General features: G+C 43.1%; 90 protein-coding genes, 2 pseudogenes, 1 CRISPR repeat array and 1 riboswitch (2 of these 94 cut by a window edge). Of the genes and pseudogenes, 24 read left to right on the top strand and 68 right to left on the bottom strand.

Translation table 11 applies throughout. The features are described from left to right. The 7 genes from PW252_RS01355 to PW252_RS01325 all read right to left on the bottom strand — a co-directional run. Nucleotides 1-514, bottom strand: partial view of a helix-turn-helix transcriptional regulator gene (locus PW252_RS01355; protein ID WP_248051278.1) — the 5' portion only. Its footprint begins 437 nt before the window's first position; only the first 514 of its 951 coding nucleotides appear in the window; its start codon is at nt 512-514; its stop codon lies beyond the left edge, outside the window. 33 nt (nt 515-547) lie between these two features. Continuing rightward, on the bottom strand, nt 548-1,078 hold the full coding sequence (locus tag PW252_RS01350; RefSeq protein WP_202106649.1) for a hypothetical protein: 531 nt from the start codon (nt 1,076-1,078) through the stop codon (nt 548-550). Between the two features lie 16 nt (nt 1,079-1,094). After that, complete coding sequence (locus PW252_RS01345) at nt 1,095-2,957, bottom strand: AAA family ATPase (RefSeq protein ID WP_248051279.1); 1,863 nt, start codon at nt 2,955-2,957, stop codon at nt 1,095-1,097. A 256-nt stretch (nt 2,958-3,213) separates the two neighbouring features. Further along, complete coding sequence (locus PW252_RS01340; protein WP_316716859.1) at nt 3,214-3,723, bottom strand: hypothetical protein; 510 nt, start codon at nt 3,721-3,723, stop codon at nt 3,214-3,216. Between the two features lie 5 nt (nt 3,724-3,728). Further along, the gene (locus PW252_RS01335) at nt 3,729-4,457 is read right to left on the bottom strand and encodes a pseudouridine synthase (RefSeq protein ID WP_248051282.1); all 729 of its coding nucleotides are present in this window, start codon (nt 4,455-4,457) and stop codon (nt 3,729-3,731) included. Further along, nucleotides 4,448-5,074, bottom strand: coding sequence for a GNAT family N-acetyltransferase (locus PW252_RS01330; RefSeq protein ID WP_248051283.1), 627 nt, complete (start codon nt 5,072-5,074; stop codon nt 4,448-4,450). Before PW252_RS01330 ends, PW252_RS01335 begins: the two co-directional genes overlap by 10 nt. A 36-nt stretch (nt 5,075-5,110) precedes the next feature. After that, nucleotides 5,111-6,274, bottom strand: a complete 1,164-nt coding sequence (locus PW252_RS01325; protein ID WP_248051285.1) for an MFS transporter — start codon at nt 6,272-6,274, stop codon at nt 5,111-5,113. A 129-nt stretch (nt 6,275-6,403) separates the two neighbouring features. On the opposite strand from PW252_RS01325, the gene def reads away from it, so the two are divergent. Continuing rightward, complete coding sequence (gene def, locus PW252_RS01320) at nt 6,404-7,018, top strand: peptide deformylase (RefSeq protein WP_029177339.1); 615 nt, start codon at nt 6,404-6,406, stop codon at nt 7,016-7,018. Nucleotides 7,019-7,087: 69 nt separating this feature from the next. Continuing rightward, nucleotides 7,088-7,435, top strand: a complete 348-nt coding sequence (locus PW252_RS01315) for a VOC family protein (protein ID WP_248033074.1) — start codon at nt 7,088-7,090, stop codon at nt 7,433-7,435. Nucleotides 7,436-7,517: 82 nt separating this feature from the next. Here the strand turns inward: PW252_RS01315 and PW252_RS01310 are convergent, their stop codons facing one another. The 8 genes from PW252_RS01310 to PW252_RS01275 all read right to left on the bottom strand — a co-directional run bounded on the left by PW252_RS01310 (nt 7,518) and on the right by PW252_RS01275 (nt 17,392). Further along, nucleotides 7,518-9,860, bottom strand: coding sequence for a hypothetical protein (locus PW252_RS01310; RefSeq protein WP_248051287.1), 2,343 nt, complete (start codon nt 9,858-9,860; stop codon nt 7,518-7,520). Beyond that, nucleotides 9,857-10,741 (bottom strand): ABC transporter ATP-binding protein, encoded by an 885-nt coding sequence (locus PW252_RS01305; RefSeq protein ID WP_024401934.1) that lies wholly within the window; start codon nt 10,739-10,741, stop codon nt 9,857-9,859. The genes PW252_RS01310 and PW252_RS01305 overlap by 4 nt, the downstream gene beginning before the upstream one ends. A gap of 453 nt (nt 10,742-11,194) precedes the next feature. Beyond that, complete coding sequence (locus PW252_RS01300; RefSeq protein ID WP_014638675.1) at nt 11,195-11,980, bottom strand: L-threonylcarbamoyladenylate synthase; 786 nt, start codon at nt 11,978-11,980, stop codon at nt 11,195-11,197. A 166-nt stretch (nt 11,981-12,146) separates the two neighbouring features. Continuing rightward, nucleotides 12,147-12,740 (bottom strand): 3-isopropylmalate dehydratase small subunit, encoded by a 594-nt coding sequence (gene leuD, locus PW252_RS01295; protein ID WP_248051289.1) that lies wholly within the window; start codon nt 12,738-12,740, stop codon nt 12,147-12,149. Next, nucleotides 12,740-14,131 (bottom strand): 3-isopropylmalate dehydratase large subunit, encoded by a 1,392-nt coding sequence (leuC, locus tag PW252_RS01290; RefSeq protein WP_248051291.1) that lies wholly within the window; start codon nt 14,129-14,131, stop codon nt 12,740-12,742. The genes leuD and leuC overlap by 1 nt, the downstream gene beginning before the upstream one ends. Continuing rightward, the gene (gene leuB / locus PW252_RS01285) at nt 14,128-15,180 is read right to left on the bottom strand and encodes a 3-isopropylmalate dehydrogenase (protein ID WP_248051294.1); all 1,053 of its coding nucleotides are present in this window, start codon (nt 15,178-15,180) and stop codon (nt 14,128-14,130) included. Before leuB ends, leuC begins: the two co-directional genes overlap by 4 nt. Before the next feature lie 8 nt (nt 15,181-15,188). Continuing rightward, a complete protein-coding gene (locus PW252_RS01280; protein ID WP_248051297.1) occupies nt 15,189-16,751 on the bottom strand; it encodes a 2-isopropylmalate synthase in 1,563 nt (520 codons plus the stop codon). 407 nt (nt 16,752-17,158) lie between these two features. Then, nucleotides 17,159-17,392, bottom strand: a complete 234-nt coding sequence (locus tag PW252_RS01275) for a GlsB/YeaQ/YmgE family stress response membrane protein (protein WP_248051299.1) — start codon at nt 17,390-17,392, stop codon at nt 17,159-17,161. 165 nt (nt 17,393-17,557) lie between these two features. Between PW252_RS01275 and PW252_RS01270 the strand changes: the two genes are divergently transcribed. The 3 genes and pseudogenes from PW252_RS01270 to PW252_RS01260 form a co-directional block, all read left to right on the top strand. Continuing rightward, complete coding sequence (locus tag PW252_RS01270; RefSeq protein ID WP_248051302.1) at nt 17,558-17,740, top strand: putative holin-like toxin; 183 nt, start codon at nt 17,558-17,560, stop codon at nt 17,738-17,740. Nucleotides 17,741-17,894: 154 nt separating this feature from the next. Continuing rightward, nucleotides 17,895-19,097 (top strand): IS110 family RNA-guided transposase, encoded by a 1,203-nt coding sequence (locus tag PW252_RS01265; RefSeq protein WP_316716834.1) that lies wholly within the window; start codon nt 17,895-17,897, stop codon nt 19,095-19,097. 176 nt (nt 19,098-19,273) lie between these two features. Beyond that, nucleotides 19,274-19,402 (top strand): annotated as a pseudogene (locus PW252_RS01260) (IS110 family transposase); the annotation flags it as partial. A gap of 397 nt (nt 19,403-19,799) precedes the next feature. Here the strand turns inward: PW252_RS01260 and PW252_RS01255 are convergent. The 7 genes from PW252_RS01255 to dhaS form a co-directional block, all read right to left on the bottom strand. Next, nucleotides 19,800-20,033: a GlsB/YeaQ/YmgE family stress response membrane protein gene (locus PW252_RS01255; RefSeq protein ID WP_024378839.1), complete on the bottom strand. Its 234-nt coding sequence runs from the start codon at nt 20,031-20,033 to the stop codon at nt 19,800-19,802. 324 nt (nt 20,034-20,357) lie between these two features. After that, the gene (locus PW252_RS01250) at nt 20,358-21,599 is read right to left on the bottom strand and encodes an aminopeptidase (RefSeq protein ID WP_248050587.1); all 1,242 of its coding nucleotides are present in this window, start codon (nt 21,597-21,599) and stop codon (nt 20,358-20,360) included. Between the two features lie 293 nt (nt 21,600-21,892). Further along, complete coding sequence (locus PW252_RS01245; RefSeq protein WP_248050589.1) at nt 21,893-22,495, bottom strand: nitroreductase family protein; 603 nt, start codon at nt 22,493-22,495, stop codon at nt 21,893-21,895. Between the two features lie 117 nt (nt 22,496-22,612). Continuing rightward, complete coding sequence (locus tag PW252_RS01240) at nt 22,613-23,197, bottom strand: hypothetical protein (protein WP_172028290.1); 585 nt, start codon at nt 23,195-23,197, stop codon at nt 22,613-22,615. Nucleotides 23,198-23,317: 120 nt separating this feature from the next. Further along, nucleotides 23,318-27,709 (bottom strand): PolC-type DNA polymerase III, encoded by a 4,392-nt coding sequence (locus tag PW252_RS01235; protein ID WP_248050591.1) that lies wholly within the window; start codon nt 27,707-27,709, stop codon nt 23,318-23,320. Nucleotides 27,710-27,825: 116 nt separating this feature from the next. Beyond that, nucleotides 27,826-28,815 (bottom strand): DhaKLM operon coactivator DhaQ, encoded by a 990-nt coding sequence (gene dhaQ / locus PW252_RS01230; RefSeq protein WP_248050593.1) that lies wholly within the window; start codon nt 28,813-28,815, stop codon nt 27,826-27,828. Further along, complete coding sequence (gene dhaS, locus PW252_RS01225) at nt 28,796-29,377, bottom strand: dihydroxyacetone kinase transcriptional activator DhaS (protein WP_248050595.1); 582 nt, start codon at nt 29,375-29,377, stop codon at nt 28,796-28,798. The genes dhaQ and dhaS overlap by 20 nt, the downstream gene beginning before the upstream one ends. Before the next feature lie 182 nt (nt 29,378-29,559). Here dhaS and PW252_RS01220 point away from each other — a divergent pair, with 182 nt between their 5' ends. The 4 genes from PW252_RS01220 to dhaM are packed head-to-tail and all read left to right on the top strand — an operon-like array spanning nt 29,560 to nt 33,240. Beyond that, nucleotides 29,560-31,254 (top strand): IS1182 family transposase, encoded by a 1,695-nt coding sequence (locus PW252_RS01220; protein ID WP_398582952.1) that lies wholly within the window; start codon nt 29,560-29,562, stop codon nt 31,252-31,254. 39 nt (nt 31,255-31,293) lie between these two features. Then, nucleotides 31,294-32,283, top strand: coding sequence for a dihydroxyacetone kinase subunit DhaK (gene dhaK, locus PW252_RS01215; protein WP_248049686.1), 990 nt, complete (start codon nt 31,294-31,296; stop codon nt 32,281-32,283). A 10-nt stretch (nt 32,284-32,293) separates the two neighbouring features. Then, complete coding sequence (gene dhaL, locus PW252_RS01210; RefSeq protein ID WP_248049685.1) at nt 32,294-32,869, top strand: dihydroxyacetone kinase subunit DhaL; 576 nt, start codon at nt 32,294-32,296, stop codon at nt 32,867-32,869. Continuing rightward, nucleotides 32,866-33,240, top strand: a complete 375-nt coding sequence (gene dhaM, locus PW252_RS01205; protein ID WP_248049684.1) for a dihydroxyacetone kinase phosphoryl donor subunit DhaM — start codon at nt 32,866-32,868, stop codon at nt 33,238-33,240. The genes dhaL and dhaM overlap by 4 nt, the downstream gene beginning before the upstream one ends. A gap of 90 nt (nt 33,241-33,330) precedes the next feature. On the opposite strand, the gene PW252_RS01200 is transcribed toward dhaM, so the two are convergent. From PW252_RS01200 to PW252_RS01175, 6 genes are all read right to left on the bottom strand, one after another. Next, on the bottom strand, nt 33,331-33,912 hold the full coding sequence (locus PW252_RS01200) for a DUF4352 domain-containing protein (protein WP_248049683.1): 582 nt from the start codon (nt 33,910-33,912) through the stop codon (nt 33,331-33,333). A 10-nt stretch (nt 33,913-33,922) separates the two neighbouring features. After that, nucleotides 33,923-34,765, bottom strand: a complete 843-nt coding sequence (locus PW252_RS01195) for a mechanosensitive ion channel family protein (protein ID WP_248049682.1) — start codon at nt 34,763-34,765, stop codon at nt 33,923-33,925. 116 nt (nt 34,766-34,881) lie between these two features. After that, nucleotides 34,882-38,178 carry a DUF1002 domain-containing protein gene (locus PW252_RS01190; RefSeq protein WP_248049681.1) on the bottom strand — a complete coding sequence of 1,099 codons (3,297 nt, stop codon included), beginning with the start codon at nt 38,176-38,178 and terminating at the stop codon, nt 34,882-34,884. Between the two features lie 51 nt (nt 38,179-38,229). Further along, nucleotides 38,230-38,730, bottom strand: coding sequence for a hypothetical protein (locus tag PW252_RS01185; RefSeq protein WP_316716833.1), 501 nt, complete (start codon nt 38,728-38,730; stop codon nt 38,230-38,232). Further along, entirely contained in the window at nt 38,731-40,326 is a 1,596-nt protein-coding gene (locus PW252_RS01180) for a DUF805 domain-containing protein (protein WP_248049679.1), read from the bottom strand. Between the two features lie 152 nt (nt 40,327-40,478). Then, entirely contained in the window at nt 40,479-48,971 is an 8,493-nt protein-coding gene (locus tag PW252_RS01175) for a leucine-rich repeat protein (RefSeq protein ID WP_316716832.1), read from the bottom strand. A 298-nt stretch (nt 48,972-49,269) separates the two neighbouring features. Between PW252_RS01175 and PW252_RS01170 the strand changes: the two genes are divergently transcribed. Next, on the top strand, nt 49,270-50,469 hold the full coding sequence (locus PW252_RS01170; protein WP_248049676.1) for a hypothetical protein: 1,200 nt from the start codon (nt 49,270-49,272) through the stop codon (nt 50,467-50,469). 116 nt (nt 50,470-50,585) lie between these two features. Here the strand turns inward: PW252_RS01170 and PW252_RS01165 are convergent, their stop codons facing one another. The 9 genes and pseudogenes from PW252_RS01165 to treR form a co-directional block, all read right to left on the bottom strand. Further along, nucleotides 50,586-52,148, bottom strand: coding sequence for an LPXTG cell wall anchor domain-containing protein (locus PW252_RS01165; RefSeq protein WP_248049675.1), 1,563 nt, complete (start codon nt 52,146-52,148; stop codon nt 50,586-50,588). A 174-nt stretch (nt 52,149-52,322) separates the two neighbouring features. Further along, nucleotides 52,323-53,657 (bottom strand): alanine/glycine:cation symporter family protein, encoded by a 1,335-nt coding sequence (locus PW252_RS01160; protein ID WP_248049674.1) that lies wholly within the window; start codon nt 53,655-53,657, stop codon nt 52,323-52,325. Nucleotides 53,658-53,770: 113 nt separating this feature from the next. Beyond that, a riboswitch (glycine riboswitch) is annotated at nt 53,771-53,874 on the bottom strand. A 106-nt stretch (nt 53,875-53,980) separates the two neighbouring features. After that, complete coding sequence (gene msrB, locus PW252_RS01155) at nt 53,981-54,919, bottom strand: peptide-methionine (R)-S-oxide reductase MsrB (protein ID WP_248049673.1); 939 nt, start codon at nt 54,917-54,919, stop codon at nt 53,981-53,983. Nucleotides 54,920-54,970: 51 nt separating this feature from the next. Beyond that, nucleotides 54,971-55,285 carry a thioredoxin gene (gene trxA, locus PW252_RS01150; RefSeq protein ID WP_172028300.1) on the bottom strand — a complete coding sequence of 105 codons (315 nt, stop codon included), beginning with the start codon at nt 55,283-55,285 and terminating at the stop codon, nt 54,971-54,973. A 371-nt stretch (nt 55,286-55,656) separates the two neighbouring features. Beyond that, nucleotides 55,657-56,360: pseudogene (locus PW252_RS01145) on the bottom strand (GNAT family N-acetyltransferase). Between the two features lie 23 nt (nt 56,361-56,383). Further along, nucleotides 56,384-58,717 carry an endonuclease MutS2 gene (locus PW252_RS01140; protein WP_248049672.1) on the bottom strand — a complete coding sequence of 778 codons (2,334 nt, stop codon included), beginning with the start codon at nt 58,715-58,717 and terminating at the stop codon, nt 56,384-56,386. A gap of 35 nt (nt 58,718-58,752) precedes the next feature. Next, the gene (locus PW252_RS01135) at nt 58,753-59,301 is read right to left on the bottom strand and encodes a CvpA family protein (RefSeq protein ID WP_105124490.1); all 549 of its coding nucleotides are present in this window, start codon (nt 59,299-59,301) and stop codon (nt 58,753-58,755) included. Continuing rightward, nucleotides 59,298-59,609: a hypothetical protein gene (locus PW252_RS01130; protein WP_248049671.1), complete on the bottom strand. Its 312-nt coding sequence runs from the start codon at nt 59,607-59,609 to the stop codon at nt 59,298-59,300. Before PW252_RS01130 ends, PW252_RS01135 begins: the two co-directional genes overlap by 4 nt. 55 nt (nt 59,610-59,664) lie before the next feature. Then, the gene (gene treR, locus PW252_RS01125) at nt 59,665-60,378 is read right to left on the bottom strand and encodes a trehalose operon repressor (protein WP_248049670.1); all 714 of its coding nucleotides are present in this window, start codon (nt 60,376-60,378) and stop codon (nt 59,665-59,667) included. 408 nt (nt 60,379-60,786) lie between these two features. On the opposite strand from treR, the gene treP reads away from it, so the two are divergent. Further along, entirely contained in the window at nt 60,787-62,778 is a 1,992-nt protein-coding gene (gene treP / locus PW252_RS01120) for a PTS system trehalose-specific EIIBC component (protein WP_248049669.1), read from the top strand. A gap of 75 nt (nt 62,779-62,853) precedes the next feature. Further along, complete coding sequence (gene treC, locus PW252_RS01115) at nt 62,854-64,479, top strand: alpha,alpha-phosphotrehalase (protein WP_248049667.1); 1,626 nt, start codon at nt 62,854-62,856, stop codon at nt 64,477-64,479. Nucleotides 64,480-64,701: 222 nt separating this feature from the next. On the opposite strand, the gene PW252_RS01110 is transcribed toward treC, so the two are convergent. Together PW252_RS01110 and PW252_RS01105 are read right to left on the bottom strand one after the other, a co-directional pair. Further along, nucleotides 64,702-66,189 (bottom strand): LysM peptidoglycan-binding domain-containing protein, encoded by a 1,488-nt coding sequence (locus PW252_RS01110; RefSeq protein WP_248049665.1) that lies wholly within the window; start codon nt 66,187-66,189, stop codon nt 64,702-64,704. 218 nt (nt 66,190-66,407) lie between these two features. Next, nucleotides 66,408-67,391, bottom strand: a complete 984-nt coding sequence (locus PW252_RS01105) for a Gfo/Idh/MocA family protein (RefSeq protein ID WP_248049663.1) — start codon at nt 67,389-67,391, stop codon at nt 66,408-66,410. An 84-nt stretch (nt 67,392-67,475) separates the two neighbouring features. Between PW252_RS01105 and rnhC the strand changes: the two genes are divergently transcribed. The 4 genes from rnhC (at nt 67,476) to PW252_RS01085 (ending at nt 72,528) form a co-directional block, all read left to right on the top strand. After that, entirely contained in the window at nt 67,476-68,366 is an 891-nt protein-coding gene (rnhC, locus tag PW252_RS01100; protein WP_248049662.1) for a ribonuclease HIII, read from the top strand. 9 nt (nt 68,367-68,375) lie between these two features. Next, nucleotides 68,376-68,990: a signal peptidase I gene (gene lepB / locus PW252_RS01095; protein ID WP_248049661.1), complete on the top strand. Its 615-nt coding sequence runs from the start codon at nt 68,376-68,378 to the stop codon at nt 68,988-68,990. Between the two features lie 217 nt (nt 68,991-69,207). Beyond that, nucleotides 69,208-71,700, top strand: a complete 2,493-nt coding sequence (gene recD2 / locus PW252_RS01090; RefSeq protein WP_248049660.1) for an SF1B family DNA helicase RecD2 — start codon at nt 69,208-69,210, stop codon at nt 71,698-71,700. Nucleotides 71,701-71,805: 105 nt separating this feature from the next. Beyond that, nucleotides 71,806-72,528, top strand: a complete 723-nt coding sequence (locus PW252_RS01085) for a hypothetical protein (RefSeq protein WP_248049659.1) — start codon at nt 71,806-71,808, stop codon at nt 72,526-72,528. Between the two features lie 715 nt (nt 72,529-73,243). On the opposite strand, the gene PW252_RS01080 is transcribed toward PW252_RS01085, so the two are convergent. The 17 genes from PW252_RS01080 to dinB all read right to left on the bottom strand — a co-directional run bounded on the left by PW252_RS01080 (nt 73,244) and on the right by dinB (nt 93,135). Next, complete coding sequence (locus tag PW252_RS01080; protein ID WP_248049658.1) at nt 73,244-74,167, bottom strand: LPXTG cell wall anchor domain-containing protein; 924 nt, start codon at nt 74,165-74,167, stop codon at nt 73,244-73,246. 331 nt (nt 74,168-74,498) lie between these two features. Continuing rightward, nucleotides 74,499-75,785 (bottom strand): type III-A CRISPR-associated CARF protein Csm6, encoded by a 1,287-nt coding sequence (csm6, locus tag PW252_RS01075; protein WP_248049656.1) that lies wholly within the window; start codon nt 75,783-75,785, stop codon nt 74,499-74,501. Next, nucleotides 75,782-76,870, bottom strand: coding sequence for a type III-A CRISPR-associated RAMP protein Csm5 (gene csm5, locus PW252_RS01070; RefSeq protein WP_248049688.1), 1,089 nt, complete (start codon nt 76,868-76,870; stop codon nt 75,782-75,784). Before csm5 ends, csm6 begins: the two co-directional genes overlap by 4 nt. Beyond that, the gene (gene csm4, locus PW252_RS01065; RefSeq protein WP_248049654.1) at nt 76,870-77,772 is read right to left on the bottom strand and encodes a type III-A CRISPR-associated RAMP protein Csm4; all 903 of its coding nucleotides are present in this window, start codon (nt 77,770-77,772) and stop codon (nt 76,870-76,872) included. The genes csm5 and csm4 overlap by 1 nt, the downstream gene beginning before the upstream one ends. A 1-nt stretch (nt 77,773) precedes the next feature. Next, nucleotides 77,774-78,439: a type III-A CRISPR-associated RAMP protein Csm3 gene (csm3, locus tag PW252_RS01060; protein WP_248049652.1), complete on the bottom strand. Its 666-nt coding sequence runs from the start codon at nt 78,437-78,439 to the stop codon at nt 77,774-77,776. After that, the gene (csm2, locus tag PW252_RS01055) at nt 78,436-78,831 is read right to left on the bottom strand and encodes a type III-A CRISPR-associated protein Csm2 (protein WP_248049650.1); all 396 of its coding nucleotides are present in this window, start codon (nt 78,829-78,831) and stop codon (nt 78,436-78,438) included. Before csm2 ends, csm3 begins: the two co-directional genes overlap by 4 nt. Next, entirely contained in the window at nt 78,831-81,110 is a 2,280-nt protein-coding gene (gene cas10, locus PW252_RS01050; RefSeq protein ID WP_248049649.1) for a type III-A CRISPR-associated protein Cas10/Csm1, read from the bottom strand. The genes csm2 and cas10 overlap by 1 nt, the downstream gene beginning before the upstream one ends. Beyond that, a complete protein-coding gene (gene cas6 / locus PW252_RS01045) occupies nt 81,091-81,822 on the bottom strand; it encodes a CRISPR-associated endoribonuclease Cas6 (protein ID WP_316716831.1) in 732 nt (243 codons plus the stop codon). The genes cas10 and cas6 overlap by 20 nt, the downstream gene beginning before the upstream one ends. A gap of 1,619 nt (nt 81,823-83,441) precedes the next feature. Beyond that, nucleotides 83,442-84,410: direct repeats of the CRISPR family, unit length 36 nt; unit sequence GTTTCCGACCCTTCTCAGGGAATAGGGGTCTCTAAT. Nucleotides 84,411-84,504: 94 nt separating this feature from the next. After that, nucleotides 84,505-84,834, bottom strand: a complete 330-nt coding sequence (cas2, locus tag PW252_RS01040; protein WP_248049647.1) for a CRISPR-associated endonuclease Cas2 — start codon at nt 84,832-84,834, stop codon at nt 84,505-84,507. After that, nucleotides 84,818-85,840 carry a CRISPR-associated endonuclease Cas1 gene (gene cas1 / locus PW252_RS01035; RefSeq protein WP_248049646.1) on the bottom strand — a complete coding sequence of 341 codons (1,023 nt, stop codon included), beginning with the start codon at nt 85,838-85,840 and terminating at the stop codon, nt 84,818-84,820. Before cas1 ends, cas2 begins: the two co-directional genes overlap by 17 nt. Nucleotides 85,841-85,900: 60 nt before the next feature. Continuing rightward, nucleotides 85,901-86,908, bottom strand: a complete 1,008-nt coding sequence (locus PW252_RS01030) for an ABC transporter permease subunit (RefSeq protein WP_171999975.1) — start codon at nt 86,906-86,908, stop codon at nt 85,901-85,903. Further along, nucleotides 86,901-88,433, bottom strand: coding sequence for a sugar ABC transporter ATP-binding protein (locus PW252_RS01025; RefSeq protein WP_248049645.1), 1,533 nt, complete (start codon nt 88,431-88,433; stop codon nt 86,901-86,903). The genes PW252_RS01030 and PW252_RS01025 overlap by 8 nt, the downstream gene beginning before the upstream one ends. Nucleotides 88,434-88,588: 155 nt before the next feature. After that, entirely contained in the window at nt 88,589-89,677 is a 1,089-nt protein-coding gene (locus PW252_RS01020) for a galactose ABC transporter substrate-binding protein (RefSeq protein ID WP_248049644.1), read from the bottom strand. 185 nt (nt 89,678-89,862) lie between these two features. After that, the gene (locus PW252_RS01015) at nt 89,863-90,783 is read right to left on the bottom strand and encodes a 1-phosphofructokinase family hexose kinase (protein ID WP_248049643.1); all 921 of its coding nucleotides are present in this window, start codon (nt 90,781-90,783) and stop codon (nt 89,863-89,865) included. A gap of 96 nt (nt 90,784-90,879) precedes the next feature. Beyond that, nucleotides 90,880-91,509: an NAD(P)-dependent oxidoreductase gene (locus PW252_RS01010; protein WP_248049642.1), complete on the bottom strand. Its 630-nt coding sequence runs from the start codon at nt 91,507-91,509 to the stop codon at nt 90,880-90,882. Between the two features lie 128 nt (nt 91,510-91,637). Then, nucleotides 91,638-92,057, bottom strand: a complete 420-nt coding sequence (locus PW252_RS01005; protein WP_248049641.1) for an Rrf2 family transcriptional regulator — start codon at nt 92,055-92,057, stop codon at nt 91,638-91,640. Further along, nucleotides 92,041-93,135, bottom strand: a complete 1,095-nt coding sequence (gene dinB, locus PW252_RS01000; protein ID WP_248049640.1) for a DNA polymerase IV — start codon at nt 93,133-93,135, stop codon at nt 92,041-92,043. The genes PW252_RS01005 and dinB overlap by 17 nt, the downstream gene beginning before the upstream one ends. A gap of 248 nt (nt 93,136-93,383) precedes the next feature. On the opposite strand from dinB, the gene pflB reads away from it, so the two are divergent. Beyond that, nucleotides 93,384-95,729: a formate C-acetyltransferase gene (gene pflB / locus PW252_RS00995; protein ID WP_248049639.1), complete on the top strand. Its 2,346-nt coding sequence runs from the start codon at nt 93,384-93,386 to the stop codon at nt 95,727-95,729. A gap of 190 nt (nt 95,730-95,919) precedes the next feature. On the opposite strand, the gene PW252_RS00990 is transcribed toward pflB, so the two are convergent. The 3 genes from PW252_RS00990 to PW252_RS00980 form a co-directional block, all read right to left on the bottom strand. Further along, nucleotides 95,920-96,720: a COG3942 and LysM peptidoglycan-binding domain-containing protein gene (locus tag PW252_RS00990; RefSeq protein WP_248049638.1), complete on the bottom strand. Its 801-nt coding sequence runs from the start codon at nt 96,718-96,720 to the stop codon at nt 95,920-95,922. Nucleotides 96,721-96,854: 134 nt separating this feature from the next. Further along, nucleotides 96,855-97,793 (bottom strand): serine hydrolase domain-containing protein, encoded by a 939-nt coding sequence (locus PW252_RS00985; RefSeq protein ID WP_248049636.1) that lies wholly within the window; start codon nt 97,791-97,793, stop codon nt 96,855-96,857. After that, nucleotides 97,790-98,524, bottom strand: coding sequence for a CppA family protein (locus PW252_RS00980; RefSeq protein WP_248049635.1), 735 nt, complete (start codon nt 98,522-98,524; stop codon nt 97,790-97,792). Before PW252_RS00980 ends, PW252_RS00985 begins: the two co-directional genes overlap by 4 nt. Before the next feature lie 177 nt (nt 98,525-98,701). Between PW252_RS00980 and PW252_RS00975 the strand changes: the two genes are divergently transcribed. Further along, entirely contained in the window at nt 98,702-100,972 is a 2,271-nt protein-coding gene (locus PW252_RS00975; protein ID WP_248049633.1) for a Xaa-Pro dipeptidyl-peptidase, read from the top strand. A gap of 41 nt (nt 100,973-101,013) precedes the next feature. Here PW252_RS00975 and PW252_RS00970 read toward each other — a convergent pair whose 3' ends face one another. Further along, nucleotides 101,014-102,183 (bottom strand): SIS domain-containing protein, encoded by a 1,170-nt coding sequence (locus tag PW252_RS00970; protein WP_248049631.1) that lies wholly within the window; start codon nt 102,181-102,183, stop codon nt 101,014-101,016. 220 nt (nt 102,184-102,403) lie between these two features. Here PW252_RS00970 and PW252_RS00965 point away from each other — a divergent pair, with 220 nt between their 5' ends. Continuing rightward, on the top strand, nt 102,404-102,703 hold the full coding sequence (locus tag PW252_RS00965; RefSeq protein WP_248033115.1) for a YbaB/EbfC family nucleoid-associated protein: 300 nt from the start codon (nt 102,404-102,406) through the stop codon (nt 102,701-102,703). A 43-nt stretch (nt 102,704-102,746) separates the two neighbouring features. Here PW252_RS00965 and PW252_RS00960 read toward each other — a convergent pair whose 3' ends face one another. After that, nucleotides 102,747-104,507, bottom strand: a complete 1,761-nt coding sequence (locus tag PW252_RS00960; RefSeq protein WP_248049629.1) for a glycerophosphoryl diester phosphodiesterase membrane domain-containing protein — start codon at nt 104,505-104,507, stop codon at nt 102,747-102,749. Nucleotides 104,508-104,586: 79 nt separating this feature from the next. Between PW252_RS00960 and PW252_RS00955 the strand changes: the two genes are divergently transcribed. After that, nucleotides 104,587-105,135, top strand: a complete 549-nt coding sequence (locus PW252_RS00955; RefSeq protein ID WP_248049628.1) for a GNAT family N-acetyltransferase — start codon at nt 104,587-104,589, stop codon at nt 105,133-105,135. 20 nt (nt 105,136-105,155) lie between these two features. Here the strand turns inward: PW252_RS00955 and PW252_RS00950 are convergent, their stop codons facing one another. Together PW252_RS00950 and PW252_RS00945 are read right to left on the bottom strand one after the other, a co-directional pair. Beyond that, nucleotides 105,156-105,650: a DUF536 domain-containing protein gene (locus tag PW252_RS00950; protein ID WP_172090740.1), complete on the bottom strand. Its 495-nt coding sequence runs from the start codon at nt 105,648-105,650 to the stop codon at nt 105,156-105,158. Nucleotides 105,651-105,762: 112 nt separating this feature from the next. Further along, entirely contained in the window at nt 105,763-107,163 is a 1,401-nt protein-coding gene (locus PW252_RS00945) for a glycoside hydrolase family 1 protein (protein ID WP_248049627.1), read from the bottom strand. 177 nt (nt 107,164-107,340) lie between these two features. Between PW252_RS00945 and PW252_RS00940 the strand changes: the two genes are divergently transcribed. The 4 genes from PW252_RS00940 (at nt 107,341) to ald (ending at nt 112,139) form a co-directional block, all read left to right on the top strand. After that, the gene (locus PW252_RS00940; protein ID WP_248049626.1) at nt 107,341-108,513 is read left to right on the top strand and encodes a BaiN/RdsA family NAD(P)/FAD-dependent oxidoreductase; all 1,173 of its coding nucleotides are present in this window, start codon (nt 107,341-107,343) and stop codon (nt 108,511-108,513) included. A gap of 93 nt (nt 108,514-108,606) precedes the next feature. Further along, entirely contained in the window at nt 108,607-109,305 is a 699-nt protein-coding gene (locus PW252_RS00935) for an ABC transporter ATP-binding protein (protein WP_248049625.1), read from the top strand. Between the two features lie 9 nt (nt 109,306-109,314). After that, nucleotides 109,315-110,940 (top strand): hypothetical protein, encoded by a 1,626-nt coding sequence (locus tag PW252_RS00930; protein WP_248049624.1) that lies wholly within the window; start codon nt 109,315-109,317, stop codon nt 110,938-110,940. 101 nt (nt 110,941-111,041) lie between these two features. After that, nucleotides 111,042-112,139: an alanine dehydrogenase gene (ald, locus tag PW252_RS00925; protein ID WP_248049623.1), complete on the top strand. Its 1,098-nt coding sequence runs from the start codon at nt 111,042-111,044 to the stop codon at nt 112,137-112,139. Nucleotides 112,140-112,259: 120 nt separating this feature from the next. Here ald and PW252_RS00920 read toward each other — a convergent pair whose 3' ends face one another. From PW252_RS00920 to PW252_RS00900, 5 genes are all read right to left on the bottom strand, one after another. Further along, entirely contained in the window at nt 112,260-112,508 is a 249-nt protein-coding gene (locus PW252_RS00920; RefSeq protein WP_248049621.1) for a putative sulfate exporter family transporter, read from the bottom strand. 141 nt (nt 112,509-112,649) lie between these two features. Further along, on the bottom strand, nt 112,650-113,156 hold the full coding sequence (locus tag PW252_RS00915) for a hypothetical protein (protein WP_248049620.1): 507 nt from the start codon (nt 113,154-113,156) through the stop codon (nt 112,650-112,652). 7 nt (nt 113,157-113,163) lie between these two features. Next, nucleotides 113,164-113,673, bottom strand: a complete 510-nt coding sequence (locus tag PW252_RS00910; protein ID WP_248049619.1) for a hypothetical protein — start codon at nt 113,671-113,673, stop codon at nt 113,164-113,166. 7 nt (nt 113,674-113,680) lie between these two features. Next, nucleotides 113,681-114,199 (bottom strand): hypothetical protein, encoded by a 519-nt coding sequence (locus PW252_RS00905; protein ID WP_248049618.1) that lies wholly within the window; start codon nt 114,197-114,199, stop codon nt 113,681-113,683. Then, nucleotides 114,196-115,343 carry the final stretch of a GbpC/Spa domain-containing protein gene (locus PW252_RS00900; protein WP_316716830.1) on the bottom strand. The gene runs 2,500 nt beyond the window's last position, so the window shows 1,148 of its 3,648 coding nt (coding positions 2,501-3,648); its start codon lies beyond the right edge, outside the window — the gene reads right to left on this strand; the stop codon is at nt 114,196-114,198. The genes PW252_RS00905 and PW252_RS00900 overlap by 4 nt, the downstream gene beginning before the upstream one ends.

Below are 115,343 nucleotides of genomic sequence, written 5' to 3'. Positions count from 1 at the left end.
CAGGAAAAACTGTGTGTTTCTTTTCTACATTGTAGGGAGATTGGTAGCGAATATCTAATACCAATTCCTTACGAATGGCCTCTGACCATTCCCAAATCTTATCAATCCTGTTTTGAGTATCTGAAAGCGGGGCATAGTTTAAGAGTTCACTGGCGATAATGGCAGAAATTTCTTTCTGTTCGTCTTTCGATACTAGTGCAAATAAACTATCTAAAACAGCCCTATTCTCTTCCTTATTCAAAGCACGATTTTCTAGTAAAATTTTAGAAATAGTCAGAATTTCCTTTTTGTTAAAAAGAGACTTCCCTTTTAAAAAGCGAGTATGGTTCTTAGAATCATAGGCTAACTCTGCTGCAATCATCGGCTGACTTTCGATAAATCCTCCTAGCAGAGCAAAATCTCTCTGAATTGTCTTCTCACTGACTCCAAATTCATCTGCCAACTGTGACTTTTTCAGATGTGCTCCTGATTGTAAACGTAAAAATATGATTAGTAGTCTTTCCTGATCGTTCATAGAAACCTCAATTCTAAAAAGATTATAACACTCTTAGCAAGTCAAATTCAATAAATTTCCTTGGTAGAGAATCTTGCTTAATGAGTCGTTTGAATTATCAAACTCGCAACCAGTTACCAGTAATTTTCCGCCTGTTTCTAGATAACTTTCCAAAATTCTTGCCAACTTCTTTTGAATCGCATCGGTACTATTATAAAATTCTTCAATATTTTCAATCATCACAACATCAAATTCTTCTAGAAAATGAACATTTTGTACTATTTCTATAGCCAGACTGACTCCGACTACTCTTTTCACTTTCCTATTCATCTCTCGATAGTAAAATTCTATGTGGTCAACAAAGCTCTTTCTGATGTGATCAACATCTGAAATAATATATAAAAGTTGTCCGATATAGCTCTTTTGTGGGATTCCAAAAAAATCACTCACTTCCCGATTGATACTGTCAAAAGAGCTTCTCACCTTGGTATCCGAGTCCAAATTTCTGTATAGCAAATCGATAAATATTTCTAAAATTTCCATATCATTAAACACAGTATTTTCGTTCAAACCATTGTTATTCATGTGTAATTCCTTTCTTCTATCCCTGTAATCCAAAACCTATTAACCGTTGAGTTGATTCCAACTCTGATAATTCTTGGATGCCATTTTTAATATCAGCTTCTATTACGACATTCATCTCTGTTTCATCCAAATCCCTCTTACCTAGCCTTTCCATTACCCGAGTCGCCTGTTGATACAAGATAGCTTCTATTAATTTACGAACATAGCGTCCATTACCAAAATGCTCATTTCTAACACGACTCGAAAAGTGCGAGCGCAATGCACTCTCACAGCTCGATTCAATGGAATAGCCCTTATTGCTCAACATCATTCTAAAAATTTCACACAGTTCGTCCACAGAGTAATCTTCAAAATGAATGATTTTTGAAATTCTAGATTGTAATCCCGGATTCGCATCTATAAAATTGTGCATCAAATCTTTATAACCGGCAAAAATAACAACTATCTCATTGCGACGATTTTCCATTTCTTGAATAATGGTGGGTATAGCTTCATTGGCAAAATCTCTTTCACTCTGTGGAATCAGACTGTAAGCTTCATCGATAAACAGTACGCCACCACTTGCACTATCAAATACCTTTTTTATTTTTGGTGCTGTTTGGCCAACATATTCCCCAATAAGGTCTGCTCTTCCAACCTCTACTATCCTATTTTCTGCGATCAATCCATGTTCATACAGGATTTCTGTATAAAGACGAGCTACCTCTGTCTTACCCGTCCCTGGATTTCCTGTGAATAACAAGTGCCCATTACTTTCTTCAACATGATAGCCTCTTTCTTTCCTCAGTTTCGATAGTTGTTCAAAAGCAACTTGTTGTCTGATTAATTTTTTGACAGATTGAAGACCAATCATTTGATGTAGCCTCTTCCCAGCTTGGCCACATTTGCTTTTAGATTGTTCCTTTTGCAAACTAAAGTGACTCAGATCCAGCAATCCATTTTCTTGACAATAATTGGTTGCCACCGCATATTCATGGATTCTCTGAACCATTCGTCGAATATCTTTTGCATTGTTGAGATTTGAAGCCTTTTCTACATACTCCCTAACAATTTTCTTGTCTATACTAATTCGTCTTTTTGCTAATAGTTGAATAGCAATTTCAACCAGTTCGTCATTTGTATAAGGAGGAAACTCGATTCTATTTACATTATAGTATTCCTCCTCTAATTCCATTTCTATTTTTTTAGCTTCTTCAGTCGATTGGGCAATTAGAATACAAATATTATTCTCCTTCTTTGTATTGATATTAGCGAAAAGTTCTAATTTAGGACGAGCTCTTGCTTTAAAATAGTCATAAACAACTGGAAATTGCTTTTCATCAGTCTTGGGAAGAAAATATTCGCTACAATGAGTATCAATTGCTTTCAAATCGAACAATCGTTCTAAATATTGAAGGGCATATTTTCGCCCACTCCCCTTTTGACCGTTGAAAATTAAGAAAAATGGCTCTTTCGTATGCGATTCTAAATCGTTTGATTGGTAGTCTAAATAGTTTATAAGATGCTGAATGCTATTTTTAAAGTCGCTGAGTCCAATCATATTTTCTGATAAAACATCCTCATTCGGAGTAAGACCTTGCTTATCTTCCTTTGATTGCTTCAATAAGAAATAACCAAATTCTCCCAACTGTTCACGTCCAACTTTGTCAATAAAATCATCCTCAGTTATTGAAGAATAGCCATCTAAATAGACATCCACTTCCCAAAGTGACTGAACCTTTTTTGCTATTTCTCGTTTTGTATTTGTAGCTCCCGTTACAATAAATAAATCTTCTTTTTCCTTCAAAAAATACATCCAATTATTTTCTTGTGCGAAAGATTCACTCGGTCGCTCTAGTTGCTGTACATCTCCCATTAGTTTTATGTGATAATAGTTCATCTTTACCCCTCTATTCTGATATTCTCAATAAGAAGTATATAAAAATAGATGGACAAAATATGTCCATCTTCGCTTATTATTAAACCTAAGTGTTATTCCACCCTACTTTATTTTCAGTGTAGCTTGGCTCAAGAGCAATACCACTGCTTAGAATTCCTTCAGTAAGACACAGACAGCACACTGTTCCGTTCATTCTCTCAATAGAAGAAGACCTGCATTAGATTTTCAAAAAATAAATATATCCAAACAAATCTCCCTACTCCACACTCTTAATCCGTTTCTTAATCTTCTGACCAAACTCCATCATTCTCCGCTTTTCTTCTGGCCAGATTTTAGTCACGCGATCCACGGCGATGATAAAGATGACAATGACTGCATAATCTTTGGCACTATCAATCACACCTAGGTTTTCCAAAATCGTCAAGAGCAGGTAAAAGCTAAACAAGATGGTCCGTTTGGGCAGAGCCATCAAAAATTCAATGCCAGCCTTATAGCCAAGATAAATCTGCCGATTAAGCCCCTTGGCGCGTTCCAACCGCCGATTGAGAAAGGCACGAATGCGGCTATAAAACCAGTCAGAAGTAAAAAATAGAGACTGGATGGCTATGGCAATTAGGGATAAATTATTGGCATGTTCAACGCTCATACCAGACACCCTAGCAATGATGTAGGTCCAATCCCCATTATCAATCCATATCCAAATCGAAAGATAAACAACTGCTCCTGCTACCACAATCAAGGGCAGGGCACGAAAAATTTTTTCAATATTTCTCATAATTCCACCCCAAAAACTTCTAATTGCTTTAATTCGGCAGCAGTCAACCTGCGGTATTCTCCAAGCGCTAGTTTTGGATCTAAGCGAAGAGGCCCCATGGTCAATCGTTGCAAGTCGGTCACCGTCTTTCCGCAGGCCTGCACCATGCGTTTGACCTGGTGAAATTTCCCTTCTCGGATGGTGATGTCAACCAGCGAGGTCTGCTTAGCTTCATCTGTCGATAGGATGGTCAACTGGGCTGGCTGACTGGTAAAGTCTTTCAGCTCAATTCCTGCCGCAAATCCTTCGACATCCTCTTGGGTCATGATCCCGTCAACCTGTGCACGGTAGAGTTTATCAACATGTTTTTTCGGAGAAAGCATGGCATGAGCCAGCTGACCGTTGTTGGTCAAGAGGAGCAAGCCATGGGTATCAATGTCCAAGCGTCCAACTGGAAAGACTTCCTTATGGCGAGCTGTATTATCTAGAAGGTCCAAGACAGTCTGATGACGGTCATCCTCGGTTGCTGAAATAACTCCTTTGGGTTTGTTCAATACATAATAAACAAAGGTCTCATGGCTCAAGACCTGGCCTGCTACTGCAATCTGGTCCGTCTTTTCGTCAATCTGTTGCTTGGGGGACGTTTCTACTTGGCCATTGACCGTGACTTGCTTGTTTTTCAGGACTTTCTTGACTTCTGTTCGACTGCCGACACCGCAATCCACTAAAAATTTATCTAATCGCATACGAGTTTCTTTTCCATTTTGATATATTCTGCTTGCTGTTCTCTTTCTGTAAATCCAAGAGCATGAAAGAGGGTTTGAGCTGCTTGATGAAAGCTGGCAACTGTCAGTTTGATACTAACTGGCTGAACATGTTCCACTATGTAGTCTTCAATAGTCTGATAGAAAGCTCTGCCATTTCCCTGACCTGTCAAAGACGGTTTCATGCCCAAACGAATGTCAACGGTCTCGCCATCTTGGTCAATACAGAAATAGCCCATGAGGGCAGCATTGCGGATGACTGCAAAAAAGCGACCCCCACGTGCTTCTGGTGAAATCATCTCAGCATAAATCTTGGGGTTTGCACTAATCGTATAGGCATCCAAAGGTGGTTGATAGCGCCATTGGTTAGCAATTTCCAATGCCAGATCCTGGGGCAGGGGCATGATGTAAAAATAATCCATTCTTCGGAAATTTTTTGCCAAATTTTTAATCCGACGGTTTTGGGTGGCGTAATGATCTGTCTGATAGACATAATCCACATAGCCCAACTGATAAGAGGGAATCATGTCTTTAAAAATCAACTGAGCATCCTCGGGAAAGCGAAGTATTAATTCATTTAAGCGGTTGTTTTCTAACATAGGTCTATTATACCAAAAAGGAGCGGAAATCCGCTCCTACTTCTTCAGTTGTTTATAAATCAAGCCTGCACTAATCAAGGCACAGCCGATGGCGTAAATCCCAAAGGCACCTGTTGGGGTTGGGTTGAGTTTTTCTAGATAAGTCGGCAAGATGGCAGATGTGGCACCGCCAATATTGCAACCCATGAGAACGATGGTCATGACCGTATTGAGCAAGGCCTTGGGTGCCCGATCCGTTACCTGACTAAAGACAATGGTTAGAATGATGCTGTAGAAAAATCCTGACACCATACCACCGAGTCCCAGCACCCAGAGATTATCCGCAAAGGCAATGCCGACAACCGCAAGTCCAAAGACCACATAGGAAACTGCCAAAAGCCAGCCCTTCAACCGACCAACCAAGCTACTAAAGACCGTCCCTGCCACAATCCCCATGACCTGCATAAGACTGAGAATCAGACTGGCTTGCTGAGCAGTACCGATACCCTTTGCTAAAACAATCTGAGGAATACGAATGGTTAGGAAGGTATTGACATTGATAACAAAGAAGGCTAAGAATGCCAGATAAATGCCCATCTTCCACATGGTCTTGTCCAGTTTGACCTTGGGCGCGTTCTCCTCAACTTTTACCTCCATGCGAGCAAGTAATTCTTCCTTGGGCACAAAGAGAAGGAAAAGAGCCAAGATGACCAAGGCAAAAAGGTAGACCAAGAAGGCAGGTTGCCAACCAAATTGAGTCAACCAACCGACAAGAAGCGTTAAGCCTGCGCTTCCCAAAACCTCTGCTGAACCACGCAAGCCCATCATCTGCACCCGCTCCTGACCAGTGAAAAAATTACCGATGATATTAATAGCACGCGCATTGATTAGGCCAATCCCCAAACCAAGCAAGATGCGAGCCAATAAAATCAGAGGATAAGCAGTTAGAAACACCGGTAAAGCACCGCCGATGGCCATAAGCAAAAGCCCTACAATGATAATGTTTCGTTCCGATAAGAAACGGACAACCAAACCATTCATCAAGAGTGCTGCCATAATAGCAAAAGATGTCACCGTAATTAAATTTTCTACCTGACCAGCCGCTATTCCTTCCTGGGCAAAATGCTCAATCATCTGCGGAATGGCTGGTGAAACTGCAAATGTCGAAACCAGCATAGTGGACAAGCCCAGCAAACTGACTTTTTCTAAAATTCTTTTCATTTTTCTCCCTTTCAACGTTCGTCTTTTACTAGTATAACAGATTTGAAAACGAATAGATAGAAAAGTCCGACTTTTATTCTCTCCCATTTCATGCTATACTTATCTTAACTATATTCAAAGGAGAGAATCATGTCTGTTATTGAACGATTAACAAAAGCTGCCCATTTGATTGACATGGATGACATCATCCGTGAAGGGCACCCAACCCTACGTCAAGTTGCTGAAGAAGTTGTATTTCCCCTATCTGACCAAGAAATCATCCTAGGTGAAAAAATGATGCAATTCCTCAAACATTCGCAGGATCCTGTCATGGCGGAGAAAATGAAACTCCGTGGCGGAGTTGGTCTAGCAGCACCTCAGATTGACGTTTCCAAGCGCATCATCGCTGTCTTGGTCCCAAATCCAGAAGATGAGGAAGGCAATCCACCTGCCCAGGCCTACTCCCTCCAAGAGGTCATGTACAACCCTAAAATCGTGGCACATTCTGTCCAAGAAGCGGCTATGGAAGGGGGCGAGGGCTGCTTATCCGTTGACCGCGAAGTCCAAGGCTACGTAGTCCGCCACGCGCGCGTGACTGTTGACTACATGGACAAAAATGGAGAAACACACCGTATCAAACTCAAAGGCTTTAATGCCATCGTGGTCCAACACGAAATCGACCACCTCAACGGTGTCATGTTCTACGACCGCATTGACCCAGAACACCCATTTGCCGTTAAAGAAGGCATGCTGGTGATTGAATAACTAAAGAAAAATCACATCGCCTACTGAAAAACTCCCAACAGAAAACAAGCAACAATCCTGGAGGTTTTTATGAATAAAATAGACATCAAAAGCTTAGTTAGCGTGTTCCACGTTTCCGATTTCAATCGATCCATTGAATGGTATAAAAAATGGCTAGGAGAACCCACCAATATTCCAATGGAAGGCATTGCAGAGTATGAAATAACACCCCGTTCCTGGTTACAATTGTCCTGTGATGAAGCAAATCAAGATGGAGCTGCTAATATTGTTCTCTGTGTTAACGATATTTATCAAACCAAAGAAAGTTTGGAATTAAATGGAATCGCAACTAGCGAAATCCTTGATTATGATATTGTCTTAGTTTTTGATATTTCAGATGAAGACGGAAACAAAATAACCTTTTCCCAAGAGCTATAGTTCCTATCTGACATAAAGAATCCTTTCAAATTTGACCAATAGCAAAAAACTTTTTGATATTCCTCAAAAAGTTTTTTCTTTTTCATGAAAATAGCAGAGCTAACTGCCTAAAGATTTCCTGCCCATCCAAAATCAGATCTTGAAAGAGGAGATAGTCCAGCAGAGCCAGCAAACCAGCTAGTAGGATGAAAACCACTAAGCGGTTTGAAAACCGAACTTGCAAAAGATGATTGAGACTGACTAGTACAATTTCCAAAACAAGCAAGCCAAGCACCATCCACAAGAGATAAGGAGCATTGGGCAGGAACCAAGCCCAGAGTTCTTGTCCCCTCAGGAGTTCAAGAAAAATACCCCTCTCCGAATGGGAAAGCAAGATAAGGCCATCTTCCAGATAACCGATTCCTCCGATCAGACTATTGACTAGGAAAAGACTAGCTAGAAAGAGCATTGTAAAACCAAGTGCCTGGCCCAGTCCCAGCAACCATTTGGTAAATAGAACATGACGCAAATCCACAGGCTGGGTCTGATAGAGACGCCAGTTTTTTCCTGCAACCTCCACCGCCTTGCCCCGACTGCCAATCCAAACCGCCAGCAATAGCAGCACCAAATAAGCCGGACCATCAAAAAAAGAGCGCAGGCTGCCGATACCTGACAGATCTCTGGAGCGGTCCCAAGAGGGATCATCTACTGGAACCAAGGCATCATTGGTATCAAAACGATTTTCCAAGCTGGGCAAAATGACATCCTTGCCCCGCTTAGTTGCTGGCACCCCAGCCTCCATCAGCTGCTTCCAGTAATACTGACTGACCTGATTGCGGGTCTGGTAACGGCGAAGATTATCTACCGTCTGGGTGGCCCCAATATCACCATTGGCAAATGCCTTCTCCTCCCTAGCCCATAGATAGACCTGCTCTGTCTCCAGCATAGCAAGGTGACTGGCTGGCAAAGCATTAGGATTGTCCTGATAAACCTGCCACTGCTTGACATATAGGTCTTTATAGACACGATATTCTTGCAAGAGACCAAGCCTCAGCTCCAACTCCTCCTGATAGCTCACGTCCTCTTTGACCAACTGCCTCAGACGGTTGATTTCCGACTGCAAAACCTCCACATATGCCCCATTCTGCTCATAGGACTGGGCAACCAACTCCATCGAAACCCTCTCCTCCTGGGCAACCTCTTGCTTTTGTAGGCCTGTTACTAGGGAAAATAGCAGAGCTAGGAGCAAGTTGCCTAAGACGAGCCCTTTCCAAGAATTGATCCGACTAAGGATGAGAACATCAAAAGACCAAACCTTGTCCAAACGCCCTGTGTCTAACTCCTTCTGATGCCCCACGGTCAGGACCAGCCTTTTCTTTTCTGTCAACACATAATAAGCAAGGAAAAATCCAATGGTCAGCAGGAGCAAGACATCCACCTCTACCAAGACCTGTGAAAATGTACCTGTGTCTAAAAAACCAGGAAAGGCAAGCAAGGGCAGAATTTGACCTGACCAACCAGCTACTGCACCGGCCTGATAGGAAATGCCCAGAGCTAACAGTAAGCCCGTCACCACAAAAGTCAGCCGACTGGCTAACAAGTGGTCCAAAAATCCAAAAAGTAGGCGAACAGCTAGAAGCAAGACCAGCCAAAAACCAAGCAAGATAAGCCCGTAAAGCCCAGAACCTATCAACTGACTCTGACCCAAAATCTCAACAGGAGCTTGAAAACTAGATACAGCCAACTGACCTGTCAGCCCATCATAGACCAGGATAAAGAGCAAACCTATCCCCACAGCCAGTAAAAGCGAAAGCAAGGAAGCAGCCAACCGCCTGACCCCCTGCAAACTCAAACTATCCCATTGTCGCAACTGCCAAACTTGATGCGCCAGTATCTTTTCCACCAGCTGATTGGCAAGTAGAAAACCAAGCACCAAAAATACAGGAAGAAAACCAAACAAACTTTCTAAGTAGGCTTGAACAATACGCCCTGTTGACCAAGCTTGATTTTCAGGACCATCTGCTAATTGGTGTTCAAGTAGCCAGTCATTCCATCTGGCCAAACGTTCGACTTCCGTTTGCGTCAAGGAATTCCGAGTTTGAAAGTTTTTCCGATAGTGACCGATAAAATAATCCAGGTCTTGATACATGAGTTTGCGGTAGTTGGGGATAGCTTCAAACTTCCCCTCATCCAAGGCCTGACTGATACTTTCAATATCGGATTTCAAGCCCAGCATCCGTGGTGCTTCTTCTGACCCCTCTTCAATTTTTATATCTGCCAAGACACTAGCCAAGGCATTCAGTTCTTCTTTATAGGTTTCCACATAGGCCGCTTGGTGGACTTGGCGCTGAGAAACAGGAAGGTAGGCCAGACCTAGAAAACCCAGCACGAGCAAGCAATAGAGTGGTGACCAGAGAATTTTCTTGATTTCAAAGTGCAGCCTCATGTCCCCTCACCACCTTCCTCCACATAGAGATCACGGTAGAGGGACTCCATATAGTCGCTGGCTTTTGTAAGCCCAGCCACCTGCTGGATGGGAATACGATCCAAACAATCCAGTAAATCTCGCTCGGGCAAGAAAATTTCCACCAGACCCTGCTCTGCCTTTTTCCACAAGAGTTGCGGATAATCCCGTAAAAACTCCTGAACCTGTTTGGAGTTTTCCACAGCAAGATGGTAATCATAATCCGCAGTCAACTCCACTTCTGTGGCAATCAACTTGCTGGCCTTGAGAAAATAAACCTGATTGGTCAGCTTCTCAATCTCCGACAAATGGTGGGAAGAAAGCAAAATAGCAACACCTTCTGCCTGTAAATTCAGAAGAAATTCCCGCTGCTGGATGATATTGGTCGGGTCCAAGCCGATATGGGGTTCATCCAGCAACAAGAGCTTGGGCTTGGGAAGGACAGCCATGGCAAAGAGCAGCTTCTGCTTCATACCCATGGAATAACCAGCCACCCGCTTTTTGACATAGTAGCCCATCCCCAATTCTTCCACCAACGCATCCACTTCCTTTTTCCCCAACTTGTGGGTCGCAGCCACATAGGTCAGATGGTCATAACCCGTCAACTGTGGATAAAGTGCTTGGGCATCCAACATGACAGACATATCCTGAAAAATCGCTCGGTCACTATTAGGACGACCATTGATAGTTACCGACCCACGGTCAGCGGTTTCTGTATTGCTGATGATATTCAGGAGGGTGGATTTTCCCACACCATTGGGACCCACAAGAGCCACCAAGTCCCCCGCTTGCAACTCAAAGGACACATAGGACAAGACCTGGTGGGCACCGTATCGCTTGCAGACATCAACTACTTTTAGCATAGAAACTCCTTTCTTGGAGAAATGGCAGGTGTTATTTGATATAATAATATCAAATAAGGGGCTAAGAAGCAATAAAAATAATGTAAAGATGCGAAAAAACGACCCTTTCGAGTCGTTCTCAATTATAGTCTTTTAGTTTACTTTTAGTACTAGCTCTAACTGTCTGGGAGATAGTTAGAGGTTGGAGATAAAACGAACATTGTTCGTGTCAACGAGCCACAGGCATAACTCAATGCTTTCTTGTTTCTAGGCATTGACTTGAAACAGTCCCCCAGATTGCTTGCACAGTCAATGGACTGTGCAAGGTTGGAGATAGTACTTGCAAAGCAAGTCACTTTTACAAAATCAGGCAAGGTGAGTTCAAATAATGATGAAATTATTTGAAGTTGGAAATAGGGAAACGGAGTTTCCTCGTTCGTCGACGTAATAAAAGATAAACTAAATGACGATATCTTAGTAGTATTCCCCTTGTCTATAGTCCCAAGAGTTGAAATGGTCTGACAGGTGCATCATGATTTTATCGATGTCCAGACCCTTACGGATGACAACTGGGCATGGGCTGATAGAACGGCTATCTGCACCTTGTTCTGGAATCAGTTTACCATCTTTATCTACCATAGACACCATAACCCCTTGCTCATAGCGGGTCTCAATGGTCTTGTCTGGCTGGATAGATGCCACGTAGTCATCCGCCTCGATAATCAAGTCTACCTTAGAAGCAATCCGCTCACCGATACCTTCTACCTTACCACGATTTCCCTTACCTGATGGGTTAGCAGATGAAGCGTAGACCATACGGCCTTCTTTTTCCCACATTTCCTTAGCAATCTGCTCGCCAGCCACACCAAACTTGATAACAAAGCATGAAGTACCACGAACGTCGGTCATCAACTCTTCACGACCATCGCCATAAGCCTGCAACTTGGCGTAAGCCTCTGGTTTCCAAGGCAGGATACAACCCAACAAAATGTCCTCGTCCCAATGTTTTTGGTAGAAGGCATCAATCTCAGGAGTCAACTGAGCCAACTCACGCAACTCCTCCATGCTACCACAAAGGACCACGCCCGGTTTATTCCGCTTGCGCTCTTTGGCATCAAACTTACGCTCCAAGCCAGCCTTGTCAGCAGTCATGATGATATAACCAACCTTAGTCGGGCAGACAATCACGCCTCCCTCACCCTTGATAATGTCAAAACCTTCTTGTGAAAGTGCGCCATCCCAGTGAATTTGTTTCGTCATAATCATTTCCTCTTTTCTTTTGTTCCATAGCAGAGCAACCTGCTTGTTTTTTTCATATTTCGTAGGAGTCTTTCAGTTTGCTTTTAGTACTAGGCAACGAGCTGCAGACAGTACTAAAGTACGGCAAAGCGAGTTAACGCAGTAATAAAAGATAAAATGAAAGACTCTATTCTTGCCAGTAGCTTGGGCGATTCCCCTCATACTCAGCAATCAAATCCTGATACTGCAAGGTAATACCGATATCATCCAAGCCATTGAGCAACTTGTGTTTCCAATCCTGTTCGATGTCAAATGGGAATTCCCAAAAAGGCGTCCGTATCAACTGGTTTGCCAAGTCAACCGTGATTTCTTGGTCAGGAGCCAGCTGAGCCAGTTGGTCCCTGACTTCTTTGGGCTGGATAATGGGCAGAATCCCATTGTTCAAGTCATTGTTGTAGTGAATATCCCCAAAGGAGCCTGCAATGATGACCTTGAAGCCATAATCTGCCAGAGCCCAAGCAGCATGTTCCCTAGAGGAACCTGCTCCGAAGTTGTCCCCAGATATGAGGATACTAGCTCCTTGATACTCAGGCTGATTGAGAATGAAGTCAGGATTATCCGTGTAGTTATCATCCAAATACCGCCAAGCATAGAGCAGATACTTGCCAAATCCTTTTTTGTCAATCAGCTTGAGAAACTGCTTGGGCAGGAGCTGGTCAGTATCAATATTATCATTCATGAGCGGAACGGTTGTTCCTGTCCATGTGGTAAATTGGTGCATTAAACTCCCTCCTTGAGAATGTCTAGCTGTCTAGTGTCGACAAAACGTCCATAAAGCGCAGCTGCGGCAGCCATAGCAGGACTACACAAGTGGGTCTTGGCCCCAAAGCCCTGTCGGTCTTCAAAGTTTCGATTACTTGTAGAGGCGCAGTGGACACCAGCAGGTACCTTGTCTGGATTCATACCCAGACACATGGAGCAACCTGGATCTCGCCATTCAAAGCCTGCCTCCATGAAAATCTTGTCTAGACCAAGCTTTTCTGCAGCCCGCTTGACAGGGCGACTACCTGGAACGACAATGGCCGTAACCTGCTCTGCTATTTTCCGCCCCTTAACAATCCTAGCTGCCAGCTGCAAATCGCTGAGGCGAGCATTGGTACAAGAGCCTAGGAAGACATAGCCAACGGGAATGTCCGCAGCCTTTTGCCCAGGAGCTAAGTCCATGTAAGCGTAGGCCCGCTCGTCGTTGTGGTCACGGATGGCTGGGAAGGTTTCGTCAAAGCTAACCCCCATAGCAGGCGTGGTCCCCCAAGTGACCATCGGTGCTAAGTCCGACACATCAAGGACTAGATGCTTGTCATAGACGGTGTCGGCATCTGAGTAGAGCTCCTTCCAGTCTGCCACCGCCGCCTCAAAGTCCGCTGGTGCACACTCACGACCTCGCAGGTAGTCAAAAGTAGTCTGGTCTGGAGCCATAATGCCCATCTTAGAGCCGAACTCAATGGACATATTGCAAATAGTCATCCGCTCTTCCATGCTGAGTCGGTCGATGACGGGACCTGCAAACTCCACCACGTGACCCAGTCCACAATCCACGCCGTAGCGGGCAATCAGAGCCAGGATAAAGTCCTTGGCATAGACACCTGCTTGTGCCTGACCGACAAACTCCACTAGGAGCCGCTTGGGCTTGACCTGCCAAATGGTCTGGGTAGCGAGAACGTGCTCCACTTCAGAAGTACCAATCCCAAAGGCAATGGCACCAAAGGCTCCGTGGGTAGCCGTATGACTATCTCCACAGACAATGAACTTACCTGGCTGGGTCCGACCTGTTTCTGGTCCAACCATGTGGACAATCCCCTGATGTTCCGAACCGTGGGCTGCATGGGGAATGTCGAAATCTTCTATATTCTTCGCCAAGGCATCCATCTGAGCCTTGGAAATGACATCACGGATATTGTGAATATCGACGGTTGGTACGTTGTGGTCAAAAGTCGCAAAGGTCAAGTCTGGGCGCCGAACAGGTCGCCCTGTATCCCTCAGTCCTTGAAAGGCCTGGGGACTGGTCACCTCATGAACATAATGTTGGTCGACATAGAGGAGCTGGGGCTGATCTTCCTGCCCTGTAATCACATGGCGATCCCATAGCTTGTCGAAAATGGATTTACCACTCATGGTGACCTCCTTTCAAGCTGTTCAATAATAGCCGCTGTTATTTCTTTGGTAGAGGCGCTACCACCTAGGTCTTTAGTGAAAATCCCCTTGGCAAAGACTTCTTCAACGGCTTGGCGAATGCCCTGACCTGCTTGGATCAAATCAAAACTTTCTTCCAGCATCATGGCAACAGATAGAATCATACTGACAGGATTGGCAATGCCCTGACCTGCAATATCGGGTGCCGAACCATGGATAGGTTCGTAGAGACTGGGACCTGCCACCGCATGACTAGCAGAAGGCAGAACCCCTAGCGTTCCTGTTAATACGCTGGCCTCATCCGACAAAATATCTCCGAAAAGATTTTCCGTCACCAAGACGTCAAATCGACTAGGATTGGTAATCAAAAGCATGGCTGCACTATCCACCAACTGGTGCTCCAAGGTCACATCTGGGTAGTCCTTAGCCACCTCATCCGCTACCTTCCGCCACAATTTTGACGTCGCCAGTACATTTTGCTTATCAATGCTGGTGACTTTTTTTCGTCTTTTTTGGGCTAGGTCAAAGGCAGAGCGGACAACTCGTTCGATTTCTTCTGTCTGATAGGTATTGCTATCGCTGGCTTGGTCTGTTTCCAGAATATGCTCTCCAAAATAAATCCCACCTGTCAACTCTCGTACCATGACCAAATCCACACCATCCAGCCGGTCGGCTTTCAGAGGAGAACAGTCTTTCAGGCTATCAAAAATTTTCACCGGACGGATATTGGCAAAGAGACCCAATTCCTTCCGAAGTTGAAGCAGGCCTTGTTCTGGTCGAACAGCTGCATCATCATATTGAGGGCTACCGATAGCTGCTAACAAAATCGCATCCGCCTGACGGCAGGCTTGTAAGGTAGCATCTGGTAGAGGATGGCCAGCCGCATCAATCCCAGCGCCACCAAAAGCTCTCTCCTCAATCTCATAATCAAATCCTACTTGCCCAGCAACAGCCTCGAGGACTGCTAGGCCAGCCTCCATGATTTCAGGACCGATTCCATCACCAGCCAAGGCTACAATTTTTTTCGTCATATTTCCTCCTAGCTAGTTGGCAACTCTTTCTCAGATAGTTTCTTATCAATCTGTCCGCTATTTTCTTTCTGTACCATGACATTGGCATGAATGTAAGCAATAGCTGAAGCCTTCAATACGTCAAAGTCAATACCAGAGGCGTTAAAGACGGTTTCCGTTGCCTTGTTTTCTACGGCGACAAGCACACGCGCCTGGGCATCAATCCCATCCGTAATAGCGTCAATATGATAACGTTCCAAGCTGATCTCTTGGTGGAAGAATTGGTCAATGGCATTAAAGACAGCCTCAACCGAACCTTTGCCTGACTCCACAACAACCACTTCTTCCCCATCCTGATTGATGAAGATGACCTTAGCTTGAATACTACCGTCAGACTGACTATCCAAACGCAAATCTTTAAATTGGAAACCATCACGATTGCTAATTTCTGTCCCTGCTACCAAGGCACGAATATCTGCATCTGTAATTTTTTCCTTCTTGTCTGCAAGGTTTTTAAAGCGAGCAAAGAGGCCCGCAACATCACTCTCTTCAAAATACAAGTCTAATTCTTTTAGTTTTTCCACAAAGGCATGGCGACCAGATAGTTTACCCAGTGGCAGAGAATTTTTCTTGACCCCTACCAACTCAGGTGTAATGATTTCATAGGTCAATGGATTTTTCAATACTCCATCCTGATGGATACCAGATTCGTGTGAGAAGGCATTTCCACCGACCACCGCCTTATTGCGTGGAATGGCAATTCCAGAGAAGCGAGAGACCAATTCCGAAGTATTTAGGGTTTCCTTCAGAACAATCGGACTAGTCACATCATAGAAATCTTTCCGAATTTCAAGAGAAACAGCTACTTCTTCAAGGGCCGCATTTCCAGCCCGCTCACCGATACCATTGATAGTCCCTTCGACCCGACCGGCACCATTTTTAATAGCTGAAAGGGTATTGGCAACAGCCATACCTAGGTCATTATGGCAATGGGGACTGAAAATAATCTCACGATCCGATTTGACATTGGTCGTTATATAACGGAAAATTTCTCCGTAGTGCTGCGGGGTCGTAAAGCCGACTGTATCTGGAATGTTGATGTAGGTCGCACCGGCATCTACCGCTGTCTGCACCACTTGAAGCAAATAATCCAACTCCGTCCGCGTCGCATCTTCTGGCGAAAACTCAACCACTTCAAAACGCTCACGTGCATAGCTGACATGTTCAGTGATTTGCGCCAAAATTTCTTCTTTGGTCTTTTGGAGTTTAAATTCACGGTGAATGGGGCTGGTCGCAATGAAAACATGAATCTGCGGATACTTAGCCTCTTTCAGAGCCTCATAACAAGCATCAATGTCTGATTTGACTGACCGAGCCAAACCTGTCACCGCTGTCTTGGTCATCGCCGCCGCAATCTGACGGACCGCTTCAAAAGAATCAGGACTGGCCGCTGGGAAACCCGCTTCGATAGCGGAAATCCCCCATTTCTCCAACTGCTTGGCGATGGTCACTTTTTCCTTGATTGAAAAATTCACACCAGGCGTCTGTTCACCATCCCGTAAAGTCGTATCTAAAAATTCAATCACACGCATAAGAACACCTTTCTAAATGACCCTAACCTTTCTATTAGGTTCTTTTTCTTAGTTTTGTAAGTAAACCAAGTAAAAAAGAAAACACCTCGAGGACTATTACCCGCGAGATGTTGTCAACAGCGCCCGCTTGGTAAGCCAAACAGGACTAATGCATTCTTTCAGCACTAGCCCGACCGTCGCAACAACAAAGCAAAGAATTTTGAAGTGACAGGTTTCATTTGACTTTTTCCTTTCAGTGTTCTGGAACCTGTGTGAATACAGGTTCTTAATTATTTACAATGATACCTAACTTTTTTTCACTTGTCAACAGAAAAATGGAAATTTTCTGAAAAATCCGAATAATGTCGCAATTCGTACAAATTCAGACAACAAAAAACCGGGCTCCAATTGAAGCACGGTTCAGGTGTTTAATTTCGTCTAGAACTGCTAAAAATCGCCACCAGCAATACTACTCCAAAGACTGACGGTACCAAGGCCATACCAGCAAACTGCGGACCCCAGTCACCAAAGAGCAACTGTCCAATCCACGAACCAGCAAGTCCAAGGATAATATTTCCTAGACAGCCACGACGGTCATCTGATGAGGTCAAAGCCCCCGCAATCAAGCCAATAATGGCACCTGCGATTATACTCGTTAACATCTTCTATCCAGAATGTTTTTAGCATACCAGAAATATAATACATATTTGCATTTTATAATATAATTATTTAGTAGAAAAGTGAAGACGGTGGCTCTTGAGTTTCTGAAAGTGAGGTGATGCCTATGGGCAATTCATCAAAATCTAACAGAAGGAGGGAGCATTCTTTTGACAGCTTTTGAAGTTGTAGCTTTTGGTAGCTTTACCATTGCGCTAGTTAGCTTGTGCTATAAAATCTTCAAAGAAAATGACAAAAACATACTAAGATTAGTAGTGAGGAAATCTCCGACGGGAGAGAGTACTCACTACTTTTTTCATTCTCAAGATGATAAAGTAGAGGTGTCTTGTTAAGTCGAGGGTTCTTTTGACGCTAGACGTCGCGACAAAAACTGGCAAGACACCTGTTTTAGGAAGAATGTTATCAAAGTATGTGGGACGCTAGACGTCGAGTATTGAAAATGACGTCACTAAAACAAGGAATCATTCAAGACAAAGAGGTAATATCATGCGTGCAGTTTTCGGGATTGACGTGAGTAAGGTAAGTTCAGAAGTGGCTATTCTAGTCAACGGTGAGAAGGTTCATGGCTATACCATTTCCAATGATGCCATTGGATTTTCTCGGCTACTTGGCGATTTGAAAACCGTCCACAAGCCAGAAATCATCTTTGAAGCAACAGGCGTCTATTCTCGTCGTCTTCAAGCTTTTCTGGATGAACATAGCTACGCTTATACGCGGCTCAATCCCTTAGAAGCTAAGAAGCAACTGGATAGCTTGCGTGTACGGAAAACAGATCAAATTGACGCTGAAAAACTGGCTCAGTCTCAGTTTGTACTGAATCGTAAACCCACTTATGTCCAAGAAGAAGTCTATCAAGATCTGCGAGATCTCAGTCGATTCTATCAGAACTTAACCGAGGACATCGTTCGAGCTAAAAATCGTCTGCACAAGGTCTTACAAGTCACTTTTCCAGAGTTGGAAACTATCTTATCAACACCAACTGGGGAACAATACTGGAACTTAGTTACTGCGTTTCCTTGCAAGGACTTGGTGCTTGAGTTAAGCAAGGATGAACTCTCAAAGAGCATCCGTCTGTCCACTTCAAAACGGATTTCTGACAAGCGTGTAGCTTACTTAGCTGAGAAGCTGATAGCACTAGCTAACCAATCTTATTGTGCCATCAAGAAAACCTCTCCAATGCTGGAAGAGGTGCGTTACTATGGAAAAGAATTGCTTCGGCTTTCTGAACAGAGACAAGCGGCCTTAGACAAAATGGTGGAACTAGCTCAGCCATTACCAGAGTATGATATTCTACTTTCTATTCCTGGTATCGCTGAGACTACTGCAACAAGTATTATTGGCGAACTGGGAGATATTCGCCGTTTTCAGTCTGCCAATCAAATCAATGCCTTTATCGGTATTGACCTCAGACACTATGAATCTGGAAACTTCATCGCTAAGGAACACATTACCAAGCGTGGCAATCCCTACGCTAGAAAGATTCTGTTCAAGTGCATTCACAATATCGCTTCAGCTAGTCACACCAATCCTTGCCATATCGCAGACTTTTATGAGAAACGAAAAAGACAATCGCAAACGACTTCAACCAAGCCACACACGATTGCCTCCATACATCGTCTCATTCGGACAATGTATTACCTCATAACGCATAACAAACTTTACGATTACACTTTAACCCAAAATCAGTAAGATTGTTTATGCAATATTATTGTAACACCTTATCAAAAATTTTCAACATAAGGTGTTAATTTCGTGTACTCTTTTTTACACGAAACTTTAGTCCAAAAGAAAACAATTTCCATATTTGGATTTCGAGACTCAAAATATTTTTCGTCAAATACCTTGATGGACTTGACAAATGGTAGAAAAGACAATCGCAAACGACTTCAACCAAGCCACACACGATTGCCTCCATACATCGTCTCATTCGGACAATGTATTACCTCATAACGCATAACAAACTTTACGATTACACTTTAACCCAAAATCAGTAAGATTGTTTATGCAATATTATTGTAACACCTTATCAAAAATTTTCAACATAAGGTGTTAATTTCGTGTACTCTTTTTTACACGAAACTTTAGTCCAAAAGAAAACAATTTCCATATTTGGATTTCGAGACTCAAAATATTTTTCGTCAAATACCTTGATGGACTTGACAAATGGTAGAAAAATAACCCGTCCCCACTTTTGCGCGAGTAGGACGGATTAAATCTAAACTACGAGCCACCGTCTTTTTAACGGTTCTACGTTAGGTGGTTGTTAGCGCAACTACCTTTTTCTATTTCTATTATAACACGAAAGCTATAAAAAGCAACTTTTGATAATATCGGCATACCAGTAAATTTATCCCATTTTTCTGAAAAAATCGGATAATAGAATTATTTTAGTTAGTTCCGTCTAGAACTGCTAAAAATCGCCACCAGCAATACTGCTCCAAAGACTGACGGTACCAAGGCCATACCAGCAAACTGCGGACCCCAATCACCAAAGAGCAACTGTCCAATCCATGAACCTGCAAGTCCAAGGATAATATTTCCTAGACAGCCACGACGGTCATCTGATGAAGTCAAAGCCCCAGCAATCAAGCCAATAATGGCTCCAGCGATTATACTTGATAACATTCCGTATTCCTCCTTATTTACAAAATGGGAGTGGGAAAGAACTCGACTAGGTCAAAAAGAGTTCGTCAACAAGTCCTTATTTCCAGTTGTTGAGCTGAAACAGTCTATCCCCAGACTGTTTCACTCCCACCCCAGCATAGCTCCAAAGGTTTGGGGGAACCTTTGGAGGTCGGAGATAGAGCGAACAGAGTTCGCATCAGTCGTAGTGGTCAGATTTGGAGTGCAAAACACGAACAAATCTGCCAATCAACCACTGCGCTGAGATGTTGACACGAACTCTGAGAAGTGATCCTGGGCTTTTTGCCCAGTTTCATTCAAATATCATTAGATTGCCCACTCACCGTCACGGAAGATTGGCACACGAGTACCGTCTTCACGGATACCGTCAATGTTCATCTTGTTAGAGCCAATCATGAAGTCCACATGGACATCAGAACGGTTAAGGCCTGCTTCTTTGAGCTCTTCTTGGCTCATTTCTGTACCACCTTCGATAGAAAAGGCATAGGCTTGCCCAATCGCCAAGTGGTTTGATGCATTTTCATCAAAGAGTGTATTGAAGAAGGTCACACCTGATTGAGAAATCGGGCTCTTGTCTGGAACAAGGGCAACTTCACCAAGACCACGCGCTCCAGCATTGTCAAAGACCAATTTCTTCATAACTTCATCGCCTTTTTCAGCAGTTACATCCACAATTTCACCATCTTTAAAGGTTACCTTGATACCTTCGATGATGTTACCGTTGTAGCTGAGTGGTTTTGTGGATGTTACATAGCCGTCTGCCACACGGTAGTCTGGTGCTGTGAAGACCTCTTCTGTTGGCATATTGGCAATAAAGTGTTCACCTTGGGCATTGACCGAACCAGCCGCTTCCCACAAGTGGTTTTTCGGCATACCGAGAACAAGGTCAGTTCCTGGTGCTGTATAGTGCAATTTGACAAACTGCTCGTCGTTAAGGACCTTAGCCTTAGCCACCAAGCGTGCCTCGTGCTCTTCCCACGCCTTGATTGGATCTTCTTCGTAGATACGGCAAGTCTTGAAGATTTGGTCCCAAAGGAGGTCCACTGCTTCTTCGTCAGATGCTGCATTTGGGAAGACTTTTTTAGCCCATTCCAAACCAGAGGCTGCACCAAGTGTCCAACTAACCTTGTTCGCTTGCGTTGCTTGACGCATTGGGTTCAAGGCCTGGCTGATTGCGCGTGCACTGCGAGACAATTTCTCAGGATCAACGCCATCGTATGCACCAGGATCATCAGACAAGACCACCAAACGGCTTGCCTTGCGCTCCAAAAGGTAGTTCATTTCGGTAATGCGTTGTGGATGAACTTGTTCCAAGAGTTCCACATCTACATTGACCAGACGCTCACGCGCAATCACATCGTCCAACCAATTGACCAAGACTTCCTTAGCACCGTGAGCGTATGCTTCTTTGACAATCAAACGAGCCAACTCAGCCTGTTCCACACCAATTGTCAATTGAACAGTGTGACCAGGTTGCACATTGATACCTGTTGAAACCAAGAGTTTGGCATATTTAGCGAGATTTTCTTTAAAATTTGGTAATACCATTTTTTTCTCCTTTGAAATGTAATACTAGATTATTGTATCATATTTTGAAGCTGGGCTGACAAAAAAACTTCCCGCAAAACAGGAAGTTTAGTAAATCAATCATTAATTTCAATTTCTATCCGTCAACCGACTGAGAGTTGACGCAAATCAAAGCAACTTAACGACGTAATAAAGCAAACTGAAATTATATATACTCAATGAAAATTGGAATCAGACTAGGCGACGCAGATGTAAATAGAACTAAGGTTCATCACATCAAGTCAACAACGTCTGATACCAATTTTCGCAGAGTATTAGTTACCAAAAACCTTTACACGGTCCCCATCCGCCATATAGTCTTTGTCTGCTGCTGGAGCTGCGATGCTTCCGAATGGTGCTTGTGCACGGAGTTTCCAGTTAGCTGGGATACCGTATTTTTCAGCAACTTGTGCATCAACCAATGGGTTGTAGTGTTGTACGTTCATGCCGATATTTTTCTCAGCGAAAGCCAACCATACTGCGTACAAGTTGATACCGTGAGCTTGTTCAGACCAGATTGGGAAGTTTTCAGCGTAAAGTGGGAAGCTTTCTTGCAAGCCTTTGACAACATCTTGGTCTTCGAAGAACAAGATAGTACCAGCACCAGCTGCAAAGCTAGCCAAGCGACCTTTTGTGCCTTCAAAAGCTTCTGCTGGCGTTACTTTTTCCAATTCGCTGTAAGCAATTTCGTTCCAGAAAGCATCTGATTCAGCACCGAAAAGCACAACTGCACGGCTTGATTGTGAATTGAAAGCTGATGGAGATTCTTTCATGGCTTTTTCTACAAGCGCTACTACTTCTTCGTTTGATACTGGCAATTCTTTACCAAGTGCATAGATAGAACGACGAGTTTCTTGAAGTGTTGCAAAGTTTGACATAGGATTTCCTCTTTTCTTATTGTTACTACATAGTAGTATTTATCACTATGTAGAGATTATATACCTGTCCAGGAGAATAGTCAAGAGTTTTGATTTCTTTTTTATATTTTCAATAAATTAAGGATTAAGGTCCTCGGCAGTTTCTAAGATTAGATGCATCACATCGTCTATCCCCTCATCGCCCAAACGATCTGTAATTGCATAAAAACCGGCTGTTAGTGTATATTTCCCATTTATGTTAAATGAATACGTATAAATATATTTAGGAACAGCTCCCTCTTCAGATACTTCAACCGATTCTACCTTTTTCTCTACATATCCTTCTGTATCACTTAAAGTGATCGGAACAAACTTTTCGTCCGTCCTGAAACGTTCTTCCTGAGCCTGTCTATCCTCCTCCACAGCAAATATATCTACTTGCATTAAATCATCCTCAGATATAAAGCGAAGAATACTATACTCAGAACTCCCTCCTTCAACCTCCCAATGAGCTGGAACTCCAAGTCTAAAACCATTGTCAAGTTCTACAGATTTTAATTTTGTAGCCTCTGAATTAGACTGATGATCATTCGCTGATTGTTCTGTTTCCACAGTAGCTACTTCTTCTTTCTTAATAGCTTCAGTATGTTGACTTGAGCTAGTACAAGCTGATAGCAATACCAAGATCAAGAAAATACTAACTAAATGTATCCGTTTTTCCATTATCTTCTCCTTTTATCTCCCAATCTTGTTGTTATTATATCGAATATATTAGTTAAAATCAAACTTTTATACAAAACAACAAAGCAAAAAAACCTTGCCTCAAGTGGGCAAGGTCAAATCTTAAAACAAATCATCAAAGAGACTGAGCTGGTTATCCTCTGGCATTTTGCCTAGAATGCCCATTTCATCCATTTTTTCAACAAGAGTGCTAGATAGACCTCCCCGTTTACGGAGTTCTGTCTTGGAGAGGAATTCTCCCTCGGCACGCGCCGCCACAACCTGCTTGGCAACGTTCTCTCCCAGACCATCCATAGCAACAAATGGCGGGATGAGGGTATCTTCTTCAATCAAGAAGTCGGTCGCATGGGACTTGTAAAGGTCCAGCTTACCGAACTTGAAGCCACGTTCCAGCATCTCATTGACCAACTCAAGTGTGGTATAAAGGTCCTGCTCAACATTCGAGGCTTCATTGTTCTTCTTCTTGAGAGCAATTTCTTCCATCTTGGCCTTGACTTTATCTAGACCGCCTGACATGGTCGCCAAATCAAAGGCCTTGGCACGAATAGAGAAATAAGCACAATAGTAGTAAATTGGATAGTGAACCTTGAAATAGGCAACCCGCAAGGCCATCATAACGTAGGCAGCCGCGTGGGCTTTAGGGAACATGTACTTGATTTTTCCACAGGATTCGATGTACCAGTCTGGCACCTTGTTATCCTTCATAGCTTGGATATAGCCATTTCGCTCTTCCTCGGAAATCTTGAGCCACATCCCTTTCCGCACCCGTTCCATGATGTTAAAGGCCATCTTAGGCGGTAAACCTGCGTGCATGAGATACACCATGATGTCATCCCGACAACCGATAACGGTGGATAGGTCAGCAATTCCTGCCTTAATCAAGTCCTGGGCATTGCCCAACCATACGTCTGTACCGTGGGATAGACCAGACAACTGCAAGAGTTCCGCAAAGGTGGTCGGTTTGGTTTCCTCCACCATCCCCCGTACAAAGTTGGTCCCAAATTCAGGAATGCCTAGCATACCTGTCGGTGTCCCAATCTGCTCTGGAGTAACTCCCAGAATTTCCGTACCAGAAAAGAGGGCCATCACTCCCTTGTCATCAGCAGGGATGGTTTGTGGATCAATGCCAGACAAGTCCTGCAACTTGCGAACCATGGTCGGATCATCGTGTCCCAGAACATCAAGTTTTAAGACGTTTTCATCAATATCGTGGAAGTTAAAGTGGGTGGTCTGCCAGTTGGCCGTCACATCATCGGCAGGATACTGAACAGGCGTAAAATCATAAACATCCATGTAGTCAGGAAATACAATAATTCCCCCTGGGTGCTGACCAGTCGTCCGTTTGACACCGGCCGCTCCAGCCGCCAAGCGTTCCACTTCCACATCTCGATAGAATTTGCCATAATCCCGCTCATAGCCTCGGACAAAACCATAGGCAGTCTTAGCCGCTACCGTACCTACCGTTCCTGCACGGAAGGCATTTTCTTCGCCGAAAATATCCCGAACATCCAAATGGGCAGAGGGTTGGTCATCCCCTGAGAAGTTCAAGTCAATATCGGGAACCTTGTCACCATCGAAACCAAGGAAGGTCTCGAAAGGAATGTCCTGGCCATCTTTTTTATACTTGGTCCCACACTTTTCACAGTCCTTGTCTGGCAGGTCAAAACCTGAACCATAGGAACCGTCTGTAATAAATTCACTGTGTTGACAATTTGGACAGACATAATGAGGAGGCATGGGGTTTACTTCGGTAATCCCAATCATGGTCGCAACGAAACTGGAGCCAACAGACCCCCGTGAACCAACCAGGTAGCCCCGTTCATTTGACCGTTGTACCAACATCTGCGATGCTAGGTAAATCACGGCGAATCCATTACCCAGAATGGACGTCAATTCCTTCTCAATCCGCAGATCGATGATATCTGGCAAGGGGTTACCATAAATTTCAAAGGCTTTTTGATAGGTCAATTCCGCAACCGTTTCCTCGGCCTTTTCGATATAAGGCGTATAGAGGTCCGACTTGACCACCTGAACATCTTCAAACCGGTCCAGCATGGCATTGGGATTGGTAATGACAATCTCACGGGCTAGACTTTCACCCAAGAAGGCAAACTCATCCAACATCTCACTGGTCGTTCTAAAGTGAGCCTTTGGTAGCGGAGCTGGTTGAGCATTCTCACCATTTCCAATGGTCCAGTTAATCGGTGCCCCTTGACCTAAAGCACGGACAATGATTTCTCGGTAAATCTCTTCTTCTGGGTCAATATAATGGACATTTCCAGTCGCCAGAACAGGCAAACCTGCCCTACGTCCCACTTCAATCAACTGCTTGATGGTTTCTTCAATCTCTGCCATGTCCTTGAATTGCTCCTTGGCAATCATAGGAGCGTAGAGAGCTGGTGGCATGACCTCGATAAAATCATAATAGCCCGCTGTCTTAACCGCATCATCCACGCCCTTAGAAAGCAGGTCATCAAAAACCTCGCCCTCCTGGCAGGCCGTCCCTAGTATCAAGCCTTCTCGGTGGGCATCCAGAACCGTTCTGGGAATACGAGGAACTCCCTCAAAATACTTGGTGTTGGACAGGGAAACCAGTTTGAAGATATTTTTTAAACCAACCTGATTGACCACATAGAGCGTAGCGTGTTTGACGCGGGCCTTCTTATAAGAATCCTCCGCCACCAATTCTGTATTGAGCTGGTTGAGATTGATCAGATTGTGTTTCTCCAAGGCTTCTTTTAAGAAGATAAAGAGTAGGCGACCAGTGGCCTCCGCATCATAATTGGCCATGTGGTGATGCTCAAGAGCAACACCAAATCGCTTGGTCAAGGCTGCCAAACCGTGCCGCTTGTAGTCTGGATAAAGGTTTCGGGCAAATTCTAGCGTATCGATGACCGGTTGGCTGATGATTGGCAAACCAGCTCGTTCATAGTTGACATTCATGAAACCAACGTCAAAGGTCGCATTATGGGCAACCATGATGGAATCCTGACAGAAGTCCTGAAACTCCCGCAGAACTTGCTCCAAAGGCTTGGAACCACGCACATGCTCATCTGTAATCCCTGTCAGTTCAGTCGTAAATTTACTGAGCGGGTGACCTGGGTCAATAAATTCATCAAATTCTGCAATGATATTGCCCTTGTGCATCTTGGATGCTGCAATCTGAATCAGGGCATTGTTAACCGCGGAAAGACCTGTCGTTTCCACGTCAAAGACCACATAGGTCGCATCGGATAAGACCATATCCGCTTCATTGTAGACAATGGGAACTGAGTCCTCAACAATATTGGCTTCCATCCCAAAGAGGGGCTTAATACCAGCCTTACGAGCAGCATGATAGCCATGGGGGAAGGACTGAACATTTCCATGGTCAGTAATGGCCACCGCCTTGTGTCCCCAAGCCGCAGCACGCGCCACCAAGTCTTCAACGGCTGGCAGGGCATCCATAGTGGACATGTTGGTATGGGCATGAAACTCGACCCGTTTCTCCCCTTCAGGCATAAGGTCCTTACGAATTTCCTTCTTAACCTCCTGGACCTCCTGGACATTCATAGTCAAATCACGGGTGAAATTATTGGTTTCCACATTTCCACGCACCCGCAGCCAGTTGCCCTTTTTGACCATATCAAACTTCTGGGCCTCTTCCTCATTCTTAGCCCACTTCTGCAAGGTAAAGGACGAAGTGTAGTCGGTCATCTTAAAGTTGATAATGACACGCCCCGTCTTGGTCGTCTTCTGCTCGACCTCAAAGACCAGACCCTCAAAGACAATCCGATTCTCCTCGCTATCCACCTCAATCATAGGCGTAATCTCAGCCTTTTCGATATTGACCTTGGCCGGACGATTTTTCTTATATTCTGGGACAAATGGCTGAGCTGCCTCTGGTGGTGGCGCCATTTGCGCCAGTTGTTCCAGGGCCGCCAGATTTTCCTCATTGGCCTGCTGGTAAATTTCCTCATTCTGCGCATGGAAAGCCGCAGCCTGCTGCTGCGTCATCTCCTGGCAAACTTCAATGTCCACCGCAAGATTCCCAAAACCAAATCGCTTGTATTGCTCCACAAGATTTGGCAGATGATTCTTCCGAAAATGAACGGTATCAATAGTTTCAGGCCCCTTTATCCACAGAGTATTCTCCCGATAAACAACCTCCAAAGATTGAAAAAGCGCCTTAAAACCTGCACTCTGGCACAAATCTTCCGTAAAAGCTTCTGGATAATAGGCCTCTACTAAGCCCGCTTCAAAACTTTCCGCATCACTGACGATAGAAAATTGAATCCTGTTCCCCACCTTTTCAAACTCTGTCGCCAAACGAGCCTTGAAGAGTTGATAGTCCATCAGCGGCAAGGGCTTTTCAAAGCGGAAGGTAAATTCCCAGAGTTTGCTGACCTTGTGCAAGACCACTTTCTCAATCGTTGCAGTCGAAAAAGCCCCTGATTGCTGAGCATCAAGAGGCATCCCGATTTGTTGAAGCAAGAGCTGAAACTTATCTGACATGACCTTTTCCTTTGTAGTTCGTTAGAAACATTTTACCATAAATGGAAGAAATTTTCTTGGGAGAGAGAAAAAACCTCTTCGGCATTCCAAAAGAGGTTCATCATTTGATACTTAACTTACCAAGCCGCAGCTTCTGTCGGAGCCTGCAAGAAGTCTAGCCAGACTGGATCCTTGACACGACAAAGGGTGACAGATATACCTTCCATATCCAAACTGGTCATAAACTTACCTGTTTTAATATAGGGTAGTTTCAAGCCTTCTAATTCCAAGAACTGGTACAAATCATTGAGAAAGATACCTTGCTCAAGCTCAGACAGGTTCCCTAGATTGTTGACCAAGAGGACATACTCCTCCCCCTCCTTCCAACGGAATTTCAGTTTTAGCTTATTGACAATTTCATTAGCTAATTGCTCCGAAGATTCGTAGGTTACGGTGCGATAACCTTCCTCTCCATGAATGCCAATTCCATAGGAAATTTCTCCATCCGCCAAATCAAATAAAGGCTGGCTGACATCTGGCAAGCTGGCTGACTTGGTCGCAAAACCAATAGTCGCTATCTCTGTTGCTAGAGAAAGCCCCAGTTGTTCCAATTGATCTAAATTGTAGCCAGAGAGAGCTGCAGCTCCAAGAACCTTATGCAGAAGAATAGTCCCCGCCAGCCCACGGTGGCGCATGCGGAAATTATCCTTGGTATCGACTGAGATATCGTCATGGGATACAATATATTTCACAGCTATACCTTCCTTTCTCGCTTCCGCAATAGCCTGACCAAAGGTTTCTAAGTCCGCTTCAAAATTTTTGACAATCAGAAAAACTCCCTTACCCTTATGAACAGCACGAATGGCTGCCAAGACTTCTTCGGCAGTTGGTGGAGTAAAAATCTCTCCATAGACTGCTGCAGTCAGCATTCCTTTGCCCACGAAACCGACATGGGCCGGTTCATGCCCAGAACCACCACCTGAGATGATGGGAACCAGCTGAATGTCCTGTTCTTTTTGAACTAGAATAGGTTGATGTTCAAGTTTCTTTACATACTTATTTGTCCGACAGAATCCTTCAATGTAATCCGCAATCACATTATCCTGTCTATTTTTTATAAATACCATCCCTCTTCTCCCTCGAATTGTGATTAGAAAATGACTGCTCTAGTAAGGTGATAATTTGGCCATACATGCTATGAATAGCACAAGGGGATTGAGCTAGCCCCTTCTTAATCAGACCAATCCAAGCGCTCGAATGGTAGGTCACTAAAAACTCCTGTTCCTGCCTTGTAAAATATCGACCTTCTTTGGACTGATATTCCGCCAATAATTTTACCATCAGAACCCTAAAATAGCCTTCCAGATAGGTCACAAAGTCATTTTGTCCCTCAATTTCAAACAAGTGTTTATAAAATACCTGGTTACAATCAATGTAATAGAGCAGTTCATCTAAGAGCTTCACCCCACTGATATAGGTCAGATTGTCTGTCACCTGCTCCTGCAATTCTGTTTCAAAAATCCAATCCAGTAGCTCATACTTGTCCAAAAAATGATTATAAAAGGTTTGACGACGGATACCTGCTTCCTGCATGATATCTACAACAGAAAGCTTATCAAATGATTTTAGCGATAATTGCCTTTTAAAGGCCTTGGCGATTCTTTTCTTGGTAATCAACGAGGTTGGCATATGTCACTTCCTTTCGCTTCCTCTCCATTATACCCTATCATGCTTTTGATAGAAACAAAAGAGGCTGGGCAAAAACTAGCTTCTCACAGTAAAAAAACGAGCAATTCCAATTAGGAGTTGCTCGTTTTCCATTTCATGCTTTATAATTATAATAACCACAAAACAACTAGAAAGGCATGAAAATGTATAAACAGTATAACACAAATCAGTTAAGTTTGGAATTAAATATTGCTTGGGATTTACCTGCAACGCATGAGGCTCGTCTGATTAGTCAGTTTGTGGATACCATTCCTCAATCCGTTCTATTAGGAGAAACTTCCCACACAGGTCGTCCAGCCTTTCATCCAGCCATGTTGCTCAAAATGACCCTGTTCGCCTATGCTCGTCAGGTATTCTCTGGTCGGAAAATCGTTCAAATGAATGAAGAAGTCATTCCTATGAAATGGCTGAGTCAGGATACCTATGTCTGTTATCGGACCATCAATAGTTTTCGGGCTAGCACACACGCCAATCAGCTCATCAAAACTGCCTTCATCTACTTCACCCTCCTTCTCAGAGAGAATGGCTTGATTGAAGATGAGGCTCTCTTCATTGATGGGACTAAGGTAGAAGCTGATGCCAACAAGTATTCTTTCACATGGAGAAAGGCCGTTGAACGCTATGAAGATGCCTTGAATGGAAACATTTCAGCCCTCTATGACAAACTAGTCCAAGAAGGGGTAAATACCGCCTTGTCCAAGGAAGAATGCCTCACTAGCGAGGGACTAAACCAACTCCTACAAGAAACAGAACAAGTATTGGACGAGGTGGAAGAAGCTATCTCACAAGAGCCTAAAGTCAGTAAAGGTGGCTCAGCCAACAGACAGAAACGAAGAAGAATTAAGAAACTAAAGAGAAAGTTGAAAGAGGATTTTCTTGTTCGGAAACAGAAGTACGAACGAGATAAACAGATTTTACAAGAACGAAACTCCTACTCTAAAACGGATCATGATGCAACATTTATGCGGATGAAAGAAAATCCTATGAAGAATGGTCAGCTCAAACCGGGCTACAACCTTCAACTTGGTACAAACAACCAGTTTGCCTTAGCTTACGGACTGTTTCCGAATCCAACTGACACTCGTACACTCAAGCCCTTTCTTCAATCCATCCAAACCTTAGAACTCTTTCAACACATTGTCGCAGATGCAGGTTATGGTAGTGAAGAAAATTATAGCTTTATCCTTGATGACCTGGAGAAAACACCTCTGATTCCCTACGGAACATATCAGAAAGAGCAGAAGAAAAGCTATAAGAAGAGTGATGCCAATCCTGAAAACTGGACTTACTTGGAAGATTCTGACCAATGGATAAAGCCAGATGGGGTTGTCTACTCGTTTAAGAATTATTCACGAAGAATGGACAAGTATGGATTTGAGAAAGATATTAAGATTTACGAAGCTGATCCTGTACAAGCTAGTAAAGAGTTAGACCAGTTAGCACGGACGGAAAAAGGAAACCTCAAACAAATTCAGTATAATCCTACGTGGAACTATTTCAAGAACTTAGTCAAAGAGGAATTGACAAGTAAAGAGGGAGCCCGCATTTATGCCAAACGCAAGGTGGATGTCGAACCTGTATTTGGTAGGATGAAGGGTGTTTTTGGCGTGCGCAGAGTCCATGTCAGAGGTCAAAAGGTGGTTGAAACAGAGATAGGATTCCTCCTAATGAGCATGAATCTAACGAAATTGGCTAAGAAATTAGTCCAAGAGAGTAGAAACAGAAAGAAAAACACAGACAGTTCGGCTGGATTTCATCTGAAGCAGCTCAATCTGTCTGTGTATTTTTTTAGTTATTGGCTAGTTTTTGCCCAGCCTCTTCCTTTTTCAATTATTTAAAAATATAATAACAGTATAAAAAACAAAGGAGTCTATCTCATGAAAAAAATCATTAACCAACCTGAATATGTCGTTGACGAAATGTTGAAAGGCCTTGTCTTTATGCACAATGACCTTGTCGATCGTTTAGAGGGGTTTGAGGTCATTGTCCGTAAGGCGGAAAAGACTGGCAAAGTTGGCATCATCTCAGGAGGTGGTTCTGGTCACGAACCTTCTCATGCAGGCTTTGTCGGCAAGGGCATGTTGTCCGCCGCTGTATGTGGCGCAGTATTTACCTCACCAACCCCAGACCAAATCTTGGAAGCCATCAAGGCAGCTGATGAAGGCGCTGGAGTCTTCATGGTCATCAAAAACTACTCTGGCGACATCATGAACTTTGAAATGGCACAAGAGTTGGCTGAAATGGAAGGAATCGAAGTGGCTAGTGTCGTTGTGGACGATGATATCGCTGTGGAAAACAGCCTCTATACCCAAGGCCGTCGTGGCGTAGCAGGTACCATCCTTGTCCACAAGATTCTCGGTCATGCTGCTGAAACTGGTAAATCGCTTGCTGAGATTAAAGAATTAGCTGACCGCCTCGTTCCACAAATCAAGACTATCGGTCTTGCGCTTTCAGGCGCTACTGTTCCTGAAGTGGGCAAACCAGGCTTCGTCCTTGAAGAAGATGAATTTGAGTATGGCGTTGGTATCCATGGCGAACCTGGCTATAAGAAAGAAAAGCTACAACCATCTGCAAAATTGGCTGAAGAATTGGTTGAGAAATTGGCTGAAGGCTTTGACATTCAAGATGGTGAACACTACGGTGTCCTTATCAATGGTCTTGGAGCAACTCCTCTCATGGAGCAATATGTTTTTGCCAACGACGTTGCGCAATTACTAGCTAAAAAAGGGGTTATTGTCGATTACAAGAAAATCGGTAACTATATGACATCCATTGATATGGCTGGACTGTCACTGACTTTGATTAAACTAGAAGATCCAAGCTGGATAGACGCTTTACAGGCTCCTGTTGAAGTTGTCGCTTGGTAGGAGAACGCTTATGGATGCAAAAACAGCATTGACATGGATGGAGAAATTCAACGAAAAAATTCAAACGAATAAGGATTATTTGAGTGAACTGGACTCTCCTATCGGAGATGGAGATCATGGCGGAAACATGGCTCGAGGGATGGCGGCTGTCATACAGGAGTTATCTGAAAAAGACTACGAGAGTGCTGACCAGGTTTTCAAAGTGGTTGCCATGCAACTCCTCAGCAAGGTGGGCGGTGCTTCTGGTCCTCTCTATGGCTCTGCTTTTATGGGGATAACTAAAGCCAGTCAGGCTGGCGCGGATTTAGCTGATACGCTACAAGCAGGTTTGGACATGATCCAAAAACGCGGCAAGGCCGAATTGGGTGAAAAAACCATGGTGGATGTTTGGGTCCCTGTCATTGCTGCCCTAAGAGAAAACCAGCTCTCAGTAGAGGTTATACATGAGGCTGTTCAGGCAACAAAAGATATCCTTGCAACCAAAGGGCGAGCTTCCTATGTTGGCGAACGCTCTATCGGTCACATTGATCCAGGTTCTTTCTCGTCTGGGCTTCTCTTTGAAGCCTTGTTGGAGGCAGGACTATGACAGTAGTTGGTATCCTACTAGTATCCCATTCCAAAAATCTGGCTCAAGGTATTATTGACCTAGTATCCGAAGTCGCAAAAGATATTCCGATTACCTACTGTGGAGGATTGGAGGATGGCAGTATCGGAACTAGCTTTGAAATTGTACAAGACAGGATTGAAACAAATCCAGCAAGTACAGTCCTTGCCTTCTTTGATCTTGGGAGTGCTAGGATGAACATTGAACTGGCTGCCGATTTTTCTGACAAGCAAGTCCTTATCCAAACTGTGCCAGTTGTAGAAGGATGCTACACAGCTGCGGCCCTCTTACAGGCTGGGGCAGATCTGGATACCATCCTTGACCAATTGCAGGAGCTTGAAATTAAAAAATAAATTTATTGTTAGCTAAAAACATGGTAACCACACAAAAACGCCCACAGTAGAATTCATTCTACCGTGGGTTTTTATTTGGCTAGAGCAAGATTAAATTCCTTCTCCGATTAACTCTGTCCAGATGGCATTTTCATAAATGAAACCCACACTGCTCTCTTGATCTACCTCATAGATTAATTTTACCTTTATCATTTCTCCAGGGTTTATTTTCTCCATGAGATTAACATCGTAGGTTCGCATATCCAAGTCATAGGGAAGGTAGGTTTCATCATCAATTAGTTGAAAATGGTACTCATCAAAATACACCACTTCATCTGTGGGATTTTTCACATCCATTTCCACAAGATAAGGATAGCCAAAATCACCGACTGGAGCAAGGCTGTCATCCTTACCCATCGAAGTCACCGTAATCTGCAAACCCGTAGAAAAATCTACACTATCACCCACTTGGTACTCTGTATAGCTTATGGTATCGTCGAAATATCCCTCTGTATCCCAATAGCTACTGGTATCTGATACACTGGGGCTCATCATCAAAATCAGACAGGTCACACCTAGAATAAAAGACAGGAGGAGACCAACTATACTGGTCCAAAATAATGGTTGCTTGAAGAATGGCTTTTTCTTATAATACATCTGCCCATTTTCAACGACAAAATCCTTCACTTCCATCTGAAACTCCTTATTTGGTTAGACTGGTGGTTGGCAAGTCAATGCCTGCTTGCCGTAGTGCTTCCTGATAAAAACCAAGGAACTGGTGATAAATACTACTTTGCTGCCCGTGGGCTACAAAGAGATTGACACGGTAAACAAACTGGCCGTTGGTCGTATTTTGTGGTCCAAGAACTGTCACTCCTGTAATCTGGTCAAAGTTGCTGACTTCTCTACGGTTGACTTCTTCAATAACCTGGCCAACTCGCTCCAAGTCGGTATTAAATTGGAGTGGGATATCCACCTGAGCCCGCATATCTCCACGGGATTGGTTGGACACGACAAGGATATTGCGATTGGGGATAAAATGCAGGGTTCCATCCGCATCCCTTACCTGGGTGGTCCGAATGCCCATGCTCACAATAGTGCCTGAAATTGTAATGGGCCCATTGGTCAGCTTGACCACATCCCCCACGTCAAACTGTCGCTCTATCAGGATAAAGAATCCATTGACTAGGTCTGACAAAAAACCTTGCGCCCCCAGGCCAACAGCTACCCCTGCAATCCCCGCACCTGCAAGCAGACTTGAAACAGGCAAACCAAGGATACTTAAAATACAGTAGATAAGGATAAAGTAGAGCAAATAATTCAGGATACTCTCCACTAGACGGCTGATGGTTTTCTGGCGACCAATGTCCTGAGTGGATACTTTCAGAGATGGCACTAAGACTTTTTTTACAGATGCCTTAGCAAGTTTTTTTATGATGTAAAAGGCAAGAAAGAGGAGCACCAACGAAAGGGTTTTATTGACAAAGGCTGTCAAGATGGCATCCACATTAAACTGAGAAACATATTTCTGGATAAATTCATTCATACCATCATTATAGCAGAAAAACCTATAAAAAACTAAAAGACAGCCAAATGACTGTCTTTTTAGCTCCTATCCATACCACCCATACTATATAGAACTAATTACCTACTTCTCCACATTTATTCCTCAGAAAATATCTTACTAAATTCTTGTTGTAACTCATCGGTTACTAATGTAAACGTTGGGATGTAGGTATTTGTTCCTGGGATTTGATAACCTGCATCACTTTGACGATTTAATAGTAAGACAGGCTTACCTCCATGAATAGTGAATACATACCGTGTCGGAATTGTTGAGTTGCCAACAGCATCGTATCTTGACAAGAAATAATAATCGTATGTAGTCCCCATTCCAAAATAGAATAAGGTTTTAATATCTGGTTCCCTATCTGAACTATCTGTAAAAACAGCTATTTGATACTCTCCAGGCGAGGATAATAACGGTTCCCTATCAAATTGGAAGGCAAGTCCTTCTTTTTTACCATAAGCTTGTATAGCTTCATCTATTTTTTTAGACTGTCTAGTTGACCAAGTGAGGTAAGAACCATCCGATTTAGTATCCATAACCATCCTTACATTCTCGATATAAAATTTACTAGACTGTCCGCTGCCTCCCTTGTATTGTTTGTTGTTCAACTTAACACGTACAATATAGCTTGGGGTCGTCGCTGCAGTTTCCCCAAGAGTGGTCATAGCCACTGGAACATCGACATAGGTTTCTTCTATTTCCCATCCCTCTTGCAAAACATTAAAACTATTTGAGTACCCAAAACCGCCATGGTTTAATACAAAGGTCTGGTCACCCTTATAGTACTTGAGCCCATATTCAGTTGTTCCAAAAATCGGACCAACTTGATCCTTATAAGAGGCATCAATTTCTTCCATATCGTATATATTTTTCCAAATTCGCAATATATCATCACTATTATAAGTACCTGCCTTATAGGAATTATAGGCATCCGTTAATTCGCTCAATGTGACATATTTATCAGTCGTATCATAATGAATTGCTGGCTCTGTCATGGCGCTCGGAACTGTACCAATATATTTCTCATTTCGAGCAAAAACTTCGCTATTATAGGCACGCCCCTTTAATACCAACTCTTCTATTTCCTGTTTATCTGCTGCTGTTAGGGCTGTTAGGTTAGTAAAGGACGGAGATGCCTTTTTCTCTGTATTGGACGTTTTTTTCTGATCTTTGACAGAAACTTTCTCTTCGGAGGTCGCTTCAAAGACCTTTCTATCACTGATATCACGAAAAATACTCAAGTCTAAAATAGCCGCAGAAAGTGAAGAGTCAATAAAAGTATAGGGGCCAATTGAAAGATACGGTGCATATTGTCCATACTGCCTCAAATACTCTTCTTGACCGTGATAAATTTCAGTACTGCTATCATATTTACCCACAATATAACGTGATTGAGAGGCAGACTGGTTAAATTCTCTGGTTAAGGTGTGCAGTTCAACTAGACCTTTATCAGCATTTTCTAGTGTATAAATAGTCACACCTGAAACATCTGCACCTCCGGAACCATATGTAACAATCTTTCCATCTTGGAAAACTTGCATATGATTACGATAACCACTAACTCCTTTTAAGAGAACAGCTCCCTTGTTATAAGTGTATACAGCTAGGTGGTTATTATCCCCATCACTGATAATCAACTCATCAATCCCATCTCTATTCAGATCAAATAAGGCATATTTAAACTGTCTAGCTCCAGGTGGGTATGTGATATCATCAAGTATAGGGATATAAGAATAATTGTTAGGAAGAGCATCCGATGATTGAGAGAAATGATAGAATTGCTCTACAACTTCATTATAGGCATTGTAGACTGTTTGCTTGATATTACTTGCATTGAAAATGGCTACATCTATATCGGACAACTGGTAAGTCTTCAAATCATCCACCAACTTCTGATACTTGTCTTCAAGATTTACCTTGTATTGTTTCTTGAAATCATAAAACTTGGTTTTACTAGTTTTCTTACCATCTTTTAAGATGCATTCTCCCGTTTTTAAGTTATAAACAACACTCATTTTTACCTTCTGATCTAAGCAAGGACAAACAATGGTTAGGTGAATAAACTCTCCTTCTTGTTGAATGTCCTCATAAAGAAAGGCTTCATAAGCATAGCCTGTTGCCAGAGCAATACGGTTGACTATTTCCTGCAAGTTTGGATTTTGAGAAATATTTTTATAGCGATTTAAAGCATAAAGGAAATTAGCCTTTGTGGTATCCGCAATTAACCAAGCTGGTTTCTTATCTCTTGTTAAAGCACCAGAGAGTTTCCCATCTTCTTCAAAGGCGATGAAATAATAGCATAGGGTGCGAATATAGTTCAGTGCTTCTTTTTCTTTAATGGACGGATTTGACAACAGCTGTTCAATGACAAAGGACTGGGAATAAATTAGTTTAACTTTATCTAGCCTCCCCTCCTTGATGTCGGTTAGCAACTCTCGATAAACAGCATCAATGATGGCATGATATGCTTTTTTATCACTATAGTCCATCTTCTCAAGTGCAAGAATCTCGTCAGGATTTAATACCCTATCCAATGTTGATAACACTTCCGCCCACTCAGTCGTTAGGATGCTTTGTTCGAGTTGCTTGACAGTCTTAGTAGATTTTGCAATATCCGTTTTCGAATAGGATTTTAACCAAGCGATGATTTCTGCTTTTAGTCCGTCGCTACATGTAACATGATAACTGGCACAAATCTCATCTAGACGCTTCTGCAACCACTCATCCGTGATGGCTTTCTTTTTTACTAGATTAGAGGTGATTGTCTTCTTTAATTCTGCAATCAGTTTGTTGGCTTCTTCATCTGATAGGGACGTTTCAACCTTGATTTTCTCTATTAAAGAGATCTCGTCCTGACTCATTTGAACAGTAGTCTTGTCAACTGCAATTCCAGCTTGTTCTAACAAGGCATAAACACCTGCCAAGGCCCCCTCACCAGTAACCGTTTCTACAGAAGCAATCCGAATCAGAATATCTGAGACACCTGATGTAATGGCAGCGTTTTGGTAGGTTGCTGCAGAAATCATCGTAATCTTATCCGGTGTCACAATTTCGACCCGAACCCCGGAACCTTTTTCTAAGGGCTTAATGAAGGCACTGGAGTATATCTTGGCATCAGAGTCAGCAGAACCTGTGTATTCTGCTACCATCTTTCCAGTTACAGAAATAACTTGCTTCTCGCTAATTTGACTGTCACCCAAAAGACGTTTGGTTTCAGTCTTTTGTTCCTCTGTAAGAGATCCCCCCAATGACATATGAGGTTTTGTTAAAACTTTCTTCTTACTGGTTTCAGCATGCACAAGCCTTACTTGACTTGATTGTATAGGAAATATCGGAGCAACACTGACAAACAAGACCGCAATAAAACACACTATCAATCTTTTTTTCAATTTCTACATCTCCTTAAAATAACAAGAAAATAATTACAGAAGGTCAGATTTTCAATAATATATCTCTCGAAAGGCTGTTGGCAACATCTCATTTTGAGTCAGACCGACAATATAGAATTCTGGATCTCCAGTGTCTTTAGAATAAAGAACAACAGGCTCTCCCGTTACGTTCACAACAAAAATATACCTATGCACCTTGGTATAATTGTCGTACCAATACTCGTATCCATCTAAAATTTTAAAATTCTCATCTAACTCTCTGCCTGACCAAACAACAGGCTTGGTGATAGCAATACGTTGGTAGTTAGGCTGGTTCATCTCATGACCAAATTGCACCATATATTGAGCTAGTTCATCTTGCTTTGAGGGCGGCCATTCTTCCTGAAAAATAGCTTGAAAAGATTGCGAACTTGATGAAACACTACCTTGGGATTTTTGTCCAATAAAGCGGATATCTGATATGGCTGTGTCTTCATACCTATTACCAAAATAAGTTTTTAAAATCGTCACCGTTATTGAGGAAGTATCGACTGACTGAGGAAGTGTAATCAATTATTCACCCATCTGGTCATTGACTTCAACTTCTTGATAGCTGTTATCTGAAAATGTCAGTCGAAGTCTTGCTGGTCTGGAATTTTTATAGTAGATATCATCGCTCAACTGGTAACCAGAGTAGATAGACATTTGGGAAATGTTATAAACCCCGTCTAGTGTCAATGTGATGGATTCCTGAATTCCCTGTCCACTAACATTTTCTACCCAAGCGGTCGTCCGATCTCCGTCTATAATATTTTTTGGCAAATGTTCTAAATGATGTTGTGGCTCAGAAAGGTAGGAAGTTGCTGAAATATTTGTAATGATTGCATTTGACAGGACACTATGTTGTGAAGTAGAACTTTCTTGGACCACATAGGGTTCATCCAATTTGCTAATCGTCACATCCTGCTCATAGATTCCTGTCGCATCCAGTCCCAATCGTTCTAGTTCATCCGGGTCCAACTCAATCCTTACTGTCACCACGTCTCCATTACTCAAATGATTCTCTTTTGATAGCGTCACGGTCGGATTCCACAATAATTGTTCAATCTCTTCATCGTAACCTTCATAGTAAGGAATAGAGGTAATTTCTACTTCGGCAGTACCATTCCCCGATTCTCCATCCGAATATAAAACCATGTCATAGGTGGAGATATCGATGGTCTTATGGACAGGAAGGATAGATGAATTTTGCGTAGTATTTTGCTTATTCGTCACTAAAATTGAAAGACCCGCTATACATAAAATGACTGCTACAATGACACCAATGATTTTAAATTTAGCAGAGCTTTTTTGAGTGTAAACACTCGAATAGGGAATACCTTCTCGATTTCTCAATTCCTCTGTCACACCATTAGATGATGAGGGAGCACTAACTCTCGTAGCTGTATCAGAAGGTGAAGCATAACTTGATACTCCCATAACCATTTCATCCAAGTCTTTTTGAATTTCTGGTGTAATAGGATTCGTAGTTTTGTACTCTTCTTGTGAAATCTCAGCAGCCTCAACCTCTTGAGTTTGTTGAGCTGAATTTCCTGTATGGGCATCGGCAAGATTTTCTACAACATAATTAGAAGATTGGTAGGTCGCCCAATTGTCGTGTTGCTCCTTTTCCCGATTAGAGAAAAGAAGATGATTTTTTTCATCTGTCAAAAAGCGACCGGATGGCTGGCAAGTGACATAAATATTAACAATGAAGACCACAATATTGATTACTGGTAACAATGACAGAATCAGTGAACTAGCCAGAAAAATAATAATACCTTGGTTGTTCAATCCAGCATCCCTGAGCCGACGGACAGTACTAGGTAAGCCAGGAATAATTGCTAAGAACGTACAGACCATACCAAGCATCGATAGTGTCATTCCAGCTGTAAAACTAGCACTACTGGCTTCTGGATTAGTCAGCATACTTGACACACTAGACATTACCAGGATTGAAGAAAAAATCTCTAGAACGATTCCTGGTAAACTGATGATTAGTCCACCAAAAAAGTATCCCTTTCTAGTAGTATAGCCACCATAACTAAAAGAACCACGTAGACAATCGCGACCTGCCTGCCAAAATCCAATATTCTGACCACGTTGGTCAATTTTATATTTCTGTTGCATAGAATCTCCTTTGTTTTACACTGCAAATCTATAACAAATTCCTAATTGTAACCTCTGGTTTCTTACCGTTATCACTTTACTTTCTAGAAAGAAACTATCTGGCAATCTTACACGGAGGATTGCCAGATGTGTTTTCTTTTCAAAGGTCTGGTTTAGACTATTTCATCCTTTCTTGATTTGATGAGGGCAGTTCCTGCCAAGAATAAAGATAGTCCAAGAATAGCTGGTGTAACGGAATCTGTCTGACCAGTCTTTGGCAAAGATTGATTTATCACAGAAACATTCTCTGTTAATGGTGACGGATCAGCCTGTTTCTGCTCTACGGTTGTCGCTATTCTTTCCTGTTTCCTTCCACGATAAATCTTGCGTGGAGTTGCTTCTTGATGAGAAAGAATAAACTCCTCTACCTTAACAATCTGACCGTCTAGGATGTACTCAGCAAGATCTACCACTAATAGACCTGCAAGCCCTTCTTCTACTCGAATTTCTCCAACTGGCAGAGTAGGATCTTCTAGATAGACAACCGTTTCTGACTTAATTGGTCTTTCTATTCTTGTCAACTTAACCGTCGGCAAGGTGACTGCAGTTGGAGCGACTGTTGGAAGTTGGGTAACAAGTGGAGTTTCTATGATTTTAGTACCACGGTAAACTTTACGTGGAGTAACTTCGGTGCGAGATACTTCAAATTCTTGAGTTTCAGTCACCTGACCATCTAAGATAAATTCAGCAACTTCGACAACTAGCACACCATCTTGACCTATCTCTTCTCGGCTTTCTCCAAATAGCAAATTGGCATCTTCCAGATAGATAACCTCTACTGACCTGATTGGTCTTTCTACTCTTGTCAACTGAACAGTCGGCAAAGCGACTGCAGTTGGAGCGACTGTTGGTAGCTCTTTAACCAATGGTTTAGCCCAAGCCGCCCATAATTTCTTGTTCCCAACTGTAGAGAATAGGGTGTTTGTTACTGGTAATCCTGTTCTAGTTTCATTATCAAACCAGCCCAAGAAATCATAGCCCTCTTTCTCTGCCGATGGTAAAGCAAGTTCCACTTCTGTCATGTAGCTAGTCGGCAAGATTGAAATAGCTTTTCCTCCATCTAGAATAAATTCCAAGGAATAAGTTTTTGGTTGGAGATTGAAATTCACCTCAGTCTGTGGTGGTGGAACTGGAAGCCAGTCAGATTCTGCTACCTCATAACCATCCTTTTCAATCTTCACCTTCCACAAACCTTCTGGCACATCCCAAGCATACTCTCCATGAATAGTGGTCAAAACAGGATTGAGCTGTGAATAATCACCTGCATTCCACAACACCTCCTTACCATCCTTATCCTTATAGTAAACTTTGGCCGTCGCATTCACGACAGGCTTGCCAGTCACACTGTTGAGGACTCGACCAGATGGGTCGATGACATAGTTCGGTGTCTCTGAGAGGGCGAGGACAAAATTTTTGACCTCAGGAAAAATCGGTCGATCAATATAAGGTTCTGCATCTTTGAAGCGATTTTTTGACGAGCGATAGCCACGGTCCAGATAATAGAAGAAGGTATATAAATTGTGAGCATAATGCGATAAGAAACCTGCCTCTGCATTGTTAGTGTATTTTAGTTTTAGGCGGTTATCTCCAAGAATTAAGTCTTCTGGATAAGGTCCTGGAGTTGCAACTCCATTTCCAAAATCATAATCATCTAAAACATAAAATCTAATTCTAGTTTTACCTTCCTGATTGACTTTTTGTGCTCTCTTATTTTTCTCATCTTGACTTTTAAAACCAGGACCATTAAAGTTAATGACTTTCTTCAGTCTTGATAAATCTCCCTCATTACCACCTATTAAAATTTCATCCAAAGCTTGATAGGCCTCATATCCACCGAGGGAGTGACCAACAATATAGATATTTTTTATATTTTTATGATTGTCGTTTATATCTGACAGGATGGCTTTTAGTTGCTTTCTTGCAGTCCTCTCAATAGTATTTTGACCTTTATTTATAAGAATATCATGTGCTAATTCTAACACCCCCTCATCTGTTCCGCGATAAGAAATAATGACGCTTTCACCTTTTTCATCAATAAAGTAAGACACGACAGATTCTAAATTTTTCATAATATCGTGATACTCTGTAGCATCAGCAACTTCACTGTATTTATTTCTCAATTGCTTTACAAACTTCCATTTTTTAAACAGCCGATTATCAGAAAAAGAAATTTCTAAATCATAAAATTGACTCCTTTCTCCTTTTTCATTATAGGCAATATCTTTCGGTTCAATGTGATTAGAAGGACTGCCTGAAAAGAATTGTTTCAATCTCCCTTCATCAAAATAGGTCAACCCAGCAAAGATTAGTAAATCCCTATCCGATACATCCCAGCTATCTGGATTCAAATCAATTAAGTCTGGGTATCCATTTTTCTTCAACCAACGATTCTTTTCCATATCATCGGCTGTCATCACTGTTTCAGTCAGCAAACCATCACCATCGTTATCCTTATTGTACTTTTCCACTTCTACGCCAAAACCACTTGGAATAAAATCATGATTGCTATCATCAAAGTAAGCAGATGCAGTATATACATCGTCTTTTTGACTTAATTGAATCCGTTTCTTCACCCCATTGCGAACTGTATTGACCCAAACTCCGCTGATGTCTTCGGAATTATAGAATTTTACCTGAAACTCAAATTTTGAATTTGGTCTGAATATAACGTTTTCATTGACCTTATTATCTAGCAAATCCAACTCCTGACCATTGTGTTTCATGAGGAATTGAATCAATACTGGTGCATCGTTACTGACAACAATCTTTTCCGAATCCGTTTTAATTTCGACACCTTCAACTTCCGCAATAGCACGAACTTTGAAACTCTTCAATCCATCTCCAAATCGATTTTTAAGATAATCCATATCAAAGGCTAGCACCGTCTGGAATTGACCTGTTGAGTCTGATATTACTGGTTTACTTGAGAAATTTTCAAACAACCAAACCTTACCTTCAAATTTATCAATCTTTTGCTCTCCAACCATCATATCTATAACTTCAAAGCGAACTACCGTATTTGGTTTTGTTATGCCGGTAATCCTCAACGTATTGCTTGGTATTGCCGTATCGGTCTTAATCATCAAGAATGGCATTTCTTCGTTAAGGTGACCTAAGACTTCTGATTTTTGGATGCCATATTCCTTGTAGAGTACCTGAGCAGCCAGTTGTAACTGGGTCAACTCATTCGCTTTTGTTGTGACAACAAATTGGATCCGGCTACTATCTGCACTATTTTTTATTCTGAGAACATCATTTTCAATGATGGCTTCCTGTTCTTTTCCATCTATCTTAATCTTTTTCTCAAAAGCAACTGCCCCTTTTGGAAGGGTAATGCGAATCTCCTTGTCAGCGATAGTTCTTCCAGCAGTATCTAAACTATAGTTCAAATCAAGGGCTAACTTTCCTGACTGTTTCAAGGTTTGAGATGCAACAGAGAAACGAGAACTTTTCACAATGCCATCATTATAGTGTTTATAGTCATCCCCTGAAATTTCATAAGGAATATTGCGTTCCTTCATATATTTTTCAGCATAGGAACCTGCCGCAACATAGAAGGTCGTATTCGGGTTAAAAATAAGGTTTTCACCAATAGAGTTCACACTTGCTGGAATGTAAACCTTCTCCAAGTTTGGCATGTTTACAAAGGCGTTTACATCAATGCTCTCAACCTTATCTGGCAGGACCAAGAGAGTCATTTTTTCATTGCCTTCAAAGAGGTAACCACCTAACTTTTTCAGTTCCTTAGGCAGCTTAACCGTCTCCAATTCTGGACTAAAACGGAAGGCTCCTTCGCCAATCTCACTAACTCCATTCGGAATATCAATAAATTTGATAGAAGTTGATTCAAAGGTACGACTATCAATCTTGGTCAAGGTAGATGGCAGAATCACATTTGTCAAGCCTGGACGTTTTATTCTGTCTACTAAACTGACACCAAAAGGATCTGCTCCAATATCAAATTGTTTATTGTCTCTCAAGGCATACTTGCCAATTTCTGTGATACCTTCTGGAACAATAAAGGTCGCAATGCCTGTGGACTCTAACATACCGTCTGGAATACGAACACCTTCAACATTGTTTCTTAGATGTGTTAGATTTCTACTTCCAGCAAAGGCCTGGTCTGCCACTACCAGATTCTTAGGAATATTGACACTCGTCAGGGTATCGATACCTCCAAATGCATGATTGCCTATGGTTTCTAAGCTATCCGGTAATTCCAAACGAGTCATACTCACTGCATCGAATGGAGCATTTTGTTGTTCTTTTTCTGCATTACTATTTTCATTCGCTGGAGGCTTAGGAGCAGATTCTTTGGATTCATCCTTCATGATGCTGGTTCCATAGAAAGCAGACTCGCCTATCTCCTTCAGCCCCTCAGGCAAATCAACCCGAATGACTTGCTTGGCTTCGGCAAAAAGACGGGCTGGAATCTTAGTCACTCCATCCTTAAACTCCACGTATAGACTCTTGGTATCGGATGAATAGTTGCTATGTTTAAAAGGGGAACCATTGGAGTAATATGAACCATATCTAGCATGTTCCAAATCACTATTAATGTAGAGGAAGGTCAGGTTTTTATTATCAGAAAAAGCAGAATAACCCAATTCTTTTAAAGATTTAGGAAGTTCCAATTTTTCAAATCGATTTCCACTGAAAGCTCCATCACCTATCGTTTCCAAACCAGTTGAGAAATCGATTTTAGAAATCTTAGCATTAGCAAAGGCAGCTCTTTCAATACGGGTAACGGAGCTTGGTAGGTTTAGGGAGAGCAAGCCGGTATTTTGAAATGCCTCCTCGGGTATAGTGGTCAAGGTCTCAGGTAACCTTACACTCTGTAGAGAAGTACTATCTGCAAAAACCCTATAACTCAAATAAGGCAAGCTATTCGGGAGAGTAACCTGGGTCAAGCCTGAAGATTCGAAAGCTTTGCTTCCTAGCTCTTCTAGTTTCTCTCCCAAATCAATCTCTTTTAAGTTGTGAGTAGAACGAAAGGCTCCTGAACCAATGACTTTAAGCTCTTTGGGCAGGATAACTTTCTTAACACCTGTATTGGCAAAAAATTCGCTCGGAATCGCCGTCCGCCCCTCCTCAAAGGTTACTTTTTCCAAAATGCTAGAACCACTAAAAGTAGCATCCCCTCCTACAAAGTCTTTAGCTACGTGGGCTTGTTTTAAGGTTGATATGCTACTGAAAACTCCACTCCCTAACTCCTTGATGGTATTAGGAATCGTAACCTCTTCTAATGATGTTCTGCTAAAAGCAGAATCCCCTATTTTTTCAAGGCTAGCTGGGAAAGAAATGCTAGTCAGAGGCGTACCTGAAAAGGCAGAATCTCCTATCTCTTTGAGTTTTTCTGGCAAACTAACTTGACTTAACTTGGTACCTGAAAAGGCGGCTCCATCAATTCGCTCCACACCGGTCGGGATATCAATGCTGGATAGACGGGTATCTGAGAACATACTTGCTGGAATATATTTCATAGAAGCTGATAACTTCGCCTGTTTCAGTTTGTAAGAATTTTCAAAGGCTGAATAACCAATTGCAGTCACACTATCAGGAATGTGGATGGTTTCCAGATTGGTACGATAAAAAGCTGAATCACCAATCTCGGTCACACTATCAGGAAGAGTGATTCTCTCAAGAGGGGATTCACTGAAGGCTGACGCACCAATATTTTTCAAACCATTTTGTAGGCTAATGTCTTTCAAAGCAGAGTAGGCAAAAGCCGAACTTCCAATTTCCTCAACGGTAGCTGGCAAATCCATATTCTCTATATGCGAACCTCTAAAGAGATTAGCTACAATCTGACGGATTCCTGTTTCAAAAGTAACCTTTTGAAGATTATGGGCACCCGTGAATGAGCCACCATGCTGCCAAGAATATACAGCTTCCTTAAGTGATTTAGGGATGTGTATAGAACGAAGACTATCTGTCGCAAAAGCTTGCGAACCAAGATACTCTAACTGATTAGGAAGGGTGACATCTGTCAAACCTGTGCCAGCAAAGGCATAGCCGTCGATACGCTTTAGCCCATTTGAGAAGATAATATCCTTCAAGGTGCCAACCCCAAAAAAAGCAGAGTCATGAATCGCTGTAATAGCACTAGGAAGGGTCACTCTTTCTAGGGAAGTACCTGAAAATGTTCCAGCATTAATTTCTGTTAAGCCCTCAGAAAGAGTAAGATCGGTTAGTGTACTTATCCATGAAAAAGCTGAACTTCCTAGACTGGTGACGCTATTTGGAAGAAGGACCGATTTCAGATTGGTATTGGAAAAGGCATAATCACCAATCTCTACCAGACCATCCTTAAAGGTGATGCTTTCTATACCTGTATTCTGGAAAGCTCCGTAGCCAATTTTTTTCAGACTAGATGGGAGAACGACGGATTTCAAGGAATAATTATTCGCAAAAGCTCGTTCCCCAATTTCCTCCACCCCTTCTGGAATAACAAACTCTTCTATCATTGTCCCTTGTAACAGACCATCGGGAATCTTTTTCATCCCAGGAGGAAGATCAAGTTGCTTGAGTCCAGTATAAGAAAAGGTATTGGCTCCCATCGTTCGAAGAGTAGATGGTCGAGTGATAGCAGTCAAATTTCCATTATCAGAAAAGGCATTCGCTCCAATTTCTGTAATACCTTCTGGTATCGTGAACTCTGAAAAACCAGTCCCGCGGAAGAGACCGTCTATAATCTTAGTCATTCCAGGAGCAAGGCTGATATTAACCAAATTTTTTGAGTCAATGAAGGCTCCATCCCCCTCAACAAGACTAATCGGAATGGTTACGGACTTCAAATTAGAACTCCTAGCAAAACTATGAGTTCCTAGTTTTTGTAATCCAGCAGGTAGGGTCAGACTTTCTATCCCAACACCTGAAAAAGCTGTGGGTTTAATTTCAAGCAGACTAGATGGAAGAGATAGTGAAGTAATTCCAGATTGCCCCTCAAACATCATATCAGCAATCACCGTCACACCATCCTTAATCGTAACATCCGTCAAAGGACTCTCCCAAAACGGAGAAGGCCAATAGTTCCAATGTTGAGCTGTTGTTATATCCGAATTCACCTCTACCTTTTTTAAGCTATCGATATGAGAAAAGGCTCCCCAACCAAGATACTTAAGAGAGGCTGGTAGCTTGACCTCTGACAATCTTGTCGAGTAAAAGGCATGGTAGTCTATTGATTCAAGGTTTGCTGGTAAGTTGATAGAAGTCAGACCAGAATCATAAAAAGCACTATAACCAATTTGTTTTACACTGGCTGGTAGGTCAATTGATGCAAGGCTACCAGTTCCACTAAAAGCATAGTCAGCTATGTATTCTAAAGTATCCGGCAAGTCAACCTGAGCCAAAGAACCATTACCTGAAAAGGCTCCTGAATGAATTGCCTTCACTCCATCCTTGAGATTGATTTTCTTCAGGTACTTATTCTCAGAAAAAGCATAACTATCGATTATTTCTACACTGCTTGGAAGGTGGATTTCCTCCACGCTAGTCCCAGCAAGGATAGAAGCTGGAATGACTGTAATGCCGTCCTCAAAGGTTACTTTTTTAAGATTTTCACTACCTGCAAATATATTGGGAGCATAGGTAAGATTCTTTGGTATCACCACTTCTTTCAGAGTTGGAATACCTGCAAAGGCCCTATCTCCAATAGAGGTCAAAGAAGCTGGTAGAACTAACTTTTCCAGACCTGTATTTTCAAATGCACCGTAGCCAATAGTTTTTAGAGTTGTTGGTAAAACAATCTCTTTCAGGTCCTTATTCCCTCGAAAAGCCTCATGGTCAATCATGGTCATCCCTTCCGGAATCTCTATTCTAGAAAAACCTGAACGATTTAACTCTGCAAAATACGCTAAGCGTTTGTTGCGGTTTTCTTCTTCTACCTTAGAACCTTCTTCTGCACTTCTATCTTCATAGCCATTTTCATCATTCAAGTCCAAAGAATCTAGTTTTGGTTCACGATTCGAATCTTCGTTAGCAACTAGTGACTCTTCATCTTTGAACTCTCCCCCCACCAACTCATCTCTCTCATCCCTAGAAACTTCCGAAGCTGACCGTGGAAGAACTTTTCCACCTTCTACTACCGGCTGAACAATCTCTGATGAGCTAGTAGCTGCTGGCACAGCTGGGGAAAGTGCTGAATCATCTCCATCCTTCTCTGTTGATACAGGCTGAGGTACAGGATCTGGAGCGACCGATGAAGAACTGGTAGAAGGAAGCGTTTCTGCTGGAACAGGTGTTACATTCTCTGAACCAACACCTACTTCCTCTGCTGGATTATCCTGAGAAGGTAGGGCAGTAGTAGCTGGAACAGCTTGTGATGCAATTGAATCTTCTACCTGATGTTCATCCGAAATAACAACACTATCCCCCTCACTCGCTGGGACAATCTCTGTAGAGGCAACAGGGGGCTTTTCCTCAGCTCCTACTACCAGTGAAGATTCCGCACCGCCAGAAATTTCCTCCGCTTGAACCACATCCCCACCTATAAAGAAGGAACCTAATAAAACAGAGGCAACACCCAAACTCAGCTTACGAATAGAAAAAATTTCCTGTTGTCGAAACAAACTCTTTGAATACCGATTACTTTTCTTTTTAATCATATACAAACCTTTCTAGAACCATTAGAACATGTAAACTTCCTATTAACCGATAACTACTAGAACACTAATAAGCATATTTCATCCTATTTTCTCTCCCCTCTTCTTCATATATTAATCACTCCCATCATATCAAAATGACCCGTTTTTTTCCTTTCCATTTTGTAGAAAATAGTTATGCTCTATTTCGGAAACTTTCCTTATCAAAAAAGAAAGTTTCCAAGCACATAATTAGCTGATTTCCTTATATTTTTTTGATAAAATGAAAATATAATACGCTTTCAAAGAGGAAGAATGAACCATGATTTTTTTATCCTTTAGCGAAATTTTACAGGTTATCCTAGCCGTCAATAAGAGAAAGAAGAAAAATGTCGGCTGGGTTAAGCAAGAAGCTATTGTCAACAGTATCTTTCAATTTCTAGAAATACCTGGTAAGGAAGATGAGGAATTTTATGTCAGTATTTCGGATTGTTCCAAATATTTTAACGGAAGAAAAAATATCCCGCATAAATTAAAGAACTATCTAGCACAGCAAGATTTTTCTCAAGTCGTAGAAAAGTTTGAGCAACGATTGTTGCAATATCCAGAAACATCGACTGTTGGTGTTGCTAAAAAGTTACACGAAATGGCTAGTGAGCAAACAGATGTTTTAAACTCTGAAAAACAAACATTTTTGGAACAGGAAAAAAGATTGAACTCTTTTTATTCCCAAGAAAAATACACCCACTATATCGCAACAACCATTCTCTTTTCTCTTATCCATATCTCCAATATTCCTAGCTGCCAACAAGAAAAAAGCTCCCTCGTGGACAGTCTCCACTTCAACCAAGACTTAGAGGAAGCCATCCAGCAAGGACGCTACTACCTATCTTACGAACGGGACATTGTTATCCATCCCGATATGAAGAAAAAAGAATTTAAGGTTCTGGTCAAGAGGCTATTTACCTCCCACTACCCCAATCCTGTCCACCCTCATAAAGATAAGTTTCTCCTAAACACCTTCTACTCCACTCCCACCCTACGTAGCAACAATCACTTTATCAGCCTAAAGATTAACCAGATTGACTATTCCGACAGGGTGCAGGTTTTGGATGAAGACTTGGATACTGAAAAACATCGCTTCCCCTATAAACGTAGCTTGTTAGTGGAGAATCTTCCAACTTCTGACCTCTACCAGATCGACTTGCAGACCAAGTACTTTGCCAGCTTTCCTATCCGTTTCGGCAGTTTTCGCCTGCATTCTCCGGCCAAACGTTTCAAGGTCACCGTCCGTATCCGTACCAATGAAAAGCGCAAACTCTGCTTGACTTTGAAAAACTTCGGTAGTTTCAACAAACAGATTTCCAACATCGACCGCATCGAACCCAATGCCACCATGGCCTACTTTGAAAATATCGACTGGACCTTCCCGTCTTCAGGCTATGCCTACATTGTCAAACCTTGGAACGAATTTTGGCAGGATTTCCTACCACAAAGCCAGCAAAAAAGTGCAGAGGATTAACCTTTGCACTTATTTATTTTATTTATTTGATAAGAGGTAAGTCTAATTTGCTAACAGTTATCACTTGACAAAGTCAGATTGCACCCCTCATTTCCTTATGTTTTTTTAGAAAGCTATCATCCTTGATTTTTCTTTTGTTTCTTAAGGAAGTATGCTGCTGTTGGTAACAATGCTAGACCTGCGATGGCTAACCATGAGCCCACTTGGCCTGTCTTCGGCAAGTTCTTCTTATCTGCTTTTTTAACTGCGGTCTTATCAGCAGCCGTTGTTTCTGCAGTAGATTTTCCTTGAGCAGTTGTTCCTTTGATGGATTGTTTTGAACCAGTTGTACCTGTGGTTGATTGGCTTGAAGTAGCTGTTCCTCTGGTATCTACATCGGAAGAAGCTGTTCCTGACGGCGTCTGACCAGGCTGGCTTTCATTATGACTAGTACTTGTCGGATTGCTCGGCTTACTTTCAATGTTCGCAAGGCTGGTTGAAGCAAAGATATCCTCCTTGACCATGGTTTTCAGACGAAGTGACACTTCTTCCATGCTCGGTTTTAGGACGGTAATAACCCGACCTTCTTTGAATAATACATTCATCTTTTCTTCATACTTTTCCTGAGTCGATCCCAAGCGCTCCAATCTATCAGGAATAGAATAAACCGTTACAGTTCCATCACCATTATCCGAATAGGTAATAACCTTGGTATAAGTACTGATTCCTTCAAGACCTGTCATAATGTAGTAAGTCTTTCTAGGCAAGAGAACATTTGGTGTTAAATCCGTTGCCTGACTGCCAGCCTCTTTTGAATGGAAGATCGTTTTCACACCACTCGCAAAAAGTGGTTTCATTGCCTCTCCACCTGTCTTATGGATAGTATAAGCCACCTGAGCTGCAAAAACCTGCTCCTCACTATGACCTGGGAAATCTGTAGCTGTAAAGAGAGCCTTTGACCCCACGTCAGATATCGGTGTTTCTGCGGTACTTGTATTTTCAGCCTTGCTTGATTGACCACCCTCATTTCCTGCAGGCGTCACTTCTGATGGGAATAGGCTATCTAGATTCTTAACAACAAAATTCCCCAACCTTTTTTCATCAATAAGCCTACGTACAGTAGCCAAATCAGTTCCCTCAGGTACATAATAACAGATGCTGACGCTTGTTCCCACCGCCCCTTCGCCATACAAGGCTACGTGAATATATCCAGGAATATGAGGTGCCCCATTCCAATCCTTTGGATTAAGCTCAGTCGGTTTAATATGTGAGCCATCAACCAGGTTGAGGAAAGAAGCATGATGCTCATGCTGCACATTAGACATAAGTGATTCAAACGTAATTCTGAGATTATCATAGCCTAACAGCTCTTCGGTTATTACGATACTAGTTGTTTCTGAATTCCACGTTTTTGTCGGAGCACCTTCCCAATCAACCATTTCAAATGACTGGGTAGTAGCAGTAATATTATACTTGGCCTTTAAATCATCTATGGAAATAACATCTCCTACCTTGACCGTCATAGTAAAAGGATCAATGGCAACACCTTGACCATAATAACCACCAGCAATCGTAATTTCCTTACTCGCAACTGTTTCAGTTGCATACACAGTCGGTACATCTACAATATGGTTTAGAGCGACTGGTGCCAACAATAATCCTGCTGATAAAAGTAAAACGTACTTGCTTGTCTTTTTCATATTATACCTCTTTAATTTATTATTTTTATACCAATAGTATCAAACTCTAGCTATAATTTCCTTTCCTTTTCTATAGAAAATATTTCCAAAATAAATAACAACTTTCCATTCTAAAAAGAAAGTTACTACAAAACAAAAAAGTGCAGAGGAATAAAATCCTTTGCACTTATTTTTTTATTTCTTCTTGGCAAAATACTGGCGTGTCTCCTTGATAATGACTGGTGAGAGAGCCAGCAAGGCAATCAAGTTTGGTAGAGCCATAAGCCCATTCACAATATCTGCGATGGTCCAAATCAAGTCCAGCTTGAGGAAGCCACCAAGAGCAACCATGGTTACAAAGACCAAACGATAAGGCAAGATAGACTTGGTCCCAAATAGAAACTCGATACAACGCTCACCATAGTAAGACCAACCAAGAATGGTCGTATAGGCAAAGAGAACCAGACTGATGGTCAAGGCCAAGGCCCCTGGCTGTCCAAAGACAGAAGCAAATGCTGCCTGGGTCAGCGGAGCACCTGCCAAGCCTTCGATAGACCACTGACCAGTCACCAAAATCGTCAAACCTGTCAAGGTACAGATGATAAGCGTATCAATAAAGGTGCCTGTCATGGAAATCAAGCCCTGCTCTACTGGATTATCAGACTTGGCTGCGGCAGCCGCAATCGGAGCTGAGCCCAGACCAGATTCATTGGAGAACACCCCACGCGCAATCCCACGCTGAATGGCCTGTTGCACGGTCGCACCTGTAAAACCACCCACAGCTGCAGCTGGAGTAAAGGCAGATTTGAAAACTAAGGCAAGGGTTGGCAAGAGTTGTTCCCAATGCAGGGCCAAAACAGCCACACTTGCTAAGATATACAAAATCGCCATGAAAGGAACAATTTTTGTCGAAATATCCGAAATCTTCTCAATTCCCCCAAAGATAAAGAAGGCGATGGAAATGGCTGTCACAATGCTGACCAACTGGGGAGCCAGACCAAAGCTAGCAGACATGGATGAGGCAATCGAATTAACCTGAGAGAAGGTCCCCATTCCCAAGAGAGCCACTAAAACACCTGAAATAGCAAAGAAAATTGCCAAAGGCTTCCACTTTTTCCCCATCCCCAAGGTGATATAGTGCATAGGTCCACCTGCCGCTTGACCGTTGGCATCCTTGGTTCGGTATTTAATCGCTAAAAATCCTTCCGCATACTTGGTTGCCATCCCGAAAAAGGCCGCCACCCACATCCAGAAAAGGGCACCTGGTCCACCTGTCGTAATGGCAGTCGCCACCCCAACGATATTTCCCGTACCAACCGTTGCCGCAAGGGCCGTACACAGAGCCGCAAAGCTGGACACATCTCCCTGACCAGACTGGTCACTGGAGAAAATCAAACGAAAGGCCGTCGGCAACTTGCTGATTTGAAACACTCCCAAACGAAGGGTGAAATAGACACCCGTTCCGACCAATAGTAACAAAAGGGGCGGACCCCAAACAAAATTATTGATATTTTGCATCAATTCTAACATAGCTTCCTCCTAAGCATCATTCTTAATCCGATAAAGCTGCCGGAAAAAACAAAAGAGGCTGAATTTATCAACCTCCAGAATCAACGCGAAAAACAAAGGAAAATCCCCTATCTTCAATGCGCTCTGTCCTTTTACCTGAGAGTTTCAGCAGTTCTACTTTTCCAAGTAGAACCACCTTGCCCCTTCGGTGCCTGATGGTCTCTCCAGAGTTCCGTCCTTTGGACAGTCAGTTGCCTTTCTGCCCACTATCAACCGGTTATTCAGTTTTATCTTGCTCTATTCTAGACTATTTTTCAGGAAAAATCAAGCAAGTTTTCAAAAAATTATTGCAGCAAATCCAAAAACAAACCATATCCTGCTTCTTCCATTTCCTCTCTAGGGACAAAACGCAGGGCTGCCGAGTTGATACAGTAACGCAATCCACCCTTGTCACGCGGTCCGTCATCAAAGACATGACCTAAATGAGCATGACCGGCCCGACTGCGGACTTCAATACGGTTCATGCCGTGGGAAAGATCTTGGAAATAGGTCGCAACTTCCTTGCTGATTGGCTTGGTAAAGGAGGGCCAGCCGCAGCCTGAGTCGAATTTGTCTGTTGAGAGAAAGAGGGGCTCACCAGTCGTAATATCGACGTAGAGACCAGCCTGGTCGCTATCCCAAAACTCATTTTCGAAAGGTCTTTCCGTCGCAGCTTCTTGAGTGACTTGGTACTGGAGTTCAGTCAAGCTGTCTTTTAAGACTTGTTGGTCTGGCTTTTGGTAGTCTGCAACATCAATCAGAGGGATTTTTGCCTGCCCAAGATCGATATGGCAGTACCCTTGGGGATTTTTCTTGAGATAATCCTGATGGTAGTCTTCGGCGGGGATGTAATGCGCGAGTGGCTCCACTTCAACGGCTAGGGGGCGTCCGCCAAAGAGCTGGGACTGCTCCGCCATGACCTGCTCGATGGTCGGTAAATCAGCCTCATCTGTGTAATAGATACCAGTCCGATACTGGCGGCCCTTGTCAGGTCCCTGCTGATTGACAGAGAAGGGATCAATGACGCGGAAATAGTAGAGGAGAATTTCCCGCAAATTGATACGAGCCTCGTCATAGGCTAGATAGAGCGTCTCTGCGTGGTCTGTTTGTTTGAGGAGTTGATAATTGGTCGTCTCCACCTGTCCATTGGCATAGCCAACGCTGGTGTCAAGAATACCATCGATCTGGGAAAAGTAGCCTTCCATTCCCCAGAAACAACCGCCTGCTAGGTAAATTTCTTTCATGTGAGTTTCCTTTCGATACAGAAAAAGGCTGAGTTTCCTCAACCTACATAATTAACCAATCTCTGCCAAGATTGCTTTGATTTGGTCTTTGGTGTGAACACCAGCAACTTGTTTCACAACTTGTCCATCTTTTTTGAACAAAAGGGTTGGGATTGACATAATACCGAATTGACGGGCTGTGTTTGGGTTTTCGTCAACATCCATCTTGTAGATGCGCAGTTCATCTTCATCCACTTCGCCTGCTAATTGTTCCAAGATTGGTGCTTGCATGCGGCATGGACCACACCAAGGTGCCCAAAAGTCAACAAGGACTAGGCCTTCTTGTGTTTCAACTTCAAAGTTTGCATCTGTAATAACTTGAACCATAATTTTCTCCGTTTCTGTTTTTCTACTATCATTCTACACCAAAAGAAAATAGAAAGCGAATTTTTGCTACGGGATGAGATGTTGAGTAGGATTTCCTAGAAAATTGCGACCTAAAAAGCGACTTAGTCAAGCTAAACTAGTTCGCAGAGAGCAAGTGTAGACTGGAAAATAGCTTTTCTTATCAAATCTAATTGTGGGAATGAGACAAAGGTGACGAATATGTGCTACGGAGATAAAATCAGGTAGATATACCTATGAAAATGTCAAACGTAAGAACAAATTGGATAAGCCGAACTGAACCACAAAAATACGAGAGAACTGAGCATTCCTTCCACTTGCTCAGTTCATCATAAAAAAGATTTTCAACTTTTTTATATCAAATCCACCACATAGGTTAATTCTTGATAGACATCTTCTATGTCAAAGAGTTCCAAGTCGGTTTCTTCACTAACTACATAGACACCTTCGCGGAGATAGTAGGGTGCTGGCTGACCTGTTTCATCTGTAAAGGCCAATTTGGCATTGGGAAGATCGACACCAAAACGGACATAAGGTGTGTCTTTAGGTGTACCGATGACAAGATAATCTGAACAGACTAACTGTCCTCCCCATTTTTGATACAAATGATTGGCTACATCTCCCTCTCTGGTAAAGATGGCTAGTTTCTCTACACCTTGCTCTTTCAATTCCTGCTCTGCTTTTTCAAAAAGCGCCTGGGCAATGCCCTGTCCTTGAAAATCAGGGTGGACTGCTAGGTTAGTAAAATAAGCTGTTCGCTTACTCGGTGCGTAAATATAAGACTGGCTGCACTCTTCCGTGTAAATATCGATGTCGATTAGACCAACTTAATAGCAGAAACTTGCTACGCAAGTCCCATCTCCAACCTCAAACGGTTCCCCAAACCGTTTGAGCCATCTACTTCCGCCACCCATTCCACACGGTAGTCATAAACGTCTGTCATTCGTTCGGGCTTCTCTGTTTCTCTATCATCAAAGAATGGGGAAAAGAGATAGCTGAGCGCCTTGCAATAAACCCAGCCTTTTTCATCACTGGTTTGATATTTTCTGATAATCATAAGAATCTCCCATCGGTTGATTACTATTTAAACGTCACAATAGTACAGCCTGAGCCACCTGCATTTTGTGGGGCGTAGCCGAATTCCTTGACTTGCTTGTTTCGGCGGAGGTACTTGGTCACCCCTTCTCGGATAACCCCTGTCCCAATACCATGAACAATATCGACTTGGGCTAGGTTATTGAGTAGGGCTTGGTCGATAAATTCATCCAGCTCCATCATAGCTTCTTCGTAGCGTTTGCCACGGAGATCTAAGCGGGCTTTTGGTCCTCGAACATTGGCACGTTTGACCGTGTGAACCTGGCGCTTCTTAGGCTGCTCTGCTTTTTCCGCCTTGACCAGTTCAAACTCATCTTTGGTCAAGGTCATCTTAATCAAGCCCACCTGTGCTTCCCAACGGCCGTCCTTGAGTTGATTGGTCAAGGTACCTCGCTGACCGTAGGCTGTGACGATAATATCATCACCCACCTTGGCCTCCCGCTGGATTTTGGCTTTCTTCAGAACCTTGTTTTTAGACAGATCCACCACTTCAGGCGCCAACTTTTTCAGCTCTGCCTTGGCTTCGATGATCTGGTGGGGCTTAAGACTGGCTGCTGCATGGAGATTTTTGAGAATATCCTCGCTTTCTGCCAATGCCATATCTACAATTTCCCTAGCTTCCAGACGGGCCTTATTGAGCTCATTTTCCCTCTCCCGATTGAGCTCGTCATAGAGCTTGCGGAGGGCTCGGTTCATCTTGAAGTTTTCTTGTTCCACCTCACGAATCTTATCTAGGCGACGGCGACTTTCAACAGTCTGACTTTCCAATTTCTCGATAATGCGGTTCACGTCGCTATCTGTATCGGTCCAAGACTGAGCCGACTGGATAATGATGTCCGACAGACCAAGACGTCTTGCTATTTCAAAGGCATTGGAACGTCCAGGCACACCCTGCATAAACTTATAGGTTGGGCGCAAGCTATTGGTATCAAATTCCATGCTGGCATTTTCAATACCAGAGGTTTCTATCCCGTAGGCCTTGAGTTCCGGATAGTGGGTAGTTGCCATGGTCTTGATCCCCCGCAGACGAAGGTCATCCAAAATAGCCATTGCCAGCGACGCACCCTCCTGGGGATCGGTCCCAGCTCCCAACTCATCAAATAAAATCAAAGAATCTTGATCCGCCTCCGCCAAAATCGCTACCGTGTGAGTCATGTGACTGGAGAAGGTTGATAAACTCTGCTCGATGGACTGTTCATCCCCAATATCTGCAAAAATTTCCTTGAAAACAGCGACCCGACTGCCCTTGTCTGCCAGAATAGGCAAACCAGACTGGGCCATCAGATGGGTCAAACCCAAGGTCTTGAGCATGATAGTCTTACCACCCGTGTTGGGACCTGTAATAACAATAGCCGTCAACTGGCTACCGAAATAGAGATCATTCGGTACAGGCTGAGCAATCAGAGGATGGCGAACATTGAGAAGAGCGATATCTTGCTTATCAGATAACTTAGGAACCACCGCCTTGTACTCACGCGCAAAAAGATGTTTGCCACGAATAAAATCCAAATGACCAATGACCCAAGCATTATTGCGAATAATACCACTATGTGGTCGCAACATATCCGACAGTTCCTGCAAGATCCGACTAATTTCATGCCGTTCTTCTGCACGCAAGTGACTAATATCTTCATTTAAACTCACTACAGCCCGGGGTTCAATATAAACGGTCGAGCCAGAAGCGGAAATATCGTGGACAACCCCTGCAATCTTATTCCGATAGGTATTTTTTACAGGAAGAACATTACGCCCATTTCTGCTAGCCAGGATAGTATCTGACAGCATATCGCTCTTGTTCTTCAAAATATCCTGCATGACCTGACGGACCTGGTCCTCTGCTTCACGGATTTTCCGACGGATACGAGCCAATTTCTCAGAAGCAAAATCCTCTACAAAACCAGCATCATTGATGGACTGGAGGGAGCCTTGCAAGTGGGGGAAAAGCTCAATTTTTTCAAAGAGCTTGTCCAGCTGGCTGAGGCTGACATTTTCAAGATTGCCATAGAAATCCAAGAGGGACTTAGATACTTCCAAGACTTTCTTAACTGCCAATAGCTCACTGATATTTAGGTCTGTATCCAATTCCAAACGGCGCATAGCTGGATTGATGTCATTGGTCGCTGAGAGGCTAAAGTAAGGACTTTCGACAAAGATTTGTCCCATATCAGTCAACTCATCGAAGGCCTGCTGGATACGGTGGGCTTCCACCATAGGCTCCAACTGCCTTAATTCTTCCAAACCCTGCTCCGTCAAGAGATAGGGCTCGATTTTTCCTATAACCTTGTGAAATTCAAGGCTTTCAATAATTTTACTATTCATATTTTCCTACTTAGTCAAAAAGGATAAGGTTCCCCTTACCCTGCAATATTACTCAACCAAAGAGATTTTAAAAAACTACTCGTAAATGGTGTGTACTGAATCATAAAATTGGCCAGAAAACTTCCATGGAGCCTATCTTGAATTGCTGCCAAGGGGATGGTCGATAGCAAGACCAAAACAATCTGCAAGGAAAGAAAGGTCACCAAAACAGCTATGGCACCACTAATCAGATTGGTCGTTCTTGTATCCGGGTTAAATTCCTCTAGTAGATGGACAAAAATCCCCACAAAACGTGCCAATCCATAAATCAGGATATAGATCAAAAGAAAGGCAAGACCTGCATAGAATACCTTGTCCAAATCAAATAGATAGTTTTCATCAAAGTAATAGGTCGAACTACCCTGAGTGGCATTGGCAAAAGGCACCCAAAGGTAGAGAAAGGCTATCCACTTCTTGTAAGTAGCCGTTGCAATGACCAGGGCCAAAATACTAGATAGACCATAGAAAGCCTGCAAGACCAAGCCACGACTGTAGCCAATATAGAAGCTCCAGGCCAAAATTAGCAAAATTACCAATGAAATCATGCCTTCTCCTCAAGTTCATCCAAATCAACTAATGTGACATTTTTCTTCAATACTTTTTCTTTTACAGAGGCCAACTCTGCCTCGGTCTGCTCAAAAACGATTTCACGGGTTAATTGAACAGAGAGGGCGTTGATTGCCAATAAAAGCGCCAAGGTTTCAGGGTCAGCCGTTGGCATCTTTTCCTTGATTGCCTGATATTTTTCGGTTGCAACACGCTCAATTTCTTCCATGAAGAGATTATCATGTTCTGTCGTTAAGGTTAATTGCTTCTCACCAAATGTAAATTTATATCGATTTAAGTTTGCCATAAAACACCTCTCTTACCATTATACAATAAAATAGATGATTTTGCTAATCCATATCCTACAAAGAATGTTTTCTGCGTGCAAAATCTACAAATCGGAATTTATCAATCTTATGCTTGCTTTCTGTATATTGGAACTGTCTTGTATCCCCCAGATAGACCCGGGACTTGATGAGAACCAAGTAATCATCCTGACACTGCATCAAATCACGTTCTTCCCGGCTAGTAGGCTCCACCGTAATTTCCTTTTGCGCATAGGCGATATCCAAGCCCAACTGGCCTTCCAGGTATTCATAGATGGACCTCTCCGCAATCTCAAGAGTCAACTCAGGAACCAGCTCCACTGCCAGATAGTCTGTGTCCACGACAGAAATCTTCCCATCAATAGAACGTGTACGGACAACTTTCCAGACCTTGCTATAGGGTTCAAAACCTGTCAAACTAGCCAAACTGCTGTTGACCGTCACCTGTTCTAGACTGACAACCTGTGTCTGACTAGACAATTGAAGAGAGTTGGTCAATTCCTGATAGGAGGTCAAGCCAGAAACAGGAAAATTCAAGATTTCTTGCTTCAAGACCATGGAACCACGTCCCTGAACCTTTTGGATAAGCCCCCCTTCTGTCAACATAGCCAAAGCCTTTCGTACCGTGTCCCGACTAACCCCATAGATTTCCTGCAATTGTTGTTCGGTCGGTAAGGACGTTTCCGCCGGATAAAGATTTGTACGGATTTTTTCCTTTAAATCATGATAAATTTCTTGGTATTTTTTCATTTTTTAACCCCATATATTGACTGCTTTCTATCATACAACATCACTATTATAACAAAATTTTAAAAAAATTAAGTAAAAGGGCTTGCATTATTTTTTGAAATCGGATACAATATTAGCACGAACGAAATTTGTCCGTACAAATTTCGTATATCCAATTTGTTGTGTCCCCCTAAAACATGATAAATCGGAAAACAAAGTCTTTTAGTTTACTTTTGGTACTAGGCAACTAGCCACTGGCTGCTCCAACAGTCAGAGTGGCGACTATTGAAGGTTAAAAATCATACTGCTGATAAAATGTAACCCTCATAGCGTACGGCAAAGCGAGTTAACAAAATACCAAGAGAGAAACTAAGTGACTAAAAAATATGGGAACGGCACTAGCCCAATTGTGCCTAGAAGGAAAAATATATGGGAAAATTTGAAAAAGAAGCCAAACAGCTCCTAGATGCTATTGGTGGAAAAGAGAATGTCAATGCAGTAACACACTGCGCAACACGTATGCGTTTTGTTCTTGCTGATGACAAGAAGGCAAATGTCAAAGTCATCGAAGACATTCCAGCAGTAAAAGGAACCTTCACCAACGCTGGTCAGTTCCAAGTTATCATCGGTAACGATGTACCAATCTTCTACAATGACTTTACTGCGGTATCTGGTATTGAAGGCGTATCAAAAGAAGCTGCTAAGTCAGCCGCTAAAAGTAACCAAAATGCTATCCAACGTGTTATGACAATGTTGGCGGAAATCTTCACCCCAATCATCCCTGCGCTTATCGTCGGCGGTTTGATTCTCGGTTTCCGTAACCTCCTAGAAGGTGTTCAGATGGAGTGGTTGGGACAAAAAGTAGTTGACGGTGTCAAACAAGTCACAGCTTCTGGCTCTCCGATTTATAATACTATCGTTGATGTTTCACCATTCTGGAATGGTGTCAACCACTTCCTCTGGTTGCCAGGTGAGGCCATCTTCCACTACCTACCAGTCGGAATTACTTGGTCTGTATCACGTAAAATGGGAACGTCACAAATCCTTGGTATCGTCCTTGGTATCTGTTTGGTATCTCCACAGTTGCTTAACGCATATTCTGTACCAAGTACAGACGCAGCGACCATCGCTAGCGACTGGTCTTGGAACTTTGGTGCCTTTAGCATCGCTCGTATCGGTTACCAAGCCCAAGTTATCCCAGCCCTCTTGGCAGGTTTGGCCCTTTCTTACCTAGAAATCTTCTGGCGTAAAGTGATTCCTGAAGTGGTATCCATGATCTTCGTACCATTCCTATCACTTCTACCAGCTCTTATCTTGGCCCACACTGTCCTTGGTCCTATCGGTTGGACAATCGGTCAATGGTTATCAACTATTGTATTGGCAGGTTTGACAGGTCCAGTTAAATGGCTCTTCGGTGCTGTATTTGGTGCTCTCTATGCACCGTTCGTTATCACTGGTCTCCACCACATGACAAACGCCATCGATACACAATTGATTGCGGATGCTGGTGGAACTGGTCTCTGGCCAATGATTGCTCTTTCTAACATCGCTCAAGGTTCTGCAGTATTTGCTTACTTCCTCATGAACCGTCACAATGAAAAAGAAGCTCAAGTTTCGCTTCCTGCAACGATTTCTGCTTATCTTGGTGTTACTGAACCAGCCCTCTTTGGTGTCAACGTGAAATACGTTTACCCATTTGTAGCTGCTATGATTGGTTCAAGTATCGCTGGCTTACTTTCTGTAACCTTCAACATCCAAGCTGCATCTATCGGTATCGGTGGTCTTCCAGGTATCTTGTCTATCAAGGCTGAATACTGGGGAGCATTCGCCATCACTATGTTTGTCGCAATTGCTGTTCCTATGGTACTGACTGCAGTATTCAAGCGTGCTGGCTTGTTTGCAAAAAAGGTTGAGGCTCCTGAAGAAGTAAAAAGCGTAACTCCAAGCGTTTCATCAGGAGCAAAGATTGAATTGGTAAGTCCCCTAACTGGACAAGCCAAAGAATTGTCACAAGCGACTGACCCTGTCTTCTCTTCTGGTGTCATGGGTACAGGTTTGGTCATCGAACCAAGTCAAGGCCTCTTGACAGCGCCAGTTGACGGAACTGTCTCTGTGCTCTTTCCAACCAAACATGCTATTGGAATTACAACTGCCCAAGGCTTAGAACTCTTAATCCACATTGGTATGGATACTGTTAGCCTAGAAGGCAAGGGATTTGAAGCCCACGTCAAACAAGGCGACACCATCAAAGCTGGTGATAAACTGATCAGCTTTGACATTCCAACCATTCAAGAAGCTGGATTGGTGACCGAAACTCCAATTATCGTAACCAACCAGGCTGACTTCTCTGTGGAAATCCTGAAACAATTACCAGGCGCAGTTGAAAATGGACAAACACTCCTAACTGCAAGCAAACTTTAATCAATCCTTAGGAGGTGCAGGTTTCCTGTCCCTCCTATGATTGTTTTATGTAACCAATTAGAAAGCGAGACAACCATGACAATCGACAAACGAAAAGTGGTCTATCAAATCTACCCCAAATCTTACAAGGACACAACTGGCAATGGTGTCGGCGACCTGCGTGGGATTATTGAAAAACTCCCTTATCTAAAAGAATTAGGCATTGACATGATCTGGCTCAATCCCTTCTACCCAAGTCCGCAACGGGACAACGGCTATGACATTTCAGACTATACAGCTGTCAATCCTGATTTTGGCACCATGGCTGACTTTGAAGAAATGGTGGCTGTCGGAAAAGAATTGGGTATCGAATTCATGCTGGACATGGTCCTCAATCACTGCTCGACAGACCACGAGTGGTTCAAAAAAGCCTTGGCTGGCGATAAATATTACCAAGATTTCTTTATCCTGCGTGACCAACCAACTGACTGGGTTTCCAAGTTTGGCGGCAATGCCTGGGCACCTTTTGGCGATACTGGGAAATATTATCTTCACCTCTTTGATGTGACCCAAGCCGACCTCAATTGGCGAAATCCACATGTTCGGGACGAACTCTTCAAGGTGGTCAACTTCTGGAAAGACAAGGGTGTCAAAGGCTTCCGCTTTGATGTTATCAACTTGATTGGTAAGGATGAAGTGCTAGAAGACTGCCCAATCAACGATGGCAAGCCAGCCTATACCGACCGTCCGATCACCCACGACTACCTCAAGATGATGAACAACGCCACTTTTGGAGCAGAAAAAGGCTTCATGACCGTTGGGGAAATGTCTGCCACGACCATTGAAAACTGCATTCTCTACACGGCTCCTGAGCGGGAAGAGTTGTCCATGGCCTTCAACTTCCACCACTTGAAAGTGGACTACAAGGACGGTCAAAAATGGACCATTATGGACTTTGACTTTGAGGAACTCAAACGCCTCTTTCACACTTGGGGCGAGGAGATGTCTGTTGGAAATGGCTGGAACGCCCTTTTCTACAACAACCACGACCAACCTCGTGCCCTCAACCGCTTTGTTGATGTGGAGAATTTCCGCAATGAAGGAGCAACCATGCTAGCCGCTTCTATCCACCTATCACGCGGTACGCCTTACATTTACATGGGCGAGGAAATCGGCATGATTGACCCTGACTACGACAGCATGGACGACTATGTCGATGTGGAGTCTATCAATGCCTACCAGATGCTCTTGGACCAGGGGCAGGCACCTGAGCAGGCCTTCAAGATTATCCAGGCCAAGTCCCGTGACAATTCCCGCACCCCGATGCAATGGGACGCTTCTGACAATGCAGGCTTCTCAACAGGTACCCCTTGGCTGAAGGCTGGCAAATCCTACCAAACGATTAACGTTGAGCAGGAAAAAACAGGCCCAATCTTTACCTTCTACCAAGAACTCATTCGCCTGCGGAAAGAGCTTCCTCTCATTTCAGAAGGGGACTACAAGGCCGCCTACAAGGACAGCCAGAAAGTCTATGCCTTTGAACGCTTGCTGAACGGCGAGAAACTACTGGTCCTCAACAATTTCTTCGCAGAAGAAGTTGAACTAGACCTGGCAGACGACTACGCCCACGGCCAAGTCTTCATCAGCAACTACCCTGACAGCAAGTTAGGTAAGAAAATCACCCTCAAGCCTTATCAGGCATTGGCAATTTTGGTGAAATAATGAATGAAAGAGGAGCTAGCTCCTCTTTTATGTATAGAATGAAATAAACAAGAAAGGAAGACCAAGAAACCAACTGGGACCTACTCCGCAATATTATCGCCTTTAACATTGAAGATAAGAAGGGCTCTGACAAGTTTTGGAGATAGGTAAGCACTACTGGTTCTATACAAATAGCATCAAAAAAAGCCAAGCTCACTTAGAGTTTGGCTTTTCGTATTGCTATTAGTTAAATGACACGTGGACGTGGTCGTAGTGGTTTTCTGTAATGCTTCCACGGTCTGGCATCAAGTTCCAAGTATAAGCTGGACCGTAGATACTGTCATAAGGTGCATAGAAACGTTGTTTCCAAATAATGTAAGAAATATTTTTCGCACCCATATTGGCAACGGCATATTCTGCTACTTGGTCACCAAGTGCTGAGCTTTGCGGTACCATAAAGTCAATAGCCAAACCTTTACCGTGGTCGCCAGAATCACCAGGACGGTAACCTGAGAAAGAAGTAATACCGAAGGCACTAGCCACTTCTGCACGGAAGGCTGCTACCTGTGGTTGCAAGCCCACATCATAAGAGCTAGTTGCTGCCTGTGTTTGCGCTGCTGCTTGGGCTTCCGCTGCCGCTTGAGCTGCTGCCGCTTGAGCTGCTGCCGCTTGAGCTTCCGCTGCCGCTTGGGCTTCTGCTGCTGCTTGGGCTTCCGCTGCCGCTTGAGCTTCCGCTGCCGCTTGGGCTTCCGCTGCCGCTTGAGCTTCCGCTGCTGCTTGGGCTTCCGCTGCCGCTTGAGCTTCCGCTGCTGCTTGAGCTTCTGCTGCTGCTTGAGCTTCCGCTGCTGCTGGTGCAGCTACTTCTGCTGGCGCTTCTACCGCTGGAGCAACTGGAGCAGCTACTTCTGCTGGCGATTCTACCACTGGAGCAACTGGGGCAGCTACTTCTGCTGGCGATTCTACCACTGGAGCAACTGGAGCTACCGCATCGGCTGGCGTTTCTACTGCTGGCGCTACTGGAGCAGCTACCTCGGCTGGGACTTCTACTGCTGGCGCTACTGGAACTACTGCCTCGGCTGGCGTTTCTACTGCTGGCGCTACTGGAGCTACTGCCTCGGATGGGGTTTCTACTGCTGGCGTAACTGGAGCAGCTACCTCGGCTGGGGTTTCTACTGCTGGCGTAACTGGAGTAGCTACCTCGACTGGGGTTTCTACTGCTGGCGTAACTGGAGCTACTGCAGGAACTTCAGCCAAGTTTACAACTGTATTATCAACTGTTGCTTGATTGGTCGTCACATCAACTGTTGCTTGAACTGTTTCTGCTGGATTTTCCTGACTTGGTGTTTCAATTTCAAGCTGAGTAACTTGATTATGTTGATCAAGAGTAGCTGTCAAAACTGTATCTGGGAAGATCAAGTTAATATCTGTGATTTGATTGATTTTCGCCAATAGATGCATATCAACATTCATAGCTGAAGCGATAGCACTGAGAGTATCACCATACTTAACCGTATAAGTCAACTGCCCCTCATTGCTTGTAATTTCAGTAATGATTTGCTCCACACTGCGCGGTGTCCACTCCAATGCGAGAACTTGTGGACTAACCATACCAGTTGTGAAAAGTGAAAGTGCCAAGCTTGAGGCGTACATCATTTTCTTATTCGTTTGCAAAAGGGATGTTTTTCTCTTACGACGCATATGCTTTGGTTTTGTAACTCTTTTACGTTTCATCTTCTATTCCTTTTCTGATTTGATAGTACTATCATACCTAATTCTGTTGTGAAAAACAAGAACAAAGAGGGCTTTTTAATAAACTGTTGCCCTTACGTAATATTGCTTCTTTTCTGTTACACAACCTATATATTTGTTACAGTTCTGTCACATTACTCACCAAAGAAAGCCATTCCCAAAATCTACCTAAAGCTCCCAAATAGAGTTCAAGGAGCTTCCTAAACTTCCTCCGGATAGACCAAGCCCCATTCTTTGCGGAGTTGGGTCATGATCTCCATGACATCTTGGGTAAATGCTAGGTGCATGGTGTTTTCGATGCCTGCGACAGCTTTTTCCATATCCGCCACTTCATAAGAGAGGGCCTTGGCTGTCTCGCCCGCTTCGATTACTTCTTGACTACCGTCTTCAGTATAGGTAATGACTGCTTTCTGACCACGAGGATACTCGTAAAGCTCGATGTAGCCCTTGTCGTAGGCAATGGTTCCCCGTTTTGGCTGTTTGGCATGGAGGGTCAGGGCGATGGTCGCCATTTCTCCTGCATCATTGCTGAGCAAAATCCCTACCTGCTCGTCCACACCTGTCGGAGCCAGTTTGACCTGAGACAAAACCTGATTTGGCTTTTCCGTCATAAACCAACGGACAAAGGACAGGGCGTAGACACCAATATCCAAGAGGGCACCGCCTGCCAAATTTTTGTTGAAAAAGCGGTTGGTCATGTCGTATTCCTTGTAGCTGCCAAAGTTCATCTGGATCATCTTCAAATCTCCAAGCTTGCCACTTGCAACAACTTCACGCAGCTTGCGGTAAATAGGCATGTGGAAAATTGTCATAGCTTCTGCCAAGATGACCTGATTTTCCTCCGCCAGTTGAATGGCTTCTGCCAATTCTTCTGAATTAAGCGTAATAGACTTTTCGCAGAGGACATGCTTTCCAGCCTGCAAGGCCTTTCTCAAATAGTTGATGTGGGTATTGTGGGGGGTAGAAATATAGATAATGTCTACTTGAGGATCCTCAAAGACCTCATCGATTTCCTTATAGACCTTTTCAATGCCGTACTTCTGGGCAAATTCCACACCCTTGTCATAGGTACGGTTGGCCACAGAGTAAAGATTTCCACCCATAGCCTGCAAGGCTTGCACCAATTCATTGGCGATAACACCTGTTCCCAAGGTCGCCCACTTGTACTGTACTTGTTCTTCCATCGTCTTCCTCACTTTCTCTCACTATTATAGTAAAAACCACCCTTTTCTGCACACTCTAACCTGCATTTGTGATACAATAAGGACATGAATACTCTTGTACTACAGCCATCTGCCCAGCAGAAACAGGCCATGCTAGCCCACTACGACCGCTATCGTCAGGCCAGTAAAAATCCCTATATAGAAGCATTTTTCAAACTGACTGGAGCCAGCCTGTCCATCTATACTTCAGGCAAGGTCGTTTTTCAGGGGGAAATGGCAGAGCAGGAAGCAAGGCGCTGGGGTTATGAGCCAGAAAACTCTGGACAGACGACCACGCCTGGTCAAAACCTGCCCATGATTGGTACCGATGAAGTTGGAAACGGGTCTTATTTTGGTGGTTTAGCAGTGGTTGCCAGTTTTGTTCGCCCAGAAGACCATGCCTTTCTCAAGTCGCTTGGCGTGGATGATTCCAAAAAAATGACAGACCAAAAGATCTGCCAAATCGCCCCTCTCTTAAAAGAGAAAATCCCCCACCAAGCTCTGCTATTGTCACCCAAAAAATACAATGAGGTCATCGAGCAGGGCTACAATGCGGTGTCTGTCAAGGTCGCCCTACACAATCAGGCTATTTTCCTACTCTTGCAAAAGGGTGTCCAGCCTGAGAAGATTGTCATTGACGCCTTTACTTCTAGCCAAAATTATCAAAAATATCTAAAGAAAGAAGCCAATCAATTTGCTAATCCAGTGACCTTGGAAGAAAAGGCTGAGGGCAAGTACCTGGCTGTAGCAGTATCTTCTATCATTGCAAGAAGTATGTTTTTAGAGAACCTTACCCAGCTTGGTCAACTGGTAGGCAGAAACCTACCTTCCGGAGCTGGAAGCAAATCCGACCATGTCGCAGCCAGCATCTTAAAAGAATATGGTCTGGCAGGCCTAAACCAAACTGCCAAGCTCCACTTTGCCAATACGCAAAAAGCACAAAAATTAGTGAAATGAGGAATAAATATGGGAAAAAGACGAGGCTTCATAGCCTTCTTAGCTGAATGGGGGACACTCATTCTCTTTATGATCGCTCTCTTTGCTAGTCGCTACTTCTTGTGGGACCCTGTATCCGTTGATGGTCATTCTATGGATCCTACTCTCCAACACCAAGAAAAGTTAGTAATGTTCAAAACCACATCCATAGATCGTTTTGATATTGTCGTGGCCAGCGAAATAGATAGCGATGGCAAGGAAAAACTCATTGTCAAACGGGTGGTCGGCATGCCGGGTGATACCATTCGCTATGTAAATGATGTCCTCTATATCAACGAGCAGGAAGTGGATGAACCCTATCTTGATGAATACTTAGCAGCCTTTCAAAAGGACAAATTGCAAGAAGAATATGCTTACAACAAACAATTCCAAGCCGTTGCCCAAACTGCCCAAGCCTTTACACAGGATGCCAATGGTTCTGTTGATTTCAGCCTTACAGTACCAGAAGGACAATACTATCTCTTAGGTGATGACCGCCTAGTATCTTTAGATAGCCGTAGCGTAGGAACTTTCGCGCGCGACAGTATCAAGGGCGAAGTTGTCTTCCGCATGTGGCCTGTCAATCGAATTGGAACTGTTGATTAATACTCTTCGAAAATCAAAACTATCCGTTGTCAAGAGCCTTGATGAGTGAAAAGCTCCGGTGGAGCTTTTCAGCCTGTTACCTTGAAACAAGACAGTAACAGAGTTCTATCATCAACTTCGTTTCCTAGGCTATTTTTGATTTTCATTGAGTATAACACAAACAAGTTTGGAGCACTGTTCCAAACTTCTTTTTTCACTATTTTAGGAAATATTCTCTATGAACGAAGTTTATTTTACCGGCACCATTGACCGGATCATTTTTGAAAATCCTAGCAATTTTTACAAAATCCTGCTCCTCGAAATTGAGGAAACAGACGCAGACTATGACGATTATGACATCATTGTGACCGGAACGATTGCCGATGTCATTGAGGGGGAGGATTATCGTTTCTATGGCAATCTGGTCACCCATCCCAAATACGGTCAGCAGCTGCAAATCACGCGCTACGAACGCAGCAAGCCCACTTCTGCTGGTCTAGTCAAGTATTTTTCTAGTGACCATTTCAAAGGGATTGGTCGTAAAACAGCCGAGAAAATTGTTGAGCTATATGGCGATGATACCATTGATAAGATTTTGGCTGAGCCTGAAAAACTGACCCAAATTTCTGGTCTATCCAGCAAAAATAGGCAAGCCTTTATCGAAAAACTCCGCCTCAATTATGGAACGGAGCTGATACTAGCCAAACTAGCTGAGTACGGCATTCCAAACAAGCTAGCCTTTCAAATCCAAGACCAGTACAAGGAAAAAACACTCCAAATTATTGAGGAAAATCCCTATCAACTAGTCGAAGATGTACAGGGACTTGGCTTTACCATTGCCGATAGGATTGCGGAAAACCTGGGCATTGCCAGTGATTCCCCCCAACGCTTTCGGGCTGGTATGCTCTTTAGCCTCATTCATCGCTCTATGGAAACGGGTGATACCTATGTGGAGGCTAGAGATTTACTAGAAGCTACCCTTGAACTGCTGGAAAAATCCCGCCATACCGAGCTGGATCCCGCTGCCGTTGCCAAAGAATTGACCGGGCTGATAGAAGATGGCAAGGTTCAACAAGAAGGTACCAAGATTTTCGACAACAGCCTCTACTTTGCCGAACATGGTATCCATAAAAACCTGACCCGCCTAATGGGAAAAAATGGCTTCAAACCCTTCCCACGCGCAGACGTCGAGGCTGCCATAGCAGAGCTGGAAACTATGTCTTCCCTGACCTACGATGACATTCAAAAAGAAGCCATCGTCCAAGCCATTACCAATCCGCTTTTCATTCTGACAGGCGGACCAGGGACTGGAAAAACAACGGTTATCAACGGTATTATCGCGGTCTATGCCATCTTGCATAAGATTGACCTGACGCGCAATCGAGAAGAATGCCCAGTCCTTCTCGCAGCTCCAACTGGACGAGCAGCCAGACGGATGAATGAATTGACAGGTCTGCCTTCTGCCACCATCCACCGCCACCTCGGTCTGGTAGAAGGACAGGAAGAATCCTACCGCGATGATTATTTGGATGCCGACTTTATCATCGTGGATGAGTTCTCTATGGTAGATACTTGGTTGGCAAACCAGCTCTTCCAGAACATCTCCTCCCAAACCCAAGTTCTAATTGTCGGCGATGCGGAGCAATTACCCTCTGTCAGCCCCGGCCAAGTCCTAGCTGACCTCTTGAAAATTGACAAGCTACCCAGCATCACTCTGGAACGCATCTACCGCCAATCCGATGATTCGACCATTGTTACCCTAGCCAGCCAGATTCGCCAAGGGGCCTTGCCGAGCGATTTCCGTGAGAAAAAGGCTGATCGCTCCTATTTTGAAGCGCAAAACGAACAAATTCCAGCCCTGATTGAGCGCATTGTCGGTGCAGCTATCAAGTCCGGTATCCCTGCACCCGAAGTCCAAATCCTCGCTCCCATGTACCGTGGTGCCGCAGGCATTGACCAGCTCAACACCATGACCCAGGCCCTGCTCAATCCCCTAAAAGACGGAGAGCTGGAATTCCTCCACAACGAGCAAGCCTTCCGCCAAGGCGACCGAGTCATCCACCTAGTCAACGATGCTGAGGCCAATGTCTTCAATGGTGATTTGGGCTACATCACCGACCTCCTGCCTGCCAAGTACACCGACTCCAAGCAGGACGAGATTACCATCAACTTCGACGGTAGCGAGGTCACCTATCCCCGTAACGAATGGTACAAGATTACCCTGGCCTATGCCATGTCCATCCACAAGTCCCAAGGCAGTGAGTTCCAGGTCGTCATCCTCCCCATCACCCGCACCAGCCACCGCATGCTCCAGCGCAACCTGGTCTACACCGCCATCACCCGCTCCAAGAGCAAGCTCATCCTCCTAGGCGAAATCTCCGCCTTCGACTACGCCGTCAAAAACGCTGGCACCCTCCGCAAAACCTATCTGGTCCCACGTTTCCAAGGAGAAATGGCAGAGCAGGACAGCAAGGAAGCTTTGACTGAAAAAGACGAAAGTAAGACAGCTACAACCACGCAAACCCAGCCACCTACACAGCCAGACAGGACAGAACAAGTTGAAGTAGTCAATGAAAACAGCCAGCAACTCTCCCTTCTTGAACAAGACCAGCCAGAAAAAACAAGTGCCCAACCCACAGAATATATTCTGACTGTGGACAACCTACTAACCATCGACCCCATGATTGGCATCAAAGAGGCAGATATAGAGGAATTTTTCAAGAATAAGTAACAAAAATATTTCTTTTGTTACAAAAATGTTACAAATATTACAATTTTGTGTTGACAAGCTTGTTTTTATTTGTTATACTCTGTTTATAAGCGGAGGTAAGAACAAATGAAAAAGATATTCAACTACTCAGTATTGTTGCTTTCTGTAACCTGTCTATTGACAGCTTGTTCAGCAAAAAAACAAGAAAGCCAGACAGAAGCAGCCACCAGTAAAACGACCCAAGCAAGTACCAAGCAGACCAGTACGGCTGAAAATTCTAGCTCTGTAGAAAAGGCGAGTGAAACTAGCTCTTCGACAGATGCAAGCCAACAAACTGAGGGAAGTCAGGGAAGTCAGGAAAATCAAGAGAGCCAAAGCTCTCAAGCCCAAGAAAGTGTTATAAGTGCCGAAACAACTCACACTCAGCTACTAACTTTGCCAGCTACTAATATCCCCGACGACCTAGTTGGAAAATGGCAAGGAAGTAGCCAGCAAGCACGCAATGTTGAAGTAACTATCAGCGCAGACGGCACCTTTACTACTTATGAAGATTTTCGACTTAGTGAAGATGAGGAAGGAGAACACCTCATCCAGACCTACACAGCTCAAATTACAGACCTAGTCGAATATGCTCCAAACCACTACCTAATCCGTGGAGCTGATGGTGAAGGTTCTGCCCTTCTACCAGGAGTAACTGGCCTCGGCGGACGTATTGCACCAGGTTTCATCCTAGAGGATGGACAATACAAGGTCATTATGTGGGGAAATCCTTTTGACCCATCTGTAGAAGCCGTGTACGACCTGGTATCAGAACCTCAGGTATATGCAACCTTGGATAAGGTTGAGTAACCACAAGGTTTATTACCCTATTCTCTAACAAACTTAAAGGAATATTCGTGCATCCCTTTCCGAGAAGAAGACAAACATCTTACTTACAGTGTTTGTCTTTTTCTATTGTTCTCCATTTCGCTCTCCATCGAAATAAAGACCGGAGCAAGTCAACGATAGCTACCTGTTCTTTAGAAGACTAGCGCACTTGTGAGGAAATCGGCTATGTTATGCTCAATGAAAATCAATGGGAGCCTAGGGTCGACCTGAGTTCAGCAAGGTAAGGTGACTACAGATATGTTTAATTTCAAAAAGTATTACCAACTATTGAAAGTTGGGATTGGGTCTGCATAAGCACCTGTACCATGTGCAGTTGCTATACCAATCTTATTAGCTCATACAGTTGTTCCTACAAGCGCAAGAGCTGCCAATGATACCAAACCAATAGAGGATTTTCTTAAAAGATATGTTTTCTTTGTTGACATAATGTCACCTTCCCTTATATATAATCTACATTTAAAATAAAGTTAAGATAATGTTTCACCATTATCCGTGGCTCTTATCCTAACCATCACCCTATAAATGCAATGATTACAGTTATTATACCCCCCATATTTTTTCAATTTTTTATCATTTTCTTTATGTAATTTTTTTGGAAATTGGCGCAAAACTTTTCTTATTTTCCTGAAAATAAAGGGAAACAAAAAGGACCATTTAGGTCCTTTTTGTATGTAGATTATTTTCTTTTCTTGAGCAAGGCTGCTGAGCCAAGAAGACCTAGACCACCTACAAGCGAAAGAACTGTCATCACTTCACCAGTTTCTGGAAGTTTTTCTGATGCAGTTGAAGTTGCTTTCTTCTCTGCTGCTCTTGTTTCAGTTGCTTTCTTCTCTGCTGCTTTTGTTTCAGTTGCTTTAACTGTTGCAGGATCAATCTTTGGTAAAGCTACTGCCTTAACGCTTTCACCTTTGGCAGTTTCCAAAGCTGGTAATTCACCTTCAGGTAAAGCTGGGGCGGTAACACCTGTACCCTTTGCAGTTTCAGCAGCACCTTCAAGTGTTGAAGGATCAATAGTTGGAAGTTCTGTTGTCACGCCTGTACCTTTAGCATAAAGATAGAAATCTCCATCTTTACCACCGATTTGTACTTCTGGTAGTGCTTCTGCTGTAGGTGCTTCAACCGGTTTATTTGTAAAGTACAAACCATTTTCATCCAAGGCAACCGCTACTTCATTCAATTCAGGTGCAGTCACACCTTCGCCATGTTTTGTGATGTCTACTGTACTTGGATCCAAGGCTGGAAGTTCTGCTGTTGCTGTCACACCTTCACCATGTGCATAAACATAAGGTTCCCCATTGTCAAAACCAAGTTTTACTTCTGGCACTTCTGCCACAGCACCCTCACCATGCTTGGTAATCTCTACTGTACTTGGGTCCAAAGCTGGTTTATAGTCAGAGTTCAACACACTGCTGCCTTTTGCTGTTAATTCACCCGTATTGATATTGAAGGATGGGATTGGGTCAGCATAAGCACCCGTACCATGCGCAGAAGCAACACCAATCTCATTAGCAGATACAGTCGTTCCCACTAGCGCAAGAGTTGCCAATGATACCAAACCAATAGAGGTTTTTCTCAAAAGATATGATTTCTTTGTTGACATATTAGTCACCTTCCTTTTTCTATAATCGAAAATTCAGTATATGAATTCAATCTCCACATACAATCGTTGACTACTGAGCTGAATTGATTAAACAAAGATGATTTGTTGCCCAATCCCACTCAATAATTACACCATCATTATATAAACATATATCAAAAAATTCAAGCGGTTCCATCTAATTTTATATAACAATATCTTATAGATTTCGTAATTATAAGAAAAACTTATAGAGTGCTTCTAATTCTTGTCTGGCTGCTAATCATTTCTTATTTTTTAACCAATGTCTTACGGATATCCAGTGCCACAGCTACGACGATAACAATACCTTGGATTAGCTATTCACCAATGCTTGCAATTTCTCCACATTGTTTACATGGTAATCAAAATCATGATGATCAATAGGATAAATGTGATTTAACATGGCTGCCAAGCTTGAACCGATTTGCTTCAACTGACTTCTATTTAGTTCCTTGCTATTGATAGGTTCCAACCCATGAGCCAACTTATTTCGTAGACCATTCTTTGCAATAATTGTTGAAACAAGTGGCGTTATGTCATTACTAGGCTCTAGGCAATCAATTATATTTTTGAAGGAAACAATGTTCAAAGTTGACTGTGGATTATATGGCCGAGAAGGATCGTACTTTTCTTTTAAATCCAATCTCATTTGCTCAGCAATATAGTCATTCACTTCCTCAGCCAAGGGGTGATTGTGGTTGACTTTTGGAAATCCATTTAGTTTAACCACTAGTTCTGGATACTTCTGTTCAATATAGGATTCCAACATATACTCTGCCAGGGACTTGGATTTGATCAAGACATCCGTAATCAACTCCCTGCGAATACTCAAATCAATTAATAAATAAGAAGTTAAAATCTTATTCAGCTCTGAATCATATGGTAAGTCTAAAGGCATTTGAAACTTGATGGCCTGATCGTAGTTTTCTAAAATCCGATTGATTTTAGAGCGAACTGTCTTAGAAAACCAGTTTCGAGTCTGCTTTTGCAACATCATGGCATAAGCCGCTTGAAAATCAAAAGATTGGATATGTTGTAAGACTTGTCTCTTACCTAGACTTTCTTGAAACTTAACAGCTTGGTCCGGTCGAGTACGGTTTTCTGGACTAGGCACATTGTCACGGTTAGTCGCTATCAGCTCCTCAATAGGAACATCGCTTGTAAAGCTCGTTTTTTCATTAGAACCATAGTTCGGAGATAAGACCTGATAGGCAGCAAAATTAGTACTCTTGATACGATTTAGAGCAAAGAGGCTCGAAATGATTTGAGCCGTTCCGCTGGAAAGATTGAGAAAAATTTGACTATCATCCTCTAACTCTTTCACGCATTTATCAATAATAGCAGACATTCTAGCAAACATCTTATCAAAGATAGCTATTTCAGAACTGGGCAATAAATCGGGAGAAACCTCTATGATAGGTTGATAGTCAGCAATAGATAAAAGTGCTGTCTGGATACGTTCATGCCGTTGTATCAAAGTCTCAGAATAGATTAGAATAATCTTTTCTGGCCTCAATATACGAGCCAAATGCAATAAGGGACCATCATGTTGTCCGCGAATAGGATCTGTATTACCAACAGACGAAATCAATACTTTCATAAAACCTCCTTCAATAGAAAACAAGCCTTACCCATTTCAAAGTAGGAATCTTCATTTTTGATCAGTTTTCTAGAGACACCCGATTTCATTCTAACAGTCTTACCTTTGGTCTTGGTTAGTTTCAAAACGCCCTTACCGACCATTTTCGTCTTCAATCTGCTATACCGTTTTTGTACAATCCCATTTGCCTGTTTCATGACAGTCTTGGTCCATACACCCGCCCCTGCACCCAGGTAGATCGGGTATTGAAGATTATCTTGTTGGTAGCGGTCGGGAACAAGATTCCCTTTCCTGGTTCGGTCCTTGAGATAGAAACTAGTGTAAAGTCTATACCATTCCTGTGAAAAATTGGTCAAACCTGAAATCAACTCGTAAGCTTCTTGGCTGGTCGTAGTGATTTCAAATTCAATTTTTTTCAAAGGAGCAATAGCCTCACGGAATACTGGCAAAGGCTTAGCTGACTGTTTATCAACAGAGTAGTCCCATTTCTGTACCAATATCAAATCTTCATTTTTGAGCAAGCTACTATCACTGACTCGAATCGAATTGAACACATCGTCAAATGCCTTCCCCTTCTTTGCTCCCCATGGAATGACTGTTTTATTTTCCTTCTCTTTTCCGCTAAAGCTAGAAACGAAATCCTTGTTTTTCCAATGTGTATTCATCAAAATCGTGCGAATAGCTCCCTTTAGTGAACTTCCAGGAATATAAGGACGCCCCAAACCATCTCGAACAAAAATTGAGATGTCATTTAACTTACCAGCTGTCGCTGTATCATGTTCAAAACCTGTCGCAGGCAGGCGATAGCCACCCCAGTCCTGAACGGTTAACTTCTTATCTGCCAGAAAATCTATCAGACGCTTGGAACGATTATGATGATCAATTAAAAAACGTTCAAAAGCTTCGTCCAACTGACGTTTGACTAAGTAAGAATAGAGCTGCCCCATATCAGGAAAATAGTAACTATTTCCATCTGAACCTCTTTCAAAAATAAATTCTTTAGCAGAATACTTGCCTCCACTACCAATATGAACTGGAGCAAGTGTTGTCAAAATCAAGTGAAATTTCTTATATCCGATTTCTATCATACTTCCTCCAATCTATAAAACAAAGGCTTGGCAAAATGATGAACTGGGTGTGGGAAGTCAAGTGGTCGCACATCATAAATTGCCCCTCTAAAGGTTCCTGCAAAGGTTGAACCAGCCTTAAAGGTATAGATATCCTGCTTCCGATAATTCTCTTCTGTAGATTGGCTAAAAGCAAAGCCAGTACAAGGTTTTATCAAATAGTTTCCACTCGACATCGCCTGTTCAAGATCCTCATCGATTGGTAGAGCTGAAGTCAATAAAACAACCGGTTCATTTGACTGTCTCGTCAATCTTGCTCCCAATTCCTGTGGTATATCCTCGATTTCAAGTACAAAACGACCATATCCAGCAGAACGTTTCCCACCTAGTCCTGAAAATTGTAGGCTCATCCATAGCTCATCCAATAAGACATCTTGATTGGCAATGACATAAAGGCTAGTATCCGGCTCATAGGTCATGACACCCACTTGATACAAAGCCCCCTCCGCTGAAGGATTATTCTTTGTCATATAGACATGATGCCCATAACGAAAATCCTCTAAACTCTCACCTTGCAGATAATCTGAGTAGGCTTCCAGTTCAATGAAGGCTAATTTTTTATTGCGTTTAGCTTCTTGACGAACTTCCAAGACTGAACGAGATGGGTCCAGTTTTTCTCTAAGAGGATAACCAATCGGTTTAGGTAAAAAAGGACTAAATTGATAAGGAAATGCATCTGTTAGGACAAAATCATCCCTTTCTGCCAGTTGTATAAATTGATCATATTTTCCCAACTTAATCGATTCTAAAACCAGAGCTGAAAACAACCTAGCCGCAGAAAAATGTAGAGAAGATTCTTCCAAGCTCCCTTCACCAAAATGGGCTGACTGGAAGGTCATTTTATAGAGTTTGTAGGCCATACTAAACCTCCTTGGTCAAGAGGTCTTGAATCCTTTCAACATCACACTCTCCAAAAACAAGATCAACTGTCAAATCTTTAAAGGCTACCTTACCATATCCACGACTACCTGATCCTCCCAGATAATCCATTTCTAACAAAAGCAGACCGTCACGTAGCAACTGCATATCTTCTACAATCTCTTGCTCAGACTGATGATTGACTTCATAAATCAATTCAAAACCAAATTCACTATCACGAATCACACGCTCAATTTGACGAGGATTGGCTTCTGCAGTGATTCGATCAATAGTATTTTCAAATTTCACTTCTGTGTAGGTACGAACCCCTCTTCGTTCCAAATCATCTTTATTGATCAAGAATGCATCTCTAAAAAGCATCCGTCCAATCTTATATTCCTTCGACTTCGAATTACCGAAATTTCGACTAATAATGGCACTATCGTTTCCTAAATCCTTAGTCGTATTGGTATTGTAAGATGTTTTTGAGAGTAGGCTCCGAATTTTCCCTTTCAAACTAGAACCTGGAATAATCGGCAAGTTTGTTACCGCATCTTTTATAACAGGAGAGTCCGTTGCACCAATAGCAGCAAAAGCATTACTTGCCCCAATATGTAACCCCGTCTCAACAAGCAAGGTTGCTGAAATTCTTAACTTAGCCAATGTCATCGATCTTTTCCTCCTTCATATTTGAAATACGCAACAAGGGCTTCCATATATCTACAAAATCGCTGTAAGGTTTCTATGTCCCTAACCTCTTTTAGGCACTCCAAAATCTCAGCCCGTTCAACTAGGTCCTTGACAGGAAATTTTGTCTCACGTCCTATTCTAATCGAATTACGACCTGACTGGTAAACAAATTGAACTCGTAAGTAAGATGTTTTATCCTGTAATTCTTCAAACGGACGCACCTTGCTTTCATCATAGAGACTGCTCGTCAAGGATAAAAGGTTTCTCAATTGACTAGTCGTAAATAAAAAAGTTCCACCATTCTCCGACTTTAATTGCTTGATTGCCTTCTCTGCCTTATCCACATAATTTCGATCTGTTAAGATTGCCATTAGCTATCCTTTCTTATTTCATAAACATATAGAGTGAGAGCCATTTCTAGCTCTTTTTTTGCTGCTTGATTAGACATAGCCACATTCATAAAGAAGACTTTGAACTCTTTGAACAGCTCCTCGTTTTCTCCCTTGGCCTTTTCTTCTAACCGTGTTAAGTAATAAGCCGCCCGAGCTATATCCAATCGGTCTGTACTCCGTAGGAGTTCAATCAAACGATACAGGAAGGATTTTCCATAATCATCCATGGTATTAAAGAAAGTCCGAACCTTTGTCAGATAGTTCCCATAAACTCTCTGAATAAAATCATCAAATTTAAAGGTAAACTCTTCAGCAAATAGACTAATACTATCCTTATCATTAGACTTAGCAGCCTCTTCCAAATACCCTGTCTCCCTCGCCATCAAGCTAATCGGAGTCTTGTCTGTGAAGAGACCAATACCCGCTGACAAGGTTAATTTACCATTGGTCCAGTTAATAAATTGCTGGCGCAACTCAATTGTAAAAGTAATAATATCCTGCCAGGTCCCAATAGCAAAGACATCATCGCCTCCTGAATAGATAATCGATATGGATTTTCCAGACGCAAATTGATTGATATAGACTTTGAAAAATTGGCTCATACTTCTAGAGAAACTAGCCGTCCTGGAGAACGTATTGTAAGAACCATTCCCTTGAACCGAATAGCCTGCCATGAAAGCAGCACCTAGATCATCTACGTCTAGACGTACTACCGCCAAACGCTTGATACCAGATCGCTCCCCTCTACTATTAATCACTTCTGTAGAAAGCTGAGCATAATCATATATTTCTGCTGCCTGGTAATCCCCAACATAGATATGAGTGGCCTGTTGCTCACCAGTAAAGAAGTCATTTTTACTATAAATTCTTCCCTCTGGCTTTTTCTTCACCCCATCACTATCTAGGGCATGGAGATAGGCGTCTGGTCCAACTGGCAGTAAGCTTGGATGTCCTGATACAAGATAATGTTTGAATTGGATTTTCTTTGAAAAATCGTGCAAACCTGAACAGAGACCGCATAATAGCTTTCCATGTTTCTCTTCTAGAGAATCAATAGCATGGCAAATCACACATTCTCTCCCAGCCTTCTTTCCACCGCGATTGAGAACCATCAAGGTTTTCCAATTGTAACGACGGAGTTTCTTGGCAGAAATCTGCTGGCTAACTTTTTGATAAATTTGACGATAGGTCTCAGCTGACTGGCTATCTACCATAATATCCCGAGCAGCAAACGCTGACCAACCAAAGGCTACATATAAGCGTGTTTGAACATTTGCCAAAAGAAAGGCATTCATCTCCTTTTCAAATTCTTCTAATATTTGTCGGGTAGAAGCTGTATTTGCCAATAAAAGATAGGCATGCCCACCACCAATATAAAGAAGATTGGCACGGTTTAATTCCAATCGATCCAGCAAGCTATCCACAAGATGTTCGCCCATAAAATCCAAATAGAAACTACGAGCCTTAAGTTGCTTGGCTGCACCAGATGTCGCAATATTGTATATAAAATCTTGAATCCCTGATAGATCAAAGCTCGCCAGCAAAAATGCCTCTTCTTTGTAAAAATCCGTTGCTCCTCTGAAAAGCTCCTTGGAAAATTGTGTTCTCCCTTGATCTTTTAGATAGTCATAGATAGCCAAGGCAAAACCTGCTGTTAGCTTGCTGTGTTCAAATAAGGATATATCCGCAATCTCCTTGGTATTGGTTGATGAAGGAACATAGGACAGGGTGGCCTCAAGCAAGTTTAGAAAAGAGGAATGATAGGCAGGTGTGTAGTCCATGACACGAAAGGCCTCGGTAATCCGTTGAAGGATACGACTGTATTCTCCCTTGGTAAAATGACTGTTTTCTCGACTAGCAAGATTTGGCTTCTTCTGGACATCTAACTCCACTGGTTGAAAGTAGCGTTGACTAGGCTCTGCACCAAAAACATTGAAAATATCTGCTTGATTGGTGTAATGATCCCATATTTGGCCAGCTATCTCTGTTTCTTCACAACTCTTTCTTCTATCTACTCCCGAAGCGATGTTGTCGGCTATGTAGGTGATATAGGCCGTGTGATCTTCTGGCAAGGAATCTTGGTGGCTAGCCATGTGGTTTTTGACATGGGCTAAAATTGTCGCATTATCCGTAAAATTCTTGAGCCAGTCTGTTCCAACCAGGGCGTGCTTGGCTCTCTCGCCAGTGGCGCGTTGGACTACCTTGCCAATATCGTGCAATAAGGCCCCGTAAAATATATCACTTTTTTCTTGTTTCAAATCGGATACCTCCCATTCCTAGACTAGTTTTTATTCCTATACCTGAATATTCTCCAAAAGTCAGCAACATCTTGACATAGGATCTCAGGGTCTCTGCCCCCTTAATGGTCACATTTACCGAGCCAACGAAAGCCGGTATTTTCTGCTTGTGGATTGTGTAATAGTGGCTGCTTAGTTGATAACTAGTAATCTTGGCATGCTGACACAAGTATTCTAACAAGTCTTCGTCAATTTCATCACCACCTGTTAGTCGGGTATGCTTTTGCATGAGACTTTGAAAAATCAGTCTTGGATTTGGAAACATGACATAGTCTCCCTGACTTTTAAAACCTGTCGGTGTAAGAAAGTGAATACGAAATTGAGTTTCCTGACAAGAACTGTTGAAAATCGTCAACAGTTCCTGATCCGAACAATTTTCCACTTCTAACTTTTGGACGACTATTTCCTGCTGACTTCCTCTTAGCTGAATAGTCTCCAAAGATAAGAGGAGCGGGGCTAGTTGTTCAACTGCCTCATTTGTTAAGAGACTGACAAGCCATATGTGGTGGGTACTGGACCTTTCCACACGAGTGGCGTAGGGATTGGTCTCCAGATTATGGAGATAGCTGGCATAGGCAGGATCTATCATTTCCATTAGAAAGCCATGTAACTTACTTGCTAATTCATTTGATGTCATTTCCTGTCTAGCAAGGTAAATCTTTATCTTTTTCATACAAGCACAAAAAAACCGCAAAAAACAGAGAAAAGCAAAGTACTTTTCACCATCTAGCGGCGCCCTTTTATTATTTAATATATAGAAAATTTTCCTAAGATTAGTATAGCAAAAGCACAAATGTTCGTCAAGTATTTATCTGTAAATCTTACAACTTTTACAAAAAAGTCCCTGTAGAGGGAGAGGGAAATCCAATTTTTTACCACCATGTCAGATAGACAGATTCCTGTTTCCGACCCTTCGCAGGGAATAGGGGGATCTAATTTATACCACAAAAAGGAGACAGAGAGTGAACAAGGCGTTTCCGACCCTTCGCAGGGAATAGGGGTCTCTAATACTTATAAGAAACATGAACAAAAGAATCAAGAAGGTTTCCGACCCTTCTCAGGGAATAGGGGTCTCTAATTGAAGCAGAGCGAAGATTAAAACCACCCAAAGCTTGTTTCCGACCCTTCGCAGGGAATAGGGGGCTCTAATAGACGCAATGGAGCGTAAAGTAATGCGTGGTGTGTTTCCGACCCTTCGCAGGGAATGGGGGATCTAATATTATAAAAATACTCAAAAAAGAGGGAAATATCAGTTTCCGACCCTTCGCAGGGAATAGGGGGATCTAATCGAACTGGGAGCCAATCAAATTTGCTGATGAGGTACCGTTTCCGACCCTTCGCAGGGGATAGGGGGCTCTAATCGGTCGTCTTACTCGCAACGTTCAAATCATGGATTTTCCGACCCTTCGAAGGGAATATTGGCTCTAATGTTCGTGAATTATCTGAAGATTGGGAAGGGGAATAGTTTCCGACCCTTCGCAGGGATTAGGGGGATCTAATGCGGAATGGCAAGTGTTCAACAGCAAGAATTTGTTTCCGACCCTTCGCAGGGAATAGGGGTCGCTAATGTGAAAATAATGGGGTTAGGTAGCTGACAACATTGTTTCCGACCCTTCGCAGGGAATATATTTACTGTTGATTAGATATAAAGCCGTTCCTATAGTTTCCGACCCTTCTCAGGGAATAGGGGGATCTAATGAGGACATCTGGTGCGACCCAGAATTTGATGCTTTTCCGACCCTTCGCAAGGAATAGGGGGATCTAATCATTTTCACCGATGTTAGTAAATTTAAAGGTGTTTCCGACCCTTCGCAGGGGATAGGGGGCTCTAATCGGTCGTCTTACTCGCAACGTTCAAATCATGGAGTTTCCGACCCTTCGCAGGGATTAGGAGGATCTAATAAAGGTATAAATGCCGAGATGTGGGAGGAAAGAGAGTTTCCGACCCTTCGCAGGGAATAGGGGGCTCTAATGTAAGCGTTTCTTACCTAACATTAACTCACATGACTTGTTTCCGACCCTTCTCAGGGAATAGGGGCCTCTAATTAAGTTTGTAAGTTATAGTGATGCTATGTTATTTGTTTCCGACCCTTCTCAGGGATTAGGGGGCTCTAATATAAAGCAGATTTTTATACTTTCGGTAAGCCGTTAATGTTTCCGACCCTTCACAGGGAATAAGGGGATCTAATCTGAAAAACCTGTTGAACAACCAGCTGAAAAACCGTTTCCGACCCTTCGCAGGGAGGAGGGGAGCTAATATTTCGTTATCTTTTTTTGGCCAAAAGATAAAAAATTTTCCGACCCTTCTCAGGGAATAGGGGTCTCTAATACTACGACTACGTGGACAAGAAATTCGTCCCAGACGGGTTTCCGACCCTTCTCAGGGAATAGGGGTCTCTAATAACGTAGCATTAATGATTTCCATCAAACAGCTGACCGTTTCCGACCCTTCTCAGGGAATAGGGGTCTCTAATTGAAGGCGTTTGAAGAACAGGAACGACTTAAACGCGGTTTCCGACCCTTCTCAGGGAATAGGGGTCTCTAATCGACTAGATGACCATGATAAACAAAATCAGGCTCTGTTTCCGACCCTTCTCAGGGAATAGGGGTCTCTAATTGTATAAACAAATTAAGAAACAACCACAAAAGGAGAACGTTTCCGACCCTTCTCAGGGAATAGGGGTCTCTAATTAGTTGAATTACACACTAGATTGGAACGGATGTTAGTTTCCGACCCTTCTCAGGGAATAGGGGTCTCTAATGATAGTGAAAGTCGTTGATATGTTTCAAGAAGGAAACGTTTCCGACCCTTCTCAGGGAATAGGGGTCTCTAATAAAAAATAAAATAAAGTTAAAAAGTTAAAAAAGTTTGTTTCCGACCCTTCTCAGGGAATAGGGGTCTCTAATGATATACTCCACTAGGTTACAACGTTGAAAAATTGTTTCCGACCCTTCTCAGGGAATAGGGGTCTCTAATTCTAGCCCTTTACACAAAAGAGGTAAAATACTATGAGTTTCCGACCCTTCTCAGGGAATAGGGGTCTCTAATAAACAAGTGCTGATGTAGTACACTTCTATCGTGTGTTTCCGACCCTTCTCAGGGAATAGGGGTCTCTAATAAAAGATGGAAGAATCAAAAGTAAAAATAATAGCAGTTTCCGACCCTTCTCAGGGAATAGGGGTCTCTAATACGAGGAAAATATTATGAAAAACGTAATCAATTTGGTTTCCGACCCTTCTCAGGGAATAGGGGTCTCTAATAGCATATCTTGTGGTCCACAACAGACCACGCGCTACATCTAGGACCCCTAGTGAAACTACATCTATTATACCATAATTTCTTATTAACTACCACTTATAAAAAGATACAATCTTGCTCCAGACTAGCCGTCTGATAAGGAGAGAAAAACTGCACATCCTCCTGCTTACAGCGATAGACCAAGATACTATCCCCCTCTGATTCCTCGTAAAAATCCCGGAGGTCTTGAAGCAAGCTCTTGTACTCCCCTTCCATTATCATAAGTTCAAAACTGGACCGTTGCACCCGAATACCATAGCCAGAAAGCAAGTGAGCCAATTTGACCCGTCGTTTATTACTAACAATGTCATAAATGACCAGACAAAAGACCGATTTATGTTTCGCAAAAGCAACATCTCCCTTACCTAGATTAAAGTAGCGTGTCATCCTCAGCCTCCCCTGCAATATTCAAAAATGACTGGGCATCTCCCTGCCGAAAACAATCTAATAAACTCAACAGCTGCTTCTCTACCATGTACGGAAAGGTATACCGTTTCTTGTCCAACTCCACATATTCATGAATTTCCAAAAACCGTTTCCGCAAAGCCGTCAGGTAAATTCGTTGCCCCTCCGTGCTTAGGATAAACCCTCTCTTGTCATCTACCTCAAAATGATCCGCCCTCAATTCCTCCGCCAAAACAAGTTTCATGACCGTATCATCCACCATCAAGACCCGCCAAGGCTCCATCAAATCACTAGCAAGAGCAGCGTGATGCCCCCGACACCTATGCATAAAACCATAGCCAGGATTCAGACCACTCTTACGAATATAGCCACAAAAATTACTGTACAAGATACTGTAACCATAATTAAGCAAGGCATTAAAATAATCCTTGGCAGGACGCTTGGATCGACCATGGAATTTAAACTCCCTCGGAACCAATAAACCCAAGTAATAAAAATATGACTTAGCCATCCGACCCTCGAACCCCATCAACTCCTGAATGGACCTTGCCATACCGACTGAATGCAGCTGTTCCTCCAGCCGTTGATAATCTTCCTCCATTAATAACTCAAAGCGATCATAAGCTCTGAGCAAGTCTACCTGCAACGACATTTTTTTAGAAATGACCATCTTAGCCAAGTCCAAACAAAAATCCATATTTTGGCAAGCCAGCAACTGTTGCCTTTGTTTTTCAAAATCATCCTGACGAAAACAATCAAACCCTCCTAAAAATTTTCCAACCCTAGAAAAATAATAAAGCCCAATCCCTTCTTTCATCAACCGTTTAACCAGTTGAGTAGACAACTGCGAATCCCCAAATATCAAGACATTACTAAGTTTAGACAAACCTACCTCCTTTACAATACAGGAATCACTATCGCGAACAATCACCTTTTCTTGAAACAGTGACAGACGAAAGTCTGATTTTTGGATATATAAGTCACTCATAAGCTAACTCCTCTCTTCCAAATACCAAAAAGACCCTTTCGGGCCTTTCAATTTTTATCCTTATTTCTTAACCAATGTCTTACGGATATCCAGTGCCACAGCTACCACGATAACGATACCTTGGATAACGTTGGTCATATCTGGAGTTACACCCAAGTAGGTCAAGCAGACTTTGAGCAATTCAAAGACGAAGACACCTAGGAGAATACCCGGAACAGTACCCTGACCACCGGCAGTTGATACACCACCGATTGTCGCAGAGGCAATGGCATCCAACTCATAACCCATACCAGCACCGGCACCAGCTGAACCTGTCTTAGCAGAAAGTAGGAAACCTGCTAAACCATAAAGCAAGCCTGCGAGTAGGAAAATCTTGATTTTAGACAAGCGAACATTGACACCAGAAACTTCTGCGGCATTTTCATTGCCACCGATGGCATACATGTACTTACCATAGCGGGTTTTATTGTAAAGGACCCACATGGCCAGACCAACTAGGGCTGCTATGATGGTGATATAGGGAATAACACCGAACAATTTCCCTTGACCGATAGCTACGAATTCATCCTTAAAGGTACCGATTGGCTTGGATTGGGAATAAATCAAGACAAAACCATAGGTCATAATCTGGGTTCCCAAGGTTGCCAAGAATGGTGGCACGCTGAGGAAGGAAATGATAGCACCATTGAGCAAGCCGAGAAGGGCACCGACAGCTAGGGCTGCCAAAAGTGGTACAAAAATCGGCATGTCTGGTAGGTCTGGGAAGAATTTTTGGGCAAAGTCGGGACGTTGCACCAAGGTTGCTGTGATAATGGCTGTCAAGCCCACAATCCGACCAGCTGATAGGTCAGTACCACGAATAATCAAGCAACCTGACACACCTAGGGCAATGATAAAGCGGACAGAGGTATTGGCCATAATGTTGGCCGCATTCCCAAGGGTAAAGAAATTATCCTGGGTCAGTCCAGTATATAAAATCATAGCCGCAACTACGATATACATGGAGTTCTTGGTTAGGAACTCGCCTAGATGAAAGTTTTGATCAGCTCTTGTCGCTAGTTTAGGCATTGTCATCTCCTCCTTGATTGCCAGTCATAAATTTGGTAGCTAGCTTCATGACAGATTCCTGAGTGGCTTCTTCCTTATCCAAGAAACCAGAAATCCGTCCTTCACACATGACCATAATCCGATCTGAAACGCCCAACAATTCAGACATTTCAGAAGTAATCATGATAATGGATTTGCCTTCAGCAGCTAGATTGTTAATGATTTGATAAATCTCATACTTGGCCCCAACGTCAATCCCTCGAGTTGGTTCATCCAAGATGAGAATGTCTGGATCATTGGCCAACCAGCGTGCTAGGATAACCTTCTGTTGGTTTCCTCCTGAAAGACTTTCGATATGGGTTTTGGTGGTCGGTGTTTTCACGCGCAGACGTTCTACATTGTGGTCCACCACTTTTTTGATTTTCTGATCGTCTAAAAGGCCAAAGGCTCCTAGATATTGATTTAAAGAGGCCACCGAGGCATTATCTGACACAGATAGAACCCCAAAGATCCCATTATAGCGCCGATCTTCTGTCACGAGAGCAATCTTATTGGCAATGGCTGCCGCAGGATTTTTAATTTTAACTTCCTTGCCCTTGATGAAAATCTTCCCTTGTTTTAAGGCACGAATACCATAAAGAGCCTCCATCAGCTCTGTCCGCTGGGCACCGACCAAGCCACCAATTCCTAGGACTTCGCCTTTTTTCAGTTCAAAACTAGCCTGCTTAAAGGAAAGATGGTTGGGCGATGTCATCCCTTCCAAACGAAGAACAATTTCCTCTTCAACCTTGTTAGTTTTCTCTGGAAACAGACTGGTCAATTCCCGTCCCACCATGGCTTGAATGATTTTTGCAGTTGTCATCTCCGCTGCTGGCCAGGTACCAACATACTGACCATCGCGCATAACGGTGATGTCATCTGAAATCCGAAGAATTTCATCCATTTTATGGGAGATATAGATGATACCGATATTTTTTGCTTTTAGTTGGGCAATGATTTCAAATAATTTTTCCACTTCTGAGCTGGTCAGTGAGGAGGTTGGCTCGTCCATAATCACCACCTTAGCATTGTGGGAAATGGCCTTGGCAATCTCTACTGACTGCATCTGAGATACAGTCAAGGTATCCAGCAAGGTACGAGGATCTATATAAAGACCCACCTCTTCCAAGAGAACCTTGGTATCCTGGTTCATCTTGGCGTGATCCACCAGATTAAACTTCCCAAGGGGATAATTCCCCAGAAAGACATTTTCAGCTATGGTCATCATGCGAATGGGTTGCAACTCTTGATGGATCATGGAAACACCTGCATCAATTGCCTCCTTGGAATCTTTGAAGTCTACTTCCTTGCCATCAAAGACAATGGTTCCTTGATCCCGATGGTAAATTCCAAACAAACACTTCATGAGGGTGGATTTACCGGCTCCATTCTCCCCCATCAGAGCATGAACAGTTCCTGGACGCAGTTTAAAGGTCACATCGTCCAAAGCCTTAACACCTGGAAATGTCTTAGTAATATGTTTCATTTCTAAAATATATTCACTCATTCTCCCAGCTCTCTTTCCAAAAAAATAAGTTCTCACTATACGTACAATCACCATTTTTCAAGGGAATCATAGATAGTGAGAACGCACTCATCGTTTTTCAAAATGGATTACTCATTCGTCAGCTGAAGGGGTCTTCATTTGACTACATAGAATGACTACTCTTTTTCACGTTCTGCGTAACGTTTTTTGATTTCTTCGATTGTTTCTTTTTTAGCTTCTGCTTCTTTCAATTCTGAGTCAGCTTCTTTTGTAACTTTTACATAGTCAACCCAGTAGTAAGGAGAAACTTCTTTACCTTCCATCAACTCAACTGCAACGTTTGCTGCTGTATGAGATTGGTTGAAGTGGTCATTCAATACTGTACCAGTCAATTCACCTTTGGCAAGAAGTTCCATAGCATCTGGAATAGCGTCTACACCAACAACCAAGATATCTTTACCAACAGTACGACCTGCAGCCTTAATCGCTGTTACCGCACCAACTGCCATACCGTCGTTGTTTGCAAAAACAACTTCGAGTTTGTCACCAAATTGTTCCAAAGCAGCTGCTGTTACTTCTTGACCTTTAGCTGTATCCCAGTTTGCAAGGTAAGGCTCAGCCAAGGCTTCACGTTTGATACCTGCATCATCAAGCGCTTTTACTGAGTATGTTGTGCGTTGTTGAGCATCAACGTTTGCTGGGTCACCAAAGAGGGTAATGTATTGCACTTTACCGTCGCCATTGATATCACCCTTGCTTTCAGTTGCAGCGATGATTTCACCTTGGAAGGTACCTGATTGGGTAGCGTCCGCACCAACGTAAGTTGTTTTACCAGGCCAGATTTCCAATTCAGCAACTTCTGGTTCACGGTTGATGAAAACAACTGGGATATTGGCAGATTTTGCTGAGTTAATGATGGAACCTGCAGCGGTTGGGTCAACTAGGTTTGCAAGGATAACATCTTTACCTTGTGCAATAAAGGTATTGATTTGCTCTGTTTGGGTTGCTTGGTCTTGCTTACCGTCTTGGATATCCAAAACATATTTGTTGCCAGTTTTCTCACTTAATTGTTTGAAATAGGCATCTAACTCTTCACGATAGAGGGTCATGAAGTTGTCATCAAATTTGTAAATAGCAACACCGACTTCGTAAGTTTTTCCTGATCCTGAGTCAGAACCGCCGCTGGAATTTTCTGTCGCCTTTCCACAAGCTACCAGAAACAAACCTACAAAAGCAATTGCTAAAAACTTCAATAGTTTTTTCATCCCTTTTTCCTTTCTATTTTGAGAAGAACATTGGCAGAACAACCAATTTTGTAAACGTTTTCTAATATAATTATATTAACCTATTCACATCTTTTTGTCAATAGATTTCAAGTAAAATAATTGCTGACCTTAGAATGCCCACTCAAACAACAAAGAATGCTCCATTAGTATAGAGGAAATATTTTTTAAACCTGCTCTAGAACAACTTTACCCGCTATCTCTGCAAATTGCTCTGCTTCGACTTCTGGGAAGTAGTTAAGACAGTTGGCAGTTGCAAAGGCTGCTGCCTCTTTCAAGAAAATCTCAGGCTCTTGCCCTTGGCTGATACCCTTAACTAGCAAGCCCAGGTAGAAATCTCCTGCCGCAATGGGATTGCGTGTTTCCTTCTTTGGCGACTGGATACGGAAGAAACGCTGACCAATCTTAGCCAAACTTCCCTTTCCACCCATGGTAATGATAATATTCTCATGCGGCGTTACTTCTTTTAGTATCCGCAAAATATCCTCTGGACTTTCCTCATCTAAGTCTGGATAGATGTCCTTGAGTTCTTCATTATTGATTTTGATTAGGGCTGGGCGAGCTTGATAGGCAGCTTGTAAGGCTGGTCCACTGGTATCCACAATGGTCAAGACCTCTGGGTATTTTTCAATAAATCGCTGAATGTAATCATCCGGCATGCCCTTCATCAGACTGCCCGAAAAGACTAGGATATCGCCAGCCTCTAGGCTATTTTCTATCTGTCGGGTAAATTGGTCAAGTAGGTCCTCTGTCAGTTCAAAGCCTTTTTCATAGAAAAGAACGACATCGCCTGTGCTGGTTTCCACATAAATATTGCAGGTTCTTGTGTTCTGATTATTTTCAACGACCTGTAATTGATTTCCCTTTTGGTCATTAAGGTCTTGAATGTAGCGACCGATCTGTCCACCTAAAATGGTATGGATCGTGTAGTCTGTCACTCCATTTTCTCGAAGGGCATAAGCCACGTTGAAACTCTTACCACCGGGATAATCTCTGACTTCCGTTGGGCGTAGGGGAATGTTCTTTTCAATCTTCTCCACAAGAAGCGTACGGTCTAGGGCTGGATTGGGACAAATCAAGTGAATCATAGGGAACTCCTTTTTTGTTTTATACATATTATTATACTATATAAACCAAAAAATAAAAAAGATAATTCCGCGATGGGAACTATCTTTTCTACTATTTTACGATGCAAAAACCGAAATGCGTTCTTGCTGGTAGCCACCTTTTTCGGCAATATCTACTAAGGCCACTGCATAGTCTACATAACTAATATAGCTTTCACCTTGGGCATTGACCTGGAAAACCTCGCCAGCCAGGGTGTAAGCACCTGCTTTTTGACCTTCTGCATCAAAATCAGCTGCTGGGCTGATATAGGTCCAGTTGACCGCTGTCGCCTGACGGTAGATGTCAAGACCTGCGCCCATAGCCTCTGCGACTGGTAGGTAGTCCGCTGGGAAATCTGGGGCATCCTTGAGCATACTTGTCTGACTCTGGTCTAGGTAGAGGCTACCTGCACCACCGACAATCAAGAGGCGAGTAGATGTGCCTGCAAGCAAGTCTGTCAAATGGCTTGCTAGACGGCTGTGATCTGGTAGCGTTTCTGGTGTCCAAGCACCAAAGGCGTTGACAACCACATCAAAGCCAGCCAAGTCTTCCTTGCTAAGTGCAAAAGCGTCTTTTTGGATGACTTCCTGGGCTGCACTCTTGTTTTCAGAGCGGACAATAGCCGTCACCTGATGACCACGTTCTACTGCTTCTTTGGCAATGGCTTGACCTGCTTGACCATTTGCTGCGATAATGGCGATTTTCATATTGATTACCTCACTTGTATCCTTGTAATGTTTTTGTTTACAATGCTTAGTTTATACTACGTTTGTTGTAATGTCAAGTGTTACAACTTAAAAATTTAAAAAAATCATCACGAGGATGATTGAATACCTTATAATTCTGCTAATAAATCAGCAATTGTTGTTTGTCCCAACTCTTTTTCCAAAGCCGACTGGGCATCTTCCAAACGGCTATCTAGCAGGGGATGGATAGAGCGGCCGACCTGACAGGCTGGATTGGGTTGTTCATGAAAGCCAAAAAGTTTCCCCTTTTCTCCAAATAACTCTACAGCCTGATAGACATGAAGGAGGGTAATCTTGTCTGGTGCTTGGGCCAAACGTGCGCCACCTACACCACGCGCCACCTGAACCAAACCAGCCTCTTTCAGCTGGGACAGAATATTGCGGATGATAACTGGATTGACACCTACACTTCCTGCAATACTGGTACTGGTTTGCTTTTCCTTTTCTCCCTCCAAGGCTAGCAAGACCAAGATATGACTAGCAATGGTAAATCTACTCGAAATTTGCAATTTTACTTTCTCCTTCCATAAAATTGGTAACGGTCACTCCTAGCAAGCGGACACCTTTATCAGCCTGTCCAACTTCTTCAAAAAGCTGACGGATTTCTTTCTCTATTACTTGAACTTGATTGGTCGCTTCTCCCAAACTATGTCGCTTGGTCAGGGTTGAAAAATCTCCATAGCGGATTTTCAGGACAATGGTGCGCCCTTGTTTCTCATTTCGTTCCAAGCTAACGGCCACCCGTTGACAGAGGCTGACTAGCTCTTTCAAGACATCTTCATCACGATAGAGGAGCTTGCGATAGGTCCTTTCCTTACCGATAGACTTTCGCACCCGATTGGTTTTGACGGGACTATTTGAAATGCCTCTAGCTTTCCGATACAAATCATAACCAAAGCGACCAAAACGGTCAATTAAGACCATTTCTGGCACGTCTAGCAAATCCTGACCAGTAGAAACTCCCATCTCATGCAGACGTTCAACCGTTTTCTTGCCGACACCGTGAAATTTTTCAACAGGCAAAGAGGCTAGTACTCCAACAGCATCCTCTGGCAAAATCAGGGTCAGACCATGCGGTTTTTCCATATCCGAGGCAATTTTAGCCAGGAATTTATTGTAGGAAACCCCTGCAGAAGCTGTCAGATGCAGTTCATTCCAGATGTCGTATTGGATGAGTTTGGCAATTTTGACTGCCGAGCTTAAACCCAGCTTGTTTTCTGTCACATCCAGATAGGCCTCGTCAATGGACATGGGTTCCACCAAGTCGGTATAGCGGTGAAAAATCTCCCTGACCTGTCGCCCCACTTCCTGGTATTTTTCATAATTTCCAGAAATGAAGACGGCTTGCGGACAGCGTTCATAGGCCTCCTTGGAGGACATGGCCGAATGAATGCCAAAGGCACGCGCCTCATAACTACAGGTAGATACCACTCCACGACCGCCAGACAGTCGCGGATCTGCACCAATAATAACTGGCTTCCCTTTCAAAGCAGGATTATCCCTGACCTCTATAGCAGCAAAAAACGCATCCATGTCTACATGAATAATTTTTCGAGATAAATCATTGATTAGGGGAAAAATTAACATGGTGCTCCTTTCTGCTTTTGTATGTAACACATTATACATTATTTTTGCAAATCTTTCACGCCTCGAAAATAAGCGTCTCCCTTCGTTCAAGTTTGAGCTATGAAAAGCAATTTTATCTTTTCTACTTTTTTACATATAAAATGAAAATTATTTCAGTATGTTTTCAACTATTTTTATCTTGTGGAAAGTGCTTACATATGATATACTAAAATATGTGAAAAACAAAACTATCTCAAAGGAGAACCCTCATGTCAACAAAAGTGAAAACTAAAAATGTTACTGAAGACATTTTCGCTCAAGCCTGGGAAGGCTTCAAAGGTGTAGACTGGCAAGAAAAGGCTAGTATTACCCGCTTTGTACAAGCTAACTACACTCCTTATGATGGAGATGAAAGTTTCCTTGCAGGACCAACTGAGCGTTCGCTTCACATCAAGAAAATCATCGAAGAAACAAAAGCTGGCTACGAAGACACACGCTTCCCAATGGACGTGGATCGTGCGACCTCTATTGCTGACATCCCAGCTGGTTTCATTGATAAAGACAACGAGCTGATTTTCGGTATCCAAAACGATGAGCTCTTCAAACTCAACTTCATGCCACGTGGTGGTATCCGTATGGCTGAAACAACGCTTATCGAAAACGGCTATACTCCGGACCCACTTATCCATGAAATCTATACAAAACACGCTACAACTGTAAACGATGGTATCTTCCGTGCCTACACAGCTGACATCCGCCGTGCTCGCCACTCACACCACGTTTCTGGTCTTCCAGATGCATACTCACGTGGTCGTATCATTGGTATGTACGCTCGTTTGGCCCTCTACGGAGCTGACTACTTGATGGAAGAAAAAGTCGCTGACTGGAATGCTATCACCGAAATCGATGAAGAGTCAATCCGTCTTCGCGAAGAAATCAACATGCAGTACCAAGCCTTGCAACAAGTTGTTCGCTTGGGTGACTTGTATGGTGTTGATGTTCGCAAACCTGCGATGAACACAAAAGAAGCTATCCAATGGACCAACATCGCCTTCATGGCAGTCTGCCGTGTTATCAACGGTGCGGCAACTTCTCTTGGTCGTGTGCCTATCGTTCTTGACATCTACGCAGAACGTGACTTGGCTCGTGGTACATTTACTGAATCAGAAATCCAAGAATTTGTTGATGACTTCGTATTGAAACTTCGTACAGTGAAATTCGCTCGTACAAAAGCCTTCGACGAAATCTACTCTGGTGACCCTACTTTCCTTACAACATCTATGGCAGGTATGGGTAACGATGGTCGTCACCGTGTTACCAAGATGGACTACCGTTTCTTGAACACACTTGACAATATCGGTAACTCTCCAGAGCCAAACTTGACAGTTCTTTGGTCTGACCAGCTTCCATACGCATTCCGTCGCTACTGTATGGCAATGAGCCACAAGCACTCTTCTATCCAATACGAAGGTGTAACAACAATGGCTAAAGACGGTTATGGTGAAATGAGCTGTATCTCTTGCTGTGTGTCACCACTCGACCCAGAAAGCGAAGACAAACGCCACAACATCCAGTACTTCGGTGCGCGTGTTAACGTTTTGAAAGCCCTTCTTTCAAGTTGGAACAACGGTTACGATGATGTCCACAAAGACTACAAAGTATTTGACGGCGTTGAACCAAACACTTCTGAAATCTTTGACTACGACCAAGTTATCGCAAACTTTGAGAAAGCCCTTGACTGGTTGACAGATACTTATGTTGATGCCATGAATATTATCCACTTCATGACAGACAAGTACAACTACGAAGCAGTTCAAATGGCCTTCTTGCCAACTCACCTTCGTGCAAATATGGGCTTCGGTATCTGTGGTTTCGCAAATACTGTTGACTCCTTGTCAGCTATCAAGTATGCACAAGTTAAACCAATTCGTGACGAAGATGGCTTCATCTACGACTACGAAGTAACTGGTGACTTCCCACGCTATGGTGAAGATGATGACCGTGTAGATGATATCGCGAAATGGCTCATGGAAGCATTCTATACTCGTCTTGCTAACAAGAAACTCTACAAGAATGCAGAAGCTGCGGTATCTATCTTGACTATCACTTCAAACGTTGCCTACTCTAAACAAACTGGTAACTCACCTGTACACCGTGGTGTATTCCTCAATGAAGATGGCTCAGTTAACACTTCTAAAGTGGAATTCTTCCCACCAGGTGCTAACCCAACTTCTAAATCTCGTGGTGGTTGGTTGCAAAACTTGAACACCCTTTCTAAGCTCAACTTCAACCATGCCAACGACGGTATCTCATTGACAACTCAAGTTTCTCCAAAAGCACTTGGTAAGACCTTCGATGAGCAAGTCACTAACTTGGTGACTATCCTTGACGGATACTTCGAGCAAGGTGGTCAGCACGTTAACTTGAACGTTATGGACTTGAACGACGTTTACGAGAAAATCATGGCTGGTGAAGATGTTATCGTTCGTATCTCTGGATACTGCGTAAACACTAAATACCTCACTAAAGAACAAAAAACTGAATTGACACAACGCGTCTTCCACGAAGTTCTTTCAATGGACGACCACGCTTCCGAAGTTTCAGGTCAAGCTTAATCAAGCAAACACAAAAGGACTTGCATTGCAGGTCCTTTTTGCTGTATCAGAAAATCCTCCCACACATTGTGGAAGGATGGCTAGATGATTTACGGAAGGATAGCCCCAACGGACATGGTTTACTCACCTCTCTATCCTATACCCAAAATCCCCTCCCGAAATCGAATTCGAGAGGGGATAGTTTATTATCTTAGTTATTGTAAATATAGGTAATTTCACCAGCTGTATCCGTTGGATTGAACCAGCCACGGAAATTATCCACCCACTGTTGCCCACGATAGTTGGCTTCAAGAACTTGGATTTGCCCTTCTTCATTAACAGCTGTCACATAGGCAACGTGCCCTAGAGCACCGTCATTCCAGGAAATAATAGCACCGACTTCTGGCACTGTTCCTGTACGGAAACCATCACGCGCCGCATTGGCTCCCCAAGTTGCCGCATCACCCCACCAATCGCCTGCCCACGGAGCAACTTTTTGTACACCCCATGTACATTGACCAACAGGATAGTTAATCCCCGGCTCATATTCATAACCAGGTAGATAGTAGCTATCGCTACTTGTATCGACAGCCTGACCCCATATTGTTTCTGTCAACTTCAAAATTTGACCAGGATGCAAAGTCGTTTCGAGGGTCAATTGATTTTGCGCTAATAAATCGTAAATGTCCAATGAAAAAGCATCTGCGATTCCATATAGTGAATCTCCCTCTTGAACAACATAGTCAGACTGACCTGCACCAGCTTCTTCAAATTCTTCGACATAGGCTTGACCTGGCAATTCTAAAACTTGTCCTGGTGTGATTAGGCCTAGAATGTCCAATCCATTGGTTTCTGCTAGTTGATTGGGATCGACGCCATACTGGTCTGCGATTGAGTAAAGGGAATCTCCTTCTACCACAATATGACTGTCTGCTTGAACACTATAGACACCCATAACAGTAGTCACAAAACCTGCCAACAACAAGGCTGACTGACAAATATACTTTTTCATTTTACACCTCCAATACATATTCTCATTTTACCAATATTTTCACCGTAAAAAATGTCAAATTGATTACAAATTGCTAACGGTTTCTTCTCTAACTTCAATCCTCAAACTATTTTGGTAGTTGGTAAACCTTCTGTCTAACACTCATCCTCCAAGACCTGACGAATCAGAGCCATGACTTGGTTTCTATCTAGTTTCCACTGGGCACGGACATCCTTTTCAAAAGTTCGATTCGAAAGGAAAATAGCCGCCTTTTGCAAGGGACGATTGTACATGATAAAGGTCCCTGTATAACCCGTATGGGACAACCAGTCCCCTTTCTTATCCCAGGCCAACGACCGCTTGCGCTTGTCATCAAAGCCATAATCCTGGGTCAATCCTGCCGCAAAATCCTCGGTCAGATAGCGCTCCAAAAAGATTTCTAAATCCTTGACCGTCGAAAAGAGACCCGCACTACCCGTATGGATACCCAAGACACGCGCCTTGGGATCGTGCACCACACCTGCCTCGACACCACGCACCGTCGGTACCGCCTGACTGACTGGCCCATAAGAGGTTTGGGACATACCAAAGGGCTCTAGAACACCTCGACTAATCAGCTGGTCCAGACTAGCTCCACCTAGTTCCTCCAACAAAAAGCCCAACAGGAGAAAATTGATATCTGTATAGAGAAAATCTTTTTTATCCGTCACCTTAATCTTCAAAATAGCTTCTTTTAATTGGTCTGCATCCAGACTATCCCGATTGGGAATAAAGGGATCAATGCCGCTGGTGTGGGTTAATAACTGCCGGATGGTCACTTGACTATCCGCAAAAGCAGGATAGTAAGACTGCAAGGTCCTATCTAGCTCCAAAGCTCCGCTATTGACCAGAAAAGTCATAAGAGTGCCTACACCAACCACCTTGGATACGGAGGCCAAATCATAGGTCAAACCCGCCTCTACTGGCGTCTGACCATCCTGGGTCCCCAAATAATACTCCTGCCACTGACCCTTAGAAAAAAGAGCCAGACTGGCACCAGGATAGACTCCTGCTACAATCTGCTCTGAAATCTTGTCTAAAATCGCTTGTCTCATTTTTCAAACCACAATTCAATACCACTCGGGTCAACCGTCTGGATAAAGGTTTCTTTTTTGTCTTTAAAGAAGGGACCATCCAACTGGCTTTCCAAGTTTGCCCAGTCAAAATCCTGCTCGACAGGAAAACGCAAACTGTCCAAGTCCCAAACCTGATCCGCAGGGGTTACTAAATCTTCACCTTCCGCCCCAACAAAATGCAAAAAGTCTTGTTCAGGTAGGATTGCCTCATAGAAATCTTGGCTAACGCTGGCTTGTGGACTATTGATCCACACTGATTCCACCACAAAAGCAGTCAGACCTGAAAAATCAGCTTGACCAGTAAAGTGAACTGGGGGAAGAATAGCCGTCAAATCCTCGATAGACTGTTCTGCATGGAGCAAGAAGCTATCTCCCTCTGGCGAAAGAGCTTCAAATCCAAAACCAGCTTTTCCTTTATAGAGCTTGGTAAACACTGTGCCTCGAGCCAACAAGGCTTCAATGTCACTAGCCTGCTCTACCTTAACCACGATTTTATTTAATTTTTTTAGTCCCTTGACAGCCCGAGTGCGATTGCTCGGCGACTCCATCAAAACCAATTTCGTTGCAGAACTGGTTCTATCGCCAAAATCAGCAAACGGACCATCTTCTAATTGTACTTTCATTCCTAGTTGATCTTCTAGGAAGGCTTGATTGATACCACGATTATTGACACGCAATACAGGCACAATCACATCATTTTTTCTCAACACGATAGCTATTCTCTCCTCAATAAATACTAGAATATTGTATAAAAAAAATCACTATTTTACAACTAATTATACTGTCATTTTCTACATAGATATACTGATGTTCCAACAAATCTTAGACAAAGAACCCCTTATCAGCTATAATAAGTACAGACTACTAAGTAAAAAAGAGGAAAAGCTATGCGTTTTAATCAGTTTTCTTTTATAAAAAATGACGTAACAGGATCTCTAGAAGAGCTAAACAAACTTGGTTTTGCATTGCAGAGCGACCACAGTCAGAAGAAAAATCTGGAAATCTTTGTCAGAAAGTGCCATTTTTTAACAGCCAATACTGACTTTGCCCTGTCCAACATGATTGCAGACTGGAATACAGACTTGCTGACCTTCTTCCAGTCTGACCGTGAGCTGACAGATCAGATTTTTTATCAAGTGGCCTTTCAGTTGCTGGGCTTTGTGCCTGGTGTGGATTATACAGATGTCCTGGACTTCGTGGAGAAAAGCAACTTCCCTGTCATCTATGGAGATATGATTGACAACCTCTACCAACTGCTTGCCACCCGTACCAAGTCCGGAAACACCTTGATTGACCAGCTGGTCAGCGATGATTTCATTCCAGAAGATAACCACTACCACTTCTTCAACGGTAAATCGCTAGCGACCTTTTCAACAAAAAACCTCATTCGTGAGGTGGTCTATGTGGAAACGCCTGTCGATACGGCTGGGACTGGCCAGACTGACATTGTCAAGCTGTCCATTCTCCGTCCTCACTTTGACGGGAAAATCCCTGCGGTCATTACCAACAGCCCCTATCATCAAGGGGTTAACGATGTAGCTAGCGACAAGGCCCTGCACAAGATGGAAGGGGAGTTGGCGGAAAAACCAGCTGGCACCATTGAGGTCAAGCAGACCAGCATCACAAAACTAGACTTGGACTTGCGAGAGCTACCCGTCAGCCCTGCCACTGAAAAACTAGGCCACGTCACCTCTTACTCCCTCAATGACTACTTCCTAGCTCGTGGCTTCGCTAGCCTCCATGTTTCTGGAGTTGGAACCCTAGGTTCGACTGGCTACATGACATCTGGCGACTACCAGCAGGTAGAAGGCTATAAAGCGGTGATTGACTGGCTGAACGGTCGCACCAAGGCCTACACAGACCACACTCGCTCGTTAGAGGTCAAGGCCGATTGGGCCAATGGTAAGGTAGCGACGACGGGACTGTCTTATCTCGGTACCATGTCCAATGCCTTGGCAACAACTGGCGTGGACGGATTGGAAGTCATCATCGCAGAAGCAGGGATTTCCTCTTGGTATGACTACTACCGTGAAAACGGGCTGGTGACCAGCCCTGGTGGCTATCCAGGCGAAGATTTGGACAGCTTGACCGCCCTGACCTACTCGAAAAGTCTGCAAGCAGGGGACTTCCTCCGCAGCAAAGAAGCCTACGAAAAAGGACTGGCGGCAGAACGTGCTGCCCTGGACCGCACCAGTGGCGACTACAACCAGTATTGGCATGACCGCAACTACCTGCTCCACGCTGATAAGGTCAAGTGTGAGGTGGTCTTTACCCACGGCTCACAGGACTGGAATGTCAAGCCAATCCATGTCTGGAATATGTTCCATGCCCTGCCAAGCCAGATCAAAAAGCACCTCTTCTTCCACAACGGTGCCCACGTGTATATGAACAACTGGCAGTCCATCGACTTCCGTGAGTCCATGAACGCCCTACTCAGCCAGAAACTGCTGGAGCATGACAACGGTTATCAGCTACCAACGGTTATCTGGCAGGACAATAGCGGTGAACAAAACTGGATGACCTTGGACACCTTTGGCGGTGAAAACGAGGCTGTCTTGCCACTGGGAACTGGCAGCCAGACCATTTCCAATCACTATGCCCAAGAAGATTTTGACCGCTACGGCAAGGCCTATCCATCCTTCCACCAAGACCTCTATACAAGCAAGGCCAATCAAATCAGCATGGAGCTGCCAATAACGGAGGATCTCCTGATTAACGGACAGGTCACGCTGAAACTCCGCGTATCTTCTAGTGTAGCCAAGGGCCTCTTATCTGCTCAGCTATTGGACAAGGGAAATAAAAAACGCCTAGCCCCAATCCCAACACCGAAAACGCGGTTGAGCCTGGACAACGGCCGCTACCATGCCCAAGAAAATCTGGTGGAGTTGCCTTATGTGGAGATGCCGCAACGCTTGGTGACCAAGGGCTTTATGAACCTGCAGAACCGCACCGACCTAATGACTGTCGAGGAAGTGGTGCCTGGACAGTGGATGAATCTGACCTGGAAACTGCAGCCAACCATTTATCAGCTGAAAAAAGGAGATATGCTAGAACTCATTCTCTACACGACAGACTTTGAATGTACTGTTCGGGATAATAGCGACTGGACCATTTCGATTGATTTGGAGCAGTCAACCATCCAGATCCCAAGCCTATAACACGCGAAAACGAGCTGCACCTGCAACTCGTTTTTAACTGCCTATTTTTCCAAAGGATGAATAATTACACCCTGCACCACACGGTTTACGGTGCCTGTTGGGGATGGTGTATCTGGTAAGTTCTTACACTTGATAGCTGCCATAATTGATACTGTTTGGGCAAAGATGATGTAAGGGAAGGTCAGGAAGACATCTGGCAGGTCTGCTCCGCCTTCTGCCAAGACAAAGTTAGCTGCCTCTGTACCTGCTAGTTTATCAGCCGACAAGGCAACAATCCGCTCTGCTATGCCATCACCATGGACTTCATTGAGCAAGTCCACATCGTACTGACGAGTGTAGGCATCATTTGATGCAAGAAGGAAAATCAGAGTCTTGTCGTTGATGAAGGATTTTGGACCATGACGGAAGCCAAGTGGTGACTCATACATGGTCGCAATCTTACCTGCAGTCAGCTCCAAAATCTTGAGCTGTGCTTCGTGGGCTACCCCATAGAAGCCACCCGAACCAAGGTAAATCACTCGTTCAAAATCTAGATCAACAAGCTCTTGTACATAATCCTCACGGTCCAAGACATCTTGACCTAGACGGGCAATAGTATCGACCCAAGCAGTTTTTTCTTCTTGGCTAGCTGGTGAGAAGACAAGCAGAGCAGTCAGGGACATACAGCTGTATGAACCTGTCATGGCAAAGCCCTTATCGTTTGAACCAGCAGGCTGCAAAAGCAGGAGATTTTCCGCATCCCCCTCAGCCGCAAGAGCCAATTTGCCCTCTGGTGCACAGGTAATAGTCACTTGGTAAAGCTGGTCAACCAATTGCTTGGCAACTTCTACTGCTGCCACACTTTCTGGTGAATTACCTGAACGAGCAAAGGATACCAAAATAGTTGGCACATCTGCCTGTAAATAGTCATGTGGACGACCAACCAATTCAACTGTACCAATGGCAGAAAAACGGATGTGCTTCAAATCATTGACTTGATTGAGATAATTTGCAATGCTTTGACCAACAAAGTCTGAAGTTCCAGCACCCGTAAAAATAACATGAACAAAATCATGCTTATCCTTGATAGCCTTCAAGAAGCCCTCAATCTTCTCAAGCTGGTCAAGATAGAGTTGATGAGCCTCTTTCCACAAGCCAGGCTGTTGGTAAATCTCAGTGGCTGTGATATGGGCCCCCAATTTTTCTAATTCTTCTTTTGCTAAACGGAACATAGCTCCTCCTTGTTTTTCTGGTTATAACCAGTTTTTCTTTTATTATACAAGAAAGTGCTTACAAAGTCAATTTAAAATAGGTTGATATATGTAATTTGTTGCTTGCTAAAAATACATCTCCCCAGTGTACCCAACCATGACATCTATCTAAATTAAAGAAAAAAACTGAAAAACATGCTATAATACTTCCATATCACTATTTATGGAGGAATATTCCCTTATGATGAACATGCAACAAATGATGAAACAGGCTCAGAAGCTTCAAAAGCAAATGGAGCAGAGCCAGGCTGAATTGGCAGCTACTCAATTTACTGGTAACTCTGTGCAGGACTTGGTCACTGCTACTTTTACTGGCGATAAAAAGTTGGTTTCTATCGACTTCAAGCCTGAAGTTGTGGATGCTGACGATCTTGAAACCTTGCAGGATATGACTATCCAAGCAGTCAATGATGCTCTTTCAAAAATTGACGATGCCACTAAGAAAAAATTGGGGGCCTTTGCTGGTAAATTACCATTTTAAGACAGAAAAAGACGCGATTGGGCTAGGCCCACGCGTTTTTTGCTTATTCAAAATGATAGAGTAGGGATTGAAATTGTAGGAAAAAGAGGTCGGCATATCTGCGGTGAATCTTAACATCTTCCAACAAGGCTTTCAATTCCGTCATATTGTCCGTTATGATACCATCCACCTGCAACATGACCATCTTTGTCATGGTCTCCTCATCATTGGCAGTCCAAGTATAAACAGATTTTCCCTTAATCCATGACTTTAGGATAAAGTTTTGATCCAAGGATGTATATTCCATGGTGTAGCCGTCTGCTACTGTCGTGGGATAAATGGAGTTGAAAGGGAGGATGAAGAATGATACCAGCTTTTTACTGTACTCTTTGACTTCTATAATCGTTTTGTAATCCAGAGATTGAATTTGATGCCCCTTGGCTAACAAGCGTTGTCCATATTTTTTCAGGAAGTTCTTGGTCAATTCTGGTGAATCCTGCTTGGTCACTTTGATTTCCACCAATAATTTTTGCCCTAAGGCATCCGCCCTATCAAGATAAGTATCAAAAGAAGGGACTGGAGCTGTCATGCCATTTTCGGATGCAGTCATGGTAGTCATCTCTGCTAGGCTATAATCATGTGTACCTCCGGGATTTCCCGTCAAAGCCATCAAGTCTGTATCATGCATGACCACAAACTGACCGTCCTTGGTTTCCTGAATGTCCATCTCAATGTAGTCTGGCTGGAGCTGAGAGGTTTCTTCCAGAGCCTCAATTGAGTTCTGCACAGCATTTCCAGCGTCCACCCCGCGATGGGAAATGGTCACCGGTAGGCTATCAAAGGGATAGTGGAGGGCCAGACTGCCCTGAATACCAAAAACCAGACTAGACACTGCCAAGATGGTCAGACGGAGGCGGTAACGGAGCCGTTTCCGTCGGTAAGAAGGCAGTTTCATGCCCGTCACATAACTGATAAAGCCAATCATGAAGAGGGAAACAACACCGTAGTAGAGCAATTTGAGGAGAATATAGGAGAAGACGGCTAGGGGAAATGACAGCTGAGGAGCTATTTTTTCGACTACTAATTGCAGTTCGTAAAGTAAGGTGCCGCCGATTGAGAACAGAAAGACCGGAAGGGTCACCAACCAGAATAATTTACCCATGGAACGGACCTGCTGCCAGCCCCTTGTCCTCTCCCATGAATAAGCGATGGACTCTTTGACACCCCTGTGTTCAAAATAAATCTTGGGCAGGGCGTACATGAAGCGAGCTGCCAACCAAAAGAAGAGTATAAAAGAGAGGAAAATCAAGACTGCCAGCCACAAAGTATTGGAAAAATGGTCAATCAAGAACTGGGGAACCACAATCTTATTGAAATAGTAGATATTTAAAATCCGTCGAAGAAAGGGCAGGAGAATGACCGAATAAAAGAGGAGAAAAAGCACCTTGGGCACACTACTATGTCTGATAATATCCAGCATACTGTCCCTCATATCCCTCACATAATCCGGAAAATGCTTAACCCTCTGGTCTAGGAGCTGGCCTACTCCGGAAAATAGCAGAGCAAGTTCCAAGTAGGCAATAGCTAGATTGACGAGGAATAAAAGAATAAAGAGGCCTGTCACCAAGATATTTTCAGAGAGAACGGAGAAAAAATTTGTCGGAGAAAGATAAGCATGACCCGTCATGGCCAACAATCCTTCGGAAACCCAGGAATTTAGCGGTATCCAGACAAACTCCATCACGGAAAAGAGGGTAAAAAAGAGCAGTAAAATCTTATCTAAATTGTAATACACTTTCTGGAATGTTCGTCGTATCTTTTTCATATACCTAGTTTCCCATATTCTACAAGGAATTGCAAGGGTGTCGTAAATATGCTAGACTAGAAAAATAAGGGAGGTACTCATGATTACGATTGCACCTATGAATGAAAGCTATTTACATAGACTTTGGGAGATTGGTTACCGTCAAGCCGCACCCCGCTGGAAAGAATTTGCGGCCCCCTATTTTGATGACTACCAGGCCTGCGCTACTTTTGAAAACTTTCAAGCACTGGAACTCTACCAGTGGTTACAAAAAGAGTGCGTTAGGGCCATCCTGGTGAACCAACAACCTATCGGCTTTGTTTCTTATTACTGGGAATGCAAACCGACACGCTGGTTAGAAATCGGAATAGAAATCCATGATGATAAGGTCTGGGGAAAAGGATATGGTACCGCGGCCCTTGGGCTCTGGATTGATACCATTTTCCAGCATTTTACAGAATTAGAACACATCGGACTAACCACTTGGTCTGGTAACAAGGGCATGATGCGGACTGCTGAAAAATTAGGCATGACCATGGAAGCCCAAATCCGAAAAGTCCGCTACTGGCAAGGCCAGTATCACGATTCAGTCAAATATGGAATTCTGAGAGAAGAATGGCTAGAACAAAAGAAAAAATCAAGTTCCTAAGAGCTTGATTTTTTACTTATCTATCTTCCAAATAAACGTGCAAAGAAGCCTTTGGTTTGGACGCCTTCTGCCTGAGCCTTGACTTCTTCCAGCTCTAGCTTGAGGACATCCTTGTCTGCCATGGCTTTGAGGGTCAATTGCTGCTGTTGGTCAATCTGCTTGTCCTTCTCGGCAATCTGGATATCTTTTACCCGCAACTGTTCATCCTTTTCAGCTAGCTGCTTGTCCTTGGCCTTTAGTTGACTATATAGACGGATAATCTCAGAATTCTTCTCATCCACCAGAATTTCCATCATTTCACGGTGCTTAACTTCATCGCTAATCGGCTCATCTTCAAAAATCGTCGTCTTATAGATTTTTTCTAGCTCAATCAAGCCAGCACGATTGACAACCGTTACACCTTTATCATTTTTATCTACAAATTCTTCCGGAAGTGACTTTACGCGATTATTCATAGCCTGGCGGCTCACTCCCAAAATCTCAGCTAATTCGCTGACTGTTTTTTCGATTCCCATAATATCCTCGGTACTTAGATTTCTCATAGTTTGTATCATTAAAATATTACCACAAAAGCCCAAGTTCTGTCAAATTATGGGAGATTTCCAAAACAAGACTATCACCCTCTAGCTATCTTGTAAATCCGTTCTCTTCACTTACTTGTTTGAACCAATGTCCCGATTTTTTTATAGTTCGTTTCTGTGTTTCAATATCCAAGGAAATAAGTCCGTATCTATTTTTATAGGCATTTAACCAAGACCAGCAGTCGATAAAGGTCCAGACCATATACCCCTTACAGTTTGCCCCTTCTACAATACCTCGATGGAGCTGGATTAAATGGTCTTCCATGAAGTGAATCCTATAGTCATCCTGAATTATTCCATTTTCTTCAAAAACATCTTCCCCTTCGACTCCCATGCCATTCTCCGTTACCAACCATTCGATATTGCCATAGTTTTCCTTGATATTTTTGGCAATGTCATATAACCCTTCTTCGTAAATTTCCCAGCCCCTATGAGGATTTATTTTCTTGTCAGGCTTATCATAAGGTGCAAAATATTGGGATAGGAAAGGGACCTCTCCGTTCCATCCATCTTCTGAAGGAGCCTGCACGCGCAGTGGCTGGTAATAATTTACCCCCAAGAAGTCAACCCTATTTTCTCTGATGATGGTCAATTCCTCCTCTGTGGTTTCTGGACGCAAGCCGTGTTTCTCAATGATGTCAACCAGTTCCCTCGGGTATTGTCCTAAAACAGATGGGTCCAAAAAGCTTCTCGTTTGAAATAGCTCAGCAAGCCGCGCCGCCTGTATATCTTCTGAACTCTGACTTCTTGGATAGGCAGGAGTAAGATTGAGAACAATAGAGATTTTGTGGTCTGGATGTAGTTGGTGACAGGCCCGAACTGCCAAAGAACTAGCTAATTGCGTATGGTAGGCTACCGCCACGGCAGCCTTGGCATCAACCTTGCAAGGGTAATGGTAATTACCTAGATAGCCACATTCAACTGGAACAATAGGTTCATTAAAGGTAATCCAATGATCTACCAGATCCCCAAATAGACTGAAACACTGGCGAGCGTAGGCCTCATAGGCCCAAACAATCTCCTTATTTTCCCAGCCGCCCTTTTCCTGCAAGACATAGGGCAAATCAAAATGATAAAGATTGACCAACAACTTTATCCCACGCTCTCGAATGCCTGTAAAAACAGCCCGATAAAAGGCCACAGCTTGCGGATTGACCTCCCCCATACCCTCTGGAATGAGGCGCGACCATTGAATAGAGGTCCGAAAGATGCTATGACCCGTTGCCACCAACAAATCCAAATCTGACTGGAAATGTTCATAGAAAGTCGATGTTTGTTCTGGTCCTATTTGCTGGTGAAAGAGCTCCGGTGCCTGACGATACCAGTAATCCCAGTTATTCCACCCCTTTCCATCACCAGCTACACTTCCTTCACTTTGAGGCCCTGAAGTAGAAGACCCCCACAAAAAACCTTCTGGAAAACGATACTCTCTTTGCTCGCCTGCCATGCTACCACCTATTTTCCTTTAATTTACAGATTGGATATCTAATAAAAACTAGACTTCCTCAGTTTCATTATACTCCCTTCGCTCTGCAATCGTCCTCTACTATCTCAAGGAAAAATTCCACAAATCATAGCAAAGACCCAAACTACTTTCTTGATAAAAATATGATACAATAAGGACATGAATACAGTAGATACCATTATTATCGGAGCGGGGCCTGCGGGCATGATGGCCGCCATTTCTTCCAGCTTTTACGGCAAGAAGACCCTACTCCTGGAAAAAAACAAGCGTTTAGGCAAGAAACTGTCTGGCACAGGTGGCGGACGTTGCAATGTGACCAACAACGGTACACTAGAAGACCTGCTAGCTGGCATTCCCGGCAATGGCCGCTTTCTTTACAGCGTCTTTTCCCAGTTTGACAACCACGACATCATGAATTTCTTTCAGGAAAACGGGGTCAAGCTCAAGGTCGAGGACCACGGCCGTGTCTTTCCAACCACCGATCGCTCCCAGACCATTATCAAGTGCCTGGAGATGAAGATGCTGGAAAACGGCGTGGACATCCGCACAGGGACTGAGGTGGTTTCCGTCCGCAAGATAGACGACCTCTTCCATGTCAAGACCAGCGAGGAAGTCTTTACAGCTCCCCAGCTCATTGTCACCACTGGCGGCAAGACCTATCCTTCCACCGGCTCGACCGGCTTTGGCCACGACATTGCCCGCCACTTCAAGCTGGAAGTCACGGAGATTGAAGCCGCTGAAAGCCCTGTCCTGACCGACTTCCCCCATAAGAAGCTCCAAGGCATTTCCCTGGACGACGTCACCCTGACCTACGGCAAGCACGTCATCACCCACGACCTGCTCTTTACCCACTTTGGCCTGTCGGGCCCCGCTGCCCTTCGTCTGTCTAGTTTTGTCAAAGGCGGCGAAACCGCATTTCTCGATGCTCTGCCGACCCATTCTGAACAGGACTTGTTTGAGCATTTAGAAATCAACAGAGAAAAATCCGTCAAGAATGCTCTTTCTGAACTCATGCCAGACCGCCTAGCCGACTTTTTCGCAGAGAACTACGACTGCAAGGTCAAACAGGTTCCTCAAAAGGACCTGACCAATCTAGTTACCCTTCTCAAAGCTCTACCGATTAAGATTACAGGTAAGATGTCCCTGGCCAAGTCCTTTGTGACCAAGGGAGGTGTTGACCTCAAGGAAATCAACCCCAAAACCTTAGAAAGCAAGAAGGTCCCTGGCCTCCACTTTGCTGGTGAAGTCTTGGACATCAATGCCCATACAGGTGGCTTTAACATCACCTACTGTCTGGCAACTGGCTGGGTGGCAGGGAGTTTGCATTATTAGTTTTTACATCAAATTCAAGCAAAAATCTGCTTGAATTTTTTTGTTTTTTATTGTACGATAAATCCATAACAATATAACAAGAGGAGATTGGCTATGCAACTGAAACTATCTTCTGTTTCCAAGAAATTCGACCATAAAATCATTTTGGAAGATACTTCCTTTACCTTCGAACAAGGCAAGATTTACGGTTTGCTGGGGCGGAACGGAGCTGGTAAGACGACCTTGTTCAACTGCATTGCCCGCAATCTGACCTTGGATGGTGGCAATATTCGGTTTGTAGAGGGCGAGGAAGTCCTTGACTACGATAATACGGACATCGGATTTACCCAAACCTACCCACAACTGCCTGCCTTTATGACCGCCTATGAGTTTGTCCGTTTCTATATGGATATTCACAAGGATAAACTCAAATCTCCTCGTAGTCCAGAAGAATGGCTGAACTTGGTCGGTATCGGAGAAGAAGACCAACATCGCCTGCTCAAGGATTTTTCCCACGGTATGCAGAACAAGGTCCAGTTGCTCCTGTCCTTGATTGTCCAGCCACCTGTTCTTCTCTTGGATGAGCCACTGACTTCCTTTGACCCTGTGGCAGCCCACGAGTTTAAACAGCTGATTCGAGAGGCTAAGAAGGATTCTGTTGTCATCTTTTCTACCCACATTTTACAGCTAGCTCAAGATCTCTGTGACGAGATTGTTTTGCTCCATCACCAAGAATTGCAATCAGTTCCGAGTGACAAGCTCCACGATCCTGATTTTGAACAGGAAGTGGTTGCCCTCTTGACAGCAGACTAGGAGGAGCTTATGAAAACCATTCTACGTTATTTTTGGTATCAGGAAAAGTACAACCTCTATCGGACCGTCAACGGATTTTTCTACTACCTGCGAAAACTGCCACTTGTAGGCCAGAGCATTCCAGAGAGTATTTTCAAGTCTTACAGTGTTAAGTCCGCTCTCTTTTTATTCCTGCACATTCTCTCCATCCCCAGTCGTTTTCTCATAAAAGGTTTCTGGATTCTGCTTCATTTTCTTTTCGCCTGCTCTTGGTTAAACCTCCTGTTGACCGGCGAACCATCTTTGGTGGATATCCATCCCGACACCTGGCTTTTGGGTTTTCTGCTCCTTTGCCTCTCCGTCGGTTTTATCAATCGCTTCAGCCAGAGCTTCCAACCCTTCATAAACAAGTCTGATAGAGAGTTCATGCAGCAGTTTAGGCTGTCGCATGGCCAGTTTATCCAAAGCCAACTCTTTGTTGAGCCCATCTTGACTAGTCTTTACTACCTTCCAGCCCTGTTGGTTTATTGTGTGCTCACCAAAAACCCCCTCTATTTACCAGCCGGCTTACTGATTGTCCCTAGTGGGCATTTTAGTGGGCAGGCACTCAATCGTCTTCTCTTCAATCGAAATATCTTTTTCAAGCAACATTCCTGGCCAGTCTGGGCTTCAATCGCGATTGGCTTCGGCAGTTTTTTCGTGTTGATTCTTTTCCGAGATAGCCTCTCAACCAGCCTCTTGATTCCGATTTTTATCAGTCAACTGATATTGACTTGGTTGGGTTATCGGTATATCCAAGGTCAGACCAATCACCTAGACTATCTCCAATATTGTATGGACCAGTCCTTGCAGATGGATAAGAAAATTTTTGAGATGACCAAAGGGAACGAGTACACCCGACAAGGTTTGCAGATGCAGGCAAAACTCAATGCTGAAACAGGAAAAGACCTGTCCCACCTGTCAGGCATGACCTACTTAAACGCTCTGCTATTTGACCGCTATCGTTCTGTCCTTACGAAAAAACTGCATTTTCGCTTGGGTTGTCTTTTGGCTATTGTACTTTTTATTGAAGGAATTCGTTGGTTCTCAAAAGATGACATTCAGATAAGCAATACCAACTATATCGAGGGACTGCCTTTTGCTTTCATGGTCATGTATGCCGCCTCCATGGGTAAGGCTGTCGCACAGATGGTCTTTGTTAATTGCGATATTTCCATGCTCCACTATCCATTTTACCGCGAAGCAAAAACCATTATTGCAGGCTTCCATTATCGTTTTCTGCAAACTGTAAAATTAAATGCTGCATTCTCAGGATCTCTATTATTGGCCCTCATCATCTTTACTAGAGCGCAGCTACCTATTGAAACCTATCTCCTAACTGCTCTGCTCCTGCTGAGTCTAACAGCCCTATTTTCCTTCCACGATCTCTTTATCTACTATATTCTCCAACCCTTTACCAAGGACATGGAGGTTGTCAACCCAGTCTATAAATTTCTCAGTGGCGCTCTCTACTGGGTAGCCTATCTCAATACCCAGCTGGACCTAGGCAGTCACACCTATATCCTGCTGGTTTCCCTTGCCATGATTGCCTATGTCAGCATCGGCTACTGGATTTTACTGAAAAAAGCTCCGCAGACCTTTAGATTGAAGGGATAACTATAACTATTTTTATGGAGTATCCAGGTCTAGTCTTTTCAAGAAAGCGCTTTTATGATAAACTATAAGAATACTACATTTATTAAAGGAGAAAATTTGTTATGATTATTGGTGTTCCTAAAGAGATTAAAAACAATGAAAATCGTGTCGGAATCACTCCAGCAGGTGTCCTGAGTTTTACACAAGCAGGTCACGAAGTTTGGGTAGAAAAAGGAGCAGGTCTTGGATCTGGTTATAGTGATGCAGAATATGAAGCACAAGGTGCCATTCTCAAAAATACAGCTGAAGAAACCTGGGCAGCCGACATGGTGCTCAAGGTTAAAGAACCACTAGAAAGTGAATTCACATTCTTTCGTCCAGGCCTGTTACTCTTTACCTACCTCCACCTAGCTCCTGCACCAGAATTGACTCAAGCTTTGATAGACGGTGATGTGATTGCCATCGGCTATGAAACGGTTGTTGATCATGGGACACTTCCTCTCCTAAATCCTATGAGCGAGGTTGCTGGTCGCATGGCAACACAATTAGGCGCCCAATTCCTTACCAAGATTGAAGGTGGTTCTGGTATTCTACTAGGTGGTGTTCCTGGGGTCAAAAAAGGTCATGTAGTTATCATCGGTGGCGGAAATGTCGGTGTCAACGCTGCGCAAATGGCTGTCGGTCTAGGTGCAAAAGTGACGATTTTAGATATCAATCCAAAACGCCTGGCTGAACTAGACGCACAATTCGATGGCAAGGTTCAAACTCTCATGTCCAATACACTCAATATTACTGAAAGTGTAAAAGATGCCGATCTATTGATTGGAGCAGTTCTTATCCCTGGAGCACGCGCACCAAAATTAGTGAACAAGGAAATGGTTGCGAGTATGAAGCCTGGCTCTGTCATCATCGACGTTGCCGTGGACCAAGGTGGTATCATTGAAACAGCCGACCGTGTCACCACACATGATAATCCAACCTACCTAGTAGATGGAGTTGTTCACTATGCGGTTGCCAACATGCCTGGTGCTGTTGCTCGTACATCCACTCAGGCACTCACAAATGCCACCCTTCCTTACGCTCTCGAATTAGCCAATAAGGGAGCAGAGCAAGCTATCGCTGACAGCACAGCCCTACGAACAGGTCTAAACATCTATCGTGGCAAAGTAACCAACCAAGCCGTTGCTGCCTCGCTTGGACTTGCCTATTCAGACATCTAAATCTAGCAATCATTACAAACGCAAATTCGTTTCCAGTTACTATTTATGCTTAACTCAAGTAATAAACCAGTCTATATAAACCAAAAAATCCTAGCTCCAAACTAGGATTTTTCTATTTCTTCACCAAATTCCCAAGATTGCCTGCCAAATCAGTGTCAGCACAGTCACGCCCAGCCAGCAAATTAAACTGACCAGGAGAGCAGCTCTGCCATTTTTCACCAAGGAAAACAAATTGGTCCGCAAACCAATAGCAGCCATGGCCATACAAATAAGAAACTTGGACAGGGTTTTGAGCGGGCCAAAAAGATCCGGCCCCAGTCCAAAGTGACCTGCGATTATAGTCTGGATTTTCTTTGTACAACATTTCAACTCTCCCTCTGTTCATTAGCCAGCATTCCTATCTCTTTTACTTTGCATATGAAAAGCCGTTAGAAATCGAACTCTAACGGCTTTACCTTCATCTTGTGAACAAATCACTCTCATTTCACAATTCGTTTAACTGTATAATTCTTAATTAAACTGTTTGTAGTATTTGTCGTTAAATAGATTTTGAAGGTTTATTTTTGGTTTGGGTTGTGCTTCTAAGATAGGGGGCAAGATTTTATCGAGAAGTAATTCCGCCTCTTTTTGATATTGTGAATCATATTTTTTATTATCAATATCATTAGTGTAATAATAAGAAAATTTTCCAGTCATATCAAAATGATAATTTTCATTTTTAGTACTATTCCAGAGTAAGAAATCTGTCCCGTAGGCTAACACCAAAGATTTATCCAATAAAACTGCGCCATTTCCATCAAGATCGTAGGATAATTTATTGGTCGAAGGTCTTTCAATACTGTCCAGATGAGTTAAAATGATGACTAATTCTGGATTCATCCCCTCTTTCCGAGGCATGTGCTGGACATAGTACCCTGCGTAGTGAGATAGATTATATGCGATATACAGCTTTCCAATCCCCCAAAGCAGGAGGCTTATGAAGGTTAGGATAAGGGCAACAAGTATTTTCTTTTTCATAGATACCCTATTCATTAAACTGTTTGTAGTATTTGTCGTTAAATAGTTTTTGAAGGTTGATTTTAGGTTTAGGTTGTGCTTCTAAGATAGGGGGCAGGATTTTATTGAGAAGTAATTCCGCCTCTTTTTGATATTGTGAATCATTTTTTCTCTCTCCGATATTATTCGTATAGTAAAAAGAAAATTCCCCTAGGTTATTGAAAGTAAATTTCTTATTCTCATTCTGACTCCAGAGTAATATATCTATTCCTTGGCTTAATGTGACAGAGTTATCTAATAATATTGCACCATTTCCGTCAAAGTCATAGGACAAGTTATATGTAGTAGGTTTCTCTATATCATTTAGATGCCTCAATACAATGACCATTTCTGGATTCGTCCCCTCTTTCCGAGGCAACTGTTGGACATAGTACCCTGCATAGTGAGAGAGATTATATGCGATATACAGCTTTCCAATCCCCCAAAGCAGGAGGCTTATGAAGGTTAGGATAAGGGCAACAAGTATTTTCTTTTTCATAGATACCCTATTCATTAAACTGTTTGTAGTATTTGTCGTTAAATAGTTTTTGAAGGTTGATTTTAGGTTTAGGTTGTGCTTCTAAGATAGGGGGCAGGATTTTATCAAGAAGTTTTTTGGCTTCTAGCTCCTTGGATTTACTTTTATCAGCTTCTTCAAAATTGAGGTTTTGAACATAATAAACGAATCTTCCATCTTTTGTATCAAATATATAGTTTTCTTTTCCGTATAATGGGTACAGGTTAAACTCCTCTGTACGATATGAGAGGATTAATTGATTATCTAATAAAATTGTACCATTCCCATCAAGGTCGTAGGACAAGTCATTGGTCAAAGGTCTTTCAATACTGTCCAAATGAGTTAAAATGATGACCAACTCTGGATTGGTCCCCTCTTTCCGAGGCAACTGTTGGACATAGTACCCTGCGTAGTGAGATAGATTATATGCGATATACAACTTTCCAATCCCCCAAAGCAGGAGGCTTATGAAGGTTAGGATTAGTGCAACAAGTAATTTCTTTTTCATCTTCTTTTTCCTTTAGATTTTGGGTTTGGTTTTGGTCTAGCCTTTGGTTTAGTAGCAACTTTTGGTTTCGGTCTAGCCTTTGGTTTAGCAGTTGTTTTTGGTTTCGGACTTGCTTTGCGTTTTGCAGTTGGTTTTGGCTTGGGACTTGCTTTGCGTTTTGCAGTCATTTTGGGTTTTGGACTAGCCTTAGGTTTAGCAGAAGCTTTTGGCTTGGGAATTGCTTTGCGTTTTGCAGTCGTTTTTGGTTTCGGACTTGCCTTAGGTTTAGCAGAAGCTCTTGGCTTTGGAGAAACCTTCGGGTTTCCTGTCAGTTTCTGAAGTATTCCGGTTATAGGTCTTGTAATGTTACGACCAATCTTACTGAAAGATTTTGAAACTTTTGTGGGAGATTTTTTAGCTGGTTTTGATGTAGATACCTTCTTCTTGGATGAGATAAATTCCATAAATTTATTGAATTGTTTTTTTCCTGATTTTAAAATATTTTTTCCCGTTTTGACAAATGAATTAGCTATATCTTTAATCGTTTTTACAACATTTTTTCCTATTTTGACAATCGGGGACACAATAGCTTTAACCTTGTTTACAGCCTTTTCAATATAGATACTAGAAATATCCTTGATAGCTTCAAACGGTTTTTTTCTCCATCTGTCAAAGGTGCCTCCTAGCGCTACCTTATCTGTGATAGCAAGGTTTTGAGCAATATCCTTTGGTTTCCGCTTATTCAATAAAGCATAGCCAAGGGCTAGTACTCCCCCCATGGTCAGGCTCGCCTCAATCATATCAAGTGCCGCTTTTTTTCCTGCTTTTTTGGTATTCTTGTCATAGCTTTCCAAAAATAGTTTTTGCCGTTTTTCATTTAAATCACTCTGACCATAGTAAGCTTTAATCCGCTCTGCCAAAGGTAGATTTTTATAGTCAGGATGACTACTTAAAATGACAGCATCCATATCGGAATTAACATCTTTTATAGAGTTATAGGTATAGATATCCCCAACAAAAGAATTGAGTTGTAAGATTGTCTCTTTATTGTTGTGACCAGCTAGAGCTTTTACTAAATCAAATCCAGACAATGCAGCTCCAACTTTCCCACCTTTTGTTACTAACGCCACATAATACAGTGGATTATGTAAACTAAACATTCCTT

Origin of the sequence: Streptococcus sp. 29887 (assembly GCF_032595075.1) — a bacterium.
Lineage (GTDB): Bacteria > Bacillota > Bacilli > Lactobacillales > Streptococcaceae > Streptococcus > Streptococcus iners.
Note: the sequence above shows the minus strand (reverse complement) of the source record. Positions and strands in the feature narration are given on the sequence as shown.

Coding starts and splice junctions, on each gene's coding strand:
- PW252_RS01350 (WP_202106649.1), bottom strand. CDS start 1,078: ATGAATAACAATGGTTTGAACGAAAATACTGTGTTTAATGATATGGAA.
- PW252_RS01345 (WP_248051279.1), bottom strand. CDS start 2,957: ATGAACTATTATCACATAAAACTAATGGGAGATGTACAGCAACTAGAG.
- PW252_RS01335 (WP_248051282.1), bottom strand. CDS start 4,457: ATGCGATTAGATAAATTTTTAGTGGATTGCGGTGTCGGCAGTCGAACA.
- PW252_RS01330 (WP_248051283.1), bottom strand. CDS start 5,074: ATGTTAGAAAACAACCGCTTAAATGAATTAATACTTCGCTTTCCCGAG.
- PW252_RS01325 (WP_248051285.1), bottom strand. CDS start 6,274: ATGAAAAGAATTTTAGAAAAAGTCAGTTTGCTGGGCTTGTCCACTATG.
- def (WP_029177339.1), top strand. CDS start 6,404: ATGTCTGTTATTGAACGATTAACAAAAGCTGCCCATTTGATTGACATG.
- PW252_RS01315 (WP_248033074.1), top strand. CDS start 7,088: ATGAATAAAATAGACATCAAAAGCTTAGTTAGCGTGTTCCACGTTTCC.
- PW252_RS01310 (WP_248051287.1), bottom strand. CDS start 9,860: ATGAGGCTGCACTTTGAAATCAAGAAAATTCTCTGGTCACCACTCTAT.
- PW252_RS01305 (WP_024401934.1), bottom strand. CDS start 10,741: ATGCTAAAAGTAGTTGATGTCTGCAAGCGATACGGTGCCCACCAGGTC.
- PW252_RS01300 (WP_014638675.1), bottom strand. CDS start 11,980: ATGACGAAACAAATTCACTGGGATGGCGCACTTTCACAAGAAGGTTTT.
- leuD (WP_248051289.1), bottom strand. CDS start 12,740: ATGCACCAATTTACCACATGGACAGGAACAACCGTTCCGCTCATGAAT.
- leuC (WP_248051291.1), bottom strand. CDS start 14,131: ATGAGTGGTAAATCCATTTTCGACAAGCTATGGGATCGCCATGTGATT.
- leuB (WP_248051294.1), bottom strand. CDS start 15,180: ATGACGAAAAAAATTGTAGCCTTGGCTGGTGATGGAATCGGTCCTGAA.
- PW252_RS01280 (WP_248051297.1), bottom strand. CDS start 16,751: ATGCGTGTGATTGAATTTTTAGATACGACTTTACGGGATGGTGAACAG.
- PW252_RS01275 (WP_248051299.1), bottom strand. CDS start 17,392: ATGTTAACGAGTATAATCGCAGGTGCCATTATTGGCTTGATTGCGGGG.
- PW252_RS01265 (WP_316716834.1), top strand. CDS start 17,895: ATGCGTGCAGTTTTCGGGATTGACGTGAGTAAGGTAAGTTCAGAAGTG.
- PW252_RS01255 (WP_024378839.1), bottom strand. CDS start 20,033: ATGTTATCAAGTATAATCGCTGGAGCCATTATTGGCTTGATTGCTGGG.
- PW252_RS01250 (WP_248050587.1), bottom strand. CDS start 21,599: ATGGTATTACCAAATTTTAAAGAAAATCTCGCTAAATATGCCAAACTC.
- PW252_RS01245 (WP_248050589.1), bottom strand. CDS start 22,495: ATGTCAAACTTTGCAACACTTCAAGAAACTCGTCGTTCTATCTATGCA.
- PW252_RS01240 (WP_172028290.1), bottom strand. CDS start 23,197: ATGGAAAAACGGATACATTTAGTTAGTATTTTCTTGATCTTGGTATTG.
- PW252_RS01235 (WP_248050591.1), bottom strand. CDS start 27,709: ATGTCAGATAAGTTTCAGCTCTTGCTTCAACAAATCGGGATGCCTCTT.
- dhaQ (WP_248050593.1), bottom strand. CDS start 28,815: ATGGTATTTATAAAAAATAGACAGGATAATGTGATTGCGGATTACATT.
- dhaS (WP_248050595.1), bottom strand. CDS start 29,377: ATGCCAACCTCGTTGATTACCAAGAAAAGAATCGCCAAGGCCTTTAAA.
- PW252_RS01220 (WP_398582952.1), top strand. CDS start 29,560: ATGTATAAACAGTATAACACAAATCAGTTAAGTTTGGAATTAAATATT.
- dhaK (WP_248049686.1), top strand. CDS start 31,294: ATGAAAAAAATCATTAACCAACCTGAATATGTCGTTGACGAAATGTTG.
- dhaL (WP_248049685.1), top strand. CDS start 32,294: ATGGATGCAAAAACAGCATTGACATGGATGGAGAAATTCAACGAAAAA.
- dhaM (WP_248049684.1), top strand. CDS start 32,866: ATGACAGTAGTTGGTATCCTACTAGTATCCCATTCCAAAAATCTGGCT.
- PW252_RS01200 (WP_248049683.1), bottom strand. CDS start 33,912: ATGGAAGTGAAGGATTTTGTCGTTGAAAATGGGCAGATGTATTATAAG.
- PW252_RS01195 (WP_248049682.1), bottom strand. CDS start 34,765: ATGAATGAATTTATCCAGAAATATGTTTCTCAGTTTAATGTGGATGCC.
- PW252_RS01180 (WP_248049679.1), bottom strand. CDS start 40,326: ATGCAACAGAAATATAAAATTGACCAACGTGGTCAGAATATTGGATTT.
- PW252_RS01175 (WP_316716832.1), bottom strand. CDS start 48,971: ATGATTAAAAAGAAAAGTAATCGGTATTCAAAGAGTTTGTTTCGACAA.
- PW252_RS01170 (WP_248049676.1), top strand. CDS start 49,270: ATGATTTTTTTATCCTTTAGCGAAATTTTACAGGTTATCCTAGCCGTC.
- PW252_RS01165 (WP_248049675.1), bottom strand. CDS start 52,148: ATGAAAAAGACAAGCAAGTACGTTTTACTTTTATCAGCAGGATTATTG.
- PW252_RS01160 (WP_248049674.1), bottom strand. CDS start 53,657: ATGTTAGAATTGATGCAAAATATCAATAATTTTGTTTGGGGTCCGCCC.
- msrB (WP_248049673.1), bottom strand. CDS start 54,919: ATGAAAGAAATTTACCTAGCAGGCGGTTGTTTCTGGGGAATGGAAGGC.
- trxA (WP_172028300.1), bottom strand. CDS start 55,285: ATGGTTCAAGTTATTACAGATGCAAACTTTGAAGTTGAAACACAAGAA.
- PW252_RS01140 (WP_248049672.1), bottom strand. CDS start 58,717: ATGAATAGTAAAATTATTGAAAGCCTTGAATTTCACAAGGTTATAGGA.
- PW252_RS01135 (WP_105124490.1), bottom strand. CDS start 59,301: ATGATTTCATTGGTAATTTTGCTAATTTTGGCCTGGAGCTTCTATATT.
- PW252_RS01130 (WP_248049671.1), bottom strand. CDS start 59,609: ATGGCAAACTTAAATCGATATAAATTTACATTTGGTGAGAAGCAATTA.
- treR (WP_248049670.1), bottom strand. CDS start 60,378: ATGAAAAAATACCAAGAAATTTATCATGATTTAAAGGAAAAAATCCGT.
- treP (WP_248049669.1), top strand. CDS start 60,787: ATGGGAAAATTTGAAAAAGAAGCCAAACAGCTCCTAGATGCTATTGGT.
- treC (WP_248049667.1), top strand. CDS start 62,854: ATGACAATCGACAAACGAAAAGTGGTCTATCAAATCTACCCCAAATCT.
- PW252_RS01110 (WP_248049665.1), bottom strand. CDS start 66,189: ATGAAACGTAAAAGAGTTACAAAACCAAAGCATATGCGTCGTAAGAGA.
- PW252_RS01105 (WP_248049663.1), bottom strand. CDS start 67,391: ATGGAAGAACAAGTACAGTACAAGTGGGCGACCTTGGGAACAGGTGTT.
- rnhC (WP_248049662.1), top strand. CDS start 67,476: ATGAATACTCTTGTACTACAGCCATCTGCCCAGCAGAAACAGGCCATG.
- lepB (WP_248049661.1), top strand. CDS start 68,376: ATGGGAAAAAGACGAGGCTTCATAGCCTTCTTAGCTGAATGGGGGACA.
- recD2 (WP_248049660.1), top strand. CDS start 69,208: ATGAACGAAGTTTATTTTACCGGCACCATTGACCGGATCATTTTTGAA.
- PW252_RS01085 (WP_248049659.1), top strand. CDS start 71,806: ATGAAAAAGATATTCAACTACTCAGTATTGTTGCTTTCTGTAACCTGT.
- PW252_RS01080 (WP_248049658.1), bottom strand. CDS start 74,167: ATGTCAACAAAGAAATCATATCTTTTGAGAAAAACCTCTATTGGTTTG.
- csm6 (WP_248049656.1), bottom strand. CDS start 75,785: ATGAAAGTATTGATTTCGTCTGTTGGTAATACAGATCCTATTCGCGGA.
- csm4 (WP_248049654.1), bottom strand. CDS start 77,772: ATGGCCTACAAACTCTATAAAATGACCTTCCAGTCAGCCCATTTTGGT.
- csm3 (WP_248049652.1), bottom strand. CDS start 78,439: ATGACATTGGCTAAGTTAAGAATTTCAGCAACCTTGCTTGTTGAGACG.
- csm2 (WP_248049650.1), bottom strand. CDS start 78,831: ATGGCAATCTTAACAGATCGAAATTATGTGGATAAGGCAGAGAAGGCA.
- cas6 (WP_316716831.1), bottom strand. CDS start 81,822: ATGAAAAAGATAAAGATTTACCTTGCTAGACAGGAAATGACATCAAAT.
- cas2 (WP_248049647.1), bottom strand. CDS start 84,834: ATGACACGCTACTTTAATCTAGGTAAGGGAGATGTTGCTTTTGCGAAA.
- cas1 (WP_248049646.1), bottom strand. CDS start 85,840: ATGAGTGACTTATATATCCAAAAATCAGACTTTCGTCTGTCACTGTTT.
- PW252_RS01030 (WP_171999975.1), bottom strand. CDS start 86,908: ATGCCTAAACTAGCGACAAGAGCTGATCAAAACTTTCATCTAGGCGAG.
- PW252_RS01025 (WP_248049645.1), bottom strand. CDS start 88,433: ATGAGTGAATATATTTTAGAAATGAAACATATTACTAAGACATTTCCA.
- PW252_RS01020 (WP_248049644.1), bottom strand. CDS start 89,677: ATGAAAAAACTATTGAAGTTTTTAGCAATTGCTTTTGTAGGTTTGTTT.
- PW252_RS01015 (WP_248049643.1), bottom strand. CDS start 90,783: ATGATTCACTTGATTTGTCCCAATCCAGCCCTAGACCGTACGCTTCTT.
- PW252_RS01010 (WP_248049642.1), bottom strand. CDS start 91,509: ATGAAAATCGCCATTATCGCAGCAAATGGTCAAGCAGGTCAAGCCATT.
- dinB (WP_248049640.1), bottom strand. CDS start 93,135: ATGTTAATTTTTCCCCTAATCAATGATTTATCTCGAAAAATTATTCAT.
- pflB (WP_248049639.1), top strand. CDS start 93,384: ATGTCAACAAAAGTGAAAACTAAAAATGTTACTGAAGACATTTTCGCT.
- PW252_RS00990 (WP_248049638.1), bottom strand. CDS start 96,720: ATGAAAAAGTATATTTGTCAGTCAGCCTTGTTGTTGGCAGGTTTTGTG.
- PW252_RS00985 (WP_248049636.1), bottom strand. CDS start 97,793: ATGAGACAAGCGATTTTAGACAAGATTTCAGAGCAGATTGTAGCAGGA.
- PW252_RS00975 (WP_248049633.1), top strand. CDS start 98,702: ATGCGTTTTAATCAGTTTTCTTTTATAAAAAATGACGTAACAGGATCT.
- PW252_RS00970 (WP_248049631.1), bottom strand. CDS start 102,183: ATGTTCCGTTTAGCAAAAGAAGAATTAGAAAAATTGGGGGCCCATATC.
- PW252_RS00965 (WP_248033115.1), top strand. CDS start 102,404: ATGATGAACATGCAACAAATGATGAAACAGGCTCAGAAGCTTCAAAAG.
- PW252_RS00960 (WP_248049629.1), bottom strand. CDS start 104,507: ATGAAAAAGATACGACGAACATTCCAGAAAGTGTATTACAATTTAGAT.
- PW252_RS00955 (WP_248049628.1), top strand. CDS start 104,587: ATGATTACGATTGCACCTATGAATGAAAGCTATTTACATAGACTTTGG.
- PW252_RS00950 (WP_172090740.1), bottom strand. CDS start 105,650: ATGGGAATCGAAAAAACAGTCAGCGAATTAGCTGAGATTTTGGGAGTG.
- PW252_RS00945 (WP_248049627.1), bottom strand. CDS start 107,163: ATGGCAGGCGAGCAAAGAGAGTATCGTTTTCCAGAAGGTTTTTTGTGG.
- PW252_RS00940 (WP_248049626.1), top strand. CDS start 107,341: ATGAATACAGTAGATACCATTATTATCGGAGCGGGGCCTGCGGGCATG.
- PW252_RS00935 (WP_248049625.1), top strand. CDS start 108,607: ATGCAACTGAAACTATCTTCTGTTTCCAAGAAATTCGACCATAAAATC.
- PW252_RS00930 (WP_248049624.1), top strand. CDS start 109,315: ATGAAAACCATTCTACGTTATTTTTGGTATCAGGAAAAGTACAACCTC.
- ald (WP_248049623.1), top strand. CDS start 111,042: ATGATTATTGGTGTTCCTAAAGAGATTAAAAACAATGAAAATCGTGTC.
- PW252_RS00915 (WP_248049620.1), bottom strand. CDS start 113,156: ATGAAAAAGAAAATACTTGTTGCCCTTATCCTAACCTTCATAAGCCTC.
- PW252_RS00910 (WP_248049619.1), bottom strand. CDS start 113,673: ATGAAAAAGAAAATACTTGTTGCCCTTATCCTAACCTTCATAAGCCTC.
- PW252_RS00905 (WP_248049618.1), bottom strand. CDS start 114,199: ATGAAAAAGAAATTACTTGTTGCACTAATCCTAACCTTCATAAGCCTC.